This window comes from Pelagerythrobacter rhizovicinus, from assembly GCF_004135625.1.
GTDB lineage: Bacteria > Pseudomonadota > Alphaproteobacteria > Sphingomonadales > Sphingomonadaceae > Pelagerythrobacter > Pelagerythrobacter rhizovicinus.
The window spans coordinates 168135-281164 of record NZ_SDPV01000002.1 but is presented as its reverse complement, the minus strand read 5'-3'; the positions used below and the strand labels follow the sequence as shown (position 1 = coordinate 281164).

The following is a 113030-nucleotide window of genomic DNA, read 5'->3' as shown; positions in this document are numbered from 1 at the left end:
CAGACAGGAACCCTGAGCGCGCGCCGCAAGGGCTGGAAACGGGGGCCCCGATATGTGCGCTGGGGCCGCGCGAAACGTCGCGAGAGGTGAGTCCCTCTCACGCTCCGCTCCTGCCCCGCAGCTTGTCGGCCGGATCGACCTTCCGGCCACGATGGCGGATCTCGAAATGCAGTTCGGGACTCTCCGCCTCCCCCGACGTGCCGGCAATTCCGATCCGTTCGCCGGTCTTGACGACATCGCCCACTTCGACCGTGACCCGGCCCAGGTGGCCGTAGGCGCTGTACCAGCCCGTTCCGTGATCGATTACGACCAGCCTGCCGAACCGCGGCGCGTCGGTCTCCGCCTCGATCACCGTTCCGCTGGCGGAGGCGCGCACCATGTCCCCGGGACGGACTGCGTAGTCGATACCGTCGTGCCCGCCGCCGTCGGAGCGGACAGCATAACCGCGCAGGATTTCGCCGTCGTGCGGCGGACGGAAATAGGGCTCGGTCCGTACCGGTGTGGCGGATGGCGGCACCTTGAGCAGGGCGGGGATGATCAAGCGCTGGCCCGGATGTACGCGATAGGGCGGCTCGAGCCCATTGGCCATGGCGACGTTTTCGAACGTCACGCCATAGCGCATGGCGATCGCGAATCCGGTTTCGCCGGCCTTGACCACGTGGGCCCGCTGGCGCGGAATCGCGAGCCGCTGCCCTTCCTTCACGACGTAAGGCTCCGTCAGCCCGCTAGCCGCCGCGATGACCGTCGCGGGCACTCCGGCGCGGTTGGCGATTCCGTTCAACGTCTCGCCGGCCGTCACGACGTGCTCCGTCTCGGTCGCGGGATCACCGGCGGCGACCAGCAGCGGCACGAGCGCGAGCAGGGCCAGGCGCTTCATCCCGGGTAGCGCTCGCCCAGATCGCCCAGCGAGGCATGATGCGTCAGGTCGAGTTGCAACGGTGTCACCGCGACGTACCCTTCGTCGATCGCCTCCAGATCGGTGCCGTGGTCGAGCGTGTGCTCGATCGCCTGCAGGCCGAACCAGTAGTATTTGTAGCCGCGTGGGTCACGTCCCTCGACCACGGTTCCCCGCGAATAGTCGTGGAAACCCTGCCGTACGACGCGGATGCCCTTCACCTCTTCGGGAGGCCGGGCGGGGAAGTTGACATTGACCAGCGTGCGCTTCGGCAGAGGGGCGTCGAGTAGCGGAGCGAGCACCTGCGGGCCCCATTCGCGCGCGGCGCCGAACGGCACATCGTCGCCCATCCCCTCGCGCGCGTAGACCTGGCTGAGCGCAATCGAGCGGATCCCCGCCAGCGCGCCCTCGATCGCGGCCGAGACGGTGCCCGAGTATGTAATGTCGTCGCCGAGGTTGGCGCCGCGGTTGACGCCGGAGAGGATCACGTCGGGCGGCCCGTCCATCACCTTGCGCAGCCCGATCGTCACGGCGTCGGTCGGCGTGCCGGTGACCGAGAAGCGTCGCTCGTCATGCCGCCGCACGCGCACGGGCTGGGTGAGCGTGAGCGAATGACCGGTGCCCGATTGCTCCTCGTGAGGAGAGCAGATCCAGATGTCGTCCGAGAACTCGCGCGCGATCTCCTCGAGAACCTTGAGGCCCGGTGCGTGGATGCCGTCGTCGTTGGTGAGGAGGATTTTCATAGGTGCCGTTTCTCTGATCCGTCACCCTGAACTTGCTTCAGGGTCCATTTCCCCGCTTGGTCCGTCTGCGTGTGAGGCAGGATGGATGCTGAAACAAGTTCAGCATGACGGATCAAGGCTTGAGGCGTGTGACCCCGCCCATCCAAGGCCGCAGCGCCTCGGGCACCTCGACCGACCCGTCTTCCTGCTGGTAGTTCTCCAGCACTGCCACCAGCGTGCGGCCGACCGCCAGGCCTGAGCCGTTGAGCGTGTGAACGAACTCGGTCTTCTTCGAACCTTCGGGCCGGTAGCGGGCGTTCATCCGCCGCGCCTGATAGTCGCCGCAGTTGGAGCATGAGCTGATCTCGCGCCATGCGCCCTGGCCGGGCAGCCAGACCTCGAGGTCGTAGGTCTTGCGCGCGGTCGCGCCCATGTCGCCCGCGCAGAGGAGCATCTTGCGATAGGGCAGGCCGAGGGCCTGGAGCACGCCTTCGGCGCACTCGGTCATCCGCTCATGCTCCGCCTCGCTCTCCTCCGGGCGAACGACGCTGACCAGCTCGACTTTCTCGAACTGGTGTTGGCGGATGAAGCCGCGCGTGTCCTTGCCCGCCGCGCCCGCTTCGGAGCGGAAGCAGGGGGTGAGCGCCGTCATGCGGATCGGGAACTGCGCCTCGTCGATGATCTGCTCGCGCACCGCGTTGGTCAGGCTGACCTCGGCAGTCGGGATAAGCCAGCGGCCGTCGGTCGTGCGGAACAGGTCGTCGGTGAATTTCGGCAGCTGGCCGGTGCCGAACGCCGCCTCGTCCCGCACGAGCAGCGGCGGAGCGCATTCGGTGTAGCCGTTCTCGGCCGTCTGCCGGTCGAGCATGAATTGGCCGAGCGCACGGTGGAGCCGCGCCATCTGACCGCGGAGGAAGGTGAAGCGGGCGCCAGAGATGTTCGCACCGGTCTCGAAATCCATCCCGAGCGCCGGGCCGAGGTCGGCGTGTTCCTTCGGCTCGAATGCAAATTCACGCCGTTCGCCCCATTGCGACAGCTCGACATTGGCGCTCTCGTCCTCGCCCGGCGGGACATCGTCGGCGGGGAGGTTCGGCAAGCCCGCGAGGGCGTCCTGGAGCTCTGCCGCCAGCGCGCGGTCTTCCTCCTCGAGCGCGGGGAGGGTCTGCTTGAGCTCGGCGACTTCGGCCTTCAGTGCCTCGGCCTTGGCCTTGTCGCCCTGTGCCATCGCCTGGCCGATCGCCTTCGAGGCGTCGTTACGGCGGCTCTGCGCTTCCTGCATCCGTGTCGTGACGGCGCGGCGTTTCGCGTCGAGCGCGAGCAGGCTTTCGGCGATCGGCTCCACCCCTCTGCGGGCGAGAGCGGCGTCGAAGGCTTGCGGATTTTCGCGGATCAGGCGGATGTCGTGCATGGCCGCGGCCTATGCCGCACGCGCGCGCCCTTTTCCAGTAGGTTGGGAACGGATTTCGGGGCCTGGGGGTAGACAACCCACGGAACGATTGGCAGCCATCCGGGCCGCCAACTCCGCAGCTCGGGCGAGAGAATTGCAGAACCAGACCATTCGGCCCCCGCGGCGGACACCCTTCATCGACATCATGGACATGGCGATCCGCGGTGGACGCAGGCTCGGAACGGTCGCGCCGGCGCGGCTCGAAAAGGACCATCTGCTGGAACAGGCGATGGAGGCGACCGGGCTCGACGACTTCGGCGACCGCTGGTTCGAACGTCCGATGGAGGCGCTGCTCGACGCGGTGAAGGGCGAGGCGCGGCTCAACGCTGCGGGCGATTTCTCGGCGATGAAGCAGTTCCACCACGTGCTGCGCGACCGGCTGCTGGCGCAGATGTGGTTCAAGCGGCACCCCGAGATCCTCGCCCGCCCGATGCCGCGCCCCGTCGTGATCGTCGGCCCGATGCGTTCGGGCACGACGCGTCTGCACCGGCTGCTCGCGGGCGACCGCCGCTTCAGCCACATGCGCAGCTTCGAGACTATCAGCCCGGTGCCGCGGTCCGATTTCGAGGAGGTGCTCGACGGCCGGCGTGAGGATTTCCGTCCGGTCCTGGCGGGCAGGATCATGAAAGCCGCCCGCCTCGCCAACCCGCGCACGCTCTCGATCCACCCCACCGGGCCTTACGAGCCCGAGGAGGAGCTTGGCCTGCTCGTCGCGAGCATGTGGGGGATGAAGCACGAGGCGCAGTGGCAGGTGCCGAGCTACGGGCGCTGGTGCGAGGGAGAGAGCGCGGTGCCGGCCTACCGCCATATGGCCAACCTGCTGCGGCTGGTCGGCTGGTCGCAGCAGGTCTCCTCGATCCGGCCGTGGATTCTCAAGACGCCGCAGCACATGCTCGATCTCGATGCACTGCTGAAGGTCTTTCCCGATGCGCGGCTGATCTTCACCCACCGCGATCCGCACAAGGTCGTCGGCAGCGCAGCATCGCTCGCCTGGAACCAGACGATCATCTACTCGGACGATGTCGATCCCGAGCGTATGGGGCGGGAATGGCTGCGCAAGACCGCGCTGCAGATCGAACGCATGCGCGCGGCGCGCAAGACGATACGGCCCGAGCGCATGATCGACGTGCAGTACGAAGACATGGAACGCGACTGGAACGGGACGATGCGGCGCGTATACCGCTTCCTCGAACTCGATATCGAACCCGCGCTGCCGGCGATGGAAGACTATATGCGCCGCGCTCGCGCACTCAAGCGCCACCCGCACACCTACAGCCTCGCCGAATTCGGGCTCGCCGAAGGCGATGTTCGCGAGCGGCTGGACGACTACGTGCGCGCGTTCGACGTTCCGATCGAGGGCGAAAGGCCCCGTTCTATGGCGCCGCGTTCGGCGCGGGCGTGAACGGGGGCGAGGCCGTGGCCGGCCTCGTCCTCGCTTGCCTGTCGGTCAGTACTTCAGCGTCGCGGTGAGGAAGACCTGGCGCGGATTGCCGTAGAACGCCGTCAACGTGCCTTCGGGACCGAGCGTCGGGATCGGCTGGCCGTTCGCGCCCGTCTGAATTTCGCCGGTGGTTGGGTCCGTCGCGACGAACGTATAGCCCGACGTTTTGTACTGCTTGTCGGTCAGGTTCTTGCCATAGAGGCCGATACTCCAGCGGCCGCCGGGGGCGGTGTAAACCACGCTCGCATCGACCAGAGCATAGCCGTCCTGGTCGAGGTAGGGGTTGGGAATCTCGAACTGGTAGGTCTTGCTGCGGTACGAAACGGTCGAGCCGATGTAGAGGTCGCCGTCGCCCAGACCGGTATTGTAACTGGCGGTTCCGCTGGCGGTCCACCTGGGCGTGTTCTGCACTTCGCGGAAATCCGCGACGTCGGTCGGCGTGTTGCCGATATTCGTGATGTATTCGTCGTACTGCGCGTCGATGTAGCCGAGCGAGCCGGCGAGCGCGAACCCGCCGCCGAGCCGGGCATTGGCCTCGAACTCGAGCCCCTTGAAAGTCGCCTTGCCCGCGTTGGAGACGACGCCGCAGAACGACGGGGTGGGTTCGGGCGGGTCGCCTGCCATGATCGTGCAGGCCACCGAGCCGGGGATCTGCACGTCGGTATAGTCGGCATAGAAGCCGGCCACCGCCACGTTCAGCCGGCCGCCCATCAGGCTGCCCTTGTAGCCGATCTCGTAGCTGTCGACTTGTTCGGGCGCGAAGCTGAGGAAGTCGGCGATTTCGGCATCGGTCGGTGCGCCGGGGGTCGCGGCCGGCGCGGTACTGCCGACGCCGCGCGGGTCGAACCCGCCTCCCTTGAAGCCCTTGGAATAGCTCGCATAGATATTGTGATCGGGCGTCGGCATGAAGCTGATCGAGGCGCGGGGGGTGAACTTCTTGAACTGCGCGCTGCCGTCGAAGTCGGTGCTGGGGGCGCCGGCGGCTACTCCGGCGCCGCCGAAGAAGGGTGAACCCCCACCGAGATAGTTCTGGCGCAGGATCGAGGCGGAACGCTCGTCCCAGGTATAGCGGCCGCCGACCGACAGGCTGAGCTGTTCGGTCAGATCGTAAGTGAAGTCGCCGAAGATCGCATAGGTTTCCGTATCCACTTCGGCCGCGGTGAACGCCGTGAGGCCCGGGACGGTAGTGAAGAGGCGCACATCGAACAGCGTGTCGGCGGTCGCGTCCAGATAATAGAGACCGAGCAGGCCCGTCAGCGGTCCGCCGTCGTCATAGAGGAACTGGAATTCCTGGCTGATCTGCTCGTTGAAATAGGCGCCGGGCACGTCGAGATCGACCGCAGGCAGCGCATCGAAATCGATCGGACCGAAGGTGTCGTCCTTGCGCCACGCCGAGATCGAGCGGAACGTCAGGGCGTCGCCCAGCTCGACCGAAACGTTCATCGAAAGACCGTAGGCCTCGACGTCCTGCTTCGGGTCGTCGAGCGCACCCCGCGTGTCGTAGACGTCGTCGAGCACGGGTGCGCCCGAGACGAGGCCGGGGATCAGGCGGTGGCCGCCGCGCTGGAGGCTTTTGTCGCGTGTGTAGTCGCCGGAGATACGGACGAACACCGGCTCGCCATGTCCGCCCATTTCCAGAGATCCGCGTGCGGCCCACACGTCCTTGTTGTAGTTCTCCGTGCCGAGGGTGAGGTTGTCACCGAACCCGCCGCGCGAAAGTCGTGCGACCGAACCGCCGACACGCACAATGTCACCCAACGGCGCGGAGGCGGTGATCACGCCTTCCGCCTGATCGTAGGTGCCGTAAGTCGCGCGCGCTTTGAACGCGAACTCCTGCGGGAGCTGCCGCGTCACGTATTTTACCGCGCCGCCAATGGTATTGCGCCCGTAGAGCGTCCCTTGTGGCCCCCGCAGGACCTCGATCCGTTCAACGTCATAGATGTCGAGCACGGCGGCCTGCGGGCGGTTGAGGTAAACGTCGTCGAGATAGATGCCGACGCCCTGCTCGAAGCCGGAGACCGGATCCTGCTGGCCGATACCGCGGATGAAGGCGGACAGCGTGGAGTTCGTCGCGCGCGAATTTTCCAACGTCACGTTGGGGACCGACTGGGCCACGTCGGTGATGTCGAGCGCGCCACGTTCGGCAAGCTGTTCGCCGGTGAAGGCGGTGACGGCAACCGGCACGTCGATCAGCCGCTCCTCGCGCCGGCGGGCGGTAACGACGATGGCCGCGTCGTCTCCTGCCTCACCCGCCTCGACGGCTGCGTCGGGCGCGTCCTGCGCCGACGCACTTGGTGCCGCAAACGCCGCAACCGCGGCACTGCCGAGCAGAACCGCAGCCATCCGTGAATTGCTGACCCTCATCAATCCTCTCCCATCCGGTCGTTAGTACCTCCAATATTGAAACATGAACCAACTTTCAAGTTTCCTCTTGCGGATAGGCCTCGCGGCATTTAGCGCAGCCAGTAATGGACACGGGGACACCAGCCGGCGCGACCGACACCGCCAAGCGGCCTCGCACCGAGCGCGGCCGGCGCACGCTGCGCAGGCTGCTCGATGCGGCAGCGATCGAATTCGGGGAGCGCGGCTTCCACGAAGCCTCCATCAGCGGGATCACCGCGCGTGCCGGCACGGCTCTCGGCAGCTTCTACACCTATTTCGATTCGAAAGAGGCGATCTTCCAGGCGCTCGTGCGCGACATGAGCGAGGCAGTGAAGGTCGCCGCACGCGAAGCGCTGGCGGAGCCTGCCTCGGCGCTGGAACGGGAACGCGCCGCGCTCGCTGCCTTCCTACGCTTCGCGGCCGAGCACAAGGAGGTCTACCGGATCATCGACGAGGCCGAATTCGTCGATCCCGAGAGCTACCGCCAACACTACGAGACGACCGGCGCGCGCATTCTCGAGCGCCTGCGCGAAGGCGGCCGCAAGGGTGAACTGCGCGCGAATCTCGAAGAAGCGCATGCCTGGGCGATCATGGGGATGAACGTCTTCCTCGGCCTGCGCTATGCCGTATGGGGCGACGGGGACATGCCTGCCGAACGGGTGGCGGCGCTCGCCAACGACTTGCTGGCGAACGGCATAGCTGCAGAGCGATAAACGCGCCCTGCCGGCGAATCATGGTCCGGAGCCCGTCCGCTCTTCGCCTGGGGCAGACTTCTCGCCGTCGATGCATCCGTTCCGCCAGATTCGAAACGCGCTTCGGCGTTCCCGATCACCCGCGTCCGACGCTGACGTAGGTGAACCCGGCAGCCCGCATGTGATCGGGCTTGTAGATATTCCTGAGGTCGACCAGCACCGGCGCCTTGGCCAGCGCCTTCACCCGATCGAGATCGAGCGCGCGGAAGGCATCCCACTCGGTCACGATGGCGAGCGCGTCCGCCCCTTCGATCGCTTCGTAGGGGGTCTTGCACATCTGCACGTCGGGCATGAGCGGGGCGGCCTGCTCCATGCCCTCCGGGTCGTATCCCGCGACCTCGACGCCGGCATCGCCGAGCGCCTGCGCGATCGCGATCGACGGGCTGTCGCGCATGTCGTCGGTGTTTGGTTTGAACGTGAGGCCAAGCAGCGCGACCTTCTTCCCGCGCGCCGCGTCCAGGCCCCCCAGCGCGTCGATCACCTTGCGGCCCATTGCGCGCTTGCGACTGTCGTTGACCTTGACCACGGCCTCAACGATCCGGATCGGACTGTCGTAGTCCTCGGCGGTCTTGAGCAGGGCCAGCGTGTCCTTCGGGAAGCACGAGCCGCCGTAGCCGGGCCCGGCATGGAGAAACTTGGACCCGATGCGATTGTCCATTCCCACGCCGCGGCTCACGTCCTGCACGTTGGCGCCGACCTTCTCGCACAGATCGGCGATCTCGTTGATGAAGGTGATCTTGGTCGCGAGGAAGGCGTTGGCGGCGTACTTGATCAGTTCCGCACTGCGGCGGCTGACGAACAGGATCGGGGATTCGTTGAGGAACAGCGGCCGATAGACCTCGCGCATGACCTCGCGGCCAAAGTCGTCATCGGTGCCGATGACGATCCGGTCCGGGCGTTTGAAATCGCCGATCGCCGCACCCTCGCGCAGGAACTCGGGATTGGAAACGACCGCAACGCGATGGTTGCAGCCGGTTTCGGCGATGATCCGCTCGACTTCGTCGCCGGTGCCGACGGGAACGGTCGACTTGGTCACCACGACCGCGTCGTTCGCCAGCTTTTCGCCCACTTCGCGCGCGACTGCGTTAACGAACGAGAGATCGGCGTGCCCGTCGCCCCGGCGGCTAGGCGTGCCGACCGCAATGAAAATCGCCTGCGCCCCGGCGATACCTTCGGCGAGGTCGGTCGTGAACGACAGCCGTCCGGCAGCGACATTGCTTTCGACCAGCGCCTCCAGGCCAGGCTCATAGATCGGCATCACGCCTTCGCGCAGGCGATCGATCTTCGACTGGTCCTTGTCGATGCAGACCACTTCATGTCCGAAATCGGCGAAGCAGGCGCCCGATACCAGGCCGACATACCCCGAACCGACCATTGCGATCTTCATTGCGCAGTCTCCATCTTGCGAACTGTAACCGTGCCGGCGTTCTCGACGGCCTGTATGTAACGTCGGGTATCGCCCTCCAGCACCAGCGCCGTCAGCTTGCCGGTGCGGTAGGCGCCGGTGTCGATACCGATGCGGTTGGCCCGTTCGTCGACCGGATCGCAGATCGTGTGCCCGTGCACCACCACATGCGAATGCGGCGCGGCGTGGTGCAGGAACTGGTCGCGAATCCACAGCAGGTCGTGCCGCGACTGTTCCTCCAGCCGAACCTCGGGCCGAATCCCGGCATGGACGAACAGATAGTCGCCCGCGATGACGTACTCTTCGAATCCGCTCAGGAACTGGCGATCCGCCTCGGGGACCGCATCGCGCATCAGCTGCTGCAGTTCGTCCAGCGTGCTCTCGTTGTAGCGATCGCGGGTGATGCCGTAGCTGAACAGGGTCTCGCGCCCGCCATGTTTGAGGAAATGGCGCAATACGCGCCGATCCTCGAAGGACTCGAGGAACATCTCCTCGTGATTGCCGGCGAGAATACGCACCTTGCGCCGCGTCTGCAGCGCACGAGCCGATGCAACCACGCCTGCACTGTCGGGCCCCCTGTCGACCAGATCGCCGAGCAGCACGATGGTCGTGGTGGCAGGAGAAGCTTCGACGTCGTCGTTCTCGATCGCGTGGACCAGCGGCTGGAACAGATCGATGCGCCCGTGAACATCGCCCATGACGTAGATGCGCTCACCTTCGGGAACCGAAGGGCGCGGCATCGCTGGACGGGCGCGGAAGATTTTACGGAGCGGTGCGAACATGGACGGTTCTTGGCTTGAGATCCGTGGGCGCCGATAGGCCAGCCGCGCCTGCACGGCAACCGATGTATCGCCGTTGAACCGGCCTCGGTTGGTGCACGAATTCAACAGGTCAGGCGCTGCAGGTAACAGATGTGAAATATTCCTTGTGCGCCGCAGCATGATGCTGCACGATCATTTCGCGTTCGCAAGAGTGTGCTCGACAAAACGAAGCATCCGGCGGACCGGCAGGTGGGACGAAGCACAACTGCAAACGCAAGGAAGTTTGTCATGCTCACGTCCATCCGCGGCCTCACCGCCGCAGCTTTCCTATCGTCCGTCGTTCTCACCGCTGCGCCGGCGCTGGCGCAGGACGAGACCGACCCCCCGAGCGCTGTCGAGGTGTCGGGCAACGTTGCCATCACCAGCGATTATCGCTTCCGGGGCGTTTCGCTTTCAGGCGGCGACCCGGCGATCCAGGGCGGCATCGATGTCGTGCACGAGAGCGGCTTTTACGTCGGCACCTGGGGCAGTTCGATCGACGACGGCGGTACCGATCTGCTCGGCGATCTCGAACTCGATCTCTACGGTGGTTGGAGCGGCCAAGTCGCGGAGGGCCTGACGCTCGATGTGGGCCTACTGTACTACATGTACCCGACAGAGGACCTCGGCGCGGACACCGACTACTTCGAGCCCTACGCTTCGCTGGCCTTCGCACTCGGACCTGCCGAGGCTACGGTCGGGGCGGCCTATGCTTTTGACCAGGATGCGCTGGGGGATAGCGACAACCTCTACCTTTACACCGATCTAGGCGTCGGGATTCCGAACACGCCGATCAGTCTGAATGCCCACCTCGGATATACCGATGGCGTGCTCGCGCCACCGCTGCTGGCCGGCACTACCGACGATTCAGGGCTCGACTGGGCGCTGGGGGCAAGTGCGACCGTCCTCGGCGGGCTGGAACTGGGCGTCACCTACGTGGGTGTCGAGGGCCCCTCGATCGACGGATTCACGGACGATACCGTGGTCGCGACGCTCAGCATGAGCTTCTGAGCTCGTCCTGCCGCCGCCCGGTGCGAGCCGGCGCGGCGGGGACGAGGCGGGCCACGGCGGTCAATCGAGCGAGAAGTCCACCGTCGTCACGACCCTTACCTTCTTGTGCGGGCTGTCGGACACGCCCCATCCGGCGGCCTCGCCATCGCGCGCCTCGATCGAGAAGTAGCCCTGTGTCGCCTGGCGAATGCTGCCGACGTTCGCGCCGCTGTCCTCGGCGAATTGCTGGGCGGCGGCGCGCGCGTCCTTGGTCGCTTCGGCGATCATCGCCGGCTTGATCGCATCCAGCTCGGTGAAAGTATAGGCCATGCCGGAGCCATCCTCCAGCACGACGCCGCGGCGAACCAGCTCCGCCTGCCGTTTCACCGCGTCCTGCGCCCGTTCGATATCGTTCGTCCGCAGCGACAACCGCTGGCGCACCGTGTAGCGCCCGACTCCTTGATTGTCGGTGTAGTAGCTGACGTTGACTCCGGTCGGTTCCAGCGCGTCGGCCGGAAAGCCGAGATCGCCGAAGAAGGCTTCGATCGACGAGGTATCGCGGTCGACCGCCGCCTGCGCTGCCGCCAGATCGGTGGCGGTCGAGGAGTAGGAGATGGTCCAGGTCGCCAGATCGGCCATGACCTCGCGCTCGGAGAGGCCGCGTACGGTGACCGCGCGGTCGGCCTCCTTTGCGCGGACCAGTCCGTCGCCGAGCAGGAAGCCGCCGACGACCAGTCCGCCGGCGACGATCGCGGCGCTGGCAAGCCAGCGCCGTGTGACCGGCTCGCGCCACATCGGGGTGGAGCCGGAGGGTGTTTCGGAGCTATTCTCTTTCATGATGGCCCTTTCGCGACGGCGGAGCGCAACCCATGTTGAGGGAATTAGTCCGCCGGCGATGAACCGTGCTTTAATAGAGATGAATGGAGTCAGCTTTCCGATGGTGAAGTACCTGCACAGCATGATCCGCGTCACCGACATCGACGCGACGGTCGAATTCTTCCGCATGATCGGGCTCGAGGAAGTGCGCCGGTTCGACAACGAGAAAGGGCGCTTCACGCTCGTCTTCCTCGCCGCGCCGGGGCAGGAGGGCGTTGCGGAAGTCGAGCTGACCTACAACTGGCCCTCCGAAGACGGCAGCGCCCCGGAAGAGTACACCGGCGGCCGCAACTTCGGGCATCTCGCCTACCGTGTGGAGAATATCTACGAGACGTGCCAGCGGCTGATGGATGCGGGCGTGACGATTAATCGCCCGCCGCGCGACGGTCACATGGCCTTCGTCCGCTCGCCCGACGGGATATCGGTCGAACTGTTGCAGGAAGGCCATCTGCCACCGCAGGAACCCTGGGCAAGCATGGAGAACACTGGAAGCTGGTAACGCTTCCGGGATCAGATGTTCCGGGGCGGATTGCGATCCGCCCCGGGGTGCTTGGTCGTCATGCGCAGGATCGTGTATCCGGCGATCGCGGAGCACAGGGAGCCGAGCAGAATTCCGATCTTCGCCTCGTCGATCAGCAGGCGATAGCCGGGGAACGCCAGCTCGCCGATGAACAGCGACATGGTGAAGCCGATCCCGCATAGGATCGACACCCCCCAGATTTCCGGCCAGTTCGCGCCGTGCGGGCGCGGCGCGAAACCGATGCGGTTGGCAATGAAGATCGCGGAGACGATGCCGACCTGCTTGCCGAAGAACAGGCCTGCCGCGATGGCCAGCGGCAGCGGGGCAAAGACGCCTTCCAGTCCGAGGCCGGAAAGGTTCACGCCCGCGTTCGCGAATCCGAAGACGGGCACGATGAGATAGGCGCTCCACGGCGCCAGCCCGTGCTCGAGATGTTCGAGCATCGTGTCGTCGTTCTTCCCCCGCATGGGAATGGTCAGCGCGGCGACCACGCCGGCGATCGTCGCGTGGACGCCCGAGTTGAGCACGAAGTACCAGAGAACCAGCGCCAGCAGCAGGAAGGGGACGACGGTCGCCACGCGCATCCGGTTCAGCGCCAGCATGATGCCGACGACGACCAGCGCCGCGATCAGCCAGGCCAGCTTGATGCCCGCGGTGTAGGCGATCGCGATGATCAGCACCGCGCCGATGTCGTCCACGATTGCCACCGTCAGCAGGAACAGCCGCAGCGATGCCGGCACCCGGTTGCCGAGCAGGCCCAGCACGCCCATCGCGAACGCTATGTCCGTCGCGGCCGGGATGGCCCATCCCTGGATGAGCTGCGGGTCCTCGCCCTGAACGAAGAAGAAATAGACCAGGGCAGGAACGATCATTCCCGCCGCTGCCGCAAGTATGGGCAGCCGTCGCTGCTCCGCGCTGCTGAGCTGACCTTCGATCCACTCGCGCTTCACTTCGAGACCGACGACGAAGAAGAAGATCGCCATCAGGCCGTCGTTCACCCACAGGTGCAGCGTGTCGAGCTTCGCAACCGGCGTGAACGCCAGGTTCCCATGGAACAGCTGGTGATATTCGTGCGCCAGCGCCGAATTGGCCAGCAGCATGGCCGCCGCCGCCACCAGAATGAGAAGAATGCCCGCAGACGCGTCGCCGACGAAGAGGGCGCGGACAGGGGCGAAGAACGCTTGGAGGGGGCGGGGTGCTTTGGCCATGGGGTCGCTCCATTTCGGATTTCGTTGCGCGTTGCAAGTCTACTGCGCGTTGGATAGGAATGGCTGCGGGGGGAAATGGATGCTGACCGGGGGGTTGTCGCTGCTCGAGTGGGTGGTGCTCGTCCAGCGCGAGTTGCTTCTTTTCGCAGCGGTGTTTTTTCTGATCGGAGCGCTCGACGAGTTCGCGATCGATTTCGCGTGGCTCTGGCTGCGGCTTACCGGCCGGGCGCGCCCGGCGGTCTACGATCCCGCGCGTCCCGATCGCCCGCCCCTGCGCCAGGCCGCGGTGTTCATTCCCGCCTGGCAGGAGGACCGCGTGATCGGCGCGACGGTGCGGCACATGCTGCGGGTCTGGCCCGACCGCACCTTGCGCATCTACATCGGCTGCTACTGCAACGATCCGGCGACGATCGAGGCGGTCGCTGCCGCCGCCAGCGGGGACGATCGCGTGCGGCTGGTGATCAACGAGGCCGAAGGGCCGACGACCAAGGCCGACTGCCTCAACCGCCTCTATGCCGCGCTGGAGTCTGACGAGGCGCGCAGCGGCACGCGCGCGGCCAGCGTCCTGCTGCACGATGCTGAGGATATGGTCGATCCCGCGGCGCTGTCGCTGATCGACGAGTGCCTGCGCGGCGCCGACCTCGTGCAATTGCCGGTCCTGCCGCTGCCGCAAGCGGAGTCGCGCTGGGTCGGCAGCCACTATTGCGAGGAGTTCGCAGAAAGCCACAGCAAGGGCCTCGTGGTCCGCGACGCGCTCGGCGCGGGTATACCGCTTGCGGGTGTCGGATGCGGCATCGCGCGCGACGCGTTGGCCCGCCTCGCGAGCGGCCGGGGCACGCACGCGCCTTTCGCCACCGATAGCCTCACCGAAGACTACGAACTCGGCCTCGGTATCGCCGAGATGGGCGGGCGTACCCGCTTCGTGCGGTACAGGTCCGCCGACGGGCGGCTGATCGCCACCCGTGCCTTCTTCCCCGCGCGGCTTCATCAGGCGGTCCGCCAGAAAACGCGATGGATCCTGGGAATCGCCTTTCAGGGATGGGACCGGCTCGGCTGGCATGGAAGGCCGGTCGAGGTCTGGATGCGGCTGCGCGACAGGCGCGGGCCATTCGCTGCGCTCCTGCTTGGCATCGCGCTAGCCGTGCTCTTCCTCGCCGGGATCGGTTCGGCGGCGAGCCTCGCCGGCTGGAACGCGGCGCCCGAACTCCCGCCAGCGCTCGAAACGATTCTCATGGTGAACATCGCCGCGCTGCTGTGGCGATGCGCGTTCCGCTTCGGGTTCACTGCGCGCGAGCACGGTTTCGGCGAAGGCATTCGCGCCGTCCTGCGCCTGCCGGTCGCCAATTTCATCGCGATGCTGGCGGGGCGGCGCGCTCTGTTTGCCTATGTCCGGAGCTTGCGCGGAGCGCGGCCGCAATGGGACAAGACCGAGCACGACGCGCATCCCGCACTGCTGCCCCGCCGGATAATGCCGTGAGCGGAAAGGCCGACCGGCGCCGGGGCGAGCCGTTGTTGATCCTGGTGGTGCTGATGACCGCCTGGGTCGGGACGCGGGCGATGATGTGGGAAGCACCGTTGCCGCCGACGGAGGCGGTGCTGGACCGGATCGTCCGGCCAATGCTGACGCGTGGCGCCGCGCCCGGAGGGGCTTCGCCCGTCGAGATGGCGGCGACCGCTCAGGCCGCAGCGGAACCGGAGCGTCATCCGTTGGCCGCTGGTCCCCGACCGATTCCTGCGAGGCAGATCGCGCTGCTCGAGCCATTGCCGATCTGGCATACTCGGGAAGCGGCAAGTACACCGCCGGCCTCTCGCGGCGAAGTCATGGCCAGTCACCAGCTCCTGTGGCTCGCCGCGACCGCGCAGCTTCCGGTGCCGCCCGATGTGGCGAAGCTCCTGCGGGCGAGAGCGGCACCGCCGGCAAACGGTGCGCAACCGCCTCTCGCGGTGCGGAAGGCCGACCGATGGGCGTTCGACGCCTGGTTGTTGCTGCGGCCAGGCGACACTGCGGAGACAATTCCGGGCGGCAGGCTGGCGAGCTACGGCGCGAGCCAGGCGGGTGCAGTGGTCCGCTACCGTCTCGCGCCGGGCAGCCCACACCGCCCGGCGGCCTACGTCCGTGCGACACAGGCCCTCGCCGCGGGCAAGGAGACGGAACTCGCGGTCGGGATAGCCGCGCGCCCCGTCGCGGCCGTACCGATCTCGCTCCATTCCGAAGTGCGCGCGACCCGGCAAGGCGGCGGCGAGGTCGAGCTTCGCCCGGCCGCTTTCGCCGTGACCGAACTCGCACCGGTGCGACTGCCGCTCGGCCTCCGCGGAGAAGCCTATGCCCAGGCGGGCTATGTCGGCGGCAAGTTCGCGACGGCCTTTGCCGATGGTCAGGCGCGCGTCGAGCGCGAGCTGATACGCTTCGATCTGGCGGAAGTGCGGGCGGGCGCCGGCCTGTGGGGTGGAGCCCAGAAGGGCGCGGCCCGGCTCGACGTCGGGCCGACCGCATCGTTAAATTTCGACATGGGCGATGCGCCGGCCCGGCTGGCGCTCGACTACCGCTGGCGCATTGCAGGGGACGCCGTGCCCGGTAGAGGCATTGCGGTCACGCTTTCGACCGGATTTTGATCCGCCCGCTTTAAACCGCCGTTGCGCTCGGTTAGGGCTTTGCCATGGACGTGTACCTCCCCATCGCGAACCTCTCGGTGAACGGGCTGGTCATCGTCGGGCTGGGGGCGCTCACGGGGGTTCTTTCCGGTCTGTTCGGCGTCGGGGGCGGGTTTCTGACAACGCCCTTGCTGATCTTCTACGGCGTCCCGCCCACGGTCGCGGCGGCGTCGGCGGCGACCCAGATCACCGGCGCCAGCGTTTCGGGCGTGCTCGCCCACGGGCGCCGCGGCGGGGTCGACTACCGGATGGGCACCGTCATGGTGGGCGGCGGGGTCGTCGGCGCGGGTATCGGCGCCCTCCTGTTCCGCTTCCTGCAGTCGATCGGCCAGATCGATACCGTCATCAACGTCCTTTACGTCCTGCTGCTGGGGAGCGTCGGATCGCTGATGGCGCGCGAAGCGTGGCAGGCTGTTCGTCCGCCGGAAGGCGGCGAGCGGAAGCCGGCAATGCGCCGCCGCCACCATCGCCTAATCGCCGTGCTTCCGCTTCGCTGGCGGTTCTACGGATCGGGGCTCTACATCTCTCCCATCGCGCCGCTGCTGCTCGGCGTCGCGGTCGGCGCGCTGACCATGCTGATGGGTGTGGGCGGTGGCTTCATCCTCGTGCCCGCGATGCTCTACATCCTCGGCATGAGCGCCAACGTCGTGGTCGGCACTTCGCTCTACAACATCCTGTTCGTGACCATGGCGACCACGATGATGCACGCCTTGACCACCCATGCGGTCGACATCGTTCTCGTCGCGCTGCTGTTGATCGGATCGGTGACCGGCGCCCAGTTCGGCACGCAGGTGGCGCAGAGATTCAAACCCGAATACCTGCGCCTGGCGCTTGCCGCGATCGTCCTGCTGGTCACGGCCAGAATGTTTTTCGGCCTGTTCGTGCGGCCGGAGGAAATCTACACCGTGGTGCCGCTGTGAAGTGGCTCTTCCTCCTCGTCGCGCTGGTGATGCTGTCGGCACAGCGGGATCCGATCCTGGTGCCGGAGGTCTCGCAAGACGACGTGCAGGTCCAGCAGGGGTTCACCGGCACCGAGCTGCTCCTGTTCGGTGCGATCCTCGATCCCACTGGCGCGCGCGCGGGGCGGGACTACGACATCGTCGTGGTCCTCAAGGGGCCGACCGAGCCGATCGCCTTGCGCGAGAAGGCCCGCGTGGGCGGAATCTGGGTCAACGCCGATAGCACTGCATTCCAGTCGGCTCCCTCGTTCTTCGCGGTCGCATCCTCCCGGCCGATCGGGGAGATCGTCGATGAACGGACCGCCGCGATCTACGAGCTCGGGCTGGACTATCTCCAGCTCTCGCCGACCGGCGCGATCGATCCCGAAGAGCAGGCGCGCTTTACCGCCGGTCTCGTCGACCTCCGCAGCCGGCAGGGGCTCTACAAGCAGGTCACGGACGGGGTGCAGATCAGCGAGCAGGTGCTTTACCAGGCCCGCATCTCGCTCCCCTCCAACGTTCAGACCGGCACCTACACCGCCGAAACCTTCGCCATCACCCGCGGGCGGGTGATCGCCTCCGCCGTTGCGGAGGTGGAAGTCCGCAAGGTAGGCTTCGAGCGCTTCGTGGAGGTGTTTTCCGAGCGGCAGTCGCTGCTCTACGGGCTCCTGGCAGTGCTCATGTCGGTGGGAATGGGCTGGGTGGCCGGGCGCTTGTTCGCGCTGATCTAGCTTGCCTTTTCGTGCGCGTTGACCCGATCTTAACCAGCGCTCGGTACGCCTGCAGATCCGGGCTGAGCGTAGGGATCGACCGCTTCATGACAGAGATGGGCCACGGCAACCTCGAACGGCGGGAGCCGCTCGATTCGGCGGCGACGCGGAGCGAGGGCGCCCCTGCCGCGCATCCCCGGCCTCAGGCCGTCGTCCGCCCGGTATCCGACAACGCCATGCAGCCGATCGGTGTGGTCGTAGAAATCGCCGGTTCGGGCTCGCAGATCGCGCTCGACATGCAGCGGCTCAACGAGTGCATGGGCGACGACGACCCATCGGTCGCGCTCGCCGGTCAGGTCGGCAGTCAGATCAAGATTCGCGCGGGCAACGCCTGGCTGCTCGCCAGCGTCCGCAATCAGCGGCAGGATCGCCGTGCGAACGGCGGGGTCATCGCCGACGTCGACTTTCTCGGCGAAGGGATGGAGGACAAGCCGACCGGGCGCATCCACGGATTCCGCCGCGGCGTGACCCGCTACCCCGTGCCCGGCGCGAAGATCTATCCGGCGACCACCGCCGACCTCAGGCATATCTATGCCAGCGACGGGCGCGCCAGCATCCAGATCGGCACCGTCTATCCGACGAACGACATTCGCGCCGGTCTCTACGTCGACGCCATGCTCGGCAAGCACTTTGCGTTGCTCGGCTCCACCGGCACCGGCAAGTCGACCAGCGCCGCGCTGATCCTCCATCGGATCTGCGACGCCGCGCCCGAAGGGCACATCGTGATGATCGACCCGCACGGCGAGTACGCCGCGGCGTTCCGGGAGACCGGCCTGATCCTCGACGTCTCGAATCTCCAGCTACCCTATTGGCTGATGAACTTCGAGGAGCATTGCGAGACGCTGCTGACCACCAGCGGCAACGAGCGGCAGGTCGACATGGATATCCTCGCCAAGTGCCTGCTCCGGGCGCGAGCCAAGAACCGGCTGGCAGAAACGATGGGCAAGATCACCGTCGATTCGCCGATCCCCTATCTGCTGTCCGACCTCGCGAACGAGATCCAGAACGAGATGGGCAAGCTCGACAAGGCGACCTCCTCGGCGCCCTACATGCGGATCAAGAGCAAGCTCGACGAGCTCAAGGGCGATCCGCGCTACCAGTTCATGTTCTCGGGCATGCTGGTGAGCGACACCATGGCCGAGTTCATCGCGAAGATCTTCCGCATGCCGGGCGGCGGCAAGCCGATCTCGATCATCGACGTATCGGGCGTTCCCTCGGACATCACTTCCACCGTCGTCGCCGTCCTCAGTCGTCTGGTGTTCGACTTCGCGGTCTGGGGGCGGGAGGAGAAGACCCGGCCGATCCTGCTCGTCTGCGAAGAGGCGCACCGCTACGTTCCCAACGAGGCGAACGCGGACGGATCGTCGGTCGGCATGATCCTGAGCCGCATCGCCAAGGAAGGCCGCAAGTACGGCATCAGCCTCGGCCTTATCACCCAGCGCCCCTCCGACCTTGCCGAGGGCGTGCTGTCGCAATGTGGAACGATCATCGCCATGCGCCTCAACAACGATCGCGACCAGGCATTCGTGAAAGCCGCCATGCCCGAAGGCGCGCGCGGCTTCCTCGATTCGATCCCGGCGCTGCGCAACCGCGAATGCATCATCTGCGGCGAAGGCGTCGCGATCCCGATCCGCGTCAGCTTCGACAGCCTGGAAGAAGCGAAGCGTCCGGCATCGGAAGACCCGAGCTTCGTCGAATTGTGGAACGAAAGCGGGGGGGAGGAAGATGCGGTGCAGCGTGTGGTGCGCCGCTGGCGCTCTCAGGGGCGTTAGGTACGCCTAGGTTCTTTAGGTTCCCCGCATATCCCCATAGAGATGGATATGCAGCCGGTCGCTCATCCTGAATCCATGCTCCAGGCATAGCGGAGCCAGCCATTCCTGCCGCGCCCGCAGTGTCGCGCTGTCGGTGCCTTCCGGCATCAGGAACACATGCCCGGGTCGGAAGCGATAGCGCGCCTGAAGGGCCAGCACCTCGACCACATCCTCGGGCGCGGCGATCACGAACTTGAACCAGGCGCGCGGATCGGCCGCATAGGAGTCGAGCCGCTCGGGAAGCAGCGCGAGCTCCGCCGGATTGCCGCTGTGCGCGAGCTTGGGGCTGACGTTGTACTGGTCCACCCGCACGTCGAGCCGGGGCGGGGCGGCGACGGTGCCGTTGGTCTCGATCTCGACGGCCATGTCAGGCAGCAGCTCGAGCAGCTTTGCCAAGGCGCCCGCCTGAAGCAGCGGCTCGCCGCCGGTGATCACGAGGCGCTTCTGGCCCAGCGCCGCGATGCGCCGGGCAACCTCGTCCTCGCTCAGCTTAATCTGATTGGCCTTGCGCGCGAAGGTCTCGCCGGAGCGATGCGGCCGCTCGTCGCCTTCGAAGTGCCAGGTATAGGCGGTATCGCACCACTGGCACGCAAGATTGCAGCGCGAGAGGCGCAGGAATGCGACGGGCGCGCCGGCGCTCGGTCCTTCGCCCTGCAGCGAAGCGAAGATCTCCGGTTCGCCGGGCTCCTGGGTGGCGAGAGTCAGCACCAGATCCTCCCGGGCCTGGGGAGGATCCGGTTCATCCCAACCGGTCCAGCGCGGCCCTGAGGCGTTCCGCTTCTGCGGCATGGTGCGCGTGATCGGCGCGGGCTTTCTCGACCGCCTCGGGTTTCGCGCGCTCGATGAAGTTCGCATTGGAGAGCCGGCCTTCGAGAGACTTGGCTTCCTTCTCCGAAGCGGCGAGCGCCTTGGTGAGCCGGGCCTTCTCTGCCTCGACGTCGATCAGGCCTTCCAGCGGAATCACCAGGCTGTCGCTGCCCACGCCGACCTGTAGCGCGGCGCCCTCCGGCGCGGCCTCGGCATGAACCGCGGACAGGCGCACCACCCGATCGAGCGCTGCCGTGCTGGTCGAGAGAATCTTGCTTGCGATCGGCGACGGATCGGCAAGCCACGCTTCAAGCTTCGCGCCGGGCGCAAGGCCGATTTCGTTCTTCGCCGCGCGCAGGTTGCGCGTAAGATCGATCAGCCACTCGATCTCGGCCTTGGCTTCGGTATCGATCTTCGCAGACGGCTCGGGCCATTTCGCGAGGATCAGCTCGTACGGCCGCTCACCCTGCGCGTGCCACAGTTCCTCGGTGATGAAGGGCATGAACGGATGCAGCATGACGAGGATCTGATCGAGCGCCCAGCCGGCAACCGCTCGGGTCTCGTCGTCGATCTGGCCCTTGATCAGCTCGAGATACCAGTCGCAGAAGGTGTCCCACACGAAGCGATAGATCGCGTTCGCGGCCGCATCGAAGCGCAGGTCCGCCATGGCCTTGTCGAGCGTGGCGAGCGTTTCGACCACCTCGCCGACGATCCACTTGTTAACCGCGCTGGTCGTCTGCGGCGCGGCAATCGACTGCGAACCGCCGATGCCGTTCGCCTGGCAAAACCGCGTCGCATTCCACAGCTTGGTGGCGAAGTTGCGGTATCCCTCGACCCGGCTCTCGTCCATCTTCACGTCGCGGCCCTGGCTTTCCATGGCCGCCATGAAGAAGCGCAGCGCATCGGCGCCGTATGTGTCGATCAGACCCAGCGGATCGACCACGTTGCCCTTGGACTTGGACATCTTCTGCCCGTCCGCCGCGCGCACGAGGCCGTGGAGATAGAGCCTCTTCCACGGCACCTCGCCCAGGAAGTGCATCCCCTGCATGGCCATTCGGGCATCCCAGAAGAACAGGATGTCGAAGCCGGAAATCAACAAGTCGTTGGGATAGTGCTTGGCGAGCAGGTTGACGCCGGGGTTGTCGTTAACGCTTTCTGGTTGCTCCGTCGCGGCATCCGGCCAGCCAAGCGTGGCAAAAGGCCACAGTGCAGACGAGAACCAGGTGTCGAGCACATCGGGATCGCGACTAAGTTCCGGCAAATCTTCCGGGCGCTCTGCCCCAAAGTGATCAAGCGCCAACTCAAGAGCCTGAGCCTCGCTCTCAGCAACGAACACCTCACCGTCTGGCGCATACCATGCCGGGATCCGGTGCCCCCACCAGAGCTGGCGCGAGACGCACCATGGCTGGATGTTCTCCATCCAGTTGAAGAAGGTCTTCTCCCAGCTCTTGGGGACGATCTCGATCTTGCCGGAACGCACCGCCTCGATCGGCGCTTGCGCGAGCTTCTCGGCGTCGACGTACCACTGGTCAGTCAGCCAGGGCTCGATGACCACGCCGCCGCGGTCGCCAAAGGGGGTGGCGATCGTGCGCGGTTCGGCGTCGTGCGCCTCGCCCTCCTTGTCGATGTGCGGGATCAGGCAGCCGAGCTCCTTCATCCGCGCCACGACCAGCTCGCGCGCGCCGTCCACGCCGTCCTTGCGGAAGCGGTGGAGGCCGAGGAATTCCTCGGGTACCAGCCCGTCGGCTGTCTGGCAGACGTTGCCTTCGGCATCGAGCATGTTGAGCATCTCGCCCGGCGCGATGCCGGCGCGCTTGCCCACTTCGAAGTCGTTGAAGTCGTGCCCCGGCGTGATCTTCACCGCGCCCGAGCCGAGCTCCGGATCGGCATGCTCATCGGCGATCACCTTGAACCGGCGGCCGGTGATCGGCTGGACGATCTCCTTGCCGATCACGCTGGCGTAGCGCTCGTCGGACGGGTGAACCGCCACTGCCATGTCGGCCAGCATCGTCTCCGGCCGAGTGGTCGCGACTTCGATGTAGTCCTGCCCGCTATCCAGCGTCACACCGTCCGCGAGCGGGTACTTGAAGTGCCAGAAGTGGCCCTTGATGTCCTGCGTCTCGACCTCGAGATCGCTGATTGCGGTCTTGAGCTTCGGGTCCCAGTTCACCAGCCGCTTGTCGCGGTAGATCAGCCTCTGGTTGTAGAGATCGACGAACACTTTCGTCACAGCGCGGGTGAATTCGGGGCTCATCGTGAACTGCTCGCGGCTCCAGTCCATCGAGCAGCCGAGCCGGCGAAGCTGACGCGTGATCGTGCCGCCGCTTTCCTCCTTCCACTCCCACACTTTCGCGACGAAGTCCTCGCGCGAGTAGTTGGTGCGCTTGTCCTGGCGCTTCTCCAGCTCGCGTTCGACCACCATCTGCGTCGCGATGCCGGCATGGTCGGTGCCGACCACCCACAGCGCATCCTTGCCCCGCAGCCGCTCGTAACGGACCACGATGTCCTGCAGGGTGTTGTCGAGCGCATGCCCGATGTGGAGGCTGCCCGTCACGTTGGGCGGCGGGTTGACGATCGTGAAAGGCTGGGCGTCGGGCCGCTCGGGCCGAAACAGGCCATTGCCTTCCCAATGCGCGTACCAGCGCGCCTCGATTTCGGCCGGGTCGAAAGTCTTGGGGAGATCGGTGCTCATAGGTACCGCGCCTTTGCCAGCGGGTGCGCTGCGGCGCAACACGGCTGATTGCACGCTTGTAGTACGCCCCGTTTGGCCGCATAGGTCGCCAAGATGAAGGATGGGGCGTTCTTCCAAGTCGAGGGTGGCGGCGATAGCGGCGCGCGGCTCGTCCTTTCAGGCCCCTATCTGGTTTCCACCATCGGTTCGGTAGACGGCGAATTGCGCGAGATCGAAGACGATCTTGCAACCATCGACCTCTCCAACGTGAGCGAGATCGATACTGTCGGCGCCTGGGTCACGTGCAGTCTGGCGAGGCGGCACGATGCGGAGATCATCGGTGCCAGCGAACGCGCGCAGCGGTTGCTGAAAGCGGTCGAAGCTGCGGGCGAGGGCGCGGACATCCATCCGCCCCGTCCCCCCGCCTGGGAGCGTGTGCCCGGCCGAGTGGGCGAGCTGGTCGACGAGTTCGGCCGGGGGATGGTCGGCATGATCGGCTTCCTGGGCCAGATCCTGCTCGGCATCGCCAGCCTCGTCCGCCACCCTTCCCGTTTCCGCGGCAAGGCGCTGGTTCGCCAGCTCGAGCTGGTCGGCGTCTCGTCGCTTCCGATCATCGGATTGATGAGCTTTCTCATCGGCATCGTCATCGCGCAACAGGGCGCGGTGCAGCTTGCGCAGTTCGGGGCGGAAACTCTGACAATCAATCTCGTCGGCCGCATCACCTTGCGCGAGCTCGGGGTGCTGATGACCGCGATCATGGTTGCGGGTCGATCCGGCAGCGCCTTCGCAGCGCAGTTGGGCACCATGAAGCTGACGGAGGAAGTCGATGCGATGCGCACGATCGGCATTTCGCCGATAGAGGCGCTGGTAATCCCGCGCATCCTGGCGGCCGTGCTGATGATGCCGCTGCTCGGCTTCTTCTCCTCCTGCATCGCGATCATCGGCGGCGCGGTGATCGGCGACCTGATGCTGGGTATCCCGTTCCTGACCTTCCTGTCGCGCATCCAGGAGGTGGTGCCTCTCTACGATCTCTACGTCGGACTGGCGAAGGCGCCGGTCTTCGGGCTGATCGTGGCGCTTACCGGCTGCTATCAAGGCATGCAGGTGCAGGGCAATTCGGAAGAAGTCGGTCTGAAGACGACCAAGGCCGTGGTGCAGGCGATCTTCATGGTGATCGTGCTCGACGCCTTTTTCGCCGTGTTCTTCACCGAGATCGGCTGGGGCTGAGATGGCCGACGATCTCGATCAGGAGCTCGAGGAGCGCGGCCTCAGTCGGTACGAGCGCTTCCGCGGCGATCATCCGATCGTGGTGAAAGGGCTCGTCAATCGCTTCGGTGAGCAGACCGTGCACGAGGATCTTTCGCTGACCGTGAACCGAGGCGAGATTCTCGGCGTCGTCGGTGGCTCCGGCACGGGCAAGTCGGTGCTGATGCGGTCGATCATCGGCCTCCAGACTCCGAACGAAGGCGAGATCGAGGTCTTCGGCCGCTCAATGACGAACGCCGAGCCGGACGAGAACCTCGGCATCCGCAACCGCTGGGGCGTCCTATTCCAGGGTGGCGCGCTGTTCTCGACCCTTACGGTGGGAGAAAACGTCGAGGTTCCGCTCAAACAGTTCTATCCGGATATCCAATCGGAGCTGATGCACGAAATCGCCCGCTACAAGGTGATGCTCTCGGGGCTGCCGGAAGAGGCCGCGGCCAAGTATCCGGCGGAGCTTTCAGGGGGAATGAAGAAGCGTGCGGGGCTGGCGCGGGCGCTGGCACTCGATCCGGAGCTGCTGTTCCTCGACGAGCCGACCGCCGGGCTCGACCCGATCGGCGCCGCCGCGTTCGACCGGCTGACGCGCGAGCTGAAGCAGACGCTCGGCCTCACGGTATTCCTCATCACCCACGATCTCGATACGCTGTACGAAATATGCGACCGCGTCGCGGTCATTGCCGACAAGAAGGTGATTGCGGTCGGCACGATCCCCGAACTGCTCGAAACCGATCATCCGTGGATCGAGGAGTACTTCAACGGGCCGCGCGGCCGCGCGGCCCAGGCGAGCAAGCGTCGTGCCGACGGCATGAATGCTGAAAAGATAGACAGGGCGTCCCGGGGCGGGGCATAGGGGCAAGCGAATGGAAACGCGCGCAAATCATGTCTGGGTCGGAGCTGTCACGCTGGTGCTGCTGGCCGGGCTTGCGCTGTTCTTCGTCTGGCTTGCCCGACTGGGGCAGGGCGCGCAGGACGAATACGACATCTTCTTCAAGCAATCCGTGGCCGGACTCGCCAATGGGTCGCAGGTCTCCTTCACAGGCGTGCCGGTCGGCCAGGTCAGCGAAATCTCGCTGTGGGAGACCGACCCGCAGTTCGTCCGCGTCCGCGTAAGGGTGAGAGACGACGTGCCGATCCGCGTCGGCACGACTGCGACCGTCCAGGGCTCCTTCACCGGTGTCTCGACGATCCTGCTCGACGGCGCGCGGCGTGATGCACCGCCGATCACCTGCGAGGAGGGGCCGGGGAATACCGCATGTCCCGAAGGCGTGCCCGTTATTCCGACGAAGCCGGGGGGGCTGGGCGAACTGCTCGCCAATGCGCCGCTGCTGCTGGAGCGTCTCGCCACGCTGACCGAGCGATTGACCATGCTGCTCTCAGACCAGAACCAGGGTGAAATCGCCGGCATTCTGCGCAATACCAACCGCATGACCGCGGATCTCGCGCAGACGGCGCCCGAAGTGCAACGGACGCTGGCCGAGCTCCAGGTCACCTTGCGCGAATCCAGCGAGGCGCTCGATGCGTTCGAGAAGGTCATGGGATCGACAGACGAGTTGCTCAATCAGGAGGGACAGTCGCTCGCAAGCCAGTTGCGGGCCACGCTCCAGTCCGCCGATTCCGCTGCGCAATCGCTCAATGCGACCCTCCAGGATGCGCGTCCGGCGGCGCGCCAGCTCAGCGAAAGCACACTGCCGGCAGCCGACGCGGCGATGCGGGACCTGCGCGCGACCAGCAAGGCGCTGCGCAGTGTGACCGAGAAGATCGAGACGCAGGGCGCCGGCTCATTGGTGGGCGGACAGAAACTGCCCGATTACGAACCATGAGCGACGCGAAGAAGCAGGGGAACGCGATGCGCGTGATTGTCAGGACATTTCCGGTGCTAGCCGCTGCCGCGCTGGCCGGTTGCGTCAGCTTCGGCGCGGAACCGCCCGAGAGCCTGCTGACGCTCACGCCCACGGCGGAGGCGCCGGCAGGGTCGGGCTCGGCCGGCAGTGCGGCGGGGGCGCTCGCGATCCTGGTTCCCGACGCGCCCGCACGGCTCGATGTCGTGCGCGTCCCGGTGCAGGTGGACGACGCCAATATCGCCTACGTCAAGGATGCCGTCTGGGTGGACAAGCCGGCGCGCCTGTTTCGCGGGCTGCTCGCCGAAACGATCCGCACCCGCAGCAACCGCCTAGTGATCGATTCCGACGATCCGGCGCTTACGCCCGAGACGCAGCTCCACGGCGTGCTGCGCGATTTCGGCTACGATGCGCGCACGTCCTCGGTCGTCGTGCGGTTCGATGCGATCCGCGAGGCGGAAGGCAATGCGATCGAGACGCGCCGTTTCGAAAGCGTGATCCCCGGCGTCGCCGCGGAAGCGGGACCGGTGGGCGAGGCGCTCAACCGTGCGGCGAACGATGTCGCCGGGCAGGTCGCGGAATGGGTCGGGTGATGGACCGCGACCGGATCTGATCCGCTCGCGCTAGACCAGGATCCTCGCGAAGCGGAACGCGTCCAGAAACTCCGCCCGTCGTTTGTCCCTCCGGGCCTCGGCTTCGGCGTCGCGGCCCCACAGCTCCGCCTGCCATTCCTCTTCGAGATGGGCAGCCGACCAGAGCGCCTCGGCATCGGCGTCGGCTTGCAGCGCCTCCAGCGCAATGCAGAGCGAGGCGCAGAGCGAGGCCATCGTCTGCAAGGCGGCGAGCGTGAAATCGTCGAGCGTGCCGAGCCGCGCGCGCAGCGCGTCGAGGCTGGCCTGCGGCTGCGGGCGGTGGATCACGCCGCTCACGCGGTCGAGCCGAATGCCCTCACGCGCTTCCAGGGCGGTCACCAGCGGTTCCCATAGCTCATGCTGACGGCGGAAGAGCGGCTCGTCCGGATCGGCGCGGTAGCAGAGCGTATCGGTCTCGGCGAAGGCCATCAGCTTGCCGATCGCTGCCGTGCGATCCGCTCGCACCACGTCGATCGCGTAGTCCGCCATGTCGCGCCGCGGGAACGTGCGCGGGTCGATCTCTTCGCCCTGCTGCGACCATTCTGCGGCAAGAGCTTCGGCGAGTTCGCGCGTCGGCACGATCTGCGGAGCACCGAGGGCGGTCTTGATGGCGCGGCCGTCGAGCGTGACGCGCCACCCGCCGTCGGCTTCCTCGACCGCAACCTCGCGGTAGAAGCGCTTCATTCCTTGGGGCTCCGCCAGCGCCGCGCGAGTACGGTCGGCATGACGAAGAATCCGGCCAGCCCTAGGATCAGCAGCAGGTAACCCGCGGCATCGGGCAGCTCCAGCACTCGGCGCACCACGAGAATGCCGAGCAGGATCAGCGCGACGCCGGCAAAGCGCACCGCGACCATCGCGAAATAGCGGGACTGCGCAGGATCGCTCATGACAGCAGATCTCCCAGTTCGGCCGGAGTCGCGGCGACGTGCTCGGCACCTGCCTCGCGCAGCTCGCGTTCCGTGTGATAGCCCCAGGCGACGCCGATCGCGCGCACGCCGGCGGCGCGGGCCATCTCCATGTCGAACGTCGTGTCGCCGATCATCACAGCATCGGCAGGCTCCGCCCCTGCCTCGACCAGCGCCGCCTCGAGCATCGCCGGGTGCGGCTTCGAGGGGTGCCGGTCGGCGGTCTGAAGCGTGACGAAGTGGTCGGCGAGGCCGTGGATGGCGAGGCAGCTCGTGAGCCCCCGGTCGGACTTGCCGGTCGCGACACCCAGCGTCCAGCCGCCCTCCGCCAGGCGAACGAGCACGTCGGCGATGCCTTCGAACAACGGCTCCTCCAGCGTTCCCTCGAGCCGGCAGGCACGGAATGCCTCCTTGTAGGCGTCGACCGCGTGGCGATGCAGCGTGTCGTCCGCATCGGGCGCGAGCAGGCGGATCGCCTGCGGCAGGCTGAGCCCGACGATCCGCCGCACGTCGTGCCGGTCAGGCGCGGGCAGGCCCGCACTGGCGAAGGCCGTCTCCATCGAGTTGCAGATCGCCGCCTGTCCATCGACGAGCGTCCCGTCGCAGTCGAAGATCGCCAGCCGTACGGTCACTTGCGCTTGCCCTTGCCTTTGGGCTTCGGAGCGGCGCCGCGCGACCGGCGCTCGCCCCGGCGGCCCCGGCGATATTGCTTGGCATGCGCGCGGGCCGCCTGCTTCTTCTCCGCGGGCGTGCGCTCGTTCGATTCCTCGCGCAGCGGCTCGGCTTCGCTGAGCGCCGGATCGAAGCCGAGTTGCTCCATGCTCGCCGCGAAATGTTCGGGCAGGTCGGCCGTCACGTCGAGCTTGCCGCCTTCCGGCTGCTCGATGATCAACCGCCGCGCATGGAGGTGCATCTTGCGGCTCACGCTGCCGGTCAGGAAGGCGTCCTGCCCGCCGTACTTACCGTCGCCGAGAATCGGGTGGCCGATCGCGGCCATGTGGACGCGGAGCTGGTGCGTGCGCCCGGTCATCGGCTCCAGTTCGACCCAAGCGGCCTTCTTCGCGGCCTTGTCCACCACGCGGTAGCGCGTGACAGCACGCTGGCCGTTCTCCTCGTCGACATGCATCTTCTCGCCGCCGGTGCCGGGCTGCTTCGCAAGGGGGACATCGATCGTGCCTTCGGGCACGTCGGGCACGCCGACGACCAGCGCCCAGTAAACCTTCTTCGCGCTGCGGCCCGAGAAGCGCCGGGAGTACGATGCCGCGCTTCCCGGAGTGCGCGCCACAAGCAGCACGCCGCTGGTGTCCTTGTCAAGCCGGTGGACGAGGCGCGGGCGCGGATCGTCCTCGCCCGGTGCGAAGGCGTCGAGCAGCCCGTCGACGTGGCGGTGGGTCTTGGTGCCGCCCTGGGTGGCCAGACCCGGCGGCTTGTTGAGCACGATCGCGGACTTGGTCTGTGCGATCACCATGGCCTGCGCCTCGGCGATCTCGTCCGCCGTCAGCTCCCGTTTCGCTACCGGCTTGCGGTGCGGCGCCTCGCCGCCCGGAGGGACGCGTACGATTTGGCCGGCGGCAAGCCGATCCTCAGGCTTCGCGCGACCGCCGTCGACGCGGATCTGACCCGTGCGGGCCCATTTGGAGATCGTCGCGAAGCCGATCTGCGGCAGGTGACGCTTGAACCATCGGTCGAGGCGTACGCCGTCGTCGTCGGGCTGGACAGTGAACTGGCGGACCGAATCGCTCATCCCGCAATCCGCATGGCAATGAGGCCGATGTAGAGCCCGGTGAGCCCCGCCAGCACGGAGATCAGCGTATAGCTGACCGCCAGCCACGGTTGGCCGCGCTCGATCAGCAGCATGAGTTCGAGGCTGAAGGCGGAGAAGGTCGTGAAGCCACCCAGCAGGCCAACGCCAATCAGGAGGCGCCATTGCTCGCCCCCCGCATCGCCATGCCGCGCCAGCCAGCCGGCGAGCAAGCCCATGGCGCAACTGCCGATCACGTTGACGGTCAGCGTGGCCCAGGGAAAGGCGGTGACCGCCTGCGGCCCGAGCAGGTGGGTCAGGAACCGGCCCGCCTGGTAACGCAGCAGCGCTCCCGCTCCGCCGCCGGCGAAGACGTAGAGCGATGCGGTGAGGGGTGAAATAGCGGACATCGCCGCCCCTTAGACGGCATTGGTTCGTTCGTCATCCCGCAGCGCGATTGCGATGCCAGGCGGCGTGGCGGCTTGCCAATCGGCGCGAGTTCGCTTATGCGCGCCCCGGTTCGAGCCGGTCCGGAACGGATTCGGCACACTTTTCGTTGATTTCGAAAGGCGCGACTCGCGTTGTGCGGGTTTCGCGCCGTTGCTGTGAGGTATTTGAATTTATGCAGATCGTCGTTCGCGATAACAATGTCGACCAGGCCCTTCGCGCGCTCAAGAAGAAGCTGCAGCGCGAAGGCGTGTATCGCGAGATGAAGCTGCGCCGTCACTACGAGAAGCCGAGCGAGAAGCGCGCCCGTGAAAAGGCCGCTGCCGTTCGCCGCGCCCGCAAGCTCGAGCGCAAGCGGCTGGAACGCGACGGCGCGAAGTAAGCCGGAACGCTTGAAGACGTCACAGCGATAAGCCATCAGGGCGCGGGCCGATCCCCGCGCCCTTTTGCATTCAGGAACCTGACATGGCCGAAGTCACCCGCGTCCCCCTCCAGCCCATCGCGAAAGGCTCGCTCGCCAAGCTTTGGCTCGGCGTCGCCGCCGCGGTGTTGCTTGCCGCGGGAATCGCCTGGGCGGCCGTGCCGCAAGGCGTGAACGTGGAGCAAGTGCGCGCGGGTAGCGGCCCGACGGCGCAAGTCGGCGACGTCGTGTTCGTGAAGTACACGGGCAAGCTGGCCGACGGCACCGTGTTCGACCAGTCGCAGTCGCTGCCGCTCCCCCCTGGGCTCCTGCCCGAGGGCAATCCCTTCCCGATCGAGGAAGGTGCAACCATTCCAGGCTTCGAGCAGGGGCTGCAGCAGATGCAGAAGGGCGGCAAGTACGTGCTCGAGATTCCGGCCGAGCTCGCCTATGGCGACGAGCCGCCGCCCGGCTCCGGCATTCCTGCGGGCGCCGACCTGATCTTCGACATGGAAGTGACCGAGATCATGAATCGCGAGGATTTCCAGCGCCGGGTCGCGATGCTCCAGCAGATGATGCAGCAGCAACAGCAGCAACAGATGCCGGAAGGCGCGCCGCAACCCGGGCAATGAGGCGCGCTGCCGCCGCTTGAACGCCCGAGGGCGCGCTGCTAGCGCCGCTCGCGACAATTCACCCTCCAGACGAAGGGCAATTCTCATGTCCGTCGACCAGACCACCGTGGCGAAGATCGCCTCGCTGGCCCGCATCAAGATGAGCGAGGACGAACTCGCGCGCATGGCGCCCGAGCTTTCGCAGATCCTCGATTGGGTCGAGCAGCTCGGCGAGGTCGATACCTCGCAGGTCGAGCCGATGACCGCCGTCATCCCCAACACCCTGCGCCTGCGCGACGACGCGATCGACGCCGACCCGCTGACCGGCGGCGACAAGCGCGATGCGGTGCTGGCCAATGCGCCTGCGGCCGAACACGGCTTCTTCGGCGTGCCCAAGGTGATCGAGTGACGATCGCCGAACCCATCGTGAGCCCCAGCGAAGGCTGGGGCCTCTCTCCAACGGGCGGAGCGCTGGCGGCACGAGGTCCCAGCCTTCGCTGGGACTCAGTGCTATGACCGAATTGACCGAACTAGGCGTCAAGGCGATCCGTGACGGGGTGGCCGCGGGCGACTTCACCGCGCTTGAGGTGGCCGAGGCGCACAACGCGGCCGTGGCCGCCGCGGGCGAGCTCAACGCCTTCATCGTCACGACGCCCGACCACGCGCTGGCCGCGGCGGAGAAGGTCGATAGCGACCGTGCCGCGGGCAAGGCGCTTGGCGCCATGGCCGGCGTGCCGATCGGGATGAAGGACCTGTTCGCCACCCAGGGCGTGCAGACGACCGCGGCGAGCCATATCCTCGAACGCTTCACGCCAGAGTACGAGAGCACCGTTTCGCAGAACCTGTGGAACGCGGGCGCGGGGATGCTGGGCAAGCTCAACCTCGACCAGTTCGCGATGGGCTCCTCGAACGAGACCAGCTACTTCGGCAACGTCGTTAGCCCCTGGCGGCACAAGGACGGCGGCAACGCCGATCTAGCGCCGGGCGGATCGTCGGGCGGCTCCTCGGCGGTAGTAGCCGCGCGGATCGCACCGGCAGCGACCGGCACCGACACCGGCGGCTCGATCCGCCAGCCGGCCGCGTTCACCGGCATCTGCGGGATCAAGCCGACCTACGGCCGCTGCAGCCGCTGGGGGGTCGTCGCGTTCGCGTCCAGCCTCGACCAGGCCGGGCCGATGGCGCGGAGCGTCGAGGACTGCGCGATCATGCTCGAGGCAATGGCGGGCTTCGATCCGAAGGATTCAACCTCGCTCGACCTGCCGGTGCCCGAGTGGGAAGCGAACCTCTCCGCCGATCTGCGCGGCAAGAAGGTCGGCATCCCCAGGGAATACCGGATGGAGGGGACTGACCCGGAAATCCTGGAAAGCTGGGAGCGCGGCAAGGAATGGCTGCGCGACGCCGGCGCCGAAGTGGTCGACATCAGCCTGCCGCACACGAAGTATGCGCTGCCGGCCTACTACATCATCGCGCCGGCCGAGGCCTCGAGCAATCTCGCCCGCTACGACGGTGTTCGCTACGGCCTGCGCGAGCTGCCGGACGGCGCCGGGCTGCAGGACATGTACGCCGCCACGCGCGCCGAGGGCTTCGGCGACGAGGTCAAGCGCCGCATCCTGATCGGCACCTACGTGCTCTCGGCGGGGTTCTACGATGCCTACTACAACCAGGCACAGCGGGTCCGCACGCTGATCGCGCGCGACTTCGAAAAGGCCTGGGCGCAGTGCGACGTGATCCTGGCGCCGACGACGCCGACCGCCGCCTTCGCGCTGGGCGACAAGACGGACGACCCGCTGGCGATGTACCTGAACGACGTCTTCGCCGTTCCCGCCAGCCTCGCGGGCCTGCCCGCGATGAGCGTGCCGGCGATGCTCAACGGCGACGGTCTGCCGCTCGGCCTCCAGCTCATCGGCAAGGCCTTCGACGAGCAGGGCGTGCTGAACGCCGGGCTCGCGATCCAGCAACGCGCGGGCTTCGATGCGAAGCCGGAGAAGTGGTGGTGAGGGAGGCGAGACGATGAGCACTTACCGCATCCAGGGCGCGACGGGCGAGTGGGAGGTCGTGATCGGCCTCGAGGTCCATGCGCAGGTCACCTCGAACGCCAAGCTGTTCTCGGGCGCCTCCACGGCCTTCGGTGCGGAGCCGAACACGCAGGTGAGCCTGATCGACGCGGCGATGCCGGGCATGCTTCCGGTCCCGAACCGCGAATGCATCCGCCAGGCGGTGCGCACCGGCATGGCGATCGAGGCCGAGATCAACCGGTGGAGCCGGTTCGACCGCAAGAACTACTTCTACGCCGACCTGCCGCAGGGCTATCAGATCAGCCAGCTCTATCACCCGCTGGTGGGTGAGGGCTCGCTGACCATCGAGGCGGACGAGAAGGCCGGCATCCCGCAGGACAAGGTCGTCGGCATCGAGCGCATCCATGTCGAGCAGGATGCGGGCAAGCTGATGCACGATCAGCACCCGACGATGAGCTACGTCGATCTCAACCGCTGCGGCGTCGCGCTGATGGAGATCGTCTCGCGGCCCGATATGCGCTCGCCGGCGGAGGCGGGCGCCTATCTGCGCAAGCTGCGCACGATCCTGCGCTACGTCGGCTCGTGCGACGGCAACATGGAGGAAGGCTCCATGCGCGCCGACGTCAACGTCTCAGTGCGCCGCCCGGGCGAGGAGTTCGGCACGCGGACCGAGACGAAGAACGTCAACTCGGTGCGCTTCGTCATGCAGGCGATCGAGCACGAGGCGAACCGCCAGGTCGACCTGATCGAGAACGGCGGCACCGTGGTGCAGGAAACGCGCCTGTTCGATCCGAACAGCGGTACCACGCGGTCGATGCGCAGCAAGGAAGACGCGCACGATTATCGCTACTTCCCCGATCCCGACCTGCTGCCGCTCGAGCTCGATGATGCGTTCCTTGAAGAGTGCCGCGCCTCGCTGCCCGAGCTGCCCGACGCCAAGCGCCGCCGCTATGTCGAGGAACTGGGTCTGTCGGACTACAACGCCGCCGTTCTGACGGCCGAGGTCGAGACCTTCGCCCGGTTCGAGACGCTGCTGGCGGAAACCGCCAAGCGGCTCGGCAAGAGCGAGAAGGACGTCGCCACGCAGGTCGCCAACTGGTCGCTTTCGGTCGCGCCGGGCGTGATGAACGCGCTGGGCGACGAGGCCAATCCCGCGCACGCCACGGCCGGGGCGCAGGCCGCGATCCTGCAGATGCAGGCCGCGGGCGAGATCTCGGGCGGGCAGGCGAAGGAGATCTTCGAGATCGTCCTCAAGACCGGCCGCGCACCGGCCGAGATCGCCGAGACCGAAGGCCTCAAGCAGCAGAGCGACACCGGCGCGATCCAGGCCGAGATCGACAAGGTCCTCGCCGCCAACGCCGACAAGGTCGAGGAATACCGCGGCGGCAAGGACAAGCTGTTCGGCTTCTTCGTCGGCCAGACGATGAAGGCCATGCAGGGCAAGGCCAACCCGGCTGTGGTCAACGAACTGCTGAAGGCGAAACTGGGGTAGCTTCCACCGGCCAAAAGGGGAGAGCGTGATGACCAGGGTTACGGGCGTAGGGGGCTTCTTCTTCCGGGCACGTGACCCGGCCGCTCTTGCCGCATGGTACGAGACGCATCTCGGGATCGACGACATCGCCAAGACCGTGTGGCGCCAGCAGGCGGGGCCCACGGTTTTCGCCCCCTTCGCCGCGGACACCGAGTACTTCGGCCGTTCCGAACAGCAGTGGCTGATCAACTTTCGCGTCGACGATCTCGACGCTGCCATGGCCGATCTCAGGGCCGCGGGAATTGCCGTCGAGACGCGGGCGGAGTGGGATTCCGAAGTGGGCCGCTTCTGCCGCATCCACGATCCCGAAGGAAATCCGATCGAGCTGTGGGAACCCTCGGCGGACAATCGCTAGGATCGATCGACATTCAGATGTTGGCGAGGTGCACTGGACCGGCGGGTTGGATGCGGGGAGGGCCGATCTGCAGATGGCCTTGCCCCGTTCGATGGTCAGCCAATGCCGGGCGTCATCCCCGCGAAAGCGGGGATCCAGGGTGCGGTCGTTCCCCACCTGTCATTCCCGCGTGCGCGGGAATGACAGGTGGGGTGAGAAGTGCGCGTCTTCGAAGACCGTGGCGTTGAAGGCCGCCACCCTGGCATCCGCAGAGGACGCTTGCCGTCTCAGGCGCGCAGTATCTTCTCCATCGGACGCCCTTTCGCCAGCTCGTCGATCAGTTTGTCGAGGTAGCGAATTTTGCGCATCAGCGGTTCCTCGACCTCCTCCACCCGCACGCCGCAGACCGTTCCGGTGATCAGCGAGCGCGCGGGGTTCATTTGGGGGGCCTGCGCGAAGAAATCCTCGAAGCTGGTCTTCTTCGCCAGCTCGTCCTCCAGCGATGCCTGGCTGTGCCCGGTCAGCCAACGGATGATCTCGTCGACTTCCGCTTTCGTGCGCCCCTTCTTCTCCGCCTTGGTGACGTAGTGGGGATACACACTCGCGACGCTCATCGAATATATGCGGTGCCTAGTCATGACGCCTCCGGTAATCGAGCTTGCCGGACCGGGTGCGAAAAGAAAAGGGCCGCCGGATCGCTCCGGCGGCCCCGTTCTCTTCGCGAAGGCGAGTGTCAGGCCTGGCGCTGGCCCGTCATCGGCATGGCGCCGAAAGCGCCGGCGTTGACCGAACCGGTGAGCTGGTCGCCGTCCACCGTGGCGGTGCCTTCGAGCGTCATCGGCATCGGCACAGTCATGTCCATCTTCCAGGTCAGCGTGTTGCCGTCGATCTTGCCGTCCTTGACCTCCATCGAACCGAGCGTGCCGGCATTGCTGCCGGTGAAGGTCGTGCCGTCCTCGCTTGGGACCACGGTGAAGGTGCTCTTCTGCTCACCCATCGGGGTCTTGGTCACGCAGTCGTAAGTGCCGCCAACAGACATAGTCATCTCCTCGTTTTGAAACGCGCATCAGCAATCGCGATTGCTTACACTGATGTCAACAAGCTCATTCGCCAGTCGAGGTTTCCGCCTCCCGCACTTCGATGGGCAAACCAGTCGTTTCGAGCTGCGGCCGGACCACGTCGGCATCGCCGACCACCACGAAAACGAGGTCGTTCTCTTCGAGCGATTCGATCGCCTCGGCATCGATCTCGGATGCGGTGAGAGCCGAGTATCGCTCGCTCAGCGTCTCGTAGTAGTCGTCCGGCCGGCCGTAGGTGACGATATTGACGATGCCGCCAAGCACGTCGCCCGAGGTTTCGAACTGACCTGGCAGCTCGCGCACGTTGCCGTTGATGAGGCGGGTCAGCTCCTGCTCCGTCACCCCCTCGCCCTCGTCCGTGTAGGCCATGAGGTCCTTGCGCAGCTCGACGATCGAGTCGCCGGTACGGTCCGCCTGGACCGGCGCGTAGATCATGAAGCTGGAGCGGTCGAGCGGCTGCTGGACCATGCTGCGCACGCCGTAGGACCAGCCCTTGGTCTCGCGCAGGTTCATGTTGATGCGGCTGAGAAAGCTGCCGCCGAAGACCTCGTTGGCGGCGCCGAGCACGAGAAGATCGTCGGTTCCCTTGTGCTCGAGCACGCGTCCGGCGAGGATCACCGACTGCGGCGAATTCGGCCGGTCGATCAGGATGATGCGCGATTCCTGCGCGGGGACGGCGACTTCGAAGTTCTTTTCCGGCGCTGGCGTGGCGGGGGCCTGCCAGTTGCCGAAAGCCTCCTCCAGCAGGCGGGTGGTCTCCGCCAGCGTCGTGTCGCCGACCACGAAGATGCGGGCGAGATCGGGGCGCAGCCATGTGTCGTGGAAGGTGCGCAGCTCCTGCGCGGTCAGCGATGCGACGACATCGGGGTTGCCGGTGCCCGACGGCGGAATGCCGTAGGGATGGGCATCGCCGAACAGGACCGGAGCCAGCGCGCGCTGCGCAATGGCGCCGGGGCTGTTGAGCTCGTTCTGAATGCGCGTGAGCTGCTGCGCGCGAACACGTTCAAGCTCCTCGGGATCGAACGCCGGGTTGCGGATGTAGTCCGCCATCAGCTCGAGCGAGGGCGCCAGATTCGGCGCCATGGCATCGAGACCGACCGCGGTCGTGTCCATGTCGGCATACGTGTAGAGGTTCGCGCCGAGCCGTTCCTTGGCGATCGCCAGCGCGTTCGAATCGAGGCTGGTCGTGCCTTCGTCCATCATGCTCAGCATCAGCGACTGGACGCCGAGCTTGTCCTTCGGATCGGCGGCATAGCCGGCGTCGAAGTTCACCCGCACGCTGACCGTCGGCACGGCGTCGCGCCGCGCGAAGTAGACTTCCATCCCGTTCGAGAGCGTCGCGCGCTGGATATCCGGGAAGTCGAGCGGCTTCAGCTCGCCCACTTCGGGCAGGGTCGACCGGTCGACTTCGGCCGCGGCAGTGCCAGCCTGCATCGAAAGCGGGCTGGAGTAGAATGCAGGGCCGGCAAGGCCGCTGTCGCCGACGCCGGTGAAGTACCCGCCGCGGTTCTCGCCACCTTCCTTGCGCTCGCCGGGCTCGACCGTGAGCTTGAAGACCGGGCGCGAGAGCCACTTGGCGGTCACGTCGCGGACGCGCTCGGGTGTCATCGCGGCGGCGGTTTCGAGCACTTCCTTGTACTCGGCCGGATTGCCCGAATAGAGCAGGCCTTCGGCCAAAGTCGGCGCCTTGCCGGAGAAGCCGCCGACCTGCTCCAGACCGCGGATCTGCCCGGCGGCATAGGTGGTGACGGCGCGCTGCAGCTCGTCCGCAGTCGGACCTTCGGCGATGAACTCGGCGATTTCCGCATCGAGCGCGGCGGCGAGCTGTTCCTGGCTCACGCCCGGCTTGGCGTCGGCATAGACCACGAACTGGCCCGCCTGCGCGAAGATCTGCGCGCTGGCGACCACGCGCACCGCAAGCTGCTGCTCGCGCACGAGCGCGTTGTCGAGGCGCGAACTGGCGAGGCCGCCGAGAACTGTCGCACCCATGGCCAGCGGCAGGTATTCGGGGTTGTCGAGCCCCGGCACTGCCCACATGCGATAGAGGCGTGGGCTGGCGATGCGGTCGTAAATCGTCTTCGACAGCGGTTCCGGCAAGGTCGGCACCGGTGCGGAGACCGGGTGGATCTCCGGACCCGCGGGGATTGCGCCGAACCACTTGGTCACCTTCTCGCGCGCGGTCGCGGTGTCGATGTCGCCTGCGAGGACGAGCACCGCGTTGTTGGGACCGTAGTGGTCGCGGAACCACTTGCGCACGTCCTCGAGCGTTGCGCCCGACAGGTCGTCCATCGAGCCGATCGTCGAGTGGTGGTAGGGGTGGCCGGAGGGGTAGAGGTTCTCGAGCTGCTCGTACTCGACGAGGCCGTAGGGCTGGTTGTCGCCCTGGCGCTTCTCGTTCTGGACCACGCCGATCTGGTTATCGAGCTTCTCCTGCGTCACGGCGCCGAGCAGGTGGCCCATGCGGTCGCTCTCCAGCATCAGTGCCAGGTCGAGCGCGCCGGTCGGCACGGTCTCGAAATAGTTGGTGCGGTCGAACCAGGTCGTGCCGTTGAAGTCGGTCGCGCCGACTTGCTGAAGCGGCTCGAAGAAGTCGCCCGGCGCGTTCTCGCTGCCGTTGAACATCAGGTGCTCGAACAAGTGGGCGAAGCCGGTCTTGCCCTTGGGCTCGTGCTTCGAGCCGACCTCGTACCAGACCGACACGCCGACAACCGGCGCCTTGCGATCCTCGTGCACCAGCACGGTAAGGCCGTTGTCGAGCTGGAACTGTTCGTACGGGATCGAAACGCTTTCGATCAGCTCGGACACGGGCGCAGGCTCGCCCGTTGCGGCGGCTGCGGCCTGGGCGGCGGGATCTGCGACCTGCTGAGCCTGAGCCCCGGCCGACATGGCAAGCGAAAGCGCGGCAAGGCTGACCGCGGCGAGTTTCAAACGCATGATTTTCCCCCGGAATGGATTCGTTCCTGTGGTCCACACTAGGCGGCGAGAAGCGATTCGACACGACTTTTCGGCGAACGGCATAAGGGGGCGTACCGGCGCGCAGGGGAGGCACGCGATTCGCTCGGGATAAGTGATCGTCGCCCCTTCCGGTGGGAGGGGTCGGATCGCTAGGCGCATGGGCTGTGAAACCGCAGATCACCATCGGCCATGACGCGGGCGGCGCGCCCGTCACCTTCGACATCGAGGAGTTGCTCGCGACGCGCCTGCTCGTCCAGGGCAATTCGGGCAGCGGCAAGTCGCATCTGCTGCGCCGTCTGCTGGAGGAAAGTGCGCAGATGGTGCAGCAGGTCGTGATCGACCCGGAGGGCGATTTCGTCACACTGGCCGAGCCGTTCGGCCATGTCGTCATCGACGGCGCGGCGTACTCGCCGGCGGAGATCGAGACGCTCGCCCGGCGCATCCGCGCGCACCGCGCCTCGGTCGTGCTTGCGCTCGAGGGGCTGGAGGTCGAGCAGCAGATCCGCTGCGCGGCGCAGTTCATCACCGCGCTGTTCGATGCCCCGCGCGAGCACTGGTATCCGGCGCTGGTGGTGGTCGACGAGGCGCAGATGTTCGCGCCTGCCGTCGCCGGCGAGATTGCCGAAGACACGCGGCGCATGACGCTCTCGGCCATGACCAACCTCATGTGCCGCGGGCGCAAGCGCGGGCTGGCGGGGATCGTCGCGACCCAGCGGCTGGCGAAGCTGGCGAAGAACGTGGCCGCGGAAGCCTCCAACTTCCTGATGGGGCGCACTTTCCTGGATATCGACATGGTGCGCGCGGCGGACCTTCTCGGGATGGAGCGCCGGCAGGCCGAGCGTATCCGTGAGTTGGAGCGCGGGCATTTCCTCGCCCTCGGCCCGGCGATCACGCGGCGGCCGGTGGCGGTGAAGATCGGGCCGGTGAAGTCGGGCAGCGTCGCGCGCAAGGACGGGCTGATGCCGCTGCCGAGCGCCGCGCCCGAGGAGATGGAGGCGCTGCTGCTGGACGAACTGGCGGGCGAGGCCGCCAAAGCGGCTCCGCCGCCGCCTCCGCCGCCTGCACCGAAGCCGGAACAGCTCGAAGCGAGCATTGCGCGGCAGGAGGCGGAGCGGGCGCCTGCCGCCGAGCTGTCTCGCGGCGCCGGGGATGCGCGGGAGCAGGTTGAGGCGATCATCGCCGAAATGGCGCGCGGCGAAGGCAGCACGTTCCAGTCCGCTTCGGCGCTCTACCAGGGGTTCCTCGTGCGCTGCCGCCAGCAGCGGCTCGCCGGGCCGCTGCCCGACATGATCGCGTTCCGCCGCCGGTTCGCGATCGCCGGCTCGGGGCTGGAGCGGCTTGACGAGCCGGTGCGCGCGCGCATCCTGCAACTCGGCGAGGCCGTGCCCGACGACGTGCTGGCCCCCTATCTCGCGGTCGCCGCCGCGGCGGCGGAAGGCCTGTCCGCGCCCGACGACGAGGAACTGGCGCGGGTCTACGGGTCGAACTCGCCGGGCCGGATTCGCCGTCTGCTCGAGCACATGGAACGGCTCGGGCTGATCGTCGTGCGGCAGGATTTCGGTGGCGGACGGACGCTGATCGTGCCGGGAATCGAGGCGGGATCCGCGAGCGAGGCCTAGCGGGGCGGAACCGAAGTTCGCTACCCGAAGGTCCGCTACCTTCAGGCTCGTCCACCAAGGTCGTCATGCTGAACTCGGTTCAGCATCCATCGCGCCCTCGGCACTGGTCGTGCGAGAGGAGGGGGCGGAGCCCATGAAAACAAGTTCAGGGTGACGGTTCCTCGATCGAAACGACCCGCAGTTTCAGGGAGTTGGAGCGGCGCGCCATCGATGTGGAGCTGTGCCGTGAGCTTGAGAAGCCTGTCCCGAGCGGGCGGCTTTGCTAATGACATTGAGCCTGGTTGAATAATCTTCTTGACATTGATAACCAAATTGGTTATATGCTCGCATTCCTCTCCTCCAAGCCGGGAGAGGTCTTATATCCTCCCCTGACGCACCTCGTGAAATTTCGCGCAGGCGTGTTCTTGTGTTGCAAATCCGCAACACCATATCGAGCCGGTAGCCAGTATGAGGGATCACCGATGAATCTCGAAAAGTTCACCGATCGCGCAAAAGGTTTCCTGCAGAGCGCGCAGACCGTCGCCATTCGTATGAGCCATCAGCGGATCACGCCGCTGCATCTGCTCAAGGCGCTGCTCGAGGACAGCGAAGGCATGGCCGCCGGTCTGATACAGCGCGCCGGTGGCGATGTAGGTCGCGCGGTCGATCGCGTCGATGCCGAGCTTGCGAAGATTCCCGCGGTTTCGGGCGGCGGCGCGCAGCAGACGCCCGGGCTCGACAACGAAGCCGTGCGCGTGCTCGACCAGGCCGAGCAGATCGCGAGCAAGGCGGGCGACAGCTTCGTCACCGTGGAGCGGCTGCTGGTGGCGCTGGCGCTCGCCTCGACCACGGCCGCCGGGCAGGCGCTCAAGGATGCGGGCATCGACCCCCAGAAGCTCAACACCGCGATCAACGAGCTGCGCAAGGGCCGCACCGCCGACAGCGCCAGTGCCGAGCAGGCCTACGACGCGATGAAGCGCTATGCCCGCGATCTCACCCAGGCGGCGCGCGACGGCAAGCTCGACCCCGTCATCGGCCGCGACGAGGAGATCCGCCGGACCGTGCAAATCCTCGCCCGCCGGACCAAGAACAACCCCGCGCTGATCGGCGAGCCGGGCACCGGCAAGACCGCCATCGCCGAGGGCCTCGCGCTGCGCATCGCCAACGGCGACGTGCCCGACAGCCTCAAGGGCCGCACGCTGATGGCGCTCGACATGGGTGCGCTGATCGCCGGCGCGAAGTATCGCGGCGAATTCGAGGAGCGGCTGAAGGCCGTGCTCGACGAGGTGAAGGGCGCCGAAGGGCAGATCATCCTGTTCATCGACGAGATGCACACGCTGATCGGCGCGGGCGCTTCGGAAGGCTCGATGGACGCCTCCAACCTGCTCAAGCCCGCGCTCAGCCGCGGCGAGCTCCACTGCATCGGCGCGACCACGCTCGACGAGTACCAGAAGTACGTCGAGAAGGACCCGGCGCTGCAGCGGCGCTTCCAGCCCGTCTATATCGACGAGCCGACGGTGGAGGACACGATCTCGATCCTGCGCGGGATCAAGGACAAGTACGAGTTGCACCACGGCGTGCGCATCACCGACGGCGCGATCGTCGCCGCGGCGCAGCTTTCCAACCGCTACATCCAGAACCGCTTCCTGCCCGACAAGGCGATCGACCTGATGGACGAGGCCGCCAGCCGCATCCGCATGGAAGTGGAGAGCAAGCCCGAGGAGATCGAGGCGCTCGACCGGCGGATCATCCAGCTCAAGATCGAGGAGCAGGCGCTCGGGAAGGAGAGCGATCAGGCCTCGAAGGATCGGCTGGATGCGCTGCGCGAGGAGCTCGCCAATCTCGAACAGCAGTCGAGCGAGCTGACCACGCGCTGGCAGAACGAGCGCGACAAGATCCACGCCGAGAGCCGGCTCAAGGAAGAGCTCGACCAGGCGCGGATCGAGCTCGAACAGGCGCAGCGTGCCGGCGATCTCGCAAAGGCTGGCGAGCTCTCCTACGGGCGCATTCCCGAGCTCGAGAAGCAGCTCGCCGAAGCCCAGGGACAGGCCGAGAATGCCCTGCTGCGCGAGGAGGTAACCGAAGAGGACATCGCCTCGATCGTGAGCCGCTGGACCGGCGTGCCGATCGACAAGATGATGGAAGGCGAGCGCGAGAAGCTGCTCCAGATGGAATCGATCCTCGGCAAGCGGGTGATCGGCCAGGAGCAGGCGGTGCAGGCGGTTTCAAAGGCCGTGCGCCGCGCGCGTGCGGGCCTGCAGGATCCGAACCGGCCGCTGGGCAGCTTCCTGTTTCTCGGACCCACGGGCGTCGGCAAGACCGAGCTGACCAAAGCGCTCGCCGGATTCCTGTTCGACGACGACAACGCGATGGTCCGCATCGACATGAGCGAGTTCATGGAGAAGCACGCGGTCGCCCGGCTGATCGGCGCGCCTCCGGGCTATGTCGGCTACGAGGAAGGCGGCGTCCTGACCGAGGCGGTTCGCCGCCGGCCCTATCAGGTCGTGCTGTTCGACGAGGTCGAGAAGGCGCACAACGACGTGTTCAACGTCCTGCTCCAGGTCCTCGACGACGGGCGCCTGACCGACGGGCAGGGCAGGGTGGTCGACTTCTCGAACACGCTGATCATCCTCACCAGCAACCTCGGCAGCCAGTTCCTCACCCAGATCGAGGACGGGCAGGGCGTCGAGAGCGTCGAGCCGCAGGTGATGGACGTCGTGCGTGGGCATTTCCGCCCCGAGTTCCTCAACCGGCTGGACGAGATCATCCTGTTCCACCGCCTCGCGCCAGAGCACATGGCACCGATCGTCGATATCCAGGTCGCGCGCGTGCAGAAGCTGCTGAAAGACCGCAAGATCGAACTAGATCTGACCGACGCCGCCCGCCGCTGGCTCGGGCGCGTGGGCTACGATCCCGTCTACGGCGCCCGGCCGTTGAAGCGGGCGGTGCAGCGGTACTTGCAGGATCCCCTGGCCGAGAAGCTGCTGGCCGGCGAAGTGCCGGACGGGGCCACGGTGAAGGTGGACGAGGGGGATGGGGAGTTGGAGATGGTGGTGGGGTAGGATCCGCAAACACGGCAAAGCAGCACAAAAAAGGGCCCCGGGAAACCGGGGCCCTTCTTCATTGCACCCGTCAGTAGGCCAAAGCCTACAGGACGCACATCTTACAGTTCGAGCCTGAAGCCCGCGTAGTAGTAGCGGCCGAACGTGTCGTACGGATCGCCTCCAGCGGTACCCAGCTGCCCGAAAGGCGGCTTCGTGTCGAACAGGTTGTCGACGCCAACGTAGAAATTAAAGTCGCTTCCCGGCAGCTCGTAGTTCAGACGCAGGTTGTGATAGGTCTTGGCGCCGAACTTGTGCTCTTCGTACTGGTCGGGATTGAGCGGGTCGAGCGTCGTAAGCTCACCCGGAGTACAAGTGCCGCCGGACGAACCCGTGGAACCGGATGACGGGCAGATGCCCCTGTGACGGTTCGAATTCTCGTACGCGCTCTTGTACATCGAATCGAGGAACCGTGCCGACCAAGTGATATCGAACTCGCCAAAGTCGTAGTTGATGTTCGCCGACGCGGCCCAGTCCGGATCGCCGAGTTCGCTTTTCACCCGGTTGGGGTTGATCGGGCTTGTCGGGTCTTCGAAGAAGTCCAGCGTGAGCAGGTGGGTCGCGATTGCCCGGAAGCTCAGCCGGTGGCCGTTGTCGAACGTCCGCCGATAAGCGAGATCGAAGTCGATGCCCTCGGTCTTGCGCGAAGCGAAGTTGATGCCGCCGGCAATGACCGCCTCATTTTCATCAAATAGGCCCGTGCTGGGGTCGCGATTGACCGTAGCGCAGAATGGATTGCTGATTCCGGAAGGCGAATCATAGCAGTTGTTAATGATCGTCTGCGCCCCGAGAACCGCGATCTGATCTTCGATTTCAATATTGTAGTAGTCGACTGTGAAGTTCAGGCCAGGAATGAACCGCGGCTCCACCACGATACCGGCCGTGAACGATTTGCCCTTCTCCTCGGTGAGGTTCGGATTGCCGCCCTGCACAAACGAGGTCGACGAGGTACGTGCAGTGCAGTTGAGGAAGGGATCGCCCAAAGCCAACGGGAATGATGTCCCGGCGCAGGCAGCTACAAGCGCTGCATTGGCCGTCGTGGGAACCCCGGCATCTGCGCAGTTCGCTGCACGGTTCGGATTGTTACCGATGTTCTGCGAGTCGCACGGATCGGTAAGCTGCGCGAAGTTTTGCGAAGCAGGCGAGTAGAGGTCGCTCTGGGTCGGTGCGCGCACCGAAGTTGCGTATGCCGCACGGAAACGAATGTCCGGGATCGGCGCATAGATGCCCTGAACATTGTATGCCCAAACCGTGCCCGTCGCGGTGTTATAGTCCGAAACACGCGCCGCGCCGCTGATCGTCAGTTCTTCGGCGAAGGGCATGTTAGCGAGGATGGGCACGCTGACTTCGCCGAACGCCTCCTTGACTGTCAGCTTGGGCGGATCGAACGGCTGAATGGCGTTGAGGAATGTGCCTCCACTGGCCGTCAGATCATCGAACGCGCTGTAGGCCTTCTCCTCGCGATACTCACCGCCAAGAGCGAAGGCGATCGGGCCACCCGGAAGTTCAAACAGTTGCGACATGTCGCCACTGACAGAAGCGAGCGCGACAAACTGTTCTGCCCATTCCTTGCGGAAGGCGGTGGTGTTGACGTAATCCAGCGCAGCCTGGCTCGGCGCGCCAAAGCCGAACACGTTGAGCGGCACGCAGTTCGGATCATTGTTGCTAGGATCGGCGTCGGTGTTGACGCGACAGACGATGTTCCCAGAACCGTCCTCAACGGCGTCGACCGCAAGGTTGAAGCCGGTCGGGTTGCCGTCGATGTCGAACAGCAGCAGGTTATTGAGCGAGCGCATCTCGGTTTCGAGGCGACCGTAGTTCAAGGAGACTTCGTAATTCCAGTCATCGTTGAAGGTACCTTCAACGCCACCGACGATACGATAGGTATCACGATCGTGGAGTTCGCCGCGCCCCCCGAAGTCTACATTGAACCGCGAGAGTGGGAACGTGTCGGTTGCCGGATCGGTGCACAGCCCGAAGCTTTGCAGCGTCCCGAGTGCCTGGGCATTGAGAAAGGCGTTGTCACAACGCATGTCAGGCCCGCCAACATAGCCCGGACCGCCTACGAAGAAGCTCGGTTGACCTTCCTGTATCGCATCGATGTGGACATACTTGGCTTCAACAAAGGGACGAAAAGCGTCGCTGACGTCGAAATGCGCAAGTAGATTAAACGTATAACGCTCCAGACCTGCTGCGAGCTGGCCGGTGTTGCGCAAGGTCGAGCCATTGCCACCAATGACGTTGCCCGTGAACGGACCTATGAACTCGCCATCGTCGATGACCAGGTTGCCGTTGGGAGCAAAGATCAGCGCATCGCCGTCGCCGAGACCGCCGATCGTGCCGCCGTCGGAAATCGCGCGGTTACGCACGCCGCACAGAGGTTCGTTGTCGTAGCCGTTGTAGAATGGGCCGTCTTCCACGTTGTTGAACTGGCAGCGACCGCTGTAGGCTCCGGTCAGATCGTCGCGCTCGGTGAAATATAGCGGATCGGTCTTGGCCCATTCAGCGGCGATCGCGACATTGCCCCGCCCATCGGCGAAGTTCTTGCCGTAGACTCCCGAAATGAAGCGCGTGGCACGGTCGCCTTCTTCTGAAATACCGGCCTGTCCGTTGATCGAAATACCCTCGAAGTCGCGCTTCAGGACGAAGTTGACGACGCCGGCGACGGCATCCGAGCCGTAAACTGCGGAGTTGCCGCCAGTCACCACGTCGACACGCTCAAGCAGATCGACCGGAATGGTGTTGATGTCGACCAGGTAATCACCAGGCGATGCAGTAATATGGCGCTTGCCGTTGACGAGAACCAGCGTGCGGCTGGTGCCGAGGCCACGGAGGTCAAGCAGGTTGAGGCCGGCCGTACCGATGAAACGCGTCGAGTTACCCTGGCTGAAAGTGGACCGAAGCGACGGCAGGTCGTTGAGCGCATCACCGAGCGAGATGTCACCGGTGTTTGTGAGTTCCTCGGGAGTAACCGACGTCACCGGAACCGGCGAACTCAGCGTCGGGCGCGAAATGCGAGTACCCGTGACGATAATCGCGGCGCTCTCGGCTCCTTCCTCTTCGGAATCGCAGATGCCGTTTCCGTCGGCGTCTATGCACTCAGCGTCGCCGGCCGCCGGTGCTTGTTCCTGGGCGTAGGTCGGACTCGTGAAGAGTGCCAGCGACAGCGCCACGGCACCCGTGCTCGCGAAGAGGCGCGACTTTCCAGCTGTCAGTCGAGAATAGTTCATGGTTTCCAGTCCCCCTAGAAAGGCCGGCAAGCCGCCGACCGAAAACGGTCAATCCGACAATGATCCGCTCATTCTGCGGAATTCTGTCACGCCTCTGGATGCGACACGGCTTGGTTAGTCGCAAATGAAATCAGGTGCTCCCGTATCCCTTGGGAGCAATCTGTCGCGAAAATGCAACACATCCTGGTGATGTGGTCGCCCCCCTCAGTGCCGGCTTATTCGCCGATCACTAGGCCGGAAGCGCAATATCGAAGGCGACCGTCATGCGCTCGCCGGAGGAGAACGGTCGCGTGCCATGCCACATGATCGAGGGAAACAAGACCAGTCGTCCGGGCCGAGGCTCGGCGAACGCGATCGGGTCAAGGGTGGCGCCAACCTCTTCAGGGGGTTGACCGAGGACGAGCCAGCCTGCCTGCGGATCACCCGACCAGGGAAGCGGCACGGTAATGTAGAGTGCCGCGCTCATCCATCCAAGCGGATGAACATGATTGGCATGATATCCGCGTCCGTGAAAGCGGACGGACCATGACCCCGCGATTTGCGCCTGAGTCGGTTTACGCGTCAGCGTGGGATGCCCTTCGACATGCGGCAGCGCAACAATATGGCTTTCGACCTGCGTCAGAATCGCCTTCCGAAGTGCGACAATTTCTGGCTCCGCCCGCGCGAGAAGCGGGCCATCGGTTTGCGTGCCGTCTCGCACCGATTGTCCGAGACATGCGGAGCTGGTTCGATGCAAGCGCCGTAGGCTATTCGCGAGCGTCTCCGTCTGTTCGGAGCCCAGCAGGTCGCAGAGGTGGACGAGATGCGGCTGATCGTAGAGCCATTGGGCGCGGGGGTCGTCCACCATCCGCCATGCCGCACCGAGCCAGGGCCAGACATGATTCGATCCGGCGACATCGATCAGGGGCTCGCCTATCGCCGCAGCCGCGTCAGGTCGGCCGGCGCGAACCGCATGACGCATGGCGTGACTTGCGAGTTCGGGCGAACGGGTCGGCAATAGCCGATCGAACAGGGCATCTGCCGCGGTTAGCTCGCCGAGTTCCGAAGCGGCGATCGCCTGATAGGTGACAAGCCATTCGCTTGTTCCGAGCACCTGCTTGCAGGAGGTAGCGAAGTGCGCCAGTCGCTCGAATTCCTGACTCTTGTAAAGAATCTCGAGTTTGACAGCTCGCAGATTTGCATTGAACGGATGTTCCTCGATCGCCTCGTCCAGCATCGTGAAGGGATTGGCAAAGATACCCTTTGCGATACGAAGTTCGACGAGTTGGCGTTGCCCCTCGGCCCATTGTGGACTGCGATGCAGGAGGGCTTCCAGACCCGACAATGCGTCGTCGATCTGCCCCTGCGCAACTTGCGCCGCGGCCTTTCCCAGTAGAATCGATCCGTCACCGGGGGAGATAGCGAGCGCTTCGTCGTAGCGCTCCGTCGCGGGCCAGCCTGCTTCGAGCGTAGCGCGAGCCAATGCATGCGCAGTGACTGCGCTCGATGGATCCAGCGTTCGAGCCTTGATGAACGCCGCGACGGCTTGCTCTGACTCGAGTTCCGCGCGCCAGAGTGTTCCGAGCGTGTGCCAAAGCCGCGAATTACCGGGAGATCTTTCGATCCGCCGTTCCAAACGGCCGGTCCAGTCACGTGCGCAGCCCGCGTTCCGGCCTGCAATGGCTTCCGTTATGAGCTGTTCGTCGTCGGCCTCCAAACCACTATCCCTCGAGCCGGGACGCAGCGATACTAGCCGGTCGGATCACCCGCCGGATCGATCGTCCCGCTATCCTGCATCTCGGTCGCCTGGTTGCGACCTTGGCGGCCCTGCTCTTCCCACTGGGCGACGGTCATGCAGATGCGTTTCCTCTTGATACGAGACCCGGTGACTTTGATCCGGCGGCACTCTACCTGCTCGCCATCGGCTGTCTGGCCGTTCGGTTCGACCCCTGGACCCGAAGCGGCCTGCACGAAAGCCACCGCTGGAATGGAGGCGGCGTAAGCCTCCTGAGCGCTCATCCCAATACTGCAAGCCAGTGGAACGGCGAGATAAGCCAGAGTACGCATGATATCCTCCCGCGAGAACCCGTCGACGGAAGACTAACCAGACAGTGCGAGGCTGTCACCACATAAAGAAACGGCGGGCGCGAGGCCCGCCGTTCCAGTGTTGGTATCGGAACCCGATCAGAACCGCAGGCGCGCAGTGACCGAGAAGCGTCGGCCAAGTACGTCGTAGGTCGACGGGTAGGTGTTGCCCGAGTTCTGGGCGGTCGTCCCGATGTAGGAGCTCACGTTCGGCGGTTCCTTGTCGAACAGGTTGAACACACCGAATGTAAGATCCATGTTTTCGCTGACATCGGCCCGCGCGTTGAGATCGAAGTAGCTGTACGACGGAATCGACAGATAATCCTCGAGAATGCCCTCGGGATCCGCCGCTTCCTCATACCGCACGCCATCGATCCAGCGCCAGCGCAGCGAGATTGCGCCGAAGCCGTCGATGTTCGCAGTGGCGCGCGCATTGACAGCCCACTCGGGAACGATCTCACCGTTGAAGAAGCTGCAGTCGGAACTGTACTGACCGACGCACTCACGGTTGACCGAGGTGGGGCTCGCCTGGAACTTGATCGAGTCGACCCAGTTGACGCCGACGTCAAAATCTAGCCCACCGAAGCCTGTCGGAAGCCCATATGTGATCCGAGCATCGACACCTTTGGTGACGATCGTTCCCTGATTGGTGAGCGGAAGGAGCAACCCGGGTGTATCGCCGCCGCCGTTGAGCGAGCCGTTGAGCGGGTTACGCCCAATACGCTCGCACGCCGGCGAATCGGGGTTCGGGTTGGTATACTCGGGGGCTGCATTGGTCCCCGAGTTCGTACCGAAACACGGGGTTATCACGTCGCCTGTGGTAGGTGAGGTGATCGCGTCTTCCACCTTGATATTGTAATAATCCGCGGTGAGCGTCAGGCGCGGAATAAACGAAGGCGTGAAGACCAGTCCCAGCGTGTAGCTCTTTGCCGTTTCCACATCCAGGTCCGGGTTGCCGCCGCTGGTGGCGTTGACCTGGCCTGCCGATGGCGACGGAATTGAGCCGATCGAGCCTGCCGGTGCTCCCTGAGCAATACAAATGCTCTCCAGCGTTGGATTGGTCGCTGCGTAAGCACCTTGGCAAGGATCGTTGGCGAGCGTCGCGAGGCCCGTCGTCACCGGCAGATACAGTTCCGAGATATTCGGCGAACGTACTGCTCTCTGGTAGATGCCACGGAACTTGAGGCCCTCGAACGGCTCAATATTACCGCCAGCCTTCCAAGTCGTGCTGCCACCCGTGTTCGAGTAGTCCGAGTAGCGGAGACCTGCCTCGATGGTGGCACTGTGGATGAACGAATCCTCAATCAGCGGAATGAGGATCTCGCCAAAGACTTCCTTGACGTCGTAACCGCCCGAATAGCTCGGGGACGGCGCGCCGGTGCCCAGCACTTCGTCCTGGGTGCCGAACGAAACGTCCGAGATCTGCGAGGCACCATAGTCACGGTACTCCGCACCGATAGCAATGCCGATCGGCGTTGCCGCACCCAGGAAGCCTTGCTCGGTCAGATCGCCGCTGATGCTGGCGTTGACCACCGTGAGCGAGGTCGACACGGTATTGCCGGCCGGCTGATTGAAGAACGCGATCGATTCTGCCGAAACGTCTTGACCGTCGCCGAACAGGTTGATCGGCACGCATCCGTTCGACGGGTCGGCGCAAGTGTTGGCGTCGATCGCGCGCAGAGCCTGCTGAACGCGCGACTTGAGGCCCCAGTTGATATTCCGCTGATTACGGTCCGATTCGCCGTATGTGGCATAGACGTCGTAGTCGAGCAGTGAAGTCAGTCCGCCACGGACGCCTGCCCAGATCTGGAACTGATTGGTGGTGTAGGTGGTCTCGCGAGCCCCTTGCTCCACCAGACGGCGGTTAATGATGGTCGGAACCTCAACATAGTTCGGATCCTCTGGATCCGTTGCGGCTCCGGCCGCCGCGCAGGTCGCCGCATCGATACCGTTGTCGGCGCAGAGGCTGTTGCGGATCGCGTCGGTGATGAACGGATTGTTTAGCGGGAACTGCCAAGTGTCGCCGAACAGACCGGACGGCGCGAGACGGAGCTTCACCTCGGCCTTGGTGAACATGCCTTTGGTGTAGAGCTCGATACCGTCGGAGACTTCGTAATTCGCGGTCGCGAATACATTGAACCGCTCGAGCGGGGTCTGGAAGTAGTTGTACGGTGCGAAATCGAACGTGTTGTATGTGGGAACCAGGGTGCCCGTGTCAGGATCGTACTGGTCACCGTTCAGCCTGGTCGGAAGGGTGGTGCCTGAACCGACTTCGGAGCCGTCGACGAAGAACACCGTGCTTGAAATGTCGCGATCGCCCTGGAGGACCGGATTGACGTTCTGATAACCGATGCTCACCGCAACGTTGCCGCGACCATCGTCGAAGCCCGCGCCAAGAGTCACGTCTGTGCGGAACCGGCGGCCATCCCCACGCTCCGTGATACCCATCGTGCTGGAGATTTCGGCGCCCTGGAAGTCGTCCTTGAGAACGAAGTTGGCGACACCCGCGATGGCATCAGCACCATACACTGAAGACGCGCCGCCGGTCACCACTTCGACCCGCTCGACGAGCGCAACCGGAATGATGTTGAGGTCGGTGGTGCTGGTGAGCGTGCTGGGCACGATGCGCGTACCATCCAGCAGGACGAGGTTGCGGTTGGTGCCGAGGCCGCGCAGGTTGAGCGCGGCGAAGCCGCCGCTGCCATTGTTGACGTTGTTGCCGAACCCGGGAACCACGCCCGGCAGGTCAACGAGAAGCTCTTCAGCATTGGTCGCCTGATCGATCGCGATATCTTCGGCACCGACAACCTGGACCGGGCTCGATTGCTCAAGGTTAGGATTGGTGATGCGCGAACCCGTGACGACGATCGTCGGCGGCGCTGACGCTTCGGCGCCCTCTTCGCCCTCGGCGGTCTGCGCGAACGCGGGTGCGCTCGCCAGAGCCAAGCCGAGCGCGATAGGCGCTGCGCCAGCCTTGAGAATGGTCAGATTCCTCATGTGACTTCTTTCCCCTCTGATGCGCCCGTGCGACGGGCGCTGTTACAGGCTTGAAGCTGCAGCGAGGCGTGCGTGAAGCACGCACTTCGCCAGCTGTTCGACGGGATGCCTCTCACCGTGACGCGCCGCAAATCCTAATCGGGCGAACGCCGAAGATTGGCCGGCGTTGTCGCCATTTTGCAACATGAGTGAAGTTGGGCGATTCTGGCCGCTTCCTTCCCCAATTCGGGTCCCGCTTGACCGCGTCCCGCAGGCTACCTAACCGGATTGCAATGCGAAACCGGTCGGGGAGAGTAGGATGACTATCGCTTATATCGTCGATGCTGTTCGCACGGCGGGAGGGCGTCGTGGTGGAAAGCTGGCTGGTGTCCACCCGGTTGACCTCGCGGCGAAGTCCCTCGATGCGCTGGTGGAGCGTACCGGCGTCGATCCGGCGCGTATTGACGATGTGATCATGGGCTGCGTCACGCAGGCGGGCGAGCAATCGATGCACGTGGGACGCAACGCGGTGCTTGCCTCGAAGAGGCTCCCGCAGTCGACCCCCGCGGTGACGATCGACCGCCAGTGCGGATCGAGCCAGCAGGCGATCCAGTTCGCTGCGCAGGCGGTGATGAGCGGCACGCAGGACGTCGTCATCGCCAGCGGCGTCGAAAGCATGAGCCGCGTACCCATGGGATCGAACCTGACGTTCCACATGAAGGAAGGCCTGGGCACCTACAAGTCGCCGGGCCTGGAGGAGAAGTTCCCGGGGGTTACGTGGTCGCAATTCATCGGCGCCGAGATGATCGTCGAGAAGCACGGCTTCACCAAGGATGACCTCGATCGTTTCGCGCTGGGAAGCCATCGAAAGGCGATCGCTGCGACGGAAAGCGGCGCTTTCGAGAGGGAGATCGTGCCGATAGAGATCGAGACGCCCGACGGGCCGCAGATGCACACCGTGGACGAAGGCATTCGTTTCGACGCTACGCTCGAGAGCATTGCAGGCGTCAAACTGCTCAGCGAAGGCGGGGCGATCACTGCCGCCACCGCCAGCCAGATCTGTGACGGATCGAGCGCGGCGCTGATCGTATCCGAAAAGGTCCTGAAGGAGCAGGGTCTGACCCCGCTCGCGCGGATCGCGAATCTCACCGTCACGGCGGGCGATCCGGTGATCATGCTCGAGGAGCCGCTGTTCGCGACCGACCGCGCCTTGCGGAGGGCGGGCATGACGATCGACGATATCGACCTCTACGAGGTAAACGAGGCTTTCGCGCCGGTGCCGCTCGCGTGGCTCAAGCATACCGGAGCGGACCCTGAGCGGCTTAACGTTAACGGCGGAGCCATCGCACTCGGCCATCCACTTGGCGCCTCGGGGACAAAGCTGATGGCGACGCTCGTCCACGCGCTCAAGGCGCGCGGCAAGAAGTACGGGCTCCAGACCATGTGCGAAGGCGGCGGCGTCGCCAACGTCACGATCGTGGAGGCGCTTTAGACGTCGAAGCATGGTGATTCGTGAGGAAGTCCCCACGTAGCGGGGACCTCTGGCAAGTATTGCACGAGACCCGCCTGCGCGGGGGATCAGGAAGAGGAATACAAGAATGGAAATCGGCAGCAACACTCCCGCGGTCGTCACCGGCGGTGCCTCGGGCCTCGGCGAAGCCACAGCGCGCGCGCTTGCGGCGAAGGGTGCCAAGGTCGCGATCTTCGATCTGCAGGAAGAGAAGGGTAAGAAGGTCGCCGCGGAGATCGGCGGTACGTTCTGCGAATGCAACGTGACCGACGAGGCTTCGGTCGACGCCGCCTTCACCAAGGCGCGCGAAGCGCACGGGCAGGAGCGGATCCTGGTCAACTGCGCCGGTGTCGGCAATGCGATCAAGACCGCAAAGCGCGACAAGCAGACCGGTGAGATCAGCCATTTCCCGCTCGATGCGTTCAACTGGGTGATCCAGATCAACCTCGTCGGCACCTTCCGCTGCATCGCCAAATCGGCGGCGGGGATGATGACGCTCGATCCGTTGTCGGAGGATGGCGACCGGGGCGCGATCGTCAACACGGCCAGTGTCGCCGGCGAAGACGGACAGATCGGCCAGGCGGCCTACTCCGCCTCGAAGGGCGGGGTGATCGGCATGACGCTGCCGATCGCGCGCGATTTGATGGGCGAGGGTATCCGGGTGAACACGATCCTGCCGGGCATCTTCAACACCCCGCTGATGAACGCCGCCCCGCCGCAAGTGAAGGAGGCGCTCGCCGCCTCGGTCCCGTTCCCCAAGCGGCTCGGCAATCCCGAGGAATATGCCAAGCTTGCGCTGTGCATGATCGAGACCGGTTACTTCAATGGCGAGGACGTGCGGCTCGACGGCGGCATCCGGATGGCGCCGCGGTAAGTTTTCGCTGCAGGAGTCCCGCCAAGGGGAGGCCTCGGTCGGCGGTGCTCTTCCGCCTGAGGCCCCGTCTTCGCGGCGGCTCGTGCCATCGGAAGGTAAGGGTCATGCACGACTTCACGCAGATCAAACTGGACATCGACGACGGCATCGCGACGATAACGCTCCATCGGCCGGAGAAGATGAACGCTTTCACCCGCACGATGATGGCGGAGATCATAGCGGCGATGGACGCGATCGACGCAGACGACGACGTGCGAGCGGTGATCTTCACCGGACACGGCGACCGCGCATTTTGCGCCGGGGCCGATCTTACGCCGGAAGATGGCGCCAAGCCCTTCGCGAGCAACGAAGCGGTCGACGACCTGTCCGATCCGCTCGTGCGCGACGGCGGCGGGCAAGTGACCCTGCGCCTGTTCAACTCGACCAAGCCGCTGATCGCCGCATGCAACGGTGCGGCCGTGGGTATCGGGGCGACGATGCAACTTGCGATGGACATTCGCCTGGCCGCGGACACGGCGCGGTACGGGTTCGTCTTCGCGCGGCGCGGGATCGTGCCCGAAGCCTGCTCCAGCTGGTTCCTGCCGCGGCTCGTTGGTATTCAGCAGGCGCTCGAATGGACCTACACCGGGCGGATCTTCGATGCGCAGGAAGCGCAGGCGGCGGGGCTGGTGCGGTCGATCCATCCGCAGGACAAGCTGATCGGTGAGGCGAGAGCGCTGGCGCGCGAGATTGCGGAGAATACTTCGGCCGTGTCGATTGCGCTGACACGGGCGATGATGTGGCGTCTCTCGGCTGCGGAGCATCCGATGATGGCGCATCGGATCGACAGCCGCGCGATCTATCGCATGGCCAGGAGCGCGGACGCAGCCGAAGGTGTCGCCAGCTTCCTGGAAAAGCGGCCTCCGGAGTTTCCGCTGAAGCCATCGCGCGACATGCCCGACTTCCACCCCTGGTGGAACGAGCCGGGTTACCGATAATCCGCGTGTCCGCGCTGGGCGGCGGTTGTCAACGCAGGCGGTTGCAGTAGAAACGAACTCCATGACCGAACCCGATGACCGTTCCGGTCGGCTCCAGCTCGACCGCTTCTTGCCCTATCAGCTCTCCATCGCCTCCAACGCGGTGAGCAACCGGATTGCGGAAATCTACCGCGATCGGTTCGACCTGAAGATCCCGGAGTGGCGGATCATGGCGGTGCTGGGCGATACGGGGGCCGCGACGCAGCGCGAGCTGACGGAGCGCACACTGATGGACAAAGTCGCGGTCAATCGCGCCTGTCGCACTTTGGAGGAGCGCGGCTTCATCGAGCGCGAGCCCAACGCAACCGATGGCCGCTCGCACCATCTCGAGCTCACCGGGCAGGGCCGCTCGATCTACGACCGGATCATGCCGTTGGCCCTGCAGATGGAGCAACAGCTCTTCGCATCGTTTTCGGCCGTGGAACGAGAGATCTTCGCGCGCCTCCTGCTCCGCGTTCGTGAGCAGGCGGGCGCACTCGAGCCGGAGGGCGAGAGCGTCCTGGCGCCCCGCGCCAGTTCAGCCTGACGCTATTTCCCCGGACCGGACGCGAAGGCGTCGCTGATCGAGCAGGCCGCCGGCCCCAGGATCACGATGAACAGCACCGGCAGGATGAAGAGGATCAACGGCACCGTCATGATCGCGGGCAAGCGTGCGGCTTTCTCTTCCGCGCGCATCATGCGCTCATTGCGGAACTCGGCCGAGAGTACTCGCAGCGCCGATGCCAGCGGAGTCCCGTAGCGTTCGGTCTGCACCATCGTCGTGACCACCCCGCGCACTGATTCAAGGTCCACCCGGTATGCGAGATTGTCGAATGCCATCTTGCGCTCGGTGAGGAACGAGAGTTCGATCGCGGTCAGTGCGAACTCGTCGCCGAGTTCGGGATAAGCGCGCCCCAGTTCCTTCGCCACCCGGTTGAAGGCGGTGTCGACAGTCAGGCCTGCCTCGGCGCAGATCACCAGCAGGTCGAGCGCGTCGGGCAGACCTTTGCGGATCGCGTCGGTCCGCTTTGTCGCCTTGTTCTTCAGGAAAATCTCAGGAGCCTTGTACCCGGCGAACAGCAGGGCGCCCATTGCACCGGTCCGCTTGATCACCCCCCAGTCCGGGAAATAGTCGATCACGTAGATGAGCATTATGCCAAGCCCGCCGAGCAGGAGCGGCAGCAGGATACGACCGGCGATCACGTAGACCGCCAGTTCCTTGTTGCGGTAGCCGGCGTGGGCGAGCTGCTGCTGGATGACCTCGATTTGGCTTTGCTGGAGGACCTTCATCCCCGCCAGCGTGTCCTTGAGCTTCTCGGTGCCCTCGGTCTTGTGAACGAGACTCTGGCGCTTGCGGGCATTGGCTTTGACAATGCCCGCTTTCAGTTCGTCGCGGCGCGCATTGAGCGCCTTCACCCGGCGCGCCATCGGATCCTTCACCGTAATGGCGGCATAGATCGCGAACAGCACGGCAAGCGCCGCGATTCCTGCAAGGATCGAGCCGACGAGAATGACGTCGAAACCGAGGAGGGTGGGGCCGGATGGCGTGTCGGGCATGTCCTGTCCTCGCTCAGATCTCGAAGCTGACCATCTTGGCCATGATGAAGCCGCCGATCGACATCCACACCAGTCCGCCGAGGCCGGTAACGATCAGCCGATCGTCTTCGAAGAAGCCGCCGATGTAGCCGGGATTGATCCACCAGATCATCGCGAAGACGAGGAACGGCAGTGCCCCGACGATGTAGGCCGACGCCTTGGATTCGGAACTCATCGCGCGGATCTTCAGCTTCATCTGCGCGCGCTTGCGCAGCACGTCGGCGAGATTGCCGAGCGTCTCCGCCAGGTTGCCGCCGGTCTCGCGCTGGATTGCCAATGCGATGCAGAAGAAGTTGAACTCGGGAATTCCGAGCCGGTCGGCAGTGTCCTGAAGGGCTTCCTCCATCGAGCGGCCGATCTTGACGCGCTCGACCACGCCCTTGAACTCGATCCCGACCGGGCCGGGGACTTCCTGCGCCACCACCTGCAGCGTTTCGGTGACCGGCAGACCAGAGCGGAGGCCGCGCACCAGCAGTTCGATCGCATCGGGGAATCGCGCGTTGAAGGCGTTGGTCCGCTTCTTGATGAGATGACCCACCACGAAATGGGGGATGCCCGCGCCGACCAACAGGCCGATACCGAGCGAAAGCATTGCCGCTCCCGAACGCAGGTACATGATCACGGCCACGGCGAGCGCTATGCCCAGCGAGGTGTAGATGTACTGGGTGACAGTCCATCTCTTCCCGGTCCGGTCCAGCCGGAGGGCAAGCGCCTCTATCCTCGATTCCGAGCCGGCAACTTTGTGCATCCTTGGCTTGCGCGCAGCGATCGCCTTCTTCAGCTGCGATTCGACCTTGGTGTCGGTGCTTTCGGAATGGCGATAGCGTAGCGCTTCGACCCGGCGCTGTGCCGCCTTTGCCACCGAAGGGCCGGCCATCAGCAGATAGCCGATGATCAGAAGGCTTATCAGCCCGCATCCGACCAGCAGGAGCTGGATGATATTCATGCTCGTGTCCTGCCCTTCCCGGCTCTAGCGGTGGGGGATTGCTCCGCCGCAAGACCGCGCACCATCACTCGGCCGCCACCGCGACCTTCTTGTCCTTCTTCGCCAGCAGCGACTTGAGGTCGAAGCTGCCGAGCAGCGACTTCTTCCCGGACGAGTCGTTGTCCTGCCCCTCGTCGCTCGCTCCGATCACGCGGTCGGCCACCTGCCGCATGGCGGCGGCGGCTTTGCTGGCGGGGCTGGTGTGGACGAAGGTTTGCCCCAGCTTGGCGGCATTCGTGGCGGTCTTGACGTCGTAAGGCACCGCGAAGTCGATCTCCCGTTCGATCGACGCCTCGAAGTCGGCCCTGCCGATCTCGGAGACAGCGGTCTGCAGCTTGTTCGCCACTACGATCGGCTGCGCGTGCGGCGCATGGGCCTTCAGCCACGAAAGAATGCGGATCGTGTCGCGCGCCGAAGCGAGAGTGAGCTCGGTCGCAAGAACAACGACGTTCACCTCCGCCAGCAGATGAGGGAAGTTGATCAGCATATTGCGCGGCAGATCGATCACCGTCATCTCGAACGCCTGGCGGAACTCCTCCTCCAGTTGGATGAAAGCGGAACCGTCGGTCATCAACGGTGCGCTGATCGGAGCCTCCGCCGAGAGGATGGCCAGGTTGTCGTTCGCGCGGATCATCGCGCGCTCGATGAACAGTCCATCGATGCGGCTGGGATTGTCGATCGCGTCGGTCAGGCCGCGGCCGGGCTCGAGATCGAGTGCCAGAGCACCGGTGCCGAAGTGTACGTCGAGGTCGAGCAAGGCGGTCGGCAGCTTGTGATCTGTGCTGAACAGCCAGGCGAGCGACGTCGCCAGCGTCGATGCGCCCACACCGCCGCGCGTGCCCACGACCGCGGTCGAGATGTGCCTCTTGGCCGTCTCCGGATCGCTCGCGCGCGGCGCTGCGAACACCGCCTGCGCGTGGTTCAATGCGTCGCGCAGTTGCCCGGCCGACAGCGGCTTGAGCAGGTAGTCGTGAATTCCGCTCGCGAGCAGGTCGCGATAGAGCCGGACGTCGTTGACCTGGCCGATCGCGATCACCACGGTTCCCGGTTCGCAGACTTCGGCCAACGCGTTGATGTCGTTCAGCGGATCGCCGCTCTCGGACAGATCGACCAGCAGGATGTTCGGGCTTGCGGTGACCGAAAGCGACTGCACGGCGTTGCGCAGGCCGCCCTTGGCGCACTTCTCCGGCTGCCAGCCCATTTCGACGACCACCGGCCGCAGCACGTCGAGTGCCGCCTCGTCACAGATGAAGGCTGCGAACGGGTCGCGGTTTCCGCCAGCTTTCCAAGGGGCATTCATGATTCAGTTTCCTCCGCCAGCGCTGTCCGACGCGGCGAGGCCGCCTTCGCCGGTCGGTGCTTGTTCACGGTAGCTGTTGATGGCCTTGCTCGAGCTCATGACCACGGTTTCGCCGGTGCCCTTCTGACCGCTGATCAGATCTTCGGGATTGGCGATCATCGCGGCCATGTTGCCGTTTATGGCGCAACCGTAGTTCGGAGAGGTGGCATTGGTGTAGTTCATGTCCGACTTGGCGGACCAGTCGGGGCAACCGGCGACCTGCGCGCTCGAACGCGTGAGCACGACGCGGGCGTTGCCCGGCTCGACGTGCCCGGCCGTGACGGGAGCGCCGTCGCTGAGCAGGATGCCATGGCGCGCGGCGAGTGTGGCGACCGCCTCGCGCGTCGCCCCATTGCCTGTCGGATCGTCGACTGCGACCCGGTCGCCGTAGCGAAGGTCCATCGCCTGGAACCAGTCGGCAAGGCGCTGCTGCTCCGGAATCGGCAAACCGCCGGCGGTTGCCTGCACGTCGAGCACGTAGTTGGTCCGTTCGACCACCGGCTGTTTCGTCGAATAGAGGCTGCGGTTCTGCGGCATGCTGCCACACGCGGCCAGCGACAGACCCAATGAGAGGGCGATCGCGCCTGCAAGCTTGCGATTGATAGCCTTGGACATCGTGGTCACCTTTCTCACTTCAGGCTGAAGCCGGGCGTGGCGCTTTCCGCCTGACGCTGTGCACGGCCGGAGGAGCCCGGGAGCACGGCCTGCGGATCGATGCGCGAGACGCCGGGCTGCGGGGCCTCGCGGTCGACTGCGCGGGGTGCTGGACGCTGCTCGCCGCTGACCCCCGCGTTTTCCCGGTAGCCGAGCAGGCCCTCGAGCTCGTTCGCGGCGTGGAAGCCGTCGGTCGGTAGTGCGATGTCATTGGCATCGACCGGATTGACCAGATATGGCGTCACGACGATCACCAGCTCGGTTTCGCCTTTGCGGAACTGGCGCGAGCGGAACAGGTTGCCGAGGATCGGTACGTCGCCCAGGCCGGGTGCCTTGTCGATCGAGTTCTGCGCGCTGTTGCTCATAAGGCCGGCGATCATGAAGCTCTGCCCGGAGCCGAGTTCCACAGTCGTTTCGGCGCGCCGGATGGTGAGCGCGGGGATCTGGAAGTTGTCCATCATCACCGCGCCCTGGCTCGAAAGCTCGGAGACCTCCGGCCGCACACGGATCGAAATGCGTCCATTGGCGAGCACGACCGGCGTGTAGGCCAGGCTGACGCCGAACTGGCGGTATTCGATCGCCGTGGTGCCGAGACCCTGGCTGATCGGGATCGGGAACTCGCCGCCGGCGAGGAATTCGGCCGTTTCCCCCGAGAGGGCGGTAAGGTTGGGCTGCGACAGGGTGGTCAAAAGTCCGTTTCGCTCGGCGAGGTCGAGAGCGCCGGCAAGATCGAGACCAAGGAATCGACCGAAGCCGGCAATGGTCGTACCGCCTTCCATGCCGGTCACGACGGACGTACCCTCGGTCGCCTCGGTGACGCCGGTGAAGACGCCGCCGCCCGGAGCGTATTGCGGAAAGGGCGAGCGACCCGTGGTCACACCGAATTTGAACCCGTTCGTTCCGTCGAAGCTTGCCAGATTGGCGCCGATGGCGCGAACCAGCGAGCGGCTGACCTCGGCGAAGCGGACCTGCAGATTGACCTGCAGCGGCGTCGCCATCTTGAGACGGCTGATCACGTTCATTTCGTCGCCGACGAACGCCTGAACCAGACGCTCGGCCTCGGCCGCGTCTTCCGGAGCCGCCACCGTGCCCGTCAGCAGTACGGTGTTGGTGCCCATCGTCGCGGTGGAGATCTGCGCTTCCGGCATCGCAAGCGCCAGCATCTGCGGAATGCTGTCGATGTTCGATCCGACGCGCACGTTTGCCGACCAGATGACATCGCCCGCTGCATTGCTGGCGTAGATCGTCGTCTCGCCACCCGATTTGCCAAGAACGAAGAGCTGGCGCTGCGACTTGACCTGAACGTCTGCGACCGCCTCGTTGGCGACGAAGACGTCGGCCATCGTGCCGGGCACGCTGACCAGTTCACCGCGGCCAATCGAGAGGACGATGCTCTGCGAAGGGGTGGAGACCGTCTGAGCGTTGGCGACGGTGACGGGCAAGCTTCCGATCGGAGCCAGTGCGGCACCGGCAAACAGCGCAGTTGCTAGAAGGCGGCGTTTCATCATCTTGCCCCTCGATTGCATGTCGCGTGTGCGACAGGCGGAAAATGCATGGATGCGGCGCATGTCAGTTCTTTCCTACCGGCACTTCGACAGTCGTCTTCCCGCGGGTGACACGGACGGTCGGGCCGCTGCGGACCGGTGCTGAATCGCGCCCGACACTCGGCACGCCCATCGAAGCAGGCTCGGGTGCAGCCGGCCGCATCGCGGGCATGGAAGAACGCTGGAAACGCGAGACGTCGCCGCCGGTGACGTAAGTCGAACCCTGATCGATGGGGCGTGCCATCGCCTGGCGCAGCAGCTTTTCCTCTTCTTCGGGCGTGGCATCGTCCGGGACCTTGATCTCGCCCGCGGCGATCGCGCGTTCCAGTTCGGCTTCGCTGTCGGCGATCGCGCGAAGCGACAGGCTCAACGTGCCTACGGTCTGCGCCACGGCGACCTTCTCGGCGATCCTCGGCGTCACTTCGAGAGTGACGGTGCGGAATGCGCGGACAACGGTCTGGCCGTCGACGATTTCCTGCGTGGTCGACTGATCGGTCGCGAGTACGCGCAGATTGCGCAGAATGGTTTCCGACGCCTTGAGCGCCTGGCCGTCGTCGCCCTTGACGGTTTGCGTCAGCACGAGATCCACCCGGTCGCCCGGGAAGACAAAGCCTGCCACGCCCGTCTGTGCCGACACGGGAACGGTGACGGCGCGCATGCCCGGGCCGAGCGCGGCGGCGAGAAAGCCGCTGTCGCCGGGTTTCACTAGGGAACCCTGTGTCACCGGTTCGCCTGCGGTGATCGGGAGGCGCACCACGGTGCCGAGCAGACTGGAGATATCCGCTTCGCCATCGATGAAGTACGCATCCTGCACGAGGTCCTCGGGCCAGGTCTGGAAATTGAGCGCATCGGCGGTGATGATCGTGCCCGCCGGCAGGGCGCGCTGGGCGACGAGCACCCGCGGCCCCTGGGGCACCGGCGGCGCTGCCTCGACCTGAGGCGCGGCCGCTCCGGCAAACATGCTGCGGGCCGCCAGGGCCGTACCGATCGCAATGACCAGCGCACCGAGCAGCAGAACCAGCTTCTTCCTGTCCATGGCTTATGAAGCCCCCTCGTCATGCCCGCGGAACTGCGGGCGCGTCCGGATTTCGTTACTAAATCGAACTGGTTAAAATGGAGTTCACCCCGAATTGGCGGCGATCGCGGCGGCCGGGAGATAGTGAATGCTCAACACCCACAGGCCGCCGCAGGAGATTGCTACGCCATAGGGGACCGCCAGTCGGTCGCGGTGCCGGCGCATGACGTGCCAGGCGCCCAGCACGACGGTCAGAACACCGCCCGCCAGCGCCATGACGATCAACAGCTGCAGGAACAGACCAGGTTCGATCCACAGCGCCAGCGCGGTGAGCAGCTTGACGTCGCCGCCGCCCATGACCCGCAGTGCGAACAAGCCGGCGAGCACCGCGAAGGCGGCAAATGCAACGCCGAGTTGGATCGCCGCCCCGGGCCACAGCGAGACGCCGCTGGCCCACCAGAACAGCGGTGCGCCCAGCGCGATCGCACCATTGAGCCAGTTGTCGATCTGCCGTCGGCGAATATCGGTAAACGCCGCGATGAGCAGCGCGATTGCCAAGGCTACGAGCAGCCCGTAGTGGAAATAGCCGTCCGGCATCGAAACCCCCGATGGTCCCCCGTCAGGTGCCGGTGTTACAGAGGATGGCTTACCAAAGAGTAACCATCCGCAGGAGGGCGGTATTAGCCAGGTGCAGGAAGCCGACGTGAACAGCGATGCGATCGACCGCCGCGCGATTCCTCCACATGCCGTCGAGAGCCGCTGGATGGCCCCTGACGAATACGCCATCCGCCGCATCGACTGGTCCGGCGATGCCCGGCACCCGCGGGGATCGATCCTGTTTCTGCCAGGGCGGGGTGATTGCTACGAGAAATATCTCGAAACGCTCGAGGAATGGCATCGCGCCGGCTGGCGGGTAACCGCGTCGGACTGGCGTGGGCAGGCCGGGTCCGGCCGATTGGGGAGCGACGCCGTCACCGGCCATGTCGACGACTTCTCTCGCTGGGTGGACGATCTCGGGCATCTCTGGACCCAGTGGAGCGCGGAGACGCCGGCTCCGCACGTCTTGATGGGGCACTCGATGGGCGGTCATCTGGTCCTGCGGGCCGTTGCCGAGCAGCGGGCGCATCCCGATGCGATGGTGCTGTCTGCCCCCATGCTCGGCTTCTACGGCAGCGTCCTTCCGGTCAGCTGGATGCATCGGGTCGCGAAGGCGATGCTGCGTTTCGGCGACCCCTCGCGGCCCGCATGGAAGTGGAGCGAGAAACCCGGGGAGGTCCCCGCAACGCGGATAAACCTGCTTACGCACGATGCGGAGCGCTATCAGGACGAGCTGTGGTGGCGCGAGCAGCGTCCCGAACTGGTCATGGGCCCCGGGAGCTGGGGCTGGGTCGAGCGCGCCTACGAGTCGATGCGCCTGCTCTACGCACCGGACGTGCTGGAATCGATCCGCACGCCCCTGCTCATGCTCGGGACCACGAGCGACAGGTTGGTCGATATGATCGCGATCGAGGCCGCCGCGCGCCGCCTGCCGAATGGCGAACTGCTCGCGTTCGGCAAGGAGGCGCGGCACGAAATCCTGCGAGAGGTCGATGCCGTGCGTGACCGCGCGATGGAGGCGATTGCCGATTTCCTTGCCCGCGCCGCTCCGCCGAAAGCGTAGGTCCGGCTTGGGAGAACGGTTCGATATCGCGATCGTGGGCGCGGGCATGGCAGGAGCAAGCCTTGGCGCCGAACTCGCGCCGCACGCCAGCATACTCATGCTCGAGGCCGAAGACCGGCCCGGCTACCACGCCACGGGCCGGTCGGCTGCGTTCTGGGAGGAATGCTACGGCGGTCCGGAGGTGGTGCCGCTCACGCTCGCATCGGGCCCGTACCTGCGGGACCACGGATTTCTGAGGCGCCGCGGCGCGGTCTATGTGGGGCGTGGCAGCGACGCGGGAGCTCTTGACGCTTTCGTCGAGCGCTTTCGTGCAAGGGGGGCAACCATCGAGCGGATCGGGCGTGAGGTGCTCGAGGCGCATATCCCCGGCTTGCGCCCCGCCTGGACCGGTGGCGTATGGGAACCGGCGTGCTCCGATATCGACGTGGCCGGGCTCCATGCGCATTACCTCGCCCGCTTCGCCCGCGCCGGAGGCACGCTCCGGACGCGTGGGCGGGTCGAGCGTCTCGACCGCACCGGCGACGGATGGGTGGTCGCCGCGGCGGGCGCGGAGTTCCAAGCTGCCCTTCTGGTGAACGCGGCGGGCGCCTGGGCCGACGGCATTGCCGCACTGGCCGGCGTGCCGGCCGTCGGCATCTCGCCGCTGCGACGCACGGTCGTGCAACTCCGCGTCGCTCCTTCGCCGCCCGACGACATGCCGCTCGTTCTAGATATCGAGGGCGGGTTCTACTTCCGGCCCGAGAACGGACGGCTCTGGCTCAGCCCGCAAGACGAGACGCCCTCCGCGCCGTGCGATGCCGCGCCCGAGGAGCTCGCCGTGGCCGAAGCGATCGACCGGCTGCAGCAAGTGGTCGACTGGCGCGTCGAGGCGGTCGAGCGCAAATGGGCGGGTTTGCGCAGCTTCGCGCCCGACCGGCGCCCGATCTACGGATTCGATCCGGCGGATCCTTCCTTGTTCTGGTTCGCCGGGCAGGGCGGCTTCGGCATCCAGACGGCGCCCGCTGCTGCACGCCTGGGCGCGCAACTGCTGCTCGGCGCCAGCCGTGACGGGATGACGGCAGGCCTGGACCCCGAGCTCTATTCTCCGGCGCGATTCAGGCCATAAAGCGAGTTCGTGGCTTATTTCATGTTCAACGCGGAGGCGGTCTTCTGGACGGAAGGTTACACGAGCAAGGCCAGCGCGAAGAACGCCATCGGGTCGATCAAGAAGAACGGACCGGGCGCCGAGACCATCGACGAGAGCTGAGGTCGGACGCCGAGGTCAGGAGGCCATCTCGCGCGCGATCCGGTCGGCCTCGTCGCTCGCCAGTCGGTCGACGCGCTCGTTCTCGGGGTGACCCGAATGCCCTCTGACCCACTGCCAGGTGATTTCGTGGCGCCCCGCGACTTCGATCAGCTCGTGCCACAGGTCGGCGTTGCGTACGGGCTTCTTGCTGGCGTTCGTCCAGCCCCGCCGCTTCCAGCCCTCGACCCACTTGGTGATGCCATCGAGCAGGTACTTGCTGTCCGAATAGAGAGTCACGCGACAGGGCTCGGTGAGAGCCTGAAGCGCGCGGATCGCGGCGGTCAGTTCCATGCGGTTGTTGGTCGTGTCGCTTTCGGCGCCGGCGAGCTCCTTCTCGTGCCGTCCCATGCGCAGCAGAGCGGCCCAGCCGCCCGGGCCGGGATTTCCTTTGCACGCACCGTCGGTGAAGATCTCGACCTGCTTCATTGCTCTCGTCCGTACCTCCTCAGCCGCGCGCTCCGAACGGAGCGTCACCCGCTTCGGCGTAGAATTGCCAACGCCGCGCGAAATCCATCGGGTCCTTGCGCGTCACCATCGCGTCGGACGGTGTATCGAGCCAATCCTCGGCGCGGCTCGCGGTGAAGCGCAGACAGGCGCCCTGGGCAAGCAGGGACATCTCCTGCCGTTCGCGCGTGGCGAGCGGCCGAACCGCCTCGTAGCCCTCGATCAGCGTCTTGCCGACCTCAGGCCGATAGCTGGCGCCACGCGCATCGAAGCTCCAGGCGGCATGGGTCACCGCCAGATCATAGGCCATTGCGCCGCTGCATGCGAAATAGAAGTCGATCATTCCCGAGACCCTGTTGCCAAGCATCAGGACGTTGTCGGGAAAAAGATCGGCGTGGATGATCGAGCGTTCGAGATCCCAAGGCCAGTTCTCGGATACCCGCCGCGCCATATCCATCATCCCCGGCAACATGGGATCGATCGATGCCAGCGCCTGCTCCCCGCAACGCTCGAGCGTGTGCCAGTTGAAGCTGGGGTCGAGCGGGTCGGTTCGCTCGAGCGGAAAATCGCGCGAGGCGAGATGAACCTGCGCCAATGCCGCGCCGACTGCCCGCGCCTGCGAAGGCGTCGGCCGCTCGACCGAGACGCCGGGCAGGAATTCGATCAGCGCCACCGCCTTGCCGTCGAGCGTCCGCCATCCCGCACCTTCGCGGTCGTGAATTGTGCGCGGCACCGGGCAGCCGGCCGCTGATAGATGATCGAGCAGACCGAGGAAGAAGGGCAGGTCGTCCAGGTCGATCCGGCGCTCGTACATCGTCAGGATGAATCGGCCGCGATCGGTCTCGATCAGCCAGTTGCTGTTCGACACACCTTCGGCGATGCCCTTGGCCGAAACGAGCGTTCCGACGTCGTAGTGCGCGATCAGATCGGCGAGATCTTCGGCCCCGAGGTGGGTATAGACGGCCATTGCCTTTAGTCGACGAGCTGGCGCGGCAGCTTGAACACCATCTTCTCTTCGGCGGTGACGAGCGTGTGTTCCTCGACCGTGCGCCACTGCGAAAGCTGCTCGACCACCTCGCGCACCAGTTCCTCCGGGGCGGAGGCACCTGCGGTGAGGCCGACCGTTTCAACCCCGTCGAGCCACTCTGGCCGGATGTCGCTCGCGCGCTGGATCAGCTTGGCATCGGTGCCGCAGCGCTCGGCGACTTCGACCAGTCGCAACGAGTTCGAACTGTTCGGGGCGCCGATCACGAGCACGAGATCGCTATCCGGCGCAATCGCCTTGACCGCGGCCTGGCGGTTGGAGGTTGCGTAGCAGATGTCCTCCGCCTTGGGCCCGACGACATGCGGGTACTTCGCCTGAAGCGCCACGACGATTGCCCGGGTATCGTCGACCGACAGCGTGGTTTGCGTCAGGAACGCGAGAGGCTGATCAGGCGGAAAGTCGAGCGCTTCGACGTCTGCCACCGTTTCGACCAGCGTCATCCTGCCTTCGGGCACCTGGCCCATCGTGCCGATGACTTCCGGGTGCCCCCTGTGGCCGACGAACACGATGTGGCGTCCCGCCTCGATCTGCCGCTCCGCCTGGCGGTGGACCTTGCTAACCAGTGGGCAGGTCGCGTCGAGGTAGTCGAGCCCGCGCCGCTCCGCTTCGGCAGGGACTGCCTTGGGCACACCATGCGCGCTGAACACGACCGGCGCACCGTCGGGGACCGAATCGAGTTCCTCCACGAACACCGCGCCCTTCGCCTTGAGGGAATCGACCACGTAGCGGTTGTGGACGATCTCGTGACGCACATAGACCGGCGGTCCATAGCGTGCGAGCGCACGCTCGACGATCTCGATCGCCCGGTCGACCCCGGCACAAAACCCCCGCGGCGCGGCGATCAGAAGGGTCAATGCGGCGCGCTCCTCGGCACGGTCGCGGGATTGCAATGGGGCATTCATATCCGCGCCTCTAGCGCTTTGCCGCGCGCGTCGCTAGGGCGGCGAGATTGGAATTCGAAGGAAGCCTTGCATGAAACCGAGCCGCCGCCTCTTCGCCCCGATCGCCCTTGCCGCAGCGCTGGCGGGTTGCGCGGGCGAAGGCGATCTCGTCATCGACCAGGGCGTCGGCATCACCGCAGTGCGCACCGCATGCCCGGCCGTGGGCGTGCCCGATTATACCGGCGACGTCACGCTGTTCCGAACCCCCGGCCAGCCCACGGCTGGTAATATCGATGTCACGGCAACGATCACCAATCTGCGCAGCACCTGCAATGAAACCGGAGAACGCATCTATTCAGAAGCGACCTTCGATGTGCTCGCACGCCGCACCGACACGAGCGAAGCGCGCCGGGTCGAGCTTCCCTACTTCTCCACTGTCCTGCGCGGCGGCTCAGCCGTGCAATCGAAGCGCGTAGGCACCATCGTGGTCGATTTCGCGGCCGGGCAAGAGCGTGCGCAGGGCCGCGGTGTGGCCGGCGCGTTCATCGACCGGGGCGCCGCGACGCTGCCGGAGGATATTCGCGAGCGGATCACCCGCCGCCGCGAACCGGGCGATCCCGACGCCGCGCTCGACCCGCTGGCTGATCCCGAGGTCCGGGCGGCGCTCGACCGCGCGAATTTCGAGCTGCTGGTCGGGTTCCAGCTCACGCAGGATCAACTGACCTACAACGCCACGCGCTAGGTCCTGAGCCTACGGCGCACGGTAGGCGCTCGCGGGGGCGGGCGCTTGCGCTTTGCGGCATTTCGTCTAACCGCGCGGGCCATGCCCGAACACAAGATTTCCCAACGCAAGACCCTGCATGCCGCCTTTGCGGCGAAAGTCGATGCCGTGCTCGCCGCGCTCGAAGCCGAAGGCGCGCTGCCCGCAGGCAGCCCGCGGGCCAATGTCGCGGTCGAGCCGCCGCGCGATCCGAGCCACGGTGACCTTGCCACAAACGCCGCAATGGTCCTGGCGAAGCATGCCGCCACCAATCCGCGCGCGCTGGCGGAGAAGGTCGTCGCCCACCTCGAGCGCGATCCGGACATCGAAAGCGCCGAAATCGCCGGCCCGGGCTTCATCAACCTGCGCCTGTCCGACGCTGTCTGGCGCGACGAACTGGCCGCGATCGCGGAGCTCGGCGCTGACTACGGCCGGTCGACGCTCGGCACCGGCACGCGCGTCAACATCGAATATGTCTCGGCCAATCCGACGGGGCCGATGCACATGGGGCACTGCCGCGGAGCCGTGGTGGGCGACGCGCTGGCCGCGCTGCTCGAGTTTGCCGGGCACGAGGTGGTTCGCGAATACTACGTCAACGATGCCGGTGGCCAGGTCGACGTGCTCGCCCGCTCGGTGCACCTGCGGTACCGTGAGGCGCTGGGCGAGGACATCGGCGCGATCCCGGAAGGGCTCTATCCCGGCGATTACCTGAAGCCGGTCGGCGAAACACTCGCGGCGGAACTCGGCGACACGTATCGCGATGCACCCGAAGGCGAGTGGCTGCCCGAATTCCGCGCCCGCGCGGTGGCGGCCATGATGGACCTGATCAAGACCGACCTCGCGCTGCTCGGCATCCACCACGATGTGTTCGCCTCCGAAGCCGAGCTCCAGCGCGCCGGGAAGCCGGCGCAGGCGGAAGCATGGCTGCGCCAGCACGATCTGGTCTACGACGGCATTCTCGAAGCGCCCAAGGGCAAGACGCCCGAGGATTGGGAGCCGGTCGAGCTGCCGCTGTTCCGCTCGACCAAATTCGGCGACGATCAGGACCGCCCGATCCGCAAGAGCGACGGAAGCTGGACCTACTTCGGCGCCGACCTCGCTTACCACATGCAGAAGGCCGAAAGCGCGGACGCGCTGATCGACATCTGGGGTGCGGATCACGCGGGCACGGTGAAGCGGATCAAGGCCGCCGTCGCCGCGCTCAGCGAGGGCGCCAAGGAAGAAAGAGGGGGCAAGCCGATCCCGTTCGACGTGAAGCTGGTGCAGATGGTCCAGCTTCTACGCGGCGGCGAGCCGGTGAAAATGTCGAAGCGCAGCGGTACCTTCGTTACGCTTGCGGACGTGGTGCAGGAAGTGGGCAAGGACGTGGTCCGTTTCACCATGCTCACCCGCAAACCCGAAGCGCAGATGGAATTCGACTTCGCGAAGGTTGTCGAGGCGTCGAAGGACAATCCGGTCTTCTACGTGCAGTATGCCCATGCCCGGATCAGCTCGACGCTGCGCAAGGGTGCTGCGGAGGGCGTGTCTCCATCGGCAGACGCAGTCGCTCGCCTGGGTGATGAGGAACTCGCGCTGGTCAAGCAAGCGGCGCAGTTCCCGCGCATGGTCGAAGCCGCGGCACAGGCGCGCGAGCCGCACCGCGTCGCCTTCTTCCTCTACGATCTGGCGGCGGCGTTCCACGCTTACTGGAATCTCGGCAACGATACCCCGGCGAAACGCTTCATCGTGGCACAAGATGCCGAGCTGTCCGGCGCAAGGCTTTTCCTCGCCGCGCAGATCGGGCAAGTTGTTCGCAATGGCCTCGCGTTGCTGGGGGTGGAGGCCGTCGAGGAGATGTGACGATGACGGGGCGGGGCGGAAACATCGAAGAGGGCGGGCCGGTGGCCGGCGACTCGGAAGAAGACGGCGAGGCCATGGAAACCCATGAACTCGAACTCGATGACGACGAGCGGCTGCCGTGGCTCGAATCTGCCGATGACGAAGAGGACGGCCAGGGCGTCGATGCCGGCAGGGTCGTGGGTTTTGCGCTTCTTGCGCTGCTCGCGCTTGCGGTCCTCCTAGGCGGCGGCTGGTATCTGCTGAGGGAAACGGGCGACCGTGATTTCGTGGCCGATGGCAGCACGATCGAGGCTCCCGAAGGCCCCTACAAGGAGCGGCCCGAGGAGCCGGGCGGCCGCGTTGCCCGGGGCACAGGCGACATCGCGCCGGCGGTCGGCGAGGGACAAAGCCGGGAGGGACGCCTTGCGCAGGATCAGGACGTACCCTCGCCGAGTGCGCCAGCCACCGGGGATGACGGCGACGAAGAGGCATCGACCGGCGTTGCGGTGCAGGTCGGCGCGTTCTCCAATCGGGAGACGGCGCAACGCGGCTGGGCCACCCTCACGCGTCAGACGGAAGCGCTGAGCGGGGTGAAGCATCGCATCGTCGAGGGCAGGGCCGACATCGGCACCGTCTACCGCCTTCAGGCCCTCGCAGTCGACGTCGCCGCTGCGAGGCGGCTGTGCGACGCCTTGCAGGCCGATGGAGTGGCCTGCCAGGTCAAGCGCTGAGCCGGCCACAGGCGCTATCCACACCGCAGCTGGCCACCCCGCTTGCGGCCCGCGCGGATTGCTGCGATTCCGCGAACCATGACGCCCGCGATTTTCGGACTGTCCGGGGCCACGCTGACCGCCGAGGAGCGCGGCTTCTTCCGTGAGGCGGATCCCGCGGGCTACATCCTGTTCGGCCGCAATTGCGAAACGCGCGAGCAGCTGCGCGCGCTCACCGACTCCCTGCGCGAGTTACACGGGCGCGAGCGTCTGTTCGTCTGCATCGATCAGGAAGGCGGCCGGGTAGCCCGCCTGCGCCCGCCGCAATGGGCCGGTTACCCTGCCGGCGCCGCGTTCGACCGGCTCTATCAAATCGCGCCGGCAAGCGCGATCGAGGCGGCGCGCGTCAATGCGGAGGCCATGGCGCTCGAGCTATCCGCTATGGGCATCACCATCGATTGCCACCCCTCGCTCGATGTGCGCCAGGAAGGGGCGCACGACGTGATCGGGGATCGCGCGCTGGGCAGTGAACCCAGGCAGGTCGCTGCCCTCGGACGCGCGATTCTCGACGGGCTCGCGCGGGGCGGCGTCGCCGGTTGTATCAAGCACATGCCAGGCCACGGCCGTTCGAGCACCGACACGCACAAGGAGATGCCGACGGTTACCGCGAGCGAGGCGGAGCTGGAGACCGACCTCGCGCCTTTCCGCGCGTTGGCGGACACGCCGGTCGGCATGACCGGCCATCTGTTGTTCCGCGCATGGGATGCCGACAATCCGGCGACTCTTTCGCCCAGGATTGTGAACGACGTGATCCGGGGGCGGATCGGCTTCGACGGCCTTCTGCTGACCGACGACATCGACATGGAGGCGCTCTCCGGCACGGTTCCCGAGAGGGCGGAGCGCGCCATTGCCGCGGGCTGCGATGTCGTGCTCAACTGCTGGGCGAAGATGGACGACATGGCGGCGATTGCCGAGCGGCTGCCCGCCTTGCCCGCACCGGGACTGAAACGCCTCGAACAGGCACTCGACGGCACACAAGTACGCGAGAGCGACGGAGAGGCCGCCGATCTCCTGGCCAAGCGGGACGCCTTGCTCGCGCTGACAGGACAGGCGGCGTGACCGAAGACGGCCTGCTCTTCGATATGGCCGCCGGCCCCGATGCCGACGATGATGAGAGCTGGTCCGGCGCCGGGGCGGGCGAGACCGAGAACACTGCGCTCTATCTCGAGCTCGACGGATGGGAAGGGCCGCTCGACCTGCTGCTCGACCTCGCGCGGCGGCAGAAGGTCGACTTGCGCTCGATCTCGATCCTCGCGCTGGTCGACCAGTACCTCGGCTATATCGAGCGGGCGGAGGCGCTGCGGCTGGAGCTGGCGGCCGACTACCTCGTGATGGCGGCCTGGCTTGCTTATCTGAAATCCGCCCTGCTCCTGCCGAAGGAGGAACAGGAGGACCCGAGCCCCGAAGAGCTTGCGCTGCGGCTGCAGCTGCGGCTCCAGCGGCTGGGCGCGATGCGTGAGGCGGCTGCGCGATTGATGGCGCGCGACCGGATCGGGCGCGACGTCTTCGTTCGGCCCGCGCCGGAGGGCCTGCGGATCGACCGTACGACCCAATGGACCTGCGACTGGTACGCGCTCGTCCAGGCCTACGGCCAGGTCAAGGCGCGCACCGCACCGGCGATCCACATGGTCCGCGAACGGCCGGTTATGACGCTCGAATCGGCGCTCGACCGGGTCTCGGCGATGCTCGGTGTCACGCTCGACTGGATGGAGCTGCGCGATTTCCTGCCGCCCCACGCCGAGCCGCGCCTGCGCCGCTCGGCGCTCGCATCGAGCTTCGTGGCGGCGCTGGAACTCGCGCGGATGGGCAAGGCGGAGCTGGCGCAGGAGGAAGTGTTCGGCCCGCTTCGTTTGCGGCGGACGCCTGCGTGACGGCGGCCGTGGACGAACTCCAGCGCGCGATCGAGGCGACGCTGTTCGCCGCCGAGGAGCCGATGACGGTCGAGGCGCTGGCGGGGCATCTCGGCGATGCCGATCCGGGCGATATCCGTGAGGCGCTGCGCGAACTCGCCGCCAGCTATGAACCGCGCGGCATCCGCCTGGTCGAGCGCGCCAAACGCTGGCATTTTCAAACGGCGCCCGATCTCGCGCACCTCCTGAGGCGCGAGCGCGAGCAGGTTCGCCGCCTCAGTCGCGCGGCGACCGAGGTGCTCGCGATCGTCGCCTATCACGAGCCGGTCAGCCGCGCGGAGATTGAGTCGATCCGCGGTGTGCAGACGTCCTCCGGCACACTCGATGTTCTGATGGAAGCGGGCTGGGTGCGTGCGGCCGGTCGGCGCGAGGTGCCCGGGCGGCCGGTGATCTACGCGACGACGCCCGAGTTCCTGCAGCACTTCGGCCTCAAGTCGCGGCGCGACCTGCCCGGTATCGACGAACTGCGTGCCGCGGGCCTGCTGGATCCGGTGGACGAGGCCTACGAAGCGATCGCGGCGGGCGAGGATATTGCCTCCGAGACGGAAACGCAGGGGCGAACGGCGCCTTCGACGTGAATCCGCGCCCGCTCCGCGCTGGCGCAAGGCGGTCGAAAGGCCTATATCGCCCCCAAGCAACGAAAGGTTTCCCATGTCGCTCGGCCCCTGGCAGCTCATCATTATCGCGCTCGTCATCCTCGTCCTCTTCGGGCGCGGGCGCATTTCCGAAATGATGGGAGATTTCGGCAAAGGCATCAAAAGCTTTAAGGAAGGGATGAACGAGGAAGACGGCAAAGCGTCGAAGCCGGCGCCGCGGATCGAAGGCCCGGCCCACGAGGCAAAGCCGGCATCCGAAGCGGCGACCGATGCGAAGCCGGCGGAAAGCCGCGACAACAGCCGTTGATCCCGAATTTTCGCGCCGTCTGAGCCATGTTCGATATCGGCGCCACCGAACTGCTCGTCATCGTGATCGTGGCCGTGATCGTGATCGGCCCGAAGGACCTGCCGCTCGCCCTGCGTACCGCGGGGCGGTGGATCGGCAAGGTCCGGCGCGTCTCCGGCCACTTCCGCAGCGGCATCGAAACGATGATCCGCGAAGCGGAGATGGAGGAGATGGAGAAGAAGTGGCGCGAGCAGAACGCGCGGATCATGGCGGAGCATTCGGCCGAGGAGGGCGAGTCCGCCGAATCGGCAAGCACGGCCGCCGAATCGCGCGTTGCCTCGGCCGCGGCCCCGTCCCGGGATGCGGAAGCTCCATCGGCCGAACCCGACGGTCAGCCCAGGCTGCCGCTGGGCAAGCCGGAGTCGGAATAGCCCGCCATGGCCTTCCAGTTGCGCGATCTCGACGAAACGCAGGCCCCGCTGCTCGACCATCTGATCGAGCTGCGAACGCGTCTCCTGCGATGCGTGATCGCGCTCGGGGTCGCGTTTGCAATCTGCCTCTACTTCGCGGACGACATCTTCGGCTTCCTCGTGCGGCCGCTGACCCAGGCTTTTCCTGACGGGCAGGGGCGGCTGATCTACACGCAGCTCTACGAAGCGTTTTTCGTCGAATTGAAAGTGGCGCTCTTCGCCGCCTTCTTCGTCAGCTTTCCGGTGATCGCGAACCAGTTGTGGGCGTTCATTGCGCCAGGGCTCTACGCGCGCGAGAAGAAGGCTTTCCTGCCGTTCTTGATCGCCACGCCCGTGCTGTTCGTCTGCGGGGCGGCGCTCGCCTACTACGTCGTCATGCCGACGGCGTTCCGCTGGTTTCTCGGTTTCGAGGGGACGGTCGGCGGGCTCGACATCGAAGCATTGCCGGGCACCGGCAATTATCTCTCGCTGGTGATGCAGTTCATTTTGGCGTTCGGGATCAGCTTTCTGCTGCCGGTTCTGCTGCTGCTGCTGAATCGGGCGGGTATCGTTACGCGCGCTCAGCTCGTTGCGGCGCGTCGCTACGTCATCGTGGCCGTTGTGGGAGTTGCCGCGATTGTCACGCCCCCGGATCCGGGATCGCAGTTGATCCTCGCGATTCCGCTGCTGTTGCTGTTCGAAGGATCGCTCATGCTGATGCGTTTCTCCGAGCGTAAGACGATCGGCGATGCTGATGCGGAGCAGGCGTCCGACGAGCCTCCGAGCGAATAGGGGCGGAGCGCGCAGCCGGCGCGAAGCGCGGCCCTTGCATCTCTTCCGGACATAAAAAAACGGGGCCGTGAGGCCCCGTTCTCTAACTCTTCAATGATCGTCGATCAGACGCTGACGGGATCGTCATCGCCACCGTCGACGGCGATCACGATGCCGGCGATGACCGCAGCGGCGGCGAGAATCGCGAGAATGACGCCCGAGCCGCCACCGGCGAGCTTGCTCTCGCCTTCGACCGGAGCCGAAACACGCTCGGCGCTTGCAGCCGACTGAGCAATGGCCGGCGATGTCGCCAGGGACAGAGCTGCCGTTGCGGCAACAAGGTTACGGAACTTCATCGATTCGTCTCCTCCGAACTCTCTTTGCGTTCAAACTCGCAGCCCCCACTAAGGCAGACCGAAGTTGCTGGCAACCCATAACGTTTAGATTTTTACGTTACTTGTGACCCAATTGTAACACCTTGCATCGTATCGAAGTGTGATGTCGACGGACGTCATCGACATCCGATCGGCATCAGACTCCCGACGTCCGATCGCGCTTGCCGGGGCATCCCGGATCGAACGTCCCGCGCCATCTGGCGGGTCGACCTTGCAAAAACCTTAAACCGGCGCCGATTTCTCGCCCTTTGCGCCGACCCGCGCGATTATCGGGCCTGGGCGCGGGTTTCGGCGGATTCACGCGCCTCGGCGGCCGAGTAATAGCGTTCCCCGCCCACCCAGGTTTCGAGAACCCGTGCTGCGCGCAGTTCGTCCGGCGTGGCCAGCAGTGGATCGCGGTCGATCATCACGAAATCCGCCCATTCGCCTTCGACGAGGCGCCCGAACCTGCCTTCCGCGAATCCCGCGAAGGCGCCGTCGCTTGTGAAGGCGGAGAGCGCACGCTCGCGCGAGACGGCCTCCTCCGGATGCCAGCCGGCGAACGGCTGGCCGTCGGCGTCGCGCCGCGTGAAGGCAGCGGCCAGTCCGGCGAAGGGATCGGGCGATTCGACCGGCGCGTCGGACCCGAACACGAGCGTAGCGCCCGCGTCCGCGATGCTTCTCCAGGCATAGGCGCCTTCCAGCCGTGCCGAATCGAGGCGCGCTTCGGCCATGAGCCGATCGGAGGTCTGGTGCACGGGCTGCATGGAGGCGACGATCCCGTGCTCGCCAAACTTCGCGATGTCCGCTGGATCGACGATCTGCGCGTGTTCGATCCGCCAGCGGCGATCGCCCGCGTAAGTGTCGGACAACTCCTCGACGGCAGCGAGCACTTCGGCATTCGCCGCATCGCCGATCGCATGGACTGCGACCTGAAACCTGTCGAGCGCGGCCCGGCTCATAAGATTACGTAGCTGCGATCCCGTGAGCAGCGGGAGCCCGGTGTTGCCGGGGTCGTCGGCATAGGGCTGCTTGAGCCACGCTCCGCGCGAGCCGAGCGCCCCGTCGAGGTAGATCTTGACGCCGTTGAGACGCAGCTTGTCGCGATAGAGCCAGGGGGAGGGCGCAGGGCCGCCGATCAGCTCCATCGCGTTCGTCCCCGAGGCATAGGCCATGATCCGGACCTTGAGCCAGCCGCCGTCGCCCGCCCGGCGATAGGACTGCCAGTCGTCGATCGTGGTTCCCATGTCGGCCACAGCGGTAACGCCCATGCGCAGCAGGATGTCTTGCGCTTTCCGAAGTGCCAGATCGCGATCTCCGGGGCGCGGCACGGGCACTTTGGATGCGACGAGCTCCGTCGCGGCGTCCACGAAGACCCCGGCCGGCTCGCGCGTTCCCGCGACTCGGTCGATCCGCCCGCCGGCGGGATCGGCGGTGGCCGCGCCGACGCCCGCGAGTCGCATGGCTTCCGAGTTGGCCCAGCCGGCATGACCGTCGACGCGCTCGAGCCATACCGGGCGATCGGCCACTGCGGCGTCGAGCTCGGCCGCGGTGGGAAAACGGTCGAGGCCCCACTTCACCTGATTCCATCCGCGCCCGATGATCCACCGTCTCCCCGGATTGGCCGCGGCATAGTCCGCGATCCTGGCCTGCGCCTCCTCGAGCGAGTTCGTATCCGACAGGTCGAGGGTAAGCGCCGCAAAGCCGAGCCCCATCACGTGAAGGTGCGAGTCTATCATGCCCGGGATCACGAAGCGGCCGTCGCCGTCGACCTGGAAGTCGATGTCGCGCGGGCGCTTGTCGCGCCGGTCGAGCACTTCCCGGATGCGCCCGTCGTCGCCGATCACCAGGCCGGTGAAGTTGTCGATCCTGCCATCCTCGTCGATCGTGACGCCCTGGATGTTGTCGACCAGCGTGTCGGCCGCGGCCGCGGCGCTCCAGCAGCCGGCGGCAAGGGCGAGGATGGAAGGGACGAGACGGATCATGCAGGCATTCCTCTGTCGCGGGCGGGGCGTTAAAGCCCGGATGGCGGGCACCTAGGGCAAGTCGGCGCCAAAGCAAATGCCCGCGCACAGGCAGCAACAAGCCGTGTTTCCTGGCGCCGGGTTTTGCCCTAGGGCGCTTGGCCATGAACCAGACCCAAACCGTTTCCGCTGCGGAATCCGCGGCGCAGAGCCTGACCATAGACGATGTCCGCGCGGCCGCGGAGCGGATCAAGGGCGCGGTGGTTCGCACGCCGACGATGTACAGCCAGACTCTCTCGGAAATCGCCGGCGCCGACATCTGGCTCAAGTTCGAGAACCTGCAGTTCACCGCCGCCTACAAGGAGCGCGGGGCGCTCAATGCCCTGCTGCTGTTGTCGCAGGAACAGCGCGAACGCGGGGTCATCGCGGCCTCGGCCGGGAATCACTCGCAGGGATTGAGCTACCACGGCACGCGTCTCGGCGTGCCGGTGACGATCGTCATGCCGCGGCCCACGCCGACGGTGAAGGTCATGCAAACCGAGAGCGTCGGCGGCCAGGTCGTCCTCGAAGGTGAAACGTTCGACGAGGCCTATGCCCACGCGCGCAAGCTGGAGAAGGAGTTGGGGCTGACTTTCGTCCATCCCTTCGACGATCCGCACGTGGCCGCCGGCGCGGGGACCGTGGCGCTCGAGATGCTCGAGGACGCGCCCGAGATCGATTGCCTGGTGACGCCGATCGGCGGCGGCGGACTGATCTCGGGCATGTCGACGGTGGCGCGCGCGCTGCGCCCGGATATGCAGGTGATCGGCGTCCAGGCTGCGCTGTTCCCCTCCATGTACGCCAAGATCAAGGGCGAGAATCCGGTCTGCGGCGGCGACACCCTGGCCGAGGGAATTGCGGTCAAGGCGCCGGGAGCCTTCACCTCGCAGATCATCGCCGAGCGGGTGGACGACATCCTGCTGGTGAGCGAAGAAGCGTTGGAGAAGGCGGTATCGCTCCTGCTCCAGATCGAGAAGACGGTGGTCGAAGGAGCGGGGTCGGCCGGCCTCGCCGCCATGCTGGAACACCGCGAGCGTTTTGCCGGGCGCAAGGCCGGTCTGGTGCTGTGCGGCGGCAATATCGACACGCGGCTGCTTGCCAATGTTCTGCTGCGCGATCTCGCCCGCTCCGGCCGCCTGGCGCGCCTCAGGGTGACGCTGCAGGACCGCCCGGGCGCGCTCTACCGCGTGATGCGCGAGTTCGAGGCGCACAACGTCAACATCATCGAGATCTACCACCAGCGCATCTTCACCAGCCTGCCGGCCAAGGGCCTGATCACGGACATCGAATGCGAGGCGCGCGACCGCGAGCAGATCGACGCACTGATCGATGCGTTGCGCTCCAACGGCTACTCGGTGAGCCAGGTGGAGCTTGCCTGACGGGGGAGCTTGCCGGTTTCCATTTGTGCAAAACGCCCCGCCCTGGCGATCGTACATGGTTAAGGGACTTTAACCCCGCGATGCTTGTCGGCATAGTCGGGATCGAATTGCAGCCCCATTCGATTCTGCTGTCAGAGAGGTAGATTCCACGCCGTGACGGCCCCCGTTCGCTTTCCCCGGTTTTTCGTGACCAGCCCCGCGCCGTGTCCCTACCTGCCCGGCCGCAGCGAACGGAAGGTGTTCACCGAGCTCAAGGGTTCGAACGCCGACCAGCTCAACGAAGCGCTCGGCCGGATCGGCTTCCGCCGCAGCCAGACCGTGGCCTACCGCCCGAGTTGTCTCGACTGCCGGGCCTGCGTTTCGGTGCGCGTGGTCGCCGGAGAGTTCGAGCCGTCGTCGACGCAGCGACGCATCATGCGGCGCAACGAAGACCTCGTTGCCACCGAATGCCGCCCTTGGGCGACGGACGAGCAGTTCGCCTTGCTGCAGCGCTATCTCGGTGTGCGCCACCCCGGCGGCGGCATGGCTTCGATGGACGAATTCGACTTTGCGGATATGGTGGAACACACTCCCGTAACGAGCTATGTGATTGAATATCGGGAGCCCTCCGACGGCCAAAGGCCGGGTCGCCTAGTCGGAGCGTGCCTGACCGATCGTCAGGGTGACGGCCTGTCGATGATCTACAGTTTCTACGACCCGGAGCACGAGGCGCGGTCTGGACTTGGAACTTACATCATCCTCGACCACATTCGGCGCGCCGCCGCGGAGGGGTTGCCGTACGTCTATCTCGGCTACTGGGTCGAGGGATCGCAGCGCATGCAGTACAAGATCCGTTTCCGCCCCATGGAGCGGCTCGGGCACGACGGCTGGCGCCGCTTCGGAACGGAAGAGCAGGATGCGCTCATTGCCGCAGCCGTCAGCCGCAAGCCCGAGGGCGACACCGACGGTCGCCCTGCCAAGGACGGGACTGCGCACCAGTATCGTCTGCCGAAATAGCCTCGCGGCGGCGCTCGCCCTGGCGCTCGCCGTCTCACCGCAGGCCCTGCGGGCGCAGGATCGCACAGCACCCGAAAGCCTCGAGGACCTGATCCCCGATTCGGCGGTGGAGAACCCGGAGGAGTGGGCCGACCAGGGTGTCGAGCCCGAGGCGCGCGAGATCGCGCAGCAGGAACCCGAACTCGCACCCGATTCGCCGCTCGACGAGGACGTCGCCATCACCGTTCCCTGGCCCGACGAGATGGAACTCGCGAAACCCGAACCGCTGCCGCGCGATGAAAGCATCGAATTTGCCAATCTCGACGAGGAGGAGGATGCGCTCGGAGCCGCGCCGGAAGCCGACGTGATCACGCTGGGGCCGGAGCTCTCGCTCGGCTTCCCGGCGGACGAGGAAAGCTTCCCGATGCGCGGCGAGTTCGCCAAGCGCTTCGAATCACTGTCCACGATCGAGGAACTGCAGGACGGCGACAGCGACGACAACATCGCGCAACTCGCCGCCCGCGCGCGCGAAGATGAGGAGCTGCTGGCCCAGTTGCTGCGCGTCTACGGATACTACGATGCGCAGGTCATCCGCACCGTCGGCGGGATACGCCCGGGGCGCGAGGAGGCGGCGCAGGGGCCGAACGTGCGCTTCGACATCGTTCCGGGTCCTCGCTACAGTTTCGGGGCGATCGATCTCGGCCAGCTCGACCAGGCGATAGACTACGAGAGCCTCCGCGCAGCGTTCGAGATCCAGTCCGGCGATCCGCTGTCGAGCGACAAGATCGTGGAGGAGCAGTTCGATCTCGACCGCGCGCTCGGGGAAACCGGCTATCCCTTTGCCGAGATCGACGAGCCCCGGCTGCTCGTCGATCATGCAAGGACGGAGGGGGATCTCACCATGCCCGTCCGGCCCAACGGGAAGTACACCTTCGGCGAGATCGTCAGTGGCCAGCCCGATTTTCTCTCCAGCGAGCATCTGGCGACGATCGCCCGGTTCGAACCGGGCGACGTCTACAAGCGCAGCCTCGAACAGGACCTGAGGCGGGCGATCATCGCGACGGGACTCGTCTCTACCGTGACGATCTCCAAGCGCGAGGTGGCCTCTCCGGGCGGAAGCGAGCTGGGTGAGGTCGCACTCGACGTGGACATGACCGAGGCCGAGTTGCGCACGATCGCGGGCGCAATCGGCTACGGTTCGGAAGAGGGTTACCGAGTCGAGGCGAGTTGGGAGCACCGCAACTTCTTCCCGCCCGAAGGCGCAGTTCGCGTGCGCGGGATCATCGGAACGCAGGAGCAGCTCGCCGGGCTCACCTTCCGCCGCAACAACTTCGGCGGGCGCGACCGCATTCTCAATGTGGACGCCTATGCCAGCACGATCGACAGCCCGGCCTTCGACGCGCGAACGGTTGCCTTCGTCGCGAGCTACGAGCGTTCGTCGACGCTCCTGTTCCAGAAGCCGATCAGCTGGAGCGTCGGGCTGGAGGCCATCGCTACGGGCGAACGGCCGCCGGTGACCGACGAGTCGCCGCCACAGCCGCGTCGGACCTATTTCGTTGGCGCGCTGCCGATGTCGGTGCTGTACGACACGACCAACGACCTGCTCGATCCCACCGAAGGCTTCCGGCTCGGGGGCAGGGTCTCGCCCGAGGTTTCCCGCAGCGAGGGAACCGAGAGCTTCTATGTCCGCACGCAGGTGGACGCGAGCTATTACCAGCAGGTCAGCGACACGGTCGTCCTCGCGGGACGCGCGCGGTTCGGCTCGATCCCCGGCACGGCGATCGAGAATATCGCGCCCTCGCGGCGGTTCTACGCCGGCGGCGGCGGGTCAGTGCGCGGCTACGGCTATCGCAAGATCGGCCCGCGCGACGAGAACGGCGATCCGACCGGCGGTCGCTCGCTGGCGGAGCTCGCGCTTGAGGCGCGCATCAAGACCGGCTTCTTCGACGGCGCGCTTTCGGTCGTTCCGTTCGTCGACGCCGGCACGGTGAGCACCAGTACGACCCCGGACTTCGAAACGTTCCGCGTCGGCGCCGGGCTCGGCCTGCGCTACCAGACCGGCTTCGGGCCGCTCCGCATCGACGTCGGCGCGCCGCTCAATCCGGGACCCGACGACAGCCCGGTCGCCGTGTATGTCTCGTTGGGGCAGGCCTTCTGATGGCTGAAGGGGAGAGCATCACCGCGCCCGACGAGGCCGCGCCGCGGGGCAGGTCGCGGATCGGCCGGGTCGGCCGATGGAGCGCCGGGATCGTCGTGGGTCTGGTTGCCGTCGTGCTGCTCGCACTGGCCGTGCTGAACAGCTCGATCGGCAAGCGGTTCATTGCGGATCGCATTGCCGAAATGGCACCGGCGTCGGGCTTGCGGATCGAGGTCGGCCGGATCGAAGGCGATATCTACGGTCAGGCCACGCTGCACGACGTGACCCTCTCCGATCCGAAAGGGCCCTTTCTGACGGTCCCCATCGCCGAGCTCGACTGGCGCCCGCTCAACTGGCTGTGGAGCGGGCTCGACGTGCGTAATCTCACGGCCCGGCGAGGCACCCTGCTGCGGACGCCCGAGCTGCTCCCCGGCGATCCCGACGCGCCGATGCTGCCCAACTTCGACATCCGCGTGGATCGTCTCGAGCTCGACGACTTCCGCGTTGCCAGCGGCGTGGTGGACGATCGCGCGCACCGGGTGGACCTTTCCGCCAAGGCCGACATCCGCGACGGGCGGGTATTCCTCAGCGCCGACGGCCGGCTGGGAGAGCACGACCGGTTGCACCTGCTGGTCGATGCCGAACCCGACGGCGACCGGTTCGACATGGACCTCGATTATCTCGCGCCGCAGGGCGGCGTGATCGCCGGGCTCGTCGGTGCCGAGGCCGGATACCGGGCGCTGATCAAGGGCGACGGGACCTGGAGCGACTGGCGCGGCGCGCTGCTCGTCCAGCGGGAGGGCGAGCGTTTCGCCGCCTTCCGTCTCACCAACCGTGACGGGCGTTACGGCCTCGTTGGCCAGGCGACCCCCGCTCCGGCGTTGACCGGCCAGCTCGCAGAGGTGTTCGACGGGCCGATCTCGCTGGCGGCGTTCGGTACGCTGGAGGACAGCGTGCTCGCGGGCGATCTTGCCGTCCGCTCGCGTACTGTCGACGGCGAGGCCGAAGGAACCGTCGACCTCGGCAACAATGCGTTCGACGATCTCGTGCTCGACCTTCGCCTGGCGGATGCAGGACTGGGCCCCGATGTGCAGGTAGAAGGTGCGCGGGTGCTGGCAACGCTCGACGGCGCCTTCCGCGATCTGACCATCGGCTATCGGCTGGTGGTCGACCGTTTCGTCAGCGGAACCACGCAAGTGCGCGGTCTGGTGCAGGAAGGTACCGCGACCTACGACGGCGCGCGCTGGACCCTGCCGCTCGACACCCGCGTTCAGCGGGTCGTCGCCGGAAACGATCTGATCGATCCGCGGCTGGTGCGCGGGCGGCTCGCCGGGACCGTCGCCTACAGCGGCACGCGCATCATGGCCGATGACCTTCGGCTCGTCTTCCCCGATGCCAGCGCACGCTTCTCGCTGCGGGGCGAAACGAGGACCGGCGCCTATGCCGTCGCCGGACCGGTGACGTTGCGCGGGCTCCAGCTCGAGAACGTCGGCACCGTCAGCGGCAATGCAAAGATTCTGTTCAAGACCGCCAGCGGCTTGCCCTGGACGCTGAACGCCAACTTCGCAGGCCGCATTCCGGAGGTAACCAACGCGACGCTCGCCAATGTCGCCGGCAACTCGATCCGCTTCCGCGGCGGCGTGGGGTTGAGCGGGGCGGGGCCGGTCGTCTTCCGCAACGTGTCGCTCGATGCCGACAAGCTCCAGCTCGCCCTCGACGGACAAGTGCGGGATGGTCGCACGACCCTCGCCGGCCGCGGGTCGCACACCGAATACGGGCCGTTCACGGTCGAGGCCGCATTGACCGGCGAGGGCCCCACGGCCGCGCTCGTTTTCGCCAGCCCCTTCCCCGCCGCGGGGCTGGAGGACGTGCGCGTCGCCATCGCGCCGATCGAGGACGGCTTCAGCATCGACACGGAAGGCGGCTCGATGCTCGGGCCGTTCGAGGGAACCCTCGCGCTGTTCATGCCGGCCGACGGGCCGACGCGCATCGCCGTCGATCGCCTCGAGGTGTGGAAGACCAGCGTGCGCGGCGATCTCCTGCTCGGCGACGCGGGGATCACCGGCGATCTCGCGCTTTCCGGCGGCGGGCTCGACGGGACGGTCGCGCTCGCTCCGCGGGGCGGCGGCCAGGCGTTCGACGTCGATCTTGTCGCCAGCAACGCCCGTTTCGGGGGCGAGACGACCATCGCCATCGGGCGCGCGCAGATCGAGGGCACCGGCCTGCTCGTCGACGGCAACAGTACGATCGAAGGCAGCATCTCGGCGCAAGGCGTGCAGTACGGCACGCTCTTCCTCGGTCGGCTGGCGGCGAACGCCCGCTTGCGGAACGGGCAGGGCCAGGTGGCCGCCGCGTTGTCGGGCCGTCGCGGGAGCCGCTTCAACATGCAGCTCGACGCGCAGGTCGCGTCCGAGCGGATTGCCGTCGCGGCCCGCGGGCACTTCGCCGGACGGCGCATCCGCATGCCGCGCCGGGCCGTGCTGATAGCGCAGGACGACGGCGGCTGGATCCTGCAGCCGACGCAGCTCAGCTACGGCCGCGGCATGGCCATCGCGGAGGGGCGTTTCGGCGGCGATGGGCCGACATCGATGGAGCTGCAGCTGGCGCGCATGCCGCTCTCGCTGGTCGATGTCGTGGTGGCCGACATGGGGCTGGGCGGGACGATCTCGGGCATCATAGACCTCAGCACCAGCGGCAATGGCCTGCCCGTGGGCAGCGCGCGCGTGAAAGTGGATGGATTGACCCGTTCCGGTCTGGTCCTCTCGTCGAGACCGGTCGACCTGTCGCTTGTCGCCAGGCTGAGCGAGGATCGGCTCGAGACGCGGGCGGTGATCGACGAGGGTGAGGAGCGGCGGGGCCGGCTGCAGGGCCGCATCTCGGGCCTGCCGCAGTCCGGCGCGCTGTTCGACCGGCTGCGCGCCGGCAGCCTGTTTGCGCAGCTTCGCTACGCCGGGCCCGCCGACGCGCTCTGGCGCCTCGCGGCGATCGACGCGTTCGATCTCACCGGCCCGCTCTCGCTGGCCGCCAACGTCACCGGCACGCTGGCCGAACCGCGCGTGCGCGGCTCGCTGGCGAGCGACGACCTGCGCGTGCGCAGCGGGCTTTCGGGCACCGACATCACGGGTGTCACTGCGCGCGGCGACTTCGCCGGCTCGCGCCTGCGCCTGACCCGGTTCAGCGGCACCACGCCCAACGGCGGCACCGTCTCCGGCAGCGGCACGGTGACGCTGCGCGACCTGGGCGAACGCGGTCCCCAGATGGACATCCGCGCGGCGGCACGGAATGCCCGCCTGCTCAACGCCAACGGCCTGTCGGCAACGGTCACCGGGCCGCTGCGGATCGTGTCCGACGGGATCGGGGGCACGATCGCCGGACGCCTGCTGGTCGACCGGGCGAGCTGGAGCCTCGGCACTGCGGCGGGCGCGGAGGACCTTCCGCAGATCGAGACGCGCGAGATCAATGCGCCCGCGGATATCGCCCCCGCTCCGATGGCGAGCGCGCCGTGGCGCTACCTGATCGACGCCCGGGCGCCGAGCCGCATCGATGTGGACGGCATGGGGCTCGACAGCGAATGGAGCGCCGACGTGCGCGTGCGCGGCACGACCGACGATCCGCGGATCGGCGGTGAGGCCCGGGTCGTGCGCGGCGAATACAACTTCGCCGGCACGAGCTTCGACCTGACGCGCGGCCGGATCGAGTTCGACGAGACCGGCCCGATCGATCCGCGGCTGGACATCCGGGCGGAAACCGAGCGCGACGGTCTGAACGTGATCGTGCAGGTGCAGGGCAACGCCATGCAGCCGGAGATCAGCTTCACCTCCAACCCGGCCCTGCCGGAGGAGGAGATCCTCGCCCGGCTGCTGTTCGGCGGCTCGATCACCGAACTTTCCGCGACCGACGCGCTCCAGCTCGGCGCGGCCGTCGCGTCGCTGCGCGGCGGGGGCGGGCTCGATCCGATCAACCAGCTCCGCACTGCGATCGGGCTCGACCGGCTGCGCATCGTCGGCCCCGATCCGGCGCTCGACCGCGGCACGGCGGTCGCCGTGGGCAAGAATTTCGGGCGCCGCTTCTACGCCGAACTCATCACCGACGGGCAGGGCTACAGCGCGACCGAACTGGAGTTCCGCGTCACCTCGTGGCTCTCGCTGCTGGCGAGCATGTCGACGATCGGGCGCGAAAGCGTCCGGGCGGAGATCAGCCGCGACTACTGAGCGGCGGGCGCTCCCTTGCCGTAGAGCTCCGCTTCGGCCGCGCGGCGCCGGGTCAGGCCCCTGAGCACCCGCCCGCCGGCCCGGTTCCAGCGGGCAAACTCGCGCGCCGCACCGGCATGATCGCCCGCGACGTGCTTGCGCGTCAGCGTTGCCCGCGCGATCGCCCCGGTGTTGTAGTGGAACGAGACGAGCGCATCGAACTGGTCCTGCGTCGTTGGGGCGTCGCCGACCGCTTCGGCGACTTCGGCTGCGTGGCGCTCCAGGTCACGCTCCAGCCGGGCGTCGCACTGCGCCTGCGTCCATACCGTTCCGGGGCCGATCTCCGGCCCGGTCGCGCCCCAGCCGATGGTCCACGGCGCGCCGCCGGTGGCCGGGTCGGGATAGGCCTCTACCAGACCGTCCGCCCGCAGCCGCTGGCACCCCTCGAACCGCTTGATCAGGGCGACGCCCGGCGGACCGACGGAGCGGGAGGACCGCAGGTCCGGCACCTCCTCAGGGCCGAGCGCCCGGTCTATCGCGCGGTCGAGCCGCTCGACCTCCGCCTGCCGGAACCCACGGCCGAGCATTTGCCGGACCGCGTCGAAAATCGTCTTGCGTTGCATGGAACTCACCTCGTCGAAAACGAATCGAGGCAAAGCAATTAGGCAGGATTGGGGCGTGTAGGAAAATGGTTTTTTGCCGGACGGCACGGGCGTTGACGTTCGTGCCGGTTTTACGAAAGTGTAACCTTGCGGTTTCTTCTTTTTCCGTCAGATACTTGTGAAAGGGAGCCGCAGATCATGTGTGCACTTCCCTTTCTTTAAAGCCACACCGCCGAGACTTTCGCGCTGCGTCTCGCCAGATACGGTGCAAGAGCAAGTAACGAATCGACAAGCGGACATCGAGCCTGTCTGGCATATTCAGGTCATGTAGGAAATGGCGGCGGACGCGGATTTGCGGGATCGGGTAGCCGCGGGCTATCTGGGCGCGACCGGAGACGACATGGAATCAACCCGATGCCACGACTACGCTGCCTTTGTGCGGCCGCGCTTCCTCGACGGTGTCGAGCTCGTCACCGTGTCGTACCGCGACCGTGCCTTCCCGGTGCATACGCATGACGGCTATGTCGTCGGAACCGTGACCGCGGGGGCGGAAGCCCTCAACGTAGGAGGAGGGACGCACACCGTCTCGCCCGGCCAGGTCTTGCTGCTTCACCCGCACGAACCGCATTCCAACCGAAGTCTCGGGTGCGAGGCATTGCGCTACCGTGTGTTCTATCTCCCCGTTGCCGCCATCGCGGCTTACGCCGGCGAGTGCGGCGACGCGCCGCTGACGTTCGCCTCACCGGTGTTGTCGGACCCCGTTTTGGCGGACACGATCGCCGGCCTCCACGCCCGCTTGAGCAGAGCGCCGGACGATCGGCTGGCGCAGCAAAGCGCGCTGGCCGCGCTGGTCGATGCGCTGATCGGCCGCACCGGGTCCGAGGCCGCGCCGCCGCCGCCGGGCGGAGACGCTGCCCGTGACGTGCGCGACTGGATCGACGAACATTTCGCGGAAGATTTCGGACTGGCCGACCTCGCGGCGCGCGCGGGCCTCAGCGTGTTCCGGTTTTCCCACGTGTTCAAGGCCAGCACGGGCCTCAGCCCGATGGCCTACCGCAACCAGTGCCGGGTGAACGCGGCGCGGCGGCGCCTGCTCGCGGGGGAGCCGATCGCGCAGGTTGCGTTGGATGTCGGCTTCGCCGATCAAAGCCACCTGACGCGGTGGTTTCAGCGGGTCGTGGGCGTGTCGCCGCAGCGGTACCGGCAGCAATAACGTTCAATCCTGCGCGCCTCGTACGGCTTATTCCGCCCGGCGAAGGAGATCGGAATGCCGAGACTATCGAACACAAACGCAAGGCGATCGGCGATGCTGCGATGGACAGCGATGGCGCTGACGTTATCGTTTTCGGCCGCGGGGGCCGCGGCGCAGGGCCCGTGCCGGCCCGGCATCTATGGTACGGCCGACGAGGCATTCGTCGTGCTAGGCGCGGCCGGTACCGCCGGTTCCGGCCAGCGCTATCTGTTCCGCGACGGTCGCCGCGGCAGCACGGATGGCCCCGGAGCGGCCGTCACCTGCGAGGGCGATATCGCCACAGTTGCCGGACCAGATGGCGCACCGCAGTCATGGCCGCGGCGCGAGACGCGCGAGACGGATACCACATTCGACAGCGCCGCCACCCGCCTTGCCGGTCAGTTGGTCGAGCCGGCAGGGCCGCCCGATCCTGCGCGACCGCTGGTGGTGATGGTGCACGGTTCGGAACGGACCGCCGCGATCGGCAGCGTCTACGCCTACATGCTGGCCGCGCAGGGGGTTTCCGTCTTCGTTTACGACAAGCGCGGCACCGGTGCGTCGGACGGCACCTACACCCAGAACTTCGAGCTGCTCGCGGCCGATGCGGCTGCGGCGCTGGAGAAGGCACGAAGCGCGGCGGCGGGCCGCTTCGGGAGGACCGGCTTCTTCGGCGGCAGCCAGGGCGGCTGGGTCGCCCCGCTCGCCGCCACGCGCACGCCGGCCGATTTCGTCGCCATTGGCTTCGGCCTGGTCGTCTCGCCGATCGAGGAGGACCGGGCGCAATTGCTGGAGGAGGCGCGCCGCATGGGCCTTGCCGCGGATGAGATGGCACAGGTGGAGCGGCTCTCCGACGCCACCGCCGAGCTGGTGCGCACGCATTTCGCGCGCGGGTTCGAGGCGCTCGAAGCCGTGCGGCGCGAGATCGGCGACGCTCCGTGGGCCGCGACCATTGCCGGCGAGTACAGCGGCGACATGCTGCGGATGAGCGATGCGGACCTGCGCCGCATCGGCCGTGCGCGGTTCGACAATCTGGAACTGATCTGGGACTACGATGCGAAGGCCGCGCTGGCGAAGCTGGATGTCCCGCTTCTCTGGGTCCTCGCCGAAGACGACCGCGAGGCTCCGATCGAGCGGACGCGCGCGGTGTTGGCGGAGCTGGCCGGGGCGGGGCAGTCGATCGATGTCTATCTGTTCCCCGATACCGATCACGGCATGATGGAATACCGCGAGAACGCCGACGGCTCGCGGACGGGCACGCGGATCACCGACGGCTATCTCCGGCTCCTTGCCGACTGGATCAAGCGCGATGTTCAGGGGCCCTACGGACGCGGCGAAAAGCTGTAGGCCCCGCCCGGGCGACACGCGGCTGTAAAGAGCTCTTGACTGACAAGAGGTCTTTACAGTAAAGAGCTCTTTACAGGCAGAGGAGTCGTTCGGTGCTCAACCGCGTGAAGGATCATCGCGAGCAACAGGGCTGGAGCCAGGGCGAACTTGCCCGGCGGCTCGGTGTCTCGCGGCAGACGATCAATGCGGTCGAGACCGACAAGTACGACCCCTCGCTGCCGCTGGCGCTGCGCATGGCGAAACTGTTCGGCGTGGCGGTGCCCGATCTGTTCATCGACGAATGGGAGCCAGAGCTATGAATGTCGCAAATCGGGAGAAGTCGCTGGCGCGGCGCCTTGCCGTCCCCGTCATCGTGGGGGCCGTGTCGGGCTTTGCCGCCACCTTGCTGTTCCTCAACCTCGTCGATGGAGAGGGGGCGCGGAGCCTCGGGCGGTCGCGCGAGATCGCGGGCGTAGTGGGCGTTCTCTATCTGCTCATCGCTATCGGCGTGGGAGTCGGGATTGCCAGCCCGCGGGTCGGTGCGCGCTTCCTGAACGTCGAGGACGCCGACGAACTGCGCGAGCAGCGCCTCATGCTCGGCTACAGCTGCGTCGCCATGGCGGCGCTGAGCGGCGCGCTGTTCGTGCTCGTGCTGGCCGAGCCGCTGGGGCCGATCGGCGGCGGGATAGCGGCGGCCGGCGCCATCGGGTTCCTGCTGCTTGCGAACGTGCTGGGGCTGATCCAGGCGCGGCACACCGACGAGCTCCAGCGCGCGATGTCGCGGGATTCGGTCGCGAGCGCGTTCTATCTGCTGTTCATCGTCGGCGGTGGATGGGCGCTGCTCGCCCACTGCGGCCTCGTCGGGGCGCCTGCACCGCTCGACTGGCTGACGATGTTCGCCGTCTTCCTGCTGGTCGGCTGCTTCTGGCAGGTGGCGCGCCGGGGCCTGCTCGTCCGCGGCCCCAACTGATCCCGGCAGAACGGCAAAAAGGGCGTCCGGACTTCGTGCCCGGACGCCCCTTTCCTGGTTCTCGACCGCCGGATCAGGCGCTGTAATACATGTCGAACTCGACCGGGCAGGGGGTGGTCTCCATGCGCAGGACCTCCTCCCACTTGAGTTCCACGTAGGCGTCGATCTGATCCTTGGTGAACACGTCGCCCTTGAGCAGGAAGTCGTGGTCGGCCTGGAGCGACTCGAGCGCCTCGCGCAAGCTGCCGCAGACGGTCGGCACGTCGGCCAGTTCGGCTGGCGGCAGGTCGTAGAGGTTCTTGTCCATCGCCTCGCCTGGATGGATCTTGTTCTGGATCCCGTCGAGGCCGGCCATCAGCAGCGCCGCGTAGGCGAGATAGGGGTTGGCCATCGGATCGGGGAAGCGGAACTCCACGCGCTTGGCCTTGTCGCCCGCGCCGTAGGGGATGCGGCAGCTCGCCGAGCGGTTGCGCGCGGAATAGGCGAGCAGAACCGGTGCCTCGAAGCCCGGCACCAGCCGCTTGTAGCTGTTGGTGGTCGGGTTGGTGAAGGCGTTCAGCGCCTTGGCGTGCTTGATGACCCCGCCGATGTAGTAGAGGCAGTTGTCCGACAGGCCGGCATAGCCGTTGCCGGCGAAGGTCGGCTTGCCGCCGTCCCAGATCGACATGTGCGTGTGCATGCCGCTGCCGTTGTCGTCCTTGATCGGCTTGGGCATGAAGGTCGCCGTCTTGCCGTAGGCATGCGCGACCTGGTGCACGACGTACTTGTAGATCTGCATGTTGTCGGCCGTCTCGACCAGGGTTGAGAACAGCAGGCCGAGTTCGTGCTGCGCGGCGGCGACCTCATGGTGGTGCTTGTCGCACTTGAGACCCATCTCGATCATGGTCGAGACCATCTCGCCGCGGATGTCGACGGCGCTGTCGACCGGGGCCACGGGGAAGTAACCACCCTTGGCGCGCGGACGGTGGGCGAGGTTGCCCGCCTCGTATTCCCGGCCGGTGTTGGTCGGCAGTTCGATGTCGTCGATCGCGTAGCCCGAGCCGGCATAGCCATCCTCGAAGCGCACGTCGTCGAACATGAAGAACTCGGCCTCGGGCCCGACATAGACGGTGTCGCCGATGCCGGTGGTCTTGAGATAGTTCTCCGCCCGCTTGGCGGTCGAGCGCGGATCGCGGCCATACCAGTCGCCGGTGGAGGGCTCGACGATGTCGCAGAACAGGATCAGCATCGGCGTCGCGCTGAACGGATCGATGTAGGTCCGCTCCAGATCCGGCTTGAGGATCATGTCGCTCTCGTTGATCACCTTCCACCCGGCGATCGAGGAGCCGTCGAACATCAGCCCGTCCTCGAGCTCGTCCTCGCCGAGCATCGCCGCTGTCATGGTCAGGTGCTGCCACTTGCCCTTGGGGTCGGTGAAGCGCAGGTCGACCCACTCGATCTCCTGCTCCTCGATCTGCTTGAGGACGTCTTTGGCCTTGGACATGTGGTTTCTTCCTTCATTTCTCCCCTCCCGCAAGCGGGAGGGGTAATTTCAGATCGCGTCCTCGTTCCGCTCGCCGGTGCGGATGCGGAGCGCCGATTCGATATTGGTGACGAAGATCTTGCCGTCGCCGATCCGGCCGGTCTGCGCGGCGGCGGCGATCGCCTCCACCACGCGCTCGGCGAGCTGGTCGCCGACGACGACTTCGAGCTTCACCTTCGGCAGGAAATCGACGACGTATTCGGCGCCGCGATAGAGCTCGGTATGCCCCTTCTGGCGGCCGAAACCCTTCGCCTCGGTCACGGTGATGCCCGACACGCCGATTTCGTGCAGCGCCTCCTTCACCTCGTCGAGCTTGAAGGGTTTGATGATCGCTTCGATCTTCTTCATTCCATCCGATCCCTGCGCAATGTGCCGACACGTGCGGCTCTTCGTCCGCCCGGCCGGCTCATCGCTTACCCCACGGGGCAAATCAAGAAGCGTGCCAACGCGCGCGCAGGCGGACGCGGAGCGCGGGGGCAGCAATCTCGCCGCCGAGTGCCTAATCGGAATCCAGTCAGTGCCTAAACTTTAGGCAGCTACGCCGTTGGTAAATGCATCCAGGTCGTGTGGAAGAAACCCGTCGCCCACCCTCGTCATCCTGAACTTGTTTCAGGATCCATCGTGCCACCAGCAAGGACAGCGCAGTTCGACGAATGGATGCTGAAACAAGTTCAGCATGACGGGGGAGGGAACCGCTTTCGAACTACGGCAAGTGCGTTTTGGCAAACGGCGTAATCGGCGAATCCTACGTCGGGAGCCGCAGTCCGGCGGTTTCGGCAAGGCCGCACATCAGGTTGAGCGACTGCACCGCCGCGCCGCTCGCGCCCTTGCCGAGATTGTCGAGGACGGCCGCAAGCCGGACGTGCGAGGGCTTGTCTCCGAACACGAACAGCTCCAGCCCGTCCCACGGCGCGGCGTCGCGCGACAGCAATATCTCGCTGCCTTCGAACGGATAGCCGGCCACGCGTACGATCGGCGATCCGGCATAGAACTCCGCCAGCGCCGTCTGCAGCGCCTGCGGCGAGGCACTGCGGCCCATCGCCGGCAGGTTGAGCGGCACTTCGACCAGCATCCCGCGGTAGGCAGGCACCACCGCAGGTGCGAAGACCGGAGCGTGCGCCAGCCCGGCGTGCCGTTGCATCTCGGGCAAGTGCTTGTGCCCGCCGGCGAGGCCATAGGCACGGAAGGCGATGTCGGCCTCGCGGGCGAAGCGGTCGATGAGCGCATTGCCGCCGCCCGAGACGCCGGAGATGGCGTTGACGGTGTAGGGCCAGTCGGTAGCGATCAGCCCGGCGCGCACGAGCGGGGCGACGAGGGCGAGGAAGCCGGTCGGATAGCAGCCGGGATTGCTGACTCGCTCGGCCCCTGCGACCGCCTTGCGGCCGACCAGTTCGGGAAAGCCGTATGTCCAGCCCCCGGCCGTCCGATGGGCGCTGGAGGCATCGATCACCCGCGTGCCGGAGGCCGGATCGATCATCGCAACAGCTTCGCGCGCCGCATCGTCGGGCAGGCAGAGGATCGCCACGTCGCATTCGTTCAGCGCCTCGCGCCGCGCGGCCGAATCCTTGCGCCGCGCATCGTCGAGCCTGAGCAGCGCGAACTCCGGGCGGTCCTGCAGGCGGCCGACGATCTCGAGCCCGGTCGTGCCGGCGGCGCCGTCGATGAAGACGGTCGTGGTCATGGCGCGAGCAAGGCGGTGCGCAAGTAGCCGCTCGGTCCCTCGGGGCCGCAGGTGGCCCAGCACCAGTCGCCGGCATAGTCGAGCGCCTCGATCGCTGTGCCCGCATCGAGCTGGACGACGACGTCCGAATCGTCGCGCGGGATCAAGTGCAGCGCAGCACCCTCCGGCCCGATCGCGCGCGGCTGGGGCACGACGTAATGCGCGGCCAGATAGCGCCCGGCGAGTGCGATATGGGCCAGGTCGCCGCGCAATGGCAGCGTGCCGGGCGCCGGGCGCACGACGGGCCCTTCCAGGCCGATCGGCCCGTCAGGCAGATGGTATTCGGTCGCCGCGCTCACGTGTTGTCTTCTTGGCCCTCGGAAGTTGGCAGGCCGCGCGCTTAAACGCTGCCGCCGCCCCGGGCAAGCGCCCCGCGCCGCTCGTCAACGGTTGCCGTAGCGCTGGCGCAACATATGGAAGGCCGCGCGCAGGCCGTAGGCCTCGCCGCCCTTGGGCCGCCCCGGCTTCGCCGCGGGCCGCCAGGCGAACGTGTCGAAGTGGGCCCAGTCGATGCCTTCGCCGACGAACTTGTCGAGGAACAGCCCGGCCACGCTCGCACCGGCAAAGGCGTTGGCGTGGGCGTTGTTGGTGTCGGCAACCTCCGACTTGAGCCATTCGACGTAAGCTTCGGGCAGCGGGAGGCGCCAGGGCTCGTCGTCGTGCGCCTTGCCGGCCGCGATCAGGGCGGCGGCGGTTTCGTCGCGGCGGGTCATCAGCGCGGGGTAGTCGGGCCCGAGCGCCACGCGCGCCGCGCCGGTGAGCGTGGCGAAGTCGATCACCAGGTCCGGCCCGTGCTCGCTCGCCAGTGCCAGCGCATCGCCCAGGATCAGCCGCCCTTCGGCGTCGGTGTTGCCGATTTCCACCGTCAGTCCCTTGCGGCTGCGGAGCACGTCGCCCGGGCGGAAGGAGTTGGCCGAAATCGCATTCTCCACCGCCGGCACGATCAGGTGCAGCCGCACCGGCAGGCTCGCGCCCATGACGAGGCCCGCGAGCGCGATCGCATGCGCGGCGCCGCCCATGTCCTTCTTCATCAGCAGCATGCCGGCGGCGTTCTTCACGTCGAGCCCGCCCGAGTCGAAGCACACCCCCTTGCCGACGAGCGCGAGCACCGGGTCGCCTTCCTTGCCCCAGGTGAGATGCATCAGGCGCGGCGCGTGATGCCGCGCGGCGGCGCGGCCGACGGCGTGGACCATCGGGAAACCCTGCTCCAGCGCGTCGCCCTTGGTGACCGAGAGCTTTGCGCCATGGGTCTTGGCGAGCGCTTCGCATTCCGCCTCGAGCGCGGCGGGCCCCATGTCCTCGGCCGGAGTGTTGACGAGGTCGCGCACCAGACACACCGCGCGCGCTTCGGCGAGGGCAGGCTCGATCGCCCTGGCCTCGCCGGTCAGCAGCACGCGCGGGCCGGTCGCTTCGTCATCCTTGCGGTAGCGGTCGAAACGGTACTGTGCGAGCTGCCAGCCGTGGAGCGCGGGGCCGGGTTCTCCACCCGCGAGCCGGTAGGTTCCGGCGGGCAGCGACTCCGCCAGTTTCGCCATGCACCAGCTCGACAGCTTGGCCGGATCGGCCACGCCGCCGACCGCGAACCAGGCGTCGCCGTCGGGCACGATGCCGACCTCGTATCCGCCGCCGGTGAACTTCTGCGCCGCGAGGGCCGCGCGCTGCCCGGCCGAGAATTTCTTCACCCAATTCTCGAAGCCGTCGCGGGCAACGAGATGGATGGAAATCGCGTCCTGCCCGCGATCGGCTTGAACAAGGTCGGTGTCATGGCTCATAACCGTTCCCCTAGCGCCATTTCCGGGAGAAAATCCAATGTCGTTTCGCACCCTCGCCGCCGCTGCTCCGCTCGCCCTCGTGCTCGCGGCGTGCTCTCCCTCCGCAGAGGGGAGCGACGGGCAGGACGCTGCCTCGGCCGACGGCGCCACTGCATCCGCGACGGCCGAAGCCGCGGGCGCGGCCAAATCGGTGAAGGAGGAGAACGACCTCTACAGCTTCTCCTACGCCTACCCGGCGCAGGTCGGCGGGGTTCCTGAACTGGCCGCCCACCTAGACGCGGATGCCGAGAAGGCGAAGGCGGCCCTGATCTCGGAATCGGAAGACGACCGGACGCAGGCGGAAGCGAACGACTATCCCTACCGCGCGCACAGCTTCTCCAAGGAGTGGAAGGTCGTCGCCGATCTGCCGCGCTACCTCAGCCTCTCAGGCGAGTTCGCGACTTATTCGGGCGGAGCGCACGGGATGTACGGCCTCGAGTCGCTGGTGTGGGACAAGCAGGCGAACGCCGGCATGGACGGCGTGGCGCTGTTCCAGTCGGCCGAGGCGCTCGACGAGGCGCTGGGGCAGAAGCTGTGCGACGCGCTCGATGCGGAGCGCGCGAAGCGCCGCGGCGAGGCGGTTCCGACTGATGCGGGGGACGACGGCACCGGCTTCAACTCGTGCCAGCACGTGAAGGATGCGACCGTGCTCGTCGGCTCCTCCGGCGGCGGCAAGTTCGACCGGATCGGCATCTGGTTCGGCCCTTATGTCGCCGGGCCCTATGCCGAGGGGAGCTACGAGCTCAACTTCCCGGTTGATGCCGCGGTGATCGAAGCGGTGAAGCCGGAATATCGCGAGGCGTTCAGCGCGCGCTGATCCCAAAGCCTGATCCCCTGCGAAGGCAGGGGTCTCGGGCCGCCTCGTCGTCCGGTGCGGCCTGAGGTCCCCGCCTTCGCGGGGACTCGTGCTGGTATTCGCGCCATAGGACGCCTACATCCCCACCATGACCGAATACCAGGTGATCGACAGCCGTGAGACCGTCATCCGCGACGGCACCATCAAGCTCCACGGGCCGGAAGGGTTCGAGGGGATGCGCCGCGCGGGGCAGCTCGCCGCAAGCATTCTCGACGCGATCGTGCCGCTGATGCAGCCGGGCGTGACGACGGCCGAGATCGACGACAAGGTCCGCGAGCTGACGCTGGCGGGCGGGGCGGTACCGGCGACGCTCGGCTACCGCGGCTACACGCATTCGTGCTGCATCTCGATCAACCACGTCGTCTGCCACGGCATCCCGGGCGACAAGGCGCTGAAGGACGGCGACATCGTCAACGTCGACGTCACCCCGCTGCTCGACGGTTGGCACGGCGACACCAGCCGCATGTACCTGATCGGCGACGTCCCGCTGAAGGCGCGCCGGCTGGTCGATGTGACCTACGAATGCCTGATGATCGGCATCGAGAAGGCGCAGCCCGGCGCCCGGCTGGGCGATATCGGCGCTGCGATCGAGGAACACGCGCGGCAGTTCCGCTACGGCGTCGTGCGCGAATTCTGCGGTCACGGCGTCGGCCGCCTGTTCCACGATGCGCCCGAGGTGGTCCATGCGGCGAAGGCCGGCACCGGCCCCGAGCTGCGCCCGGGCATGTTCTTCACCATCGAGCCGATGATCAACCTCGGCCGCCCGTGGGTGAAGCTGCTCAAGGACGGCTGGACGGCCGTGACCCGCGACAAGAGCCTCTCGGCCCAGTTCGAGCACTCGATCGGCATCACAGAGGACGGGAACGAGATTTTCACGCTGAGCCAGAAAGGCCTGCACAAGCCGCCGTACGAGTAGCGGCACGAGAGCCCCTGCGAAGGCAGGGGCCTCTGGCCACTGGCGCTCTGCCCGATTGCGCAGTCGCAGGCGAAGCGCCCGCGGCCTGAGGTCCCAAGCCTCCGCTGGGACCCGGAGAAAGGGAGGTCAGCTCTCCCGAGCGGCTCGTATCGCTGCGCCGGCAGCAAACGGCGTCACTGCGACAAGTAGCAGGCTGATCGCCGCCGCAAAGGCGAGACCGCCGCCGTCGGGTCGGGCGAGGGCGCCCGCACCGAAGATCAGGATCGGCACGCTCAGTGGAATCAGCAGCAGACCGGCGAGCGCCGCGCCGCCGCGCAGGCTTGCGGTCAGCGCGGCGATCAGCACGCCGATCGCGGCGAGGCCCGGCGTGCCCGCAAGCAAGCCGAGGAGCACCGTGCGCAAGGTCTCCTGCCCCAGCCCGAGCAGCGCCGCGGCTGCAAACGTGGCGAGCAGGAGCAGCGGGGCGAAGCTGAGCCAGTGCGCCAGCATCCGCACCGCGATCGCCAGCTCCTCCGCCACCCCCCGCACCGCGAGCTGATCGAACACGCCTTCCGCCAGGTCGGGTGCGACGAGCCGGTCGAGCGGAAGGATCGCCGCCAGCAGCGCCGCGACCCAGATCACTCCGCCGCCGGTTCGCGCCAGCAGCGGTGCATCGGGGCCGACCGCGAACGGGTAGAGCATCGCCACCGCAAGGAAGAACAGTAGCGGCAGCAGCGCTCCGCCGCGCCGTCCCCCCGGCATCAGCAGCGCGAGGTCGCGCAGGAGCAGCCGGCCGATCATGCGGCGAAATCCGTGATCTCGAGACGCGTGCCCTCAGTGAGCCGGATCGGCTGGTGCGAGGCGACGACGCAGGCGCCGCCCGCAGCGCGGTGCTCCGCGATCAGTGTCTCGACCAGTTCGGTTCCGGCCGTGTCCAGACCGTTGAGCGGCTCGTCGAGCAGCCAGACCGGCGCACGCTGGCCGAGCAGGCGGGCGAGCGCGGCGCGCTTGCGCTGGCCGGTCGAGAGATAGCGCACCGGCACGTCGGCCAGATCGGCAAGGCCGAGCCGCTCGCGGTGCGCCGCCATCAGCGAGGCGCCGCTGCCGTCGAGCTCGCTCCAGAAGGCGAGCGCGCGGTCGAGCGGGACCTGCGGGTCGAGCGCGTGGCGTTCGTCGAGCAGGCCGATCGAGGCGCGGCACTCGACTGATCCGTGGAACGGCCGCAGCAGGCCGGCGAGAATGCGGATCAGGCTTGTCTTGCCGATCCCGTTCGGCCCGGCGACATGGCACGCCTCCCCCCGCGACAACGCGAGCGACAGACCGCGGAACAGCAGTCGCTCGCCGCGGCGGCAGGCCAGGTCCCGGGCGGCGAGCATCGCTTGCATGACCGCGCCCGATAGGCGAAAGGCTGTCTGCTCACAAGCCGACCGCAAGCGGAGAAGATCGGATGGCCATCGCCAAACTCACCGAGGAAGAACGCACGATCGCCCTCGGCGATCTGCAAGGCTGGTCGCTCGCAAGCGACCGCGACGCGATCGAGCGGACGTTCACCTTCGCGGATTTCGTCGAGGCCTTCGGCTTCATGACCCGGGTGGCGCTGCTGGCCGAGAAGGCGGATCACCATCCCGAGTGGTCGAACGTCTATAACCGGGTTGAAATCGCGCTGACCACCCACGACGCGGACGGCCTGTCGCAGCGCGACATCGACATGGCCAAGGCGATCGACGCGCTGCAATGAAGCGTCACCCTGAACTTGTTTCAGGGCCCATTTCTCCCCTCGTGGCTCCGCTCCTGAGACGCAATGGATGCTGAAACAAGTTCAGCATGACGGGGGAATGATGCGCAGAATCCGAACGTCGTGTCGTTACCCCTACCGCCCCAGCGGCCGCGCCTGCCTGCGCGCCATCTTGCGCACGCGGCCGGGCATCCAGCGCGAGGCGAAGGCCATGCGGCGCGCCGTCTGCCCCACCAGCATGTGCAGTTTCTCCCCGTGCACCGCGTCCCATGCCGCTCGCGCGACGTCGCCGACCGGCGTGATCTCCAAGCCCGCCGCCTTCACGCGGTCGCGGATCGCCTCGTTGCTGGCGGCGTTCGGCGTGTGCTCGAGCAGCGGCGTGTCGATGAAGCCCGGGCAGAGCGAGCGCACCCGGATCCCGAATTCGGCCCACTCGGCGTCGAGCGCTTCGGTCACTCCGCGCACGCCGAACTTGGTCGCCGAATAGACCGACGCCCCGCTGGTCCCGTAGATGCCTGCGGCGCTCGCGGTGTTGAGCAGGCAGCTTCCCGGCGCCGTCTTCTGCAGATGCGGCAGCGCAGCCTGCGCGCCGTAGAGCACGCCCTTGAGATTGATGTCGATGCAGCGGTCGATCTCCTCGACCGTGTTCTCGCTGAGCGAGCCGCCGAGCGGAATGCCGGCGTTATTGGCCACCACGTCGATCCGTCCGCCGGCCGCCTTGGAAAACGCCTCCAGCGCGGTGTCCCACGCCGCCCGGTCGCGCACGTCGAACTTGTGCGCGTAAGTGAAGCCGTCGCCGATCTCCGCCAGCGTCTCCCGCATGCCGGCGTTGTCGATGTCGCCCACGCCCACGAACCAGCCGCGCTGGCCGAAGAGCTGCGCGATCGCGCGGCCAATGCCGGAGCCGCCGCCGGTTATGAAGATCGCCTTCCGCTCGCTCATTTCTTTACTCTCCCTCCCATCTCCGGCGCGGAGGGATAGACGCGGCGGACAGGCTTGTCAGCCGCGTTTCGTCAGAGCGCAGGGTTGTTGTAGCTGTGCCAAGTCAGGAGCGACACCGCACCGCGATGGGGCCGCCAGGCGTCGGCGAGGGCGCGGGTTTCCTTCTCGGACGGGCGCGTCTCGAGGCCGAGGATCTTGCCGATCCCCACCTGCACCGCGAGATCGCCCGCCGGCCAGATGTCGGGCCGTCCCTCGGCGAAGAGCAGGTAGATCTCGGCCGACCAGCGCCCGATACCCTTGATCCGCGTGAGCTCGGCGATCGCTTCCTCGTCGTCGGCGGGCAGGGCATCGAAGTCGAGCTCCCCGCTCACCACGAGTTCGCACAGCGAGCGGGCGTAGCCCTGCTTCTGGCGCGAGAGGCCGCAGGCGCGCAGCGTGTCGAAGTCGCGCGCGAGCAGCTCCGTCGGCGCGACCTCCTCGCCCAGTTCCGCCTCCAGCTTGCGCCAGACCGAGGCGGCGGCGGCGACGCTGACCTGCTGGCCGACGATCGTGCGCAGCAGCGTGAGGTATCCGGTCGGGCGGATGCGCGGCTCGGGGTAGCCGACGCGCGACAGCGCCTCGGCCAGCTTCGGTTCGCGCGCGGCCACTTCGTCCAGCCCCTCGCGCAACTGCTCGCTCGTCAATCCCATCGCCCGCCGCTTGCCTTCATCCGTTCGATTGCCTAGCAGCCCGCGCAAAGCGGCCTGTACTGGCCGGGCCATAGGGGAAGAGCACGCAATGCCCAAGCTGATCGTCGTCAATCGCGCCGGCGAGGAATCCGCCATCGACGTGGCCGACGGCCTGACGGTGATGGAAGCCATCCGCGACAACGGCTTCGACGAGCTGCTCGCGCTGTGCGGGGGCTGCTGCTCCTGTGCGACCTGCCACGTGCATGTCGACCCGGCGTTCAAGGAGGCCCTGCCCGCGATCAGCGAGGACGAGGACGACCTGCTCGAAAGCAGCGACCATCGGAACGAGAACTCGCGCCTCGGTTGCCAGATTCCCTTCACCGCCGATCTTGACGGTCTGAAGGTGACGATCGCCGAGGAAGACTGACGAACCGATCCTCCCCATTTTTGCGTCAGCACAAGGGGAGGATCGGAGATCAAGATCATAGGACTCATATCCGCACGCAAACCGCAATTGCATTGCGCGTGCGCGCCGGGAAACCTAGCTCTACACCGATGACCGCACCTGCGCCCACTCCCGATACCCTCGACCTCATCGGCAACACGCCGCTCGTCCTGCTCAAGGGGCCGAGCGAGGCGGCCGATTGCGAGATCTGGGGCAAATGCGAATTCGCCAACCCCGGCGCCAGCGTGAAGGATCGCGCGGCGCTGGGCATCATCCGCGACGCGGAGGCGCGCGGGGAGCTGAAGCCCGGCGGCTGCGTGGTCGAGGGAACGGCGGGCAACACCGGCATCGGCATCGCGCTCGTCGCCAACGCGCTCGGCTACCGGACGATTATCGTCATGCCGGACAACCAGAGCCGCGAGAAGATGGCGACGCTGCGCGCGCTCGGGGCCGAGCTCGTGCTGGTGCCGCCGACCAAGTATTCGGACTGCAATCACTTCGTGCACACCAGCCGCCGTCTGGCGGAGGAGACCGAAGGCGCCGTCTGGGCCAACCAGTTCGACAACGTCGCCAACCGCAAGGTGCATATCGAAGGCACGGCGGCCGAGCTGTGGCAACAGCTCGACGGCCGGATCGACGGTTTCACCTGCGCCGCCGGCACCGGCGGGACCATCGCGGGCGTCGGCATGGGCCTCAAGGAGCGCGACGAGAAGGTGACCATTGCGCTCACCGACCCGCATGGCGCGGCCCTGTTCAACTTCTACGCGCATGGCGAGTTGAAGGCCGAAGGCAGCTCGGTCGCCGAGGGGATCGGGCAGGGGCGGATCACCGCCAACCTCGAAGGCGCGCCGATCGATACCCAGTTCCGCGTTTCCGACGAAGAAGGGCTCGAATGGGTTGGGCGGCTCCTGCGCGACGAAGGGCTGTGCCTCGGTCTGTCCTCGGGCATCAACGTCGCGGGCGCGGTCGCGCTGGGCAAGCAGCTCGGCAAGGGATCGCGCGTGGCGACGGTGCTGTGCGACACGGGCTTCCGTTATCTTTCCACGCTCTACAACCGCGAATGGCTCGAAGCGAAGGGCCTGCCGGTGTTCGACTGGCTCGAACGCGATTGACTGGCCTGCGCGAAGGCGTAGCCTGACCATATGCGCAGGATCAGCGACATTCTCGGCGCGAGGCGTGAGCGCGGGCCCGACGAGACCGCGGTGGGTATCGCCGGCACGCGTTCGGAAGCGCTGCACCGGCTGCAGATCGGCCTCTCGGGCCTCGCGGCGATCGTGCTGATGCTGGCTCTGGCCAGCGTCATCATGGATCGCGCCAACCGTACGGAAGCGGCCAGCGTGCCCGACGCGGCAGCGACTGTCCTGCCCCCGCCGGTGCATAGCCAGCAGAACGATCCGCTGGCCGATGCCGGTGTCGTTCCCGAGGTCAAGGACAGCCCCACGCCGACGCCCACCGCCATAGAGGTGCCGACGATAGCGCTCGATCCCGACGATGCGCCTGATCCGGAGTAGGCTGGCGATCCTCATCGCTGCAGGGGTGATCGCGATCGCCCTTCTGGGGTGGGCACTGGCTGGTGCGGGAAGACCGAAGCCGGTGCTCGGGCTCTTTACGACGCTCCCGATTTATTGGGCGGAAGCGGCAGACATGTCCGAGATGATCAGCGGGGGCGGCCATCCAGGGTGGGTGCGGGGTGCGCTGGAGAAGCGGTTCGAGCTTCTTCCGCTCGACACGCTCGCACCGCCCGAGCGCGGGGCGGCGCGCGACCTCGGTGACATCGATATCCTGCTTCTGGCGCAGCCGCGCGCGCTTTCGCCGCAGGAAAACGTCGCGCTCGACGAGTGGGTTCGCGCTGGCGGACACGTGCTGGTTTTCGCCGATCCGATGCTGACGGCACATTCGCGTTTCGCAATCGGGGACCGGCGCCGGCCGCAGGACGTTGCGCTGCTTTCGCCGATTCTCGCCCGCTGGGGCCTCGAGATGCGTTTCGATCCCGAGCAGGAAGGCGGCGAGCGCCTCATCACGACCGACCTCGCGCCGCTTCCGGTTCATCTCGCCGGAACGCTGCATCCGATCGACGGCTATCCGACCCGCACGGAGAACTGCTGGATCGCCTACGACCGGCTGTTTGCGCAGTGCGCCATCGGCGATGGAGAGGCCACGATAGTCGCCGATGCGGCGGTGTTCGAGGAGGCAGAAGGCGAACGGCGAAAGATGAGGGCCGATGCGCTCGAATGGCTTACCGCCAGTGCCTTTGGCGACGGGACTCGGCGCTAGCGGCGCTCTCGGGGATTTTACGGGACAGGTCGGGATTCCGCTATCCAGCGCCTGGATTCGCGGGGATTTTTCGCGCGCGCCGGGCGGACTCCATCGTTAGGGCCTGGACATTTTATACTTTGTATTCAGATATTTGATGGCTCATCCCCGATAATCCCCTAATTTTCCCTTTCTTCCCGCACTTTGCCGGTTTAGAAACGGCTTCCATCGGACAGGTCGTCTCGTGCTGCACCCCGATTCGCGGGGTGAGTCGCCAGCGTTTGCGCGCTGGCGGAGGCGGGGAAGGCATGTCCGGAGGAGCAAACCCTTTGGGTGATGGGGGCGGACCCGGTGCCGGAGGCGCAGAAGTTCACAGGATTTAGCGGTCAGGCCTTGTCGCTGGCAGGCGACAAGGGCCGCTATGTCCTGCCGTCCGCCTTCCGCAACCTCGTCAAGGAATCGAGCGACGGCCGCATCCTCTGCATCGACAAGCATCCGAAGCTCGATTGCCTGGTCGGCTTCGGCCTCTCGCGCCACGACGAGCTCGAGGCGCAGCTCGACCGGGAAGAGGACATGGCCTGGAAGCGCGGGCTCGACTTTGACCGCGATACGCGCGCCGCGCAGCTCTTCGGCTACATGCGCGTTCCGTTCGACGACAGCGGGCGCTTCATCATGCCCTCGCACCTCGTGCGCCTGGGCAAGATCGAGGACCAGCTCTACTTCCACGGGCTCGGCCGCTTCTTCACCATCTGGAGCCCGGCCGAACTGGCGCGGATGAACGACGACTGGGCAAGCGCCAAGGGCGCCTGCGCGGACCTCGTGGCCGAGCACGAAGCCAAGGCGGCGCGCAAATGAGCGGCCCCGCGACCCCGCATGTCCCGGTGCTTCTCGACGAAGTGCTCGCCGCGCTCGCACCGCGTCCGGGCGACGTCGTCGTCGACGCCACGTTCGGCGCGGGCGGCTACACGCGCGCCCTGCTCGACGCGGGTGCGACCGTCCACGCCTTCGACCGCGACCCCGATGCGATCGCCGCCGGCCGCACCTGGCCGGAAATGTCCGAGCAGCCTCCGCGCCTCGTCCTTCACCCGCGGCGCTTCTCCGAAATGGTCGAGGCGCTGGGCAAAGCCGGCGTGGCGCAAGTCGACGGCGTGGCGATGGATATCGGCGTGTCGTCGATGCAGCTCGACCAGGCGGAGCGCGGCTTCGCCTTCTCCGCCGACGGGCCGCTCGACATGACGATGAGCCGGTCGGGCCCCAACGCTGCCGATTTCGTCAACAACGCCGACGAGGCCGAGATTGCCGACGTGCTCTACCGTTACGGTGAGGAACGCCAGTCGCGCCGCGTCGCACGCGCCATCGTCGCTGCGCGGCCGCTCGCGACGACGGGTGACCTCGCGCGCGCGGTGCGCAAGGCGCTCGGTTACCGCGCGGGCGCGCCGAAGGACCCGGCGACGCGCAGCTTTCAGGCGATCCGCATTCACGTCAACGCGGAGCTCGACGAGCTCATGACGGGCCTTGCCGCGGCGGAAAGACTGCTGCGAGAGGGCGGTCGGCTGGCGGTCGTCAGCTTCCACAGCCTGGAAGACCGGATCGTGAAGCGCTTCCTGCGCGAGGCTTCGGCCGTGACCGCCGGCTCGCGCCATCTGCCGCAGGTTCAGGCCGCTCCGGCAGTCTTCGCCAAGGTATCGCGGGCGGTCCGCCCGGGCGAGGCCGAGGTCGCGCGCAACCCGCGCGCACGCTCCGCCGTATTGCGCCATGCGGTCCGCACGGCCGCGCCGGCGCGGGAGGCCGCATGATGACCGTCGGCAGCCGCATGCGTCAGATCGGCTGGGCCGTCGTGCTCAGCATATGCCTCGCCGGCTTCGTGGTGCTGACCTTCCGCGTCAACGCGGTGAAGAGCCAGGTGCGCCTGGCCGAACGCCAGATCATCGCGCTCGAGCGCGAGAACCTGCTGCTCGAAACCGAGTTCGAAACGCGCGCCAACCAGCAACAGCTCGCGAACTGGAACCGGGTCGAATTCGGCTATCAGGCGCCGCGGGCCGACCAGTTCCTGGACAACGAGCGCGAGCTCGCCGCGCTTGGCCTGCCGCGCGCGATTGGCGGGCCCGAGCCGATCCGCGTCGCCCGCGCGCCCGCTGCCGAGACGGCGAGCTTCCCCAGGATGGTCTCCCCCGTCGCCGGTCATTCGGCCCCCGCGGAGGACGATCACCCCGAAGGCGAGGCGGTCGTCAGCACGCGCTCGCTGGCCGATCGGTTGTCGGGCACGGTGGCGTTCGAGACGGCGTTCGCTGAGTTCTCCGAATGAACGCGCTCAGCGTCAGCACGGCGATCTCGGTCGGCCGGGTTCATCTCATCACCAACCGCCAGCGCTCGCTCACCGTCGCGCGCTGGCGGGCACTGTGGCTGGCGATGGCGTTCGTCGCGATCGGCGTGGTCGCGCTGATCCGGATCGCCTTTCTCGGTCTCAGCGATCGCCCGACCAGCTCTGCCTCGCTCGAGGACGCGTTGCTCCCGCCGCGCGGCGAGATTACCGACCGCAACGGCGTGCCGCTCGCCCGAGCCTTTCCGGCCTACGCGCTCTGGTACAACCCCGATGCCCTGGGCGAGGATGGAACGCCGCTGGTCAAGGGTCCGGAGAAGGTCGCGGCGGAACTGGCGGCGATCTTCCCCGATCTCGACGTGGAGGAAGTCGCCGAGCAGCTCGCGTCGGGCAAGCCCGGCTATATCCGTCGCCGCGTCCTGCCCGAAGATGCGAACCGGGTGCAGGCGATCGGCGAGCTCGCGCTCGAGATGCCGCAGGAGACCGACCGCTACTACCCGCAGGGACACATGGCCGCGCACGTGCTGGGTTATGTCGATGCCATGGGCAATGGTCAGGTCGGGATGGAGCAGGTTCTCGACGAGCGCCTGACCGATCCCGCACGCCGCGGCGAGCCGGCCGCGCTGTCGATCGACGTGCGGGTTCAGGGTGCGCTGGAAGACGAGCTGCGTCGCGGCATGCTCGCGGTCAACGCGCTCGGCGCCGCCGGCATCGTGCTCGACGTCGACACCGGGGAAGTCCTCGCGCTCGCATCGCTGCCCGAGTTCAACCCGAACAAGATCGACGCCCGGGGCGAATCCCACATGTTCAACCGGGTTACGAACCAGGTTTACGAGCTGGGGTCGACCTTCAAGCCGATCACCATCGCGTCGGCCATCGACGCCGGGGTGGTGCGCGATTTCGGCCGGCGGTACAACGCGGAGCCGGTGCCGATCGCCGGCTTCACGATCAAGGACAGCCATCCGCTCGGCGCGACGCTCAACGTGCCCGAGGCGCTGATCCACTCTTCGAACACGGTGACGGCGCGGATCGCCGACGAGCTCGGTGCCGAGCGGTTGCGCCGGACCATGGCGGATCTGGGCATGAACCAGAGACCCTATATCGAGCTGCCGGCACGCGGCATGCCCTTGTGGCCGGGCGAGGACTGGTCGCGCCTGCGTACGATGACGATCAGCTACGGCCATGGCATTGCCGTCACCCCGCTGCATCTCGCGAGCGCCTATGCCGCGATGGTCAACGGCGGGATCTGGCGCCCGGCGACGATGCACCGGCTTGAATCGAGTGAAGCACCCAAAGGCCGCCGCGTGTTCAAGGCGTCGACCAGTGCGCGCATGCGTCAGCTCCTGCGGATGATCGCCGCCTACGGCACGGGCCGCAACGCCGACGCGGCCGGCTATCGCGTCGGCGGCAAGACCGGATCGGCCGAGAAGCCGGGGGCGGGCGGCTACCAGCGCAGCACGCTGGTCTCCACTTTCGCCGCGGCGTTCCCGATGGATCGCCCGCGCTACGTGGTCGTGGCCATGCTCGACGAGCCCAAAGGCACCACGGCCAGCTCCTTCCAGCGGACTGCCGCCTGGAATGCGGCGCCGATCGTCGGCAATCTCGTCCCGCGGATTGGCCCCCTCCTCGGCGTGAGGCCCAACGAAGCGCGCGATGTCGACATCAGCGACTTGCGGCCGCTGATCGGTGGGGTGGACGAGTGAGGCTCGCAAGGCTCGTCAGCGCAGCGGGGATCGCGCCCGGAGGCGATGCCGACCTCCAGGTCACCGGTTTTGCGATCGACCATCGCAAGGTCGCTCCAGGCACCATCTTCGGTGCGTTCCGCGGAAGTGCATTCAACGGCGAGGACTTCATTCCGGCCGCAGTCGCGGCAGGTGCGGTGGCGATCGTTGCCCGGCCGGAGGTGAAGGTCGAGGGCGCGATCCACATCGCCGATGCCGAACCGCGTCGCGCCTTCGCGCGCCTGGCGGCGAAGTTCTTCGCGCCGGTGCCGCAGACGATCGTCGCGGTGACGGGCACCAACGGCAAGACCTCGACCGTCGAGATGACCCGGCAGCTCTGGCGCATGGCGGGCGAACGCGCCGCTTCGATCGGCACGCTTGGCGTCACCACCTCGGACGAGAGCGTTTCGACCGGTCTCACCACGCCGGACATCGTCACCTTCCTCTCGAACATGAGCGGCCTGGCGCGCGAAGGGGTGACGCACGTCGCCTACGAGGCCTCGAGCCATGGGCTGTCGCAATTCCGCAATGAAGGGCTGCCGGTCTCCGCCGCCGCCTTCACCAACTTCAGCCGCGACCACCTCGACTACCATGCGAGCATGGAGGATTACTTCGCGGCCAAGATGCGTCTGATCGACGAAGTGGTGTCCGACGATGCGACGGTGGTCGTGTGGACGGGCAAGGGCGAATGGGCCGATCGCGCGATCGAACACGCGCGCCAGCGCTCGCTGCGAGTACTCACGGTAGGAGAGCGGGGCGAGGATATCCGCCTGATCGCCCACACGCCTACCCAGCTCGGGCAGGAACTGACGGTCGAGCACGCCGGCGAGCGGCGCACGATCCGCCTGCCGCTGATTGGCGCCTACCAGGTCGCCAACGCGCTCGTCGCGGCGGGGCTGGTGATCGCAACCGGCGGCCGCCCCACCGCCACGCTCGACGGCGTATCGCGGCTGCAGCCGGTGCGCGGACGGCTGGAACGCGCGGTGATCGCGCAGTCGGGCGCGCCGGTCTATGTCGATTACGCGCACACCGCAGACGCGCTGGAGGCGGCAATCGCTGCGCTCCGCCCCCACGTCGCGGGCCGGCTGATCACCGTCTTCGGCGCCGGGGGTGACCGCGACGAGGGCAAGCGCGCCGAGATGGGCCGCGTTGCCAGCGAGCATTCGGACGTCGTGATCGTGACCGACGACAATCCGCGCAGCGAGGATCCGGCGGCGATCCGTAGCGCGATCATGTCCGGCGCGCGCGGCGCGACCGAGATCGGCGACCGGCGCGAGGCGATCTGCGCTGCCATCGAAATGACCGACGCGGATGATATCGTGCTGATCGCCGGCAAGGGTCACGAGCAGGGCCAGATAGTAGGTTCGGGGGAGACCATGCGCGTATTGCCGTTCGACGACGTGGCGGTTGCGCGCGAATGCGCGGCGGCGCAGGGGGGCGACGTATGAATGCACACCGTGCCTTGCGAGCGTGGCCGATCCGTCCCCGCGACAGCGCCGGTCTCGCCCTGTGGGACTCCGCGGCGCTGGCGGAAGCAATGGGAGGTATGGCGAGCGGCGCATTCCAGGTCTCCGGCGTCGAGATCGACTCGCGCGACGTGCGTCCGGGCGACCTGTTCTTCGCCCTGAAAGGGGAAACGACCGACGGGCACCGGTTCCTCGACAAGGCCTTTGCGAACGGCGCCGCCGCTGCGGTCGTCGACCGGTCGATCGACTGGCCGCACATCCTCGTTCCCGAAACCGGTGCGGCGTTGATGGCGCTTGCCGCCAGATCGCGTTCCCGGGCGGCCGCGGTGCGCATCGGCGTCACCGGTTCGGTCGGCAAGACCGGTGTGAAGGAAGCGATCTTCGCCGCGCTCGACCGCGCGAGCCGGGGGCAGGCCCACCGCTCGGTGCGCAGCTACAACAACCATGTCGGCGTGCCGCTGAGTCTCGCGCGTATGCCGGCGCGCTGCCGCTACGGCGTGTTCGAGATGGGCATGAACCATGCGGGCGAGATTGCCGATCTCACCGCGACGGTCCGCCCGCACGTCGCGGTGATCACCACGATCGCTCCGGCGCACATCGAGAATCTTGGCAGCGAAGAGGCGATCGCCGATGCCAAGGGCGAGATCTTCGCCGGGCTCGAGCCCAGGGGCACGGCGGTGATCCCGGCTGACTCCCCCCATTTCGAGCGGCTGCGCGGGCACGCAGGTGCGGCAGGGGCGAAAATCATATCCTTTGGACGCGCTGCACATGCGGATCTGCGGCTGCTCGACGCGATCCCTTCTGCAAACGGCGGGGCGCTCGTCACAGCCGATTTCGGCGATACGCGGCTGTGCTATTCGGTCGCCGAGCCGGGCGAGCACTGGATCGCCAATTCGCTCGCCGTGATGGCCGCGGTGCGCGCGGCAGGCGGCGATCTCGGATCGGCCGGGCTTGCGCTGGCCGAGATGGGCGGGCTCAAGGGCCGCGGCGCACGCCATCGCATCGCCGCGATCGGCGGCCATGCACTGCTGATCGACGAAAGCTACAATGCCAATCCTGCGTCGATGCGGGCGACGCTGCACCAGCTCGGCCAGACTCCGGCATCACGCCGGATCGCCGTTCTCGGCAGCATGAAGGAACTCGGGGAATTCGCGCCGGCGTTCCATGCGCAGCTGGCAGAACCGCTCGCGGAAGCGAACGTGGACCACGCGGTGTTGGTGGGCGACGAAATGCGCGCTCTCGCACGGGACTTGGGGAAAGGCGCAGGCGGTGCGCTTGCAGGCGGGCTGACGTTCGCGCATTGCGATGGACCTGCCGAAGCGATCGCGGCGCTCGAGGAATTCGGCATCGCAGTCGGCGATGCGATCCTCGTCAAGGGCTCCAATTCGATCGGCCTCGGCAGGCTAGTGACTCATTTCGCCGCCAGGGATCACGGCGGCCGGGACGGCTGAATGCTATACCTCTTCGCCGAGTGGCTGGGTTTCGAAGGCGCCCTCAACCTCGTCCGCTATCAGACGTTCCGTGCCGGCGCGACACTGATGACGGCGCTGCTGATCGGCCTGCTCATCGGGCCGCGCTTCATCAACATGCTGCGCGTTCGCCAGGGCAAGGGTCAGCCGATCCGCGAGGACGGGCCGCAAACCCATCTCGCCAAGCGCGGCACGCCCACCATGGGCGGCCTGATGATCCTGGTCGCGGTCGTCATTTCGATGCTGCTGTGGATGGATCTCGAAAATCCGTTCGTTTGGGCCTGCCTCGCTGTGACGGTGGGCTTCGGCCTGATCGGCTTCCTCGACGATTACGACAAGATCTCCAAGTCGAGCCACCACGGCGTATCGGGCAAGGTCCGGCTGCTGCTCGAGTTCATTGTCGCCGGCGTGGCCTCGTGGATCGTGGTGAGCCAGATCAACACGTTTCTCTATGTGCCGTTCTTCAACGATCTCGGCCTCGAGCTCGGCTGGTTCTACTACATCTTCGCCGCTGTCGTGATCGTGGGGGCGGGCAATGCGGTGAACCTCACCGACGGGCTGGACGGCCTGGCGATCATGCCGGTGATCATCGCGGCGGGGACTTTCGCGCTCATCGTCTACCTCGTCGGTCGCGTCGACTACTCGCAATATCTCGGCATTCCGCACGTGGCGGGGGCGGGGGAACTCGCAGTCTTCTGTGCGGCGATCATGGGCGCGGGCCTCGCGTTCCTGTGGTTCAATGCGCCACCGGCAGCGGTGTTCATGGGCGACACGGGCAGCCTCGCGCTCGGCGGCGCGCTGGGCGCGATCGCCGTCGCCGCGCACCACGAGATCGTGCTCGCGATCGTCGGCGGCCTGTTCGTGGTCGAGGCGCTTTCGGTCATCATTCAGGTTTTCTGGTTCAAGCGCACGGGCAAACGGATTTTCCGCATGGCCCCGATTCACCACCATTTCGAACAGCTCGGCTGGAGCGAGAGCAAAGTCGTGATCCGCTTCTGGATCATCGCCATCGTGCTCGCGCTGATGGGGCTGGCGACGTTGAAGCTGCGATGATCGTCTCGCCCGTCTTTGCCGGCAAGCGTTACGCCGTCCTCGGCCTGGCCCGCTCGGGCCTTGCCGCGGTCGAGACGCTGCGCGCCAGCGGCGCGGAGGTCGTCGCGTGGGACCGGCAGGACGTCGCGCGGGACAAGGTCGGCGAGGGCATAACCCTGGCCGACCCGCTGGAGATCGATCTCACCGGCTTCGACGGGGTGGTCGTCTCACCCGGCGTCCCGCTCAACACGCATCCGATCGCAGAGCGGGCAGCGCGTTTCGGCGTGCCGGTGATCGGCGACATCGAGCTCTTCGCTCTCGCTCGCGGCTCGCTGCCCGAGCACAAGGTGGTGGGCATCACGGGCACCAACGGCAAGTCCACGACGACCGCGCTCGTCCACCACATCCTCGAAAGCGCCGGCGTGCCTGCGCGCATGGGCGGCAACATTGGCCTCCCGGTCCTGGCGCAGGAGCCGCTGCCCGAAGGCGGCGTCTACGTGCTGGAGCTGTCGAGCTATCAGATCGATCTCACCCGCTCGCTCGACTGCGACGTTGCCGTGTTGCTCAACGTGACGCCGGACCATCTCGACCGGTACGCGAATTTCGAAGCCTACGCCGCGTCAAAGGCACGCTTGTTCGCAATGCAATCGAGCGGACACCGTGCTGTGGTCGACTATGTTTCCGAGGCCGATCTCGACGTTCTCGGTGATGCGCCCGACGGCCTGAATGTCAGCTTCATTGATCGGGTGACGCTCCCGGCTGCACAAGCTGAATGGCCGGCGCTGCAGGGCCCCCACAATCTTCAGAATGCACAGGCCGCTGTTGCAGTCTGCCGCGCCTTCGGCCTTGCCGACGAAGCTATCGCGAACGGCTTGGCCGGTTATCGCGGGCTGCCGCACCGGATGGAGGTCGTCGCCGACCATCGCGGCGTGCTGTTCGTCAACGACAGCAAGGCGACCAATCCCGCCTCGGCCGCGCCCGCGCTTGCGGCCTATCCGCCCGACCCGCGCCCGCGCATCCACTGGATCGTCGGCGGCCTGCCCAAGGAGGATGGGCTCGGCGAGTGCGAGGCGTTCCTCGGCAACGTCGCCGCCGCCTACACCATCGGCGAGGCCGGCCCGCGCTTCGCGGATCTGCTGGAGGGCCGCGTGCGGGTGGAGAAGGCGGAACTGATGTGCCAGGCGCTGCGCCTCGCGATGTCTGCGGCGCAGCCGGGAGACGTCGTTCTTCTATCGCCCGCATGCGCGAGTTTCGACCAATTCCGCGACTACGAAAAACGCGGCGAATACTTCCGCGAACTCGTCGCCATGCTGATCGGTGAACCGAATTCACCGATCGACTGCTTCGTCGGGAGGTCGGCTGCATGAGCACGAGCGCGCCCTATATTCCCCGCGCCGGGGAGCGTGCCCCGCGGCCCGACCGTTATCGCAGCACGCGGCGCGCGGAGCTGAAAATCTGGTGGCGCGAAATCGACCGCGTGCTGCTGTTCCTCGTCATCGTGCTGATGGCGATCGGGACAGCTGCGGTTGCCGCTGCTTCTCCCGCAAGTGCGAACCGCCTCTCGACGGCCACGGAGACGCTGCCCGATCTCTATTTCTACTGGGCGCACCTGCGCTGGCAGATCGTCGGCCTGACGGTGATGTTCGGGGCGGCGATGCTCTCGCGCGAGAATGCACGGCGCGCCGGCATCATGTTGTTCGCGGCGATGTTCGTGCTGCTGATACTGGTGCCGATCATCGGCAACGAGGTGAACGGTGCCAGGCGCTGGATCAACCTCGGTTTCTCGTTCCAGCCGTCGGAATTTCTCAAACCCGCTTTCGCCATCGCGCTCGCGTGGACGATTTCCTGGCGCGCACGTGACCCGAATCTGCCCGTGATCGCGATTGCCACCGGTGCGATGGGCGCGGTCGGCATGCTGCTGATGTTGCAGCCCAATCTCGGCGACACGGTGCTCTTCGCCGGCGTATGGTTCGCGCTGGTGATCCTGTCGGGCGTGT

The 113030-nt window shown here is 66.5% G+C and carries 106 protein-coding genes (2 of these 106 cut by a window edge); 61 read left to right on the top strand and 45 right to left on the bottom strand.

Annotated elements, in window-relative coordinates; all coding sequences use genetic code 11:
- The 4 genes from ETX26_RS09380 to serS form a co-directional block, all read right to left on the bottom strand.
- Positions 1–29: the beginning of a potassium channel family protein gene (locus ETX26_RS09380; RefSeq protein WP_225425694.1), read on the bottom strand. Its footprint begins 973 nt before the window's first position; the window shows 29 of its 1002 coding nt (coding positions 1–29); the start codon lies at positions 27–29; its stop codon lies beyond the left edge, outside the window.
- A 68-nt stretch (positions 30–97) separates the two neighbouring features.
- Positions 98–877 (bottom strand): M23 family metallopeptidase, encoded by a 780-nt coding sequence (locus ETX26_RS09375; RefSeq protein WP_129524440.1) that lies wholly within the window; start codon positions 875–877, stop codon positions 98–100.
- The gene (gene surE / locus ETX26_RS09370) at positions 874–1638 is read right to left on the bottom strand and encodes a 5'/3'-nucleotidase SurE (protein WP_129524439.1); all 765 of its coding nucleotides are present in this window, start codon (positions 1636–1638) and stop codon (positions 874–876) included. Before surE ends, ETX26_RS09375 begins: the two co-directional genes overlap by 4 nt.
- 112 nt (positions 1639–1750) lie before the next feature.
- Entirely contained in the window at positions 1751–3025 is a 1275-nt protein-coding gene (serS, locus tag ETX26_RS09365; protein ID WP_129524438.1) for a serine--tRNA ligase, read from the bottom strand.
- Positions 3026–3113: 88 nt separating this feature from the next.
- Here serS and ETX26_RS09360 point away from each other — a divergent pair, with 88 nt between their 5' ends.
- On the top strand, positions 3114–4466 hold the full coding sequence (locus ETX26_RS09360; protein WP_225425692.1) for a sulfotransferase family protein: 1353 nt from the start codon (positions 3114–3116) through the stop codon (positions 4464–4466).
- 45 nt (positions 4467–4511) lie between these two features.
- Here ETX26_RS09360 and ETX26_RS09355 read toward each other — a convergent pair whose 3' ends face one another.
- Positions 4512–6869, bottom strand: a complete 2358-nt coding sequence (locus tag ETX26_RS09355; RefSeq protein ID WP_129524437.1) for a TonB-dependent receptor — start codon at positions 6867–6869, stop codon at positions 4512–4514.
- A gap of 104 nt (positions 6870–6973) precedes the next feature.
- Here ETX26_RS09355 and ETX26_RS09350 point away from each other — a divergent pair, with 104 nt between their 5' ends.
- On the top strand, positions 6974–7600 hold the full coding sequence (locus tag ETX26_RS09350) for a TetR/AcrR family transcriptional regulator (RefSeq protein ID WP_129524436.1): 627 nt from the start codon (positions 6974–6976) through the stop codon (positions 7598–7600).
- 115 nt (positions 7601–7715) lie between these two features.
- On the opposite strand, the gene ETX26_RS09345 is transcribed toward ETX26_RS09350, so the two are convergent.
- Both ETX26_RS09345 and ETX26_RS09340 read right to left on the bottom strand, forming a co-directional pair.
- Positions 7716–9026, bottom strand: a complete 1311-nt coding sequence (locus ETX26_RS09345) for a UDP-glucose dehydrogenase family protein (protein ID WP_129524435.1) — start codon at positions 9024–9026, stop codon at positions 7716–7718.
- Positions 9023–9784, bottom strand: coding sequence for a metallophosphoesterase family protein (locus ETX26_RS09340; protein WP_318531657.1), 762 nt, complete (start codon positions 9782–9784; stop codon positions 9023–9025). Before ETX26_RS09340 ends, ETX26_RS09345 begins: the two co-directional genes overlap by 4 nt.
- 309 nt (positions 9785–10093) lie before the next feature.
- On the opposite strand from ETX26_RS09340, the gene ETX26_RS09335 reads away from it, so the two are divergent.
- Complete coding sequence (locus ETX26_RS09335) at positions 10094–10855, top strand: TorF family putative porin (RefSeq protein WP_129524433.1); 762 nt, start codon at positions 10094–10096, stop codon at positions 10853–10855.
- A gap of 60 nt (positions 10856–10915) precedes the next feature.
- On the opposite strand, the gene ETX26_RS09330 is transcribed toward ETX26_RS09335, so the two are convergent.
- Positions 10916–11629 (bottom strand): SIMPL domain-containing protein, encoded by a 714-nt coding sequence (locus ETX26_RS09330; protein ID WP_129525320.1) that lies wholly within the window; start codon positions 11627–11629, stop codon positions 10916–10918.
- 142 nt (positions 11630–11771) lie between these two features.
- Here ETX26_RS09330 and ETX26_RS09325 point away from each other — a divergent pair, with 142 nt between their 5' ends.
- Entirely contained in the window at positions 11772–12209 is a 438-nt protein-coding gene (locus tag ETX26_RS09325; RefSeq protein ID WP_129525319.1) for a VOC family protein, read from the top strand.
- An 11-nt stretch (positions 12210–12220) separates the two neighbouring features.
- Here the strand turns inward: ETX26_RS09325 and nhaA are convergent, their stop codons facing one another.
- Positions 12221–13438 carry a Na+/H+ antiporter NhaA gene (nhaA, locus tag ETX26_RS09320; protein ID WP_129524432.1) on the bottom strand — a complete coding sequence of 406 codons (1218 nt, stop codon included), beginning with the start codon at positions 13436–13438 and terminating at the stop codon, positions 12221–12223.
- A 79-nt stretch (positions 13439–13517) separates the two neighbouring features.
- Between nhaA and ETX26_RS09315 the strand changes: the two genes are divergently transcribed.
- The 5 genes from ETX26_RS09315 (at position 13518) to ETX26_RS09295 (ending at position 19570) form a co-directional block, all read left to right on the top strand.
- Positions 13518–14915: a glycosyl transferase family protein gene (locus ETX26_RS09315; RefSeq protein ID WP_129524431.1), complete on the top strand. Its 1398-nt coding sequence runs from the start codon at positions 13518–13520 to the stop codon at positions 14913–14915.
- Positions 14912–16051 carry a hypothetical protein gene (locus ETX26_RS09310; RefSeq protein WP_129524430.1) on the top strand — a complete coding sequence of 380 codons (1140 nt, stop codon included), beginning with the start codon at positions 14912–14914 and terminating at the stop codon, positions 16049–16051. Before ETX26_RS09315 ends, ETX26_RS09310 begins: the two co-directional genes overlap by 4 nt.
- A gap of 44 nt (positions 16052–16095) precedes the next feature.
- A complete protein-coding gene (locus ETX26_RS09305; protein WP_129524429.1) occupies positions 16096–17010 on the top strand; it encodes a sulfite exporter TauE/SafE family protein in 915 nt (304 codons plus the stop codon).
- A 29-nt stretch (positions 17011–17039) separates the two neighbouring features.
- Positions 17040–17759, top strand: a complete 720-nt coding sequence (locus tag ETX26_RS09300) for a TIGR02186 family protein (protein WP_129525318.1) — start codon at positions 17040–17042, stop codon at positions 17757–17759.
- Between the two features lie 86 nt (positions 17760–17845).
- On the top strand, positions 17846–19570 hold the full coding sequence (locus ETX26_RS09295) for an ATP-binding protein (RefSeq protein ID WP_191984711.1): 1725 nt from the start codon (positions 17846–17848) through the stop codon (positions 19568–19570).
- Between the two features lie 15 nt (positions 19571–19585).
- Here the strand turns inward: ETX26_RS09295 and ETX26_RS09290 are convergent, their stop codons facing one another.
- On the bottom strand, positions 19586–20320 hold the full coding sequence (locus tag ETX26_RS09290) for a 7-carboxy-7-deazaguanine synthase QueE (RefSeq protein WP_129525316.1): 735 nt from the start codon (positions 20318–20320) through the stop codon (positions 19586–19588).
- Between the two features lie 28 nt (positions 20321–20348).
- Complete coding sequence (locus ETX26_RS09285; RefSeq protein ID WP_129524428.1) at positions 20349–23108, bottom strand: valine--tRNA ligase; 2760 nt, start codon at positions 23106–23108, stop codon at positions 20349–20351.
- 93 nt (positions 23109–23201) lie between these two features.
- Here ETX26_RS09285 and ETX26_RS09280 point away from each other — a divergent pair, with 93 nt between their 5' ends.
- The 4 genes from ETX26_RS09280 to ETX26_RS09265 are packed head-to-tail and all read left to right on the top strand — an operon-like array spanning position 23202 to position 26781.
- The gene (locus ETX26_RS09280) at positions 23202–24314 is read left to right on the top strand and encodes an ABC transporter permease (protein WP_129524427.1); all 1113 of its coding nucleotides are present in this window, start codon (positions 23202–23204) and stop codon (positions 24312–24314) included.
- A gap of 1 nt (position 24315) precedes the next feature.
- Positions 24316–25200, top strand: coding sequence for an ABC transporter ATP-binding protein (locus tag ETX26_RS09275; RefSeq protein WP_129524426.1), 885 nt, complete (start codon positions 24316–24318; stop codon positions 25198–25200).
- 10 nt (positions 25201–25210) lie between these two features.
- Complete coding sequence (locus ETX26_RS09270) at positions 25211–26170, top strand: MlaD family protein (protein ID WP_129524425.1); 960 nt, start codon at positions 25211–25213, stop codon at positions 26168–26170.
- Positions 26167–26781, top strand: coding sequence for an ABC-type transport auxiliary lipoprotein family protein (locus ETX26_RS09265; RefSeq protein WP_225425691.1), 615 nt, complete (start codon positions 26167–26169; stop codon positions 26779–26781). Before ETX26_RS09270 ends, ETX26_RS09265 begins: the two co-directional genes overlap by 4 nt.
- A gap of 30 nt (positions 26782–26811) precedes the next feature.
- On the opposite strand, the gene ETX26_RS09260 is transcribed toward ETX26_RS09265, so the two are convergent.
- Genes ETX26_RS09260 through crcB form a run of 5 tightly spaced genes read right to left on the bottom strand, consistent with a single transcriptional unit; the run spans position 26812 to position 29876 of the window.
- Positions 26812–27504 (bottom strand): ATP12 family chaperone protein, encoded by a 693-nt coding sequence (locus ETX26_RS09260; RefSeq protein ID WP_129524424.1) that lies wholly within the window; start codon positions 27502–27504, stop codon positions 26812–26814.
- Entirely contained in the window at positions 27501–27707 is a 207-nt protein-coding gene (locus tag ETX26_RS09255; RefSeq protein ID WP_129524423.1) for a hypothetical protein, read from the bottom strand. Before ETX26_RS09255 ends, ETX26_RS09260 begins: the two co-directional genes overlap by 4 nt.
- Positions 27704–28357, bottom strand: a complete 654-nt coding sequence (locus ETX26_RS09250) for an HAD-IA family hydrolase (protein ID WP_129524422.1) — start codon at positions 28355–28357, stop codon at positions 27704–27706. The genes ETX26_RS09255 and ETX26_RS09250 overlap by 4 nt, the downstream gene beginning before the upstream one ends.
- A complete protein-coding gene (locus ETX26_RS09245; RefSeq protein WP_129524421.1) occupies positions 28354–29469 on the bottom strand; it encodes an RluA family pseudouridine synthase in 1116 nt (371 codons plus the stop codon). Before ETX26_RS09245 ends, ETX26_RS09250 begins: the two co-directional genes overlap by 4 nt.
- Complete coding sequence (crcB, locus tag ETX26_RS09240) at positions 29466–29876, bottom strand: fluoride efflux transporter CrcB (RefSeq protein WP_129524420.1); 411 nt, start codon at positions 29874–29876, stop codon at positions 29466–29468. Before crcB ends, ETX26_RS09245 begins: the two co-directional genes overlap by 4 nt.
- Positions 29877–30088: 212 nt before the next feature.
- On the opposite strand from crcB, the gene rpsU reads away from it, so the two are divergent.
- The 6 genes from rpsU (at position 30089) to ETX26_RS09210 (ending at position 34825) form a co-directional block, all read left to right on the top strand.
- Positions 30089–30295 (top strand): 30S ribosomal protein S21, encoded by a 207-nt coding sequence (gene rpsU / locus ETX26_RS09235; RefSeq protein ID WP_119513172.1) that lies wholly within the window; start codon positions 30089–30091, stop codon positions 30293–30295.
- Positions 30296–30378: 83 nt separating this feature from the next.
- Positions 30379–30945 carry an FKBP-type peptidyl-prolyl cis-trans isomerase gene (locus ETX26_RS09230; RefSeq protein ID WP_129524419.1) on the top strand — a complete coding sequence of 189 codons (567 nt, stop codon included), beginning with the start codon at positions 30379–30381 and terminating at the stop codon, positions 30943–30945.
- An 85-nt stretch (positions 30946–31030) separates the two neighbouring features.
- Positions 31031–31333: an Asp-tRNA(Asn)/Glu-tRNA(Gln) amidotransferase subunit GatC gene (gene gatC / locus ETX26_RS09225; protein WP_129524418.1), complete on the top strand. Its 303-nt coding sequence runs from the start codon at positions 31031–31033 to the stop codon at positions 31331–31333.
- A gap of 103 nt (positions 31334–31436) precedes the next feature.
- Positions 31437–32921 (top strand): Asp-tRNA(Asn)/Glu-tRNA(Gln) amidotransferase subunit GatA, encoded by a 1485-nt coding sequence (gatA, locus tag ETX26_RS09220; protein WP_129524417.1) that lies wholly within the window; start codon positions 31437–31439, stop codon positions 32919–32921.
- 13 nt (positions 32922–32934) lie between these two features.
- Positions 32935–34431, top strand: a complete 1497-nt coding sequence (gene gatB, locus ETX26_RS09215; protein WP_129524416.1) for an Asp-tRNA(Asn)/Glu-tRNA(Gln) amidotransferase subunit GatB — start codon at positions 32935–32937, stop codon at positions 34429–34431.
- A gap of 28 nt (positions 34432–34459) precedes the next feature.
- The gene (locus tag ETX26_RS09210) at positions 34460–34825 is read left to right on the top strand and encodes a VOC family protein (protein ID WP_129524415.1); all 366 of its coding nucleotides are present in this window, start codon (positions 34460–34462) and stop codon (positions 34823–34825) included.
- A 266-nt stretch (positions 34826–35091) separates the two neighbouring features.
- On the opposite strand, the gene ETX26_RS09205 is transcribed toward ETX26_RS09210, so the two are convergent.
- The 3 genes from ETX26_RS09205 to ETX26_RS09195 all read right to left on the bottom strand — a co-directional run bounded on the left by ETX26_RS09205 (position 35092) and on the right by ETX26_RS09195 (position 38817).
- Positions 35092–35442: a DUF2200 domain-containing protein gene (locus ETX26_RS09205; protein WP_129524414.1), complete on the bottom strand. Its 351-nt coding sequence runs from the start codon at positions 35440–35442 to the stop codon at positions 35092–35094.
- Between the two features lie 95 nt (positions 35443–35537).
- Positions 35538–35843: a hypothetical protein gene (locus tag ETX26_RS09200; RefSeq protein WP_129525314.1), complete on the bottom strand. Its 306-nt coding sequence runs from the start codon at positions 35841–35843 to the stop codon at positions 35538–35540.
- A 64-nt stretch (positions 35844–35907) separates the two neighbouring features.
- A complete protein-coding gene (locus tag ETX26_RS09195) occupies positions 35908–38817 on the bottom strand; it encodes a M16 family metallopeptidase (protein ID WP_129524413.1) in 2910 nt (969 codons plus the stop codon).
- Positions 38818–39002: 185 nt separating this feature from the next.
- On the opposite strand from ETX26_RS09195, the gene ETX26_RS09190 reads away from it, so the two are divergent.
- Together ETX26_RS09190 and clpB are read left to right on the top strand one after the other, a co-directional pair.
- Complete coding sequence (locus ETX26_RS09190; protein WP_129524412.1) at positions 39003–40457, top strand: ATP-binding protein; 1455 nt, start codon at positions 39003–39005, stop codon at positions 40455–40457.
- A 461-nt stretch (positions 40458–40918) separates the two neighbouring features.
- Positions 40919–43498, top strand: a complete 2580-nt coding sequence (clpB, locus tag ETX26_RS09185) for an ATP-dependent chaperone ClpB (RefSeq protein WP_129524411.1) — start codon at positions 40919–40921, stop codon at positions 43496–43498.
- Between the two features lie 101 nt (positions 43499–43599).
- Here clpB and ETX26_RS09180 read toward each other — a convergent pair whose 3' ends face one another.
- From ETX26_RS09180 to ETX26_RS09165, 4 genes are all read right to left on the bottom strand, one after another.
- Positions 43600–46767, bottom strand: a complete 3168-nt coding sequence (locus tag ETX26_RS09180; RefSeq protein WP_129524410.1) for a TonB-dependent receptor domain-containing protein — start codon at positions 46765–46767, stop codon at positions 43600–43602.
- 229 nt (positions 46768–46996) lie between these two features.
- A complete protein-coding gene (locus tag ETX26_RS09175) occupies positions 46997–48463 on the bottom strand; it encodes a 2OG-Fe(II) oxygenase family protein (RefSeq protein ID WP_129524409.1) in 1467 nt (488 codons plus the stop codon).
- 32 nt (positions 48464–48495) lie between these two features.
- Positions 48496–48813: a hypothetical protein gene (locus ETX26_RS09170; RefSeq protein ID WP_165271742.1), complete on the bottom strand. Its 318-nt coding sequence runs from the start codon at positions 48811–48813 to the stop codon at positions 48496–48498.
- Between the two features lie 117 nt (positions 48814–48930).
- Positions 48931–51828: a TonB-dependent receptor domain-containing protein gene (locus ETX26_RS09165; RefSeq protein WP_129524407.1), complete on the bottom strand. Its 2898-nt coding sequence runs from the start codon at positions 51826–51828 to the stop codon at positions 48931–48933.
- 298 nt (positions 51829–52126) lie between these two features.
- Here ETX26_RS09165 and ETX26_RS09160 point away from each other — a divergent pair, with 298 nt between their 5' ends.
- The 4 genes from ETX26_RS09160 to ETX26_RS09145 all read left to right on the top strand — a co-directional run bounded on the left by ETX26_RS09160 (position 52127) and on the right by ETX26_RS09145 (position 55733).
- Positions 52127–53299 carry an acetyl-CoA C-acetyltransferase gene (locus tag ETX26_RS09160; protein WP_129524406.1) on the top strand — a complete coding sequence of 391 codons (1173 nt, stop codon included), beginning with the start codon at positions 52127–52129 and terminating at the stop codon, positions 53297–53299.
- 106 nt (positions 53300–53405) lie between these two features.
- Positions 53406–54191 (top strand): SDR family NAD(P)-dependent oxidoreductase, encoded by a 786-nt coding sequence (locus ETX26_RS09155; RefSeq protein WP_129524405.1) that lies wholly within the window; start codon positions 53406–53408, stop codon positions 54189–54191.
- Between the two features lie 104 nt (positions 54192–54295).
- Positions 54296–55168 carry a crotonase/enoyl-CoA hydratase family protein gene (locus ETX26_RS09150; protein WP_129524404.1) on the top strand — a complete coding sequence of 291 codons (873 nt, stop codon included), beginning with the start codon at positions 54296–54298 and terminating at the stop codon, positions 55166–55168.
- A 61-nt stretch (positions 55169–55229) separates the two neighbouring features.
- Positions 55230–55733, top strand: a complete 504-nt coding sequence (locus ETX26_RS09145; protein ID WP_129524403.1) for a MarR family winged helix-turn-helix transcriptional regulator — start codon at positions 55230–55232, stop codon at positions 55731–55733.
- A gap of 2 nt (positions 55734–55735) precedes the next feature.
- Here ETX26_RS09145 and ETX26_RS09140 read toward each other — a convergent pair whose 3' ends face one another.
- The 7 genes from ETX26_RS09140 to ETX26_RS09110 form a co-directional block, all read right to left on the bottom strand.
- Positions 55736–56743: a type II secretion system F family protein gene (locus ETX26_RS09140; protein ID WP_129524402.1), complete on the bottom strand. Its 1008-nt coding sequence runs from the start codon at positions 56741–56743 to the stop codon at positions 55736–55738.
- Positions 56744–56756: 13 nt separating this feature from the next.
- Complete coding sequence (locus ETX26_RS09135) at positions 56757–57728, bottom strand: type II secretion system F family protein (protein WP_129524401.1); 972 nt, start codon at positions 57726–57728, stop codon at positions 56757–56759.
- 64 nt (positions 57729–57792) lie between these two features.
- Positions 57793–59067 (bottom strand): pilus assembly protein CpaE, encoded by a 1275-nt coding sequence (locus tag ETX26_RS09130; protein WP_129524400.1) that lies wholly within the window; start codon positions 59065–59067, stop codon positions 57793–57795.
- Between the two features lie 3 nt (positions 59068–59070).
- On the bottom strand, positions 59071–59721 hold the full coding sequence (locus ETX26_RS09125; protein WP_129524399.1) for a CpaD family pilus assembly protein: 651 nt from the start codon (positions 59719–59721) through the stop codon (positions 59071–59073).
- Between the two features lie 14 nt (positions 59722–59735).
- Complete coding sequence (locus tag ETX26_RS09120; RefSeq protein WP_129525313.1) at positions 59736–61265, bottom strand: type II and III secretion system protein family protein; 1530 nt, start codon at positions 61263–61265, stop codon at positions 59736–59738.
- A 64-nt stretch (positions 61266–61329) separates the two neighbouring features.
- Complete coding sequence (gene cpaB, locus ETX26_RS09115; RefSeq protein WP_129524398.1) at positions 61330–62340, bottom strand: Flp pilus assembly protein CpaB; 1011 nt, start codon at positions 62338–62340, stop codon at positions 61330–61332.
- Between the two features lie 84 nt (positions 62341–62424).
- Positions 62425–62916 (bottom strand): A24 family peptidase, encoded by a 492-nt coding sequence (locus tag ETX26_RS09110; RefSeq protein WP_129524397.1) that lies wholly within the window; start codon positions 62914–62916, stop codon positions 62425–62427.
- Between the two features lie 82 nt (positions 62917–62998).
- Here ETX26_RS09110 and ETX26_RS09105 point away from each other — a divergent pair, with 82 nt between their 5' ends.
- From ETX26_RS09105 to ETX26_RS09095, 3 genes are read left to right on the top strand one after another with little or no spacing between them, the layout of a single operon-like run.
- Positions 62999–63979, top strand: a complete 981-nt coding sequence (locus ETX26_RS09105; protein WP_404825312.1) for an alpha/beta fold hydrolase — start codon at positions 62999–63001, stop codon at positions 63977–63979.
- 46 nt (positions 63980–64025) lie between these two features.
- Positions 64026–65084, top strand: a complete 1059-nt coding sequence (locus tag ETX26_RS09100) for an NAD(P)/FAD-dependent oxidoreductase (protein WP_404825311.1) — start codon at positions 64026–64028, stop codon at positions 65082–65084.
- Positions 65085–65093: 9 nt separating this feature from the next.
- A complete protein-coding gene (locus tag ETX26_RS09095) occupies positions 65094–65225 on the top strand; it encodes a YegP family protein (protein WP_225425687.1) in 132 nt (43 codons plus the stop codon).
- A gap of 15 nt (positions 65226–65240) precedes the next feature.
- Here the strand turns inward: ETX26_RS09095 and rnhA are convergent, their stop codons facing one another.
- The 3 genes from rnhA to ispH are packed head-to-tail and all read right to left on the bottom strand — an operon-like array spanning position 65241 to position 67655.
- The gene (gene rnhA, locus ETX26_RS09090) at positions 65241–65690 is read right to left on the bottom strand and encodes a ribonuclease HI (RefSeq protein ID WP_129524395.1); all 450 of its coding nucleotides are present in this window, start codon (positions 65688–65690) and stop codon (positions 65241–65243) included.
- Between the two features lie 19 nt (positions 65691–65709).
- A complete protein-coding gene (thrB, locus tag ETX26_RS09085) occupies positions 65710–66675 on the bottom strand; it encodes a homoserine kinase (protein WP_129524394.1) in 966 nt (321 codons plus the stop codon).
- Positions 66676–66680: 5 nt separating this feature from the next.
- On the bottom strand, positions 66681–67655 hold the full coding sequence (gene ispH / locus ETX26_RS09080; RefSeq protein ID WP_129524393.1) for a 4-hydroxy-3-methylbut-2-enyl diphosphate reductase: 975 nt from the start codon (positions 67653–67655) through the stop codon (positions 66681–66683).
- Positions 67656–67725: 70 nt separating this feature from the next.
- Between ispH and ETX26_RS09075 the strand changes: the two genes are divergently transcribed.
- From ETX26_RS09075 to tatC, 9 genes are all read left to right on the top strand, one after another.
- On the top strand, positions 67726–68376 hold the full coding sequence (locus ETX26_RS09075) for a hypothetical protein (RefSeq protein ID WP_129524392.1): 651 nt from the start codon (positions 67726–67728) through the stop codon (positions 68374–68376).
- Positions 68377–68457: 81 nt separating this feature from the next.
- Positions 68458–70233, top strand: coding sequence for an arginine--tRNA ligase (argS, locus tag ETX26_RS09070; RefSeq protein WP_129524391.1), 1776 nt, complete (start codon positions 68458–68460; stop codon positions 70231–70233).
- 2 nt (positions 70234–70235) lie between these two features.
- The gene (locus ETX26_RS09065) at positions 70236–70943 is read left to right on the top strand and encodes an SPOR domain-containing protein (protein ID WP_129524390.1); all 708 of its coding nucleotides are present in this window, start codon (positions 70236–70238) and stop codon (positions 70941–70943) included.
- A 78-nt stretch (positions 70944–71021) separates the two neighbouring features.
- A complete protein-coding gene (nagZ, locus tag ETX26_RS09060; RefSeq protein WP_129524389.1) occupies positions 71022–72041 on the top strand; it encodes a beta-N-acetylhexosaminidase in 1020 nt (339 codons plus the stop codon).
- 23 nt (positions 72042–72064) lie between these two features.
- Positions 72065–72853, top strand: a complete 789-nt coding sequence (locus ETX26_RS09055) for a segregation and condensation protein A (RefSeq protein ID WP_129525310.1) — start codon at positions 72065–72067, stop codon at positions 72851–72853.
- Positions 72850–73470, top strand: a complete 621-nt coding sequence (gene scpB, locus ETX26_RS09050) for an SMC-Scp complex subunit ScpB (RefSeq protein ID WP_129524388.1) — start codon at positions 72850–72852, stop codon at positions 73468–73470. The genes ETX26_RS09055 and scpB overlap by 4 nt, the downstream gene beginning before the upstream one ends.
- Before the next feature lie 73 nt (positions 73471–73543).
- Complete coding sequence (gene tatA / locus ETX26_RS09045; RefSeq protein ID WP_129524387.1) at positions 73544–73795, top strand: twin-arginine translocase TatA/TatE family subunit; 252 nt, start codon at positions 73544–73546, stop codon at positions 73793–73795.
- A gap of 26 nt (positions 73796–73821) precedes the next feature.
- A complete protein-coding gene (gene tatB, locus ETX26_RS09040) occupies positions 73822–74205 on the top strand; it encodes a Sec-independent protein translocase protein TatB (protein ID WP_129524386.1) in 384 nt (127 codons plus the stop codon).
- 6 nt (positions 74206–74211) lie between these two features.
- On the top strand, positions 74212–75015 hold the full coding sequence (tatC, locus tag ETX26_RS09035; RefSeq protein WP_129524385.1) for a twin-arginine translocase subunit TatC: 804 nt from the start codon (positions 74212–74214) through the stop codon (positions 75013–75015).
- 104 nt (positions 75016–75119) lie between these two features.
- Here tatC and ETX26_RS09030 read toward each other — a convergent pair whose 3' ends face one another.
- Both ETX26_RS09030 and ETX26_RS09025 read right to left on the bottom strand, forming a co-directional pair.
- Entirely contained in the window at positions 75120–75350 is a 231-nt protein-coding gene (locus tag ETX26_RS09030) for a hypothetical protein (protein ID WP_129524384.1), read from the bottom strand.
- A 305-nt stretch (positions 75351–75655) separates the two neighbouring features.
- Positions 75656–77353, bottom strand: a complete 1698-nt coding sequence (locus tag ETX26_RS09025) for an amidohydrolase (protein WP_129524383.1) — start codon at positions 77351–77353, stop codon at positions 75656–75658.
- 143 nt (positions 77354–77496) lie between these two features.
- Between ETX26_RS09025 and ETX26_RS09020 the strand changes: the two genes are divergently transcribed.
- From ETX26_RS09020 to ETX26_RS09005, 4 genes are all read left to right on the top strand, one after another.
- Positions 77497–78750 carry a threonine ammonia-lyase gene (locus ETX26_RS09020; RefSeq protein ID WP_129524382.1) on the top strand — a complete coding sequence of 418 codons (1254 nt, stop codon included), beginning with the start codon at positions 77497–77499 and terminating at the stop codon, positions 78748–78750.
- A 153-nt stretch (positions 78751–78903) separates the two neighbouring features.
- A complete protein-coding gene (locus ETX26_RS09015) occupies positions 78904–79746 on the top strand; it encodes an arginyltransferase (protein WP_129524381.1) in 843 nt (280 codons plus the stop codon).
- On the top strand, positions 79646–81883 hold the full coding sequence (locus tag ETX26_RS09010; RefSeq protein WP_129524380.1) for an autotransporter assembly complex protein TamA: 2238 nt from the start codon (positions 79646–79648) through the stop codon (positions 81881–81883). Before ETX26_RS09015 ends, ETX26_RS09010 begins: the two co-directional genes overlap by 101 nt.
- Positions 81883–86073, top strand: coding sequence for a translocation/assembly module TamB domain-containing protein (locus ETX26_RS09005; protein ID WP_129524379.1), 4191 nt, complete (start codon positions 81883–81885; stop codon positions 86071–86073). Before ETX26_RS09010 ends, ETX26_RS09005 begins: the two co-directional genes overlap by 1 nt.
- On the opposite strand, the gene ETX26_RS09000 is transcribed toward ETX26_RS09005, so the two are convergent.
- Positions 86067–86675: a lysozyme gene (locus ETX26_RS09000; protein ID WP_129524378.1), complete on the bottom strand. Its 609-nt coding sequence runs from the start codon at positions 86673–86675 to the stop codon at positions 86067–86069. The two genes, ETX26_RS09005 and ETX26_RS09000, sit on opposite strands and share 7 nt — an antisense overlap.
- A 313-nt stretch (positions 86676–86988) precedes the next feature.
- On the opposite strand from ETX26_RS09000, the gene ETX26_RS08995 reads away from it, so the two are divergent.
- The 4 genes from ETX26_RS08995 (at position 86989) to ETX26_RS08980 (ending at position 90178) form a co-directional block, all read left to right on the top strand.
- The gene (locus ETX26_RS08995) at positions 86989–87867 is read left to right on the top strand and encodes an AraC family transcriptional regulator (RefSeq protein WP_129524377.1); all 879 of its coding nucleotides are present in this window, start codon (positions 86989–86991) and stop codon (positions 87865–87867) included.
- Between the two features lie 93 nt (positions 87868–87960).
- On the top strand, positions 87961–89229 hold the full coding sequence (locus tag ETX26_RS08990) for an alpha/beta hydrolase family protein (RefSeq protein WP_129524376.1): 1269 nt from the start codon (positions 87961–87963) through the stop codon (positions 89227–89229).
- 92 nt (positions 89230–89321) lie between these two features.
- A complete protein-coding gene (locus ETX26_RS08985) occupies positions 89322–89528 on the top strand; it encodes a helix-turn-helix transcriptional regulator (protein ID WP_129524375.1) in 207 nt (68 codons plus the stop codon).
- The gene (locus ETX26_RS08980) at positions 89525–90178 is read left to right on the top strand and encodes a hypothetical protein (RefSeq protein ID WP_129524374.1); all 654 of its coding nucleotides are present in this window, start codon (positions 89525–89527) and stop codon (positions 90176–90178) included. The genes ETX26_RS08985 and ETX26_RS08980 overlap by 4 nt, the downstream gene beginning before the upstream one ends.
- A 73-nt stretch (positions 90179–90251) precedes the next feature.
- Here the strand turns inward: ETX26_RS08980 and glnA are convergent, their stop codons facing one another.
- From glnA to ETX26_RS08955, 5 genes are all read right to left on the bottom strand, one after another.
- Positions 90252–91661: a type I glutamate--ammonia ligase gene (gene glnA / locus ETX26_RS08975; RefSeq protein WP_129524373.1), complete on the bottom strand. Its 1410-nt coding sequence runs from the start codon at positions 91659–91661 to the stop codon at positions 90252–90254.
- A gap of 48 nt (positions 91662–91709) precedes the next feature.
- Positions 91710–92048, bottom strand: a complete 339-nt coding sequence (locus ETX26_RS08970; protein ID WP_129524372.1) for a P-II family nitrogen regulator — start codon at positions 92046–92048, stop codon at positions 91710–91712.
- Between the two features lie 397 nt (positions 92049–92445).
- Positions 92446–93381 carry an N-acetyl-gamma-glutamyl-phosphate reductase gene (argC, locus tag ETX26_RS08965; RefSeq protein ID WP_129524371.1) on the bottom strand — a complete coding sequence of 312 codons (936 nt, stop codon included), beginning with the start codon at positions 93379–93381 and terminating at the stop codon, positions 92446–92448.
- The gene (locus ETX26_RS08960) at positions 93378–93719 is read right to left on the bottom strand and encodes a hypothetical protein (protein WP_129524370.1); all 342 of its coding nucleotides are present in this window, start codon (positions 93717–93719) and stop codon (positions 93378–93380) included. The genes argC and ETX26_RS08960 overlap by 4 nt, the downstream gene beginning before the upstream one ends.
- Before the next feature lie 84 nt (positions 93720–93803).
- The gene (locus ETX26_RS08955; protein ID WP_129524369.1) at positions 93804–95192 is read right to left on the bottom strand and encodes a leucyl aminopeptidase family protein; all 1389 of its coding nucleotides are present in this window, start codon (positions 95190–95192) and stop codon (positions 93804–93806) included.
- 37 nt (positions 95193–95229) lie between these two features.
- Here ETX26_RS08955 and ETX26_RS08950 point away from each other — a divergent pair, with 37 nt between their 5' ends.
- On the top strand, positions 95230–96048 hold the full coding sequence (locus ETX26_RS08950; RefSeq protein WP_129524368.1) for a DUF4163 domain-containing protein: 819 nt from the start codon (positions 95230–95232) through the stop codon (positions 96046–96048).
- Between the two features lie 127 nt (positions 96049–96175).
- Positions 96176–97003, top strand: coding sequence for a type I methionyl aminopeptidase (gene map / locus ETX26_RS08945; RefSeq protein ID WP_129524367.1), 828 nt, complete (start codon positions 96176–96178; stop codon positions 97001–97003).
- A 126-nt stretch (positions 97004–97129) separates the two neighbouring features.
- Here map and ETX26_RS08940 read toward each other — a convergent pair whose 3' ends face one another.
- Both ETX26_RS08940 and ccmA read right to left on the bottom strand, forming a co-directional pair.
- Entirely contained in the window at positions 97130–97783 is a 654-nt protein-coding gene (locus ETX26_RS08940) for a heme exporter protein CcmB (RefSeq protein WP_129524366.1), read from the bottom strand.
- A complete protein-coding gene (gene ccmA / locus ETX26_RS08935) occupies positions 97780–98367 on the bottom strand; it encodes a heme ABC exporter ATP-binding protein CcmA (protein WP_129524365.1) in 588 nt (195 codons plus the stop codon). The genes ETX26_RS08940 and ccmA overlap by 4 nt, the downstream gene beginning before the upstream one ends.
- 23 nt (positions 98368–98390) lie before the next feature.
- Between ccmA and ETX26_RS08930 the strand changes: the two genes are divergently transcribed.
- Positions 98391–98720: a 4a-hydroxytetrahydrobiopterin dehydratase gene (locus tag ETX26_RS08930; RefSeq protein ID WP_263853398.1), complete on the top strand. Its 330-nt coding sequence runs from the start codon at positions 98391–98393 to the stop codon at positions 98718–98720.
- Positions 98721–98852: 132 nt separating this feature from the next.
- Here the strand turns inward: ETX26_RS08930 and ETX26_RS08925 are convergent, their stop codons facing one another.
- Both ETX26_RS08925 and ETX26_RS08920 read right to left on the bottom strand, forming a co-directional pair.
- Positions 98853–99659 carry an SDR family oxidoreductase gene (locus ETX26_RS08925; RefSeq protein WP_129524363.1) on the bottom strand — a complete coding sequence of 269 codons (807 nt, stop codon included), beginning with the start codon at positions 99657–99659 and terminating at the stop codon, positions 98853–98855.
- Positions 99660–99730: 71 nt separating this feature from the next.
- The gene (locus ETX26_RS08920) at positions 99731–100348 is read right to left on the bottom strand and encodes a DNA-3-methyladenine glycosylase family protein (protein ID WP_129524362.1); all 618 of its coding nucleotides are present in this window, start codon (positions 100346–100348) and stop codon (positions 99731–99733) included.
- Between the two features lie 88 nt (positions 100349–100436).
- Here ETX26_RS08920 and ETX26_RS08915 point away from each other — a divergent pair, with 88 nt between their 5' ends.
- The 13 genes from ETX26_RS08915 to ETX26_RS08855 all read left to right on the top strand — a co-directional run.
- Positions 100437–100754 carry a 2Fe-2S iron-sulfur cluster-binding protein gene (locus tag ETX26_RS08915; RefSeq protein WP_129524361.1) on the top strand — a complete coding sequence of 106 codons (318 nt, stop codon included), beginning with the start codon at positions 100437–100439 and terminating at the stop codon, positions 100752–100754.
- 128 nt (positions 100755–100882) lie between these two features.
- Positions 100883–101884 (top strand): cysteine synthase A, encoded by a 1002-nt coding sequence (locus tag ETX26_RS08910; protein WP_129524360.1) that lies wholly within the window; start codon positions 100883–100885, stop codon positions 101882–101884.
- Between the two features lie 30 nt (positions 101885–101914).
- Positions 101915–102283, top strand: coding sequence for a hypothetical protein (locus ETX26_RS08905; RefSeq protein WP_129524359.1), 369 nt, complete (start codon positions 101915–101917; stop codon positions 102281–102283).
- Between the two features lie 133 nt (positions 102284–102416).
- Positions 102417–103046 (top strand): DUF4350 domain-containing protein, encoded by a 630-nt coding sequence (locus ETX26_RS08900; RefSeq protein ID WP_165271741.1) that lies wholly within the window; start codon positions 102417–102419, stop codon positions 103044–103046.
- Positions 103047–103361: 315 nt separating this feature from the next.
- Positions 103362–103880 (top strand): division/cell wall cluster transcriptional repressor MraZ, encoded by a 519-nt coding sequence (locus tag ETX26_RS08895; RefSeq protein ID WP_129525309.1) that lies wholly within the window; start codon positions 103362–103364, stop codon positions 103878–103880.
- Positions 103877–104821 (top strand): 16S rRNA (cytosine(1402)-N(4))-methyltransferase RsmH, encoded by a 945-nt coding sequence (rsmH, locus tag ETX26_RS08890; protein ID WP_129524357.1) that lies wholly within the window; start codon positions 103877–103879, stop codon positions 104819–104821. The genes ETX26_RS08895 and rsmH overlap by 4 nt, the downstream gene beginning before the upstream one ends.
- Positions 104818–105330, top strand: a complete 513-nt coding sequence (locus ETX26_RS08885; protein WP_129524356.1) for a hypothetical protein — start codon at positions 104818–104820, stop codon at positions 105328–105330. The genes rsmH and ETX26_RS08885 overlap by 4 nt, the downstream gene beginning before the upstream one ends.
- Positions 105327–107048, top strand: a complete 1722-nt coding sequence (locus ETX26_RS08880) for a peptidoglycan D,D-transpeptidase FtsI family protein (protein WP_129524355.1) — start codon at positions 105327–105329, stop codon at positions 107046–107048. Before ETX26_RS08885 ends, ETX26_RS08880 begins: the two co-directional genes overlap by 4 nt.
- Positions 107045–108514 carry a UDP-N-acetylmuramoyl-L-alanyl-D-glutamate--2,6-diaminopimelate ligase gene (locus ETX26_RS08875; RefSeq protein WP_129524354.1) on the top strand — a complete coding sequence of 490 codons (1470 nt, stop codon included), beginning with the start codon at positions 107045–107047 and terminating at the stop codon, positions 108512–108514. The genes ETX26_RS08880 and ETX26_RS08875 overlap by 4 nt, the downstream gene beginning before the upstream one ends.
- Positions 108511–109983 carry a UDP-N-acetylmuramoyl-tripeptide--D-alanyl-D-alanine ligase gene (locus tag ETX26_RS08870; protein ID WP_129524353.1) on the top strand — a complete coding sequence of 491 codons (1473 nt, stop codon included), beginning with the start codon at positions 108511–108513 and terminating at the stop codon, positions 109981–109983. The genes ETX26_RS08875 and ETX26_RS08870 overlap by 4 nt, the downstream gene beginning before the upstream one ends.
- Positions 109984–111054 carry a phospho-N-acetylmuramoyl-pentapeptide-transferase gene (gene mraY / locus ETX26_RS08865; protein ID WP_129524352.1) on the top strand — a complete coding sequence of 357 codons (1071 nt, stop codon included), beginning with the start codon at positions 109984–109986 and terminating at the stop codon, positions 111052–111054.
- Entirely contained in the window at positions 111051–112400 is a 1350-nt protein-coding gene (gene murD, locus ETX26_RS08860; protein WP_129524351.1) for a UDP-N-acetylmuramoyl-L-alanine--D-glutamate ligase, read from the top strand. Before mraY ends, murD begins: the two co-directional genes overlap by 4 nt.
- A protein-coding gene (locus ETX26_RS08855) for an FtsW/RodA/SpoVE family cell cycle protein (protein WP_129524350.1) crosses the window boundary here: on the top strand, positions 112397–113030 show its 5' portion. 593 nt of this gene lie beyond the right edge of the window; the window shows 634 of its 1227 coding nt (coding positions 1–634); its start codon is at positions 112397–112399; its stop codon lies beyond the right edge, outside the window. Before murD ends, ETX26_RS08855 begins: the two co-directional genes overlap by 4 nt.

Coding starts and splice junctions, on each gene's coding strand:
- ETX26_RS09375 (WP_129524440.1), bottom strand. CDS start 877: ATGAAGCGCCTGGCCCTGCTCGCGCTCGTGCCGCTGCTGGTCGCCGCC.
- surE (WP_129524439.1), bottom strand. CDS start 1,638: ATGAAAATCCTCCTCACCAACGACGACGGCATCCACGCACCGGGCCTC.
- serS (WP_129524438.1), bottom strand. CDS start 3,025: ATGCACGACATCCGCCTGATCCGCGAAAATCCGCAAGCCTTCGACGCC.
- ETX26_RS09355 (WP_129524437.1), bottom strand. CDS start 6,869: ATGAGGGTCAGCAATTCACGGATGGCTGCGGTTCTGCTCGGCAGTGCC.
- ETX26_RS09350 (WP_129524436.1), top strand. CDS start 6,974: ATGGACACGGGGACACCAGCCGGCGCGACCGACACCGCCAAGCGGCCT.
- ETX26_RS09345 (WP_129524435.1), bottom strand. CDS start 9,026: ATGAAGATCGCAATGGTCGGTTCGGGGTATGTCGGCCTGGTATCGGGC.
- ETX26_RS09340 (WP_318531657.1), bottom strand. CDS start 9,784: ATGCCGCGCCCTTCGGTTCCCGAAGGTGAGCGCATCTACGTCATGGGC.
- ETX26_RS09335 (WP_129524433.1), top strand. CDS start 10,094: ATGCTCACGTCCATCCGCGGCCTCACCGCCGCAGCTTTCCTATCGTCC.
- ETX26_RS09330 (WP_129525320.1), bottom strand. CDS start 11,629: ATGTGGCGCGAGCCGGTCACACGGCGCTGGCTTGCCAGCGCCGCGATC.
- ETX26_RS09325 (WP_129525319.1), top strand. CDS start 11,772: ATGGTGAAGTACCTGCACAGCATGATCCGCGTCACCGACATCGACGCG.
- nhaA (WP_129524432.1), bottom strand. CDS start 13,438: ATGGCCAAAGCACCCCGCCCCCTCCAAGCGTTCTTCGCCCCTGTCCGC.
- ETX26_RS09315 (WP_129524431.1), top strand. CDS start 13,518: ATGCTGACCGGGGGGTTGTCGCTGCTCGAGTGGGTGGTGCTCGTCCAG.
- ETX26_RS09305 (WP_129524429.1), top strand. CDS start 16,096: ATGGACGTGTACCTCCCCATCGCGAACCTCTCGGTGAACGGGCTGGTC.
- ETX26_RS09300 (WP_129525318.1), top strand. CDS start 17,040: ATGCTGTCGGCACAGCGGGATCCGATCCTGGTGCCGGAGGTCTCGCAA.
- ETX26_RS09295 (WP_191984711.1), top strand. CDS start 17,846: ATGACAGAGATGGGCCACGGCAACCTCGAACGGCGGGAGCCGCTCGAT.
- ETX26_RS09285 (WP_129524428.1), bottom strand. CDS start 23,108: ATGAGCACCGATCTCCCCAAGACTTTCGACCCGGCCGAAATCGAGGCG.
- ETX26_RS09280 (WP_129524427.1), top strand. CDS start 23,202: ATGAAGGATGGGGCGTTCTTCCAAGTCGAGGGTGGCGGCGATAGCGGC.
- ETX26_RS09275 (WP_129524426.1), top strand. CDS start 24,316: ATGGCCGACGATCTCGATCAGGAGCTCGAGGAGCGCGGCCTCAGTCGG.
- ETX26_RS09270 (WP_129524425.1), top strand. CDS start 25,211: ATGGAAACGCGCGCAAATCATGTCTGGGTCGGAGCTGTCACGCTGGTG.
- ETX26_RS09265 (WP_225425691.1), top strand. CDS start 26,167: ATGAGCGACGCGAAGAAGCAGGGGAACGCGATGCGCGTGATTGTCAGG.
- ETX26_RS09260 (WP_129524424.1), bottom strand. CDS start 27,504: ATGAAGCGCTTCTACCGCGAGGTTGCGGTCGAGGAAGCCGACGGCGGG.
- ETX26_RS09255 (WP_129524423.1), bottom strand. CDS start 27,707: ATGAGCGATCCTGCGCAGTCCCGCTATTTCGCGATGGTCGCGGTGCGC.
- ETX26_RS09245 (WP_129524421.1), bottom strand. CDS start 29,469: ATGAGCGATTCGGTCCGCCAGTTCACTGTCCAGCCCGACGACGACGGC.
- crcB (WP_129524420.1), bottom strand. CDS start 29,876: ATGTCCGCTATTTCACCCCTCACCGCATCGCTCTACGTCTTCGCCGGC.
- rpsU (WP_119513172.1), top strand. CDS start 30,089: ATGCAGATCGTCGTTCGCGATAACAATGTCGACCAGGCCCTTCGCGCG.
- ETX26_RS09230 (WP_129524419.1), top strand. CDS start 30,379: ATGGCCGAAGTCACCCGCGTCCCCCTCCAGCCCATCGCGAAAGGCTCG.
- gatC (WP_129524418.1), top strand. CDS start 31,031: ATGTCCGTCGACCAGACCACCGTGGCGAAGATCGCCTCGCTGGCCCGC.
- gatA (WP_129524417.1), top strand. CDS start 31,437: ATGACCGAATTGACCGAACTAGGCGTCAAGGCGATCCGTGACGGGGTG.
- gatB (WP_129524416.1), top strand. CDS start 32,935: ATGAGCACTTACCGCATCCAGGGCGCGACGGGCGAGTGGGAGGTCGTG.
- ETX26_RS09210 (WP_129524415.1), top strand. CDS start 34,460: ATGACCAGGGTTACGGGCGTAGGGGGCTTCTTCTTCCGGGCACGTGAC.
- ETX26_RS09205 (WP_129524414.1), bottom strand. CDS start 35,442: ATGACTAGGCACCGCATATATTCGATGAGCGTCGCGAGTGTGTATCCC.
- ETX26_RS09200 (WP_129525314.1), bottom strand. CDS start 35,843: ATGTCTGTTGGCGGCACTTACGACTGCGTGACCAAGACCCCGATGGGT.
- ETX26_RS09195 (WP_129524413.1), bottom strand. CDS start 38,817: ATGCGTTTGAAACTCGCCGCGGTCAGCCTTGCCGCGCTTTCGCTTGCC.
- clpB (WP_129524411.1), top strand. CDS start 40,919: ATGAATCTCGAAAAGTTCACCGATCGCGCAAAAGGTTTCCTGCAGAGC.
- ETX26_RS09180 (WP_129524410.1), bottom strand. CDS start 46,767: ATGAACTATTCTCGACTGACAGCTGGAAAGTCGCGCCTCTTCGCGAGC.
- ETX26_RS09170 (WP_165271742.1), bottom strand. CDS start 48,813: ATGCGTACTCTGGCTTATCTCGCCGTTCCACTGGCTTGCAGTATTGGG.
- ETX26_RS09165 (WP_129524407.1), bottom strand. CDS start 51,828: ATGAGGAATCTGACCATTCTCAAGGCTGGCGCAGCGCCTATCGCGCTC.
- ETX26_RS09160 (WP_129524406.1), top strand. CDS start 52,127: ATGACTATCGCTTATATCGTCGATGCTGTTCGCACGGCGGGAGGGCGT.
- ETX26_RS09155 (WP_129524405.1), top strand. CDS start 53,406: ATGGAAATCGGCAGCAACACTCCCGCGGTCGTCACCGGCGGTGCCTCG.
- ETX26_RS09150 (WP_129524404.1), top strand. CDS start 54,296: ATGCACGACTTCACGCAGATCAAACTGGACATCGACGACGGCATCGCG.
- ETX26_RS09145 (WP_129524403.1), top strand. CDS start 55,230: ATGACCGAACCCGATGACCGTTCCGGTCGGCTCCAGCTCGACCGCTTC.
- ETX26_RS09140 (WP_129524402.1), bottom strand. CDS start 56,743: ATGCCCGACACGCCATCCGGCCCCACCCTCCTCGGTTTCGACGTCATT.
- ETX26_RS09135 (WP_129524401.1), bottom strand. CDS start 57,728: ATGAATATCATCCAGCTCCTGCTGGTCGGATGCGGGCTGATAAGCCTT.
- ETX26_RS09130 (WP_129524400.1), bottom strand. CDS start 59,067: ATGAATGCCCCTTGGAAAGCTGGCGGAAACCGCGACCCGTTCGCAGCC.
- ETX26_RS09125 (WP_129524399.1), bottom strand. CDS start 59,721: ATGTCCAAGGCTATCAATCGCAAGCTTGCAGGCGCGATCGCCCTCTCA.
- ETX26_RS09120 (WP_129525313.1), bottom strand. CDS start 61,265: ATGAAACGCCGCCTTCTAGCAACTGCGCTGTTTGCCGGTGCCGCACTG.
- cpaB (WP_129524398.1), bottom strand. CDS start 62,340: ATGGACAGGAAGAAGCTGGTTCTGCTGCTCGGTGCGCTGGTCATTGCG.
- ETX26_RS09110 (WP_129524397.1), bottom strand. CDS start 62,916: ATGCCGGACGGCTATTTCCACTACGGGCTGCTCGTAGCCTTGGCAATC.
- ETX26_RS09100 (WP_404825311.1), top strand. CDS start 64,026: ATGGCAGGAGCAAGCCTTGGCGCCGAACTCGCGCCGCACGCCAGCATA.
- rnhA (WP_129524395.1), bottom strand. CDS start 65,690: ATGAAGCAGGTCGAGATCTTCACCGACGGTGCGTGCAAAGGAAATCCC.
- thrB (WP_129524394.1), bottom strand. CDS start 66,675: ATGGCCGTCTATACCCACCTCGGGGCCGAAGATCTCGCCGATCTGATC.
- ispH (WP_129524393.1), bottom strand. CDS start 67,655: ATGAATGCCCCATTGCAATCCCGCGACCGTGCCGAGGAGCGCGCCGCA.
- ETX26_RS09075 (WP_129524392.1), top strand. CDS start 67,726: ATGAAACCGAGCCGCCGCCTCTTCGCCCCGATCGCCCTTGCCGCAGCG.
- argS (WP_129524391.1), top strand. CDS start 68,458: ATGCCCGAACACAAGATTTCCCAACGCAAGACCCTGCATGCCGCCTTT.
- ETX26_RS09065 (WP_129524390.1), top strand. CDS start 70,236: ATGACGGGGCGGGGCGGAAACATCGAAGAGGGCGGGCCGGTGGCCGGC.
- nagZ (WP_129524389.1), top strand. CDS start 71,022: ATGACGCCCGCGATTTTCGGACTGTCCGGGGCCACGCTGACCGCCGAG.
- ETX26_RS09055 (WP_129525310.1), top strand. CDS start 72,065: ATGGCCGCCGGCCCCGATGCCGACGATGATGAGAGCTGGTCCGGCGCC.
- tatA (WP_129524387.1), top strand. CDS start 73,544: ATGTCGCTCGGCCCCTGGCAGCTCATCATTATCGCGCTCGTCATCCTC.
- tatB (WP_129524386.1), top strand. CDS start 73,822: ATGTTCGATATCGGCGCCACCGAACTGCTCGTCATCGTGATCGTGGCC.
- tatC (WP_129524385.1), top strand. CDS start 74,212: ATGGCCTTCCAGTTGCGCGATCTCGACGAAACGCAGGCCCCGCTGCTC.
- ETX26_RS09030 (WP_129524384.1), bottom strand. CDS start 75,350: ATGAAGTTCCGTAACCTTGTTGCCGCAACGGCAGCTCTGTCCCTGGCG.
- ETX26_RS09025 (WP_129524383.1), bottom strand. CDS start 77,353: ATGATCCGTCTCGTCCCTTCCATCCTCGCCCTTGCCGCCGGCTGCTGG.
- ETX26_RS09020 (WP_129524382.1), top strand. CDS start 77,497: ATGAACCAGACCCAAACCGTTTCCGCTGCGGAATCCGCGGCGCAGAGC.
- ETX26_RS09010 (WP_129524380.1), top strand. CDS start 79,646: ATGCGCTCATTGCCGCAGCCGTCAGCCGCAAGCCCGAGGGCGACACCG.
- ETX26_RS09005 (WP_129524379.1), top strand. CDS start 81,883: ATGGCTGAAGGGGAGAGCATCACCGCGCCCGACGAGGCCGCGCCGCGG.
- ETX26_RS09000 (WP_129524378.1), bottom strand. CDS start 86,675: ATGCAACGCAAGACGATTTTCGACGCGGTCCGGCAAATGCTCGGCCGT.
- ETX26_RS08995 (WP_129524377.1), top strand. CDS start 86,989: ATGGCGGCGGACGCGGATTTGCGGGATCGGGTAGCCGCGGGCTATCTG.
- ETX26_RS08990 (WP_129524376.1), top strand. CDS start 87,961: ATGCTGCGATGGACAGCGATGGCGCTGACGTTATCGTTTTCGGCCGCG.
- ETX26_RS08980 (WP_129524374.1), top strand. CDS start 89,525: ATGAATGTCGCAAATCGGGAGAAGTCGCTGGCGCGGCGCCTTGCCGTC.
- glnA (WP_129524373.1), bottom strand. CDS start 91,661: ATGTCCAAGGCCAAAGACGTCCTCAAGCAGATCGAGGAGCAGGAGATC.
- ETX26_RS08970 (WP_129524372.1), bottom strand. CDS start 92,048: ATGAAGAAGATCGAAGCGATCATCAAACCCTTCAAGCTCGACGAGGTG.
- argC (WP_129524371.1), bottom strand. CDS start 93,381: ATGACCACGACCGTCTTCATCGACGGCGCCGCCGGCACGACCGGGCTC.
- ETX26_RS08955 (WP_129524369.1), bottom strand. CDS start 95,192: ATGAGCCATGACACCGACCTTGTTCAAGCCGATCGCGGGCAGGACGCG.
- ETX26_RS08950 (WP_129524368.1), top strand. CDS start 95,230: ATGTCGTTTCGCACCCTCGCCGCCGCTGCTCCGCTCGCCCTCGTGCTC.
- map (WP_129524367.1), top strand. CDS start 96,176: ATGACCGAATACCAGGTGATCGACAGCCGTGAGACCGTCATCCGCGAC.
- ETX26_RS08940 (WP_129524366.1), bottom strand. CDS start 97,783: ATGATCGGCCGGCTGCTCCTGCGCGACCTCGCGCTGCTGATGCCGGGG.
- ccmA (WP_129524365.1), bottom strand. CDS start 98,367: ATGCAAGCGATGCTCGCCGCCCGGGACCTGGCCTGCCGCCGCGGCGAG.
- ETX26_RS08925 (WP_129524363.1), bottom strand. CDS start 99,659: ATGAGCGAGCGGAAGGCGATCTTCATAACCGGCGGCGGCTCCGGCATT.
- ETX26_RS08920 (WP_129524362.1), bottom strand. CDS start 100,348: ATGGGATTGACGAGCGAGCAGTTGCGCGAGGGGCTGGACGAAGTGGCC.
- ETX26_RS08915 (WP_129524361.1), top strand. CDS start 100,437: ATGCCCAAGCTGATCGTCGTCAATCGCGCCGGCGAGGAATCCGCCATC.
- ETX26_RS08910 (WP_129524360.1), top strand. CDS start 100,883: ATGACCGCACCTGCGCCCACTCCCGATACCCTCGACCTCATCGGCAAC.
- ETX26_RS08905 (WP_129524359.1), top strand. CDS start 101,915: ATGCGCAGGATCAGCGACATTCTCGGCGCGAGGCGTGAGCGCGGGCCC.
- ETX26_RS08900 (WP_165271741.1), top strand. CDS start 102,417: ATGTCCGAGATGATCAGCGGGGGCGGCCATCCAGGGTGGGTGCGGGGT.
- ETX26_RS08895 (WP_129525309.1), top strand. CDS start 103,362: ATGGGGGCGGACCCGGTGCCGGAGGCGCAGAAGTTCACAGGATTTAGC.
- rsmH (WP_129524357.1), top strand. CDS start 103,877: ATGAGCGGCCCCGCGACCCCGCATGTCCCGGTGCTTCTCGACGAAGTG.
- ETX26_RS08885 (WP_129524356.1), top strand. CDS start 104,818: ATGATGACCGTCGGCAGCCGCATGCGTCAGATCGGCTGGGCCGTCGTG.
- ETX26_RS08880 (WP_129524355.1), top strand. CDS start 105,327: ATGAACGCGCTCAGCGTCAGCACGGCGATCTCGGTCGGCCGGGTTCAT.
- ETX26_RS08870 (WP_129524353.1), top strand. CDS start 108,511: ATGAATGCACACCGTGCCTTGCGAGCGTGGCCGATCCGTCCCCGCGAC.
- mraY (WP_129524352.1), top strand. CDS start 109,984: ATGCTATACCTCTTCGCCGAGTGGCTGGGTTTCGAAGGCGCCCTCAAC.
- murD (WP_129524351.1), top strand. CDS start 111,051: ATGATCGTCTCGCCCGTCTTTGCCGGCAAGCGTTACGCCGTCCTCGGC.